The sequence below is a fragment of the Arenibaculum pallidiluteum genome, from assembly GCF_017355985.1.
Classification (GTDB): Bacteria; Pseudomonadota; Alphaproteobacteria; order Azospirillales; family Azospirillaceae; genus Arenibaculum; species Arenibaculum pallidiluteum.
The window spans coordinates 167,438-278,141 of record NZ_JAFIQU010000005.1 but is presented as its reverse complement, the minus strand read 5'-3'; the positions used below and the strand labels follow the sequence as shown (position 1 = coordinate 278,141).

At 67.4% G+C, this 110,704-nt stretch carries 112 protein-coding genes and 1 tRNA gene (2 of these 113 cut by a window edge); 47 read left to right on the top strand and 66 right to left on the bottom strand.

The genetic code is table 11. The features are described 5' to 3' along the window. The 5 genes from JUB13_RS32215 to JUB13_RS13245 all read left to right on the top strand — a co-directional run. On the top strand, window positions 1-460 hold the 3' portion of the coding sequence (locus JUB13_RS32215; protein WP_207479619.1) for a site-specific integrase. It extends 80 nt beyond the left edge of the window; only the last 460 of its 540 coding nucleotides appear in the window; its start codon lies beyond the left edge, outside the window; it ends in the stop codon at window positions 458-460. A gap of 1,083 nt (window positions 461-1,543) precedes the next feature. Continuing rightward, window positions 1,544-2,479, top strand: coding sequence for a hypothetical protein (locus JUB13_RS13260; RefSeq protein ID WP_207479617.1), 936 nt, complete (start codon window positions 1,544-1,546; stop codon window positions 2,477-2,479). Window positions 2,480-2,723: 244 nt separating this feature from the next. Beyond that, window positions 2,724-3,323, top strand: a complete 600-nt coding sequence (locus JUB13_RS13255) for a hypothetical protein (protein WP_207479615.1) — start codon at window positions 2,724-2,726, stop codon at window positions 3,321-3,323. A gap of 10 nt (window positions 3,324-3,333) precedes the next feature. After that, window positions 3,334-3,534: a DUF6961 family protein gene (locus JUB13_RS13250; protein WP_207479612.1), complete on the top strand. Its 201-nt coding sequence runs from the start codon at window positions 3,334-3,336 to the stop codon at window positions 3,532-3,534. A gap of 918 nt (window positions 3,535-4,452) precedes the next feature. After that, a complete protein-coding gene (locus JUB13_RS13245) occupies window positions 4,453-4,812 on the top strand; it encodes a hypothetical protein (protein WP_207479610.1) in 360 nt (119 codons plus the stop codon). 44 nt (window positions 4,813-4,856) lie between these two features. Here JUB13_RS13245 and JUB13_RS13240 read toward each other — a convergent pair whose 3' ends face one another. Beyond that, window positions 4,857-5,441, bottom strand: coding sequence for a recombinase family protein (locus JUB13_RS13240; protein WP_207479608.1), 585 nt, complete (start codon window positions 5,439-5,441; stop codon window positions 4,857-4,859). 2 nt (window positions 5,442-5,443) lie between these two features. Continuing rightward, window positions 5,444-5,830 (bottom strand): hypothetical protein, encoded by a 387-nt coding sequence (locus JUB13_RS13235; RefSeq protein WP_207479606.1) that lies wholly within the window; start codon window positions 5,828-5,830, stop codon window positions 5,444-5,446. A gap of 194 nt (window positions 5,831-6,024) precedes the next feature. On the opposite strand from JUB13_RS13235, the gene JUB13_RS13230 reads away from it, so the two are divergent. Then, the gene (locus JUB13_RS13230; protein WP_207479604.1) at window positions 6,025-6,576 is read left to right on the top strand and encodes a thermonuclease family protein; all 552 of its coding nucleotides are present in this window, start codon (window positions 6,025-6,027) and stop codon (window positions 6,574-6,576) included. Window positions 6,577-6,866: 290 nt separating this feature from the next. Here the strand turns inward: JUB13_RS13230 and JUB13_RS13225 are convergent, their stop codons facing one another. After that, window positions 6,867-7,154, bottom strand: a complete 288-nt coding sequence (locus JUB13_RS13225) for a PH domain-containing protein (protein ID WP_207479602.1) — start codon at window positions 7,152-7,154, stop codon at window positions 6,867-6,869. 734 nt (window positions 7,155-7,888) lie between these two features. Here JUB13_RS13225 and JUB13_RS13220 point away from each other — a divergent pair. The 5 genes from JUB13_RS13220 (at window position 7,889) to JUB13_RS13205 (ending at window position 13,682) form a co-directional block, all read left to right on the top strand. Next, window positions 7,889-9,004, top strand: coding sequence for an HNH endonuclease (locus tag JUB13_RS13220; protein ID WP_207479601.1), 1,116 nt, complete (start codon window positions 7,889-7,891; stop codon window positions 9,002-9,004). A gap of 39 nt (window positions 9,005-9,043) precedes the next feature. Next, entirely contained in the window at window positions 9,044-10,033 is a 990-nt protein-coding gene (locus JUB13_RS13215; protein ID WP_207479599.1) for an HIT domain-containing protein, read from the top strand. 10 nt (window positions 10,034-10,043) lie between these two features. After that, a complete protein-coding gene (locus JUB13_RS32210) occupies window positions 10,044-10,640 on the top strand; it encodes a GIY-YIG nuclease family protein (protein ID WP_407928130.1) in 597 nt (198 codons plus the stop codon). Between the two features lie 727 nt (window positions 10,641-11,367). After that, the gene (locus tag JUB13_RS32030; protein ID WP_207479596.1) at window positions 11,368-12,537 is read left to right on the top strand and encodes a tyrosine-type recombinase/integrase; all 1,170 of its coding nucleotides are present in this window, start codon (window positions 11,368-11,370) and stop codon (window positions 12,535-12,537) included. A 29-nt stretch (window positions 12,538-12,566) separates the two neighbouring features. Next, on the top strand, window positions 12,567-13,682 hold the full coding sequence (locus JUB13_RS13205) for an MrcB family domain-containing protein (RefSeq protein WP_207479594.1): 1,116 nt from the start codon (window positions 12,567-12,569) through the stop codon (window positions 13,680-13,682). Between the two features lie 859 nt (window positions 13,683-14,541). On the opposite strand, the gene JUB13_RS13200 is transcribed toward JUB13_RS13205, so the two are convergent. The 12 genes from JUB13_RS13200 to JUB13_RS13145 all read right to left on the bottom strand — a co-directional run bounded on the left by JUB13_RS13200 (window position 14,542) and on the right by JUB13_RS13145 (window position 27,092). Continuing rightward, window positions 14,542-15,108: a hypothetical protein gene (locus tag JUB13_RS13200; protein WP_207479592.1), complete on the bottom strand. Its 567-nt coding sequence runs from the start codon at window positions 15,106-15,108 to the stop codon at window positions 14,542-14,544. Window positions 15,109-15,111: 3 nt separating this feature from the next. Next, entirely contained in the window at window positions 15,112-15,660 is a 549-nt protein-coding gene (locus tag JUB13_RS13195; RefSeq protein WP_207479590.1) for a glycoside hydrolase family 108 protein, read from the bottom strand. Window positions 15,661-15,776: 116 nt separating this feature from the next. Then, a complete protein-coding gene (locus JUB13_RS13190) occupies window positions 15,777-16,730 on the bottom strand; it encodes a glycosyltransferase family 9 protein (protein WP_207479588.1) in 954 nt (317 codons plus the stop codon). A 19-nt stretch (window positions 16,731-16,749) separates the two neighbouring features. Continuing rightward, window positions 16,750-17,508 (bottom strand): hypothetical protein, encoded by a 759-nt coding sequence (locus JUB13_RS13185; protein WP_207479586.1) that lies wholly within the window; start codon window positions 17,506-17,508, stop codon window positions 16,750-16,752. Beyond that, window positions 17,505-18,326, bottom strand: coding sequence for a hypothetical protein (locus JUB13_RS13180; protein WP_207479585.1), 822 nt, complete (start codon window positions 18,324-18,326; stop codon window positions 17,505-17,507). The genes JUB13_RS13185 and JUB13_RS13180 overlap by 4 nt, the downstream gene beginning before the upstream one ends. Then, window positions 18,323-19,171 (bottom strand): hypothetical protein, encoded by an 849-nt coding sequence (locus JUB13_RS13175; protein WP_207479583.1) that lies wholly within the window; start codon window positions 19,169-19,171, stop codon window positions 18,323-18,325. Before JUB13_RS13175 ends, JUB13_RS13180 begins: the two co-directional genes overlap by 4 nt. 3 nt (window positions 19,172-19,174) lie before the next feature. Then, window positions 19,175-20,716, bottom strand: a complete 1,542-nt coding sequence (locus JUB13_RS13170) for a hypothetical protein (RefSeq protein WP_207479581.1) — start codon at window positions 20,714-20,716, stop codon at window positions 19,175-19,177. Continuing rightward, window positions 20,713-24,714 carry a phage tail length tape measure family protein gene (locus tag JUB13_RS13165; RefSeq protein ID WP_207479578.1) on the bottom strand — a complete coding sequence of 1,334 codons (4,002 nt, stop codon included), beginning with the start codon at window positions 24,712-24,714 and terminating at the stop codon, window positions 20,713-20,715. Before JUB13_RS13165 ends, JUB13_RS13170 begins: the two co-directional genes overlap by 4 nt. 303 nt (window positions 24,715-25,017) lie before the next feature. Further along, the gene (locus tag JUB13_RS13160; RefSeq protein ID WP_207479576.1) at window positions 25,018-25,416 is read right to left on the bottom strand and encodes a hypothetical protein; all 399 of its coding nucleotides are present in this window, start codon (window positions 25,414-25,416) and stop codon (window positions 25,018-25,020) included. Between the two features lie 95 nt (window positions 25,417-25,511). Next, the gene (locus tag JUB13_RS13155) at window positions 25,512-25,991 is read right to left on the bottom strand and encodes a hypothetical protein (protein WP_207479574.1); all 480 of its coding nucleotides are present in this window, start codon (window positions 25,989-25,991) and stop codon (window positions 25,512-25,514) included. Window positions 25,992-26,046: 55 nt separating this feature from the next. Next, on the bottom strand, window positions 26,047-26,451 hold the full coding sequence (locus tag JUB13_RS13150; RefSeq protein ID WP_207479573.1) for a phage tail terminator-like protein: 405 nt from the start codon (window positions 26,449-26,451) through the stop codon (window positions 26,047-26,049). A gap of 20 nt (window positions 26,452-26,471) precedes the next feature. Further along, window positions 26,472-27,092, bottom strand: a complete 621-nt coding sequence (locus tag JUB13_RS13145) for a hypothetical protein (protein ID WP_207479571.1) — start codon at window positions 27,090-27,092, stop codon at window positions 26,472-26,474. 98 nt (window positions 27,093-27,190) lie between these two features. On the opposite strand from JUB13_RS13145, the gene JUB13_RS13140 reads away from it, so the two are divergent. After that, window positions 27,191-27,712, top strand: coding sequence for a hypothetical protein (locus tag JUB13_RS13140; protein WP_207479569.1), 522 nt, complete (start codon window positions 27,191-27,193; stop codon window positions 27,710-27,712). A gap of 1 nt (window position 27,713) precedes the next feature. Here JUB13_RS13140 and JUB13_RS13135 read toward each other — a convergent pair whose 3' ends face one another. The 10 genes from JUB13_RS13135 to JUB13_RS13090 all read right to left on the bottom strand — a co-directional run bounded on the left by JUB13_RS13135 (window position 27,714) and on the right by JUB13_RS13090 (window position 34,667). Then, a complete protein-coding gene (locus tag JUB13_RS13135) occupies window positions 27,714-28,046 on the bottom strand; it encodes a hypothetical protein (RefSeq protein ID WP_207479567.1) in 333 nt (110 codons plus the stop codon). Further along, on the bottom strand, window positions 28,046-28,600 hold the full coding sequence (locus JUB13_RS13130; RefSeq protein WP_207479565.1) for a hypothetical protein: 555 nt from the start codon (window positions 28,598-28,600) through the stop codon (window positions 28,046-28,048). Before JUB13_RS13130 ends, JUB13_RS13135 begins: the two co-directional genes overlap by 1 nt. A 10-nt stretch (window positions 28,601-28,610) precedes the next feature. Then, window positions 28,611-28,820 carry a hypothetical protein gene (locus tag JUB13_RS13125; protein ID WP_207479563.1) on the bottom strand — a complete coding sequence of 70 codons (210 nt, stop codon included), beginning with the start codon at window positions 28,818-28,820 and terminating at the stop codon, window positions 28,611-28,613. A gap of 55 nt (window positions 28,821-28,875) precedes the next feature. After that, a complete protein-coding gene (locus tag JUB13_RS13120) occupies window positions 28,876-30,084 on the bottom strand; it encodes a phage major capsid protein (protein ID WP_207479561.1) in 1,209 nt (402 codons plus the stop codon). Between the two features lie 21 nt (window positions 30,085-30,105). Continuing rightward, window positions 30,106-30,759, bottom strand: a complete 654-nt coding sequence (locus JUB13_RS13115; protein ID WP_207479559.1) for an HK97 family phage prohead protease — start codon at window positions 30,757-30,759, stop codon at window positions 30,106-30,108. After that, window positions 30,756-31,973: a phage portal protein gene (locus tag JUB13_RS13110; protein WP_207479557.1), complete on the bottom strand. Its 1,218-nt coding sequence runs from the start codon at window positions 31,971-31,973 to the stop codon at window positions 30,756-30,758. Before JUB13_RS13110 ends, JUB13_RS13115 begins: the two co-directional genes overlap by 4 nt. Then, window positions 31,970-33,646, bottom strand: coding sequence for a terminase large subunit (locus JUB13_RS13105; RefSeq protein ID WP_207479556.1), 1,677 nt, complete (start codon window positions 33,644-33,646; stop codon window positions 31,970-31,972). The genes JUB13_RS13110 and JUB13_RS13105 overlap by 4 nt, the downstream gene beginning before the upstream one ends. After that, complete coding sequence (locus JUB13_RS13100) at window positions 33,646-34,011, bottom strand: hypothetical protein (protein ID WP_207479554.1); 366 nt, start codon at window positions 34,009-34,011, stop codon at window positions 33,646-33,648. Before JUB13_RS13100 ends, JUB13_RS13105 begins: the two co-directional genes overlap by 1 nt. Window positions 34,012-34,140: 129 nt before the next feature. Then, window positions 34,141-34,473 (bottom strand): HNH endonuclease, encoded by a 333-nt coding sequence (locus JUB13_RS13095; RefSeq protein WP_207479552.1) that lies wholly within the window; start codon window positions 34,471-34,473, stop codon window positions 34,141-34,143. Further along, window positions 34,470-34,667: a hypothetical protein gene (locus JUB13_RS13090; protein ID WP_207479550.1), complete on the bottom strand. Its 198-nt coding sequence runs from the start codon at window positions 34,665-34,667 to the stop codon at window positions 34,470-34,472. The genes JUB13_RS13095 and JUB13_RS13090 overlap by 4 nt, the downstream gene beginning before the upstream one ends. 292 nt (window positions 34,668-34,959) lie before the next feature. Here JUB13_RS13090 and JUB13_RS13085 point away from each other — a divergent pair, with 292 nt between their 5' ends. Further along, window positions 34,960-35,187 (top strand): helix-turn-helix domain-containing protein, encoded by a 228-nt coding sequence (locus tag JUB13_RS13085; RefSeq protein ID WP_207479548.1) that lies wholly within the window; start codon window positions 34,960-34,962, stop codon window positions 35,185-35,187. A gap of 121 nt (window positions 35,188-35,308) precedes the next feature. Here the strand turns inward: JUB13_RS13085 and JUB13_RS13080 are convergent, their stop codons facing one another. Next, window positions 35,309-36,037: a hypothetical protein gene (locus JUB13_RS13080; RefSeq protein ID WP_207479546.1), complete on the bottom strand. Its 729-nt coding sequence runs from the start codon at window positions 36,035-36,037 to the stop codon at window positions 35,309-35,311. Window positions 36,038-36,310: 273 nt separating this feature from the next. Next, window positions 36,311-38,626 (bottom strand): AAA family ATPase, encoded by a 2,316-nt coding sequence (locus JUB13_RS32025; protein WP_207479544.1) that lies wholly within the window; start codon window positions 38,624-38,626, stop codon window positions 36,311-36,313. Between the two features lie 127 nt (window positions 38,627-38,753). Here JUB13_RS32025 and JUB13_RS13070 point away from each other — a divergent pair, with 127 nt between their 5' ends. After that, window positions 38,754-39,593, top strand: coding sequence for a hypothetical protein (locus JUB13_RS13070; protein WP_207479543.1), 840 nt, complete (start codon window positions 38,754-38,756; stop codon window positions 39,591-39,593). Between the two features lie 10 nt (window positions 39,594-39,603). Here the strand turns inward: JUB13_RS13070 and JUB13_RS13065 are convergent, their stop codons facing one another. The 7 genes from JUB13_RS13065 to JUB13_RS13035 all read right to left on the bottom strand — a co-directional run bounded on the left by JUB13_RS13065 (window position 39,604) and on the right by JUB13_RS13035 (window position 44,159). Continuing rightward, entirely contained in the window at window positions 39,604-39,813 is a 210-nt protein-coding gene (locus tag JUB13_RS13065) for a hypothetical protein (RefSeq protein WP_207479541.1), read from the bottom strand. After that, complete coding sequence (locus JUB13_RS32020; protein ID WP_207479539.1) at window positions 39,810-41,870, bottom strand: DNA polymerase; 2,061 nt, start codon at window positions 41,868-41,870, stop codon at window positions 39,810-39,812. The genes JUB13_RS13065 and JUB13_RS32020 overlap by 4 nt, the downstream gene beginning before the upstream one ends. Window position 41,871: 1 nt before the next feature. Beyond that, complete coding sequence (locus tag JUB13_RS13055; RefSeq protein WP_207479537.1) at window positions 41,872-42,225, bottom strand: DUF1937 family protein; 354 nt, start codon at window positions 42,223-42,225, stop codon at window positions 41,872-41,874. A 10-nt stretch (window positions 42,226-42,235) separates the two neighbouring features. After that, window positions 42,236-42,733 carry a sigma-70 family RNA polymerase sigma factor gene (locus tag JUB13_RS13050; protein ID WP_207479535.1) on the bottom strand — a complete coding sequence of 166 codons (498 nt, stop codon included), beginning with the start codon at window positions 42,731-42,733 and terminating at the stop codon, window positions 42,236-42,238. Further along, entirely contained in the window at window positions 42,730-42,951 is a 222-nt protein-coding gene (locus tag JUB13_RS13045; RefSeq protein ID WP_207479533.1) for a hypothetical protein, read from the bottom strand. The genes JUB13_RS13050 and JUB13_RS13045 overlap by 4 nt, the downstream gene beginning before the upstream one ends. After that, window positions 42,951-43,295 (bottom strand): MarR family transcriptional regulator, encoded by a 345-nt coding sequence (locus JUB13_RS13040; protein WP_207479531.1) that lies wholly within the window; start codon window positions 43,293-43,295, stop codon window positions 42,951-42,953. Before JUB13_RS13040 ends, JUB13_RS13045 begins: the two co-directional genes overlap by 1 nt. 150 nt (window positions 43,296-43,445) lie before the next feature. Then, window positions 43,446-44,159: a LexA family transcriptional regulator gene (locus JUB13_RS13035; RefSeq protein ID WP_207479529.1), complete on the bottom strand. Its 714-nt coding sequence runs from the start codon at window positions 44,157-44,159 to the stop codon at window positions 43,446-43,448. A 95-nt stretch (window positions 44,160-44,254) separates the two neighbouring features. Between JUB13_RS13035 and JUB13_RS13030 the strand changes: the two genes are divergently transcribed. The 13 genes from JUB13_RS13030 to JUB13_RS12970 all read left to right on the top strand — a co-directional run bounded on the left by JUB13_RS13030 (window position 44,255) and on the right by JUB13_RS12970 (window position 54,194). Beyond that, a complete protein-coding gene (locus JUB13_RS13030; RefSeq protein ID WP_207479527.1) occupies window positions 44,255-44,623 on the top strand; it encodes a helix-turn-helix domain-containing protein in 369 nt (122 codons plus the stop codon). Next, on the top strand, window positions 44,620-45,141 hold the full coding sequence (locus JUB13_RS13025) for a RuvC family protein (protein WP_207479525.1): 522 nt from the start codon (window positions 44,620-44,622) through the stop codon (window positions 45,139-45,141). The genes JUB13_RS13030 and JUB13_RS13025 overlap by 4 nt, the downstream gene beginning before the upstream one ends. Next, the gene (locus JUB13_RS13020) at window positions 45,138-46,145 is read left to right on the top strand and encodes a hypothetical protein (RefSeq protein ID WP_207479523.1); all 1,008 of its coding nucleotides are present in this window, start codon (window positions 45,138-45,140) and stop codon (window positions 46,143-46,145) included. The genes JUB13_RS13025 and JUB13_RS13020 overlap by 4 nt, the downstream gene beginning before the upstream one ends. Then, entirely contained in the window at window positions 46,145-46,585 is a 441-nt protein-coding gene (locus tag JUB13_RS13015) for a LuxR C-terminal-related transcriptional regulator (protein ID WP_207479522.1), read from the top strand. The genes JUB13_RS13020 and JUB13_RS13015 overlap by 1 nt, the downstream gene beginning before the upstream one ends. Then, the gene (locus JUB13_RS13010; protein ID WP_207479520.1) at window positions 46,582-47,769 is read left to right on the top strand and encodes a DUF2800 domain-containing protein; all 1,188 of its coding nucleotides are present in this window, start codon (window positions 46,582-46,584) and stop codon (window positions 47,767-47,769) included. The genes JUB13_RS13015 and JUB13_RS13010 overlap by 4 nt, the downstream gene beginning before the upstream one ends. Window positions 47,770-47,784: 15 nt before the next feature. Beyond that, on the top strand, window positions 47,785-48,441 hold the full coding sequence (locus tag JUB13_RS13005) for an ssDNA-binding protein (RefSeq protein WP_207479518.1): 657 nt from the start codon (window positions 47,785-47,787) through the stop codon (window positions 48,439-48,441). Further along, the gene (locus tag JUB13_RS13000) at window positions 48,438-48,716 is read left to right on the top strand and encodes a DUF2312 domain-containing protein (protein WP_328702931.1); all 279 of its coding nucleotides are present in this window, start codon (window positions 48,438-48,440) and stop codon (window positions 48,714-48,716) included. The genes JUB13_RS13005 and JUB13_RS13000 overlap by 4 nt, the downstream gene beginning before the upstream one ends. A 50-nt stretch (window positions 48,717-48,766) precedes the next feature. Further along, on the top strand, window positions 48,767-48,958 hold the full coding sequence (locus JUB13_RS12995; protein ID WP_207479516.1) for a hypothetical protein: 192 nt from the start codon (window positions 48,767-48,769) through the stop codon (window positions 48,956-48,958). Beyond that, window positions 48,955-49,482, top strand: coding sequence for a deoxynucleotide monophosphate kinase family protein (locus tag JUB13_RS12990; protein WP_207479514.1), 528 nt, complete (start codon window positions 48,955-48,957; stop codon window positions 49,480-49,482). Before JUB13_RS12995 ends, JUB13_RS12990 begins: the two co-directional genes overlap by 4 nt. Further along, window positions 49,479-49,820 (top strand): hypothetical protein, encoded by a 342-nt coding sequence (locus JUB13_RS12985; RefSeq protein WP_207479512.1) that lies wholly within the window; start codon window positions 49,479-49,481, stop codon window positions 49,818-49,820. Before JUB13_RS12990 ends, JUB13_RS12985 begins: the two co-directional genes overlap by 4 nt. 397 nt (window positions 49,821-50,217) lie before the next feature. After that, window positions 50,218-51,726 (top strand): DGQHR domain-containing protein, encoded by a 1,509-nt coding sequence (locus tag JUB13_RS12980; protein WP_207479510.1) that lies wholly within the window; start codon window positions 50,218-50,220, stop codon window positions 51,724-51,726. Between the two features lie 9 nt (window positions 51,727-51,735). After that, the gene (locus tag JUB13_RS12975) at window positions 51,736-53,061 is read left to right on the top strand and encodes a hypothetical protein (RefSeq protein ID WP_207479508.1); all 1,326 of its coding nucleotides are present in this window, start codon (window positions 51,736-51,738) and stop codon (window positions 53,059-53,061) included. Next, a complete protein-coding gene (locus JUB13_RS12970) occupies window positions 53,058-54,194 on the top strand; it encodes a DNA adenine methylase (RefSeq protein WP_207479507.1) in 1,137 nt (378 codons plus the stop codon). The genes JUB13_RS12975 and JUB13_RS12970 overlap by 4 nt, the downstream gene beginning before the upstream one ends. A 313-nt stretch (window positions 54,195-54,507) precedes the next feature. Here the strand turns inward: JUB13_RS12970 and JUB13_RS12965 are convergent, their stop codons facing one another. Next, entirely contained in the window at window positions 54,508-54,759 is a 252-nt protein-coding gene (locus JUB13_RS12965) for a hypothetical protein (protein WP_207479504.1), read from the bottom strand. Between the two features lie 630 nt (window positions 54,760-55,389). Between JUB13_RS12965 and JUB13_RS12960 the strand changes: the two genes are divergently transcribed. Then, window positions 55,390-56,292, top strand: a complete 903-nt coding sequence (locus JUB13_RS12960) for a Rha family transcriptional regulator (RefSeq protein ID WP_207479502.1) — start codon at window positions 55,390-55,392, stop codon at window positions 56,290-56,292. Window positions 56,293-56,343: 51 nt separating this feature from the next. Here the strand turns inward: JUB13_RS12960 and JUB13_RS12955 are convergent, their stop codons facing one another. Further along, the gene (locus JUB13_RS12955) at window positions 56,344-57,291 is read right to left on the bottom strand and encodes a WYL domain-containing protein (RefSeq protein WP_207479500.1); all 948 of its coding nucleotides are present in this window, start codon (window positions 57,289-57,291) and stop codon (window positions 56,344-56,346) included. A 262-nt stretch (window positions 57,292-57,553) separates the two neighbouring features. Further along, window positions 57,554-57,629 (bottom strand) — tRNA-Glu (locus tag JUB13_RS12950). A 458-nt stretch (window positions 57,630-58,087) separates the two neighbouring features. On the opposite strand from JUB13_RS12950, the gene JUB13_RS12945 reads away from it, so the two are divergent. Next, window positions 58,088-58,435 carry a hypothetical protein gene (locus JUB13_RS12945; RefSeq protein WP_207479498.1) on the top strand — a complete coding sequence of 116 codons (348 nt, stop codon included), beginning with the start codon at window positions 58,088-58,090 and terminating at the stop codon, window positions 58,433-58,435. 77 nt (window positions 58,436-58,512) lie between these two features. Beyond that, entirely contained in the window at window positions 58,513-58,854 is a 342-nt protein-coding gene (locus JUB13_RS12940) for a hypothetical protein (RefSeq protein WP_207479496.1), read from the top strand. Between the two features lie 115 nt (window positions 58,855-58,969). On the opposite strand, the gene JUB13_RS12935 is transcribed toward JUB13_RS12940, so the two are convergent. Next, a complete protein-coding gene (locus JUB13_RS12935) occupies window positions 58,970-60,049 on the bottom strand; it encodes a threonine aldolase family protein (RefSeq protein WP_207479494.1) in 1,080 nt (359 codons plus the stop codon). A 33-nt stretch (window positions 60,050-60,082) separates the two neighbouring features. Here JUB13_RS12935 and JUB13_RS12930 point away from each other — a divergent pair, with 33 nt between their 5' ends. Together JUB13_RS12930 and rpoH are read left to right on the top strand one after the other, a co-directional pair. Next, window positions 60,083-61,201 (top strand): RluA family pseudouridine synthase, encoded by a 1,119-nt coding sequence (locus JUB13_RS12930; protein WP_407928129.1) that lies wholly within the window; start codon window positions 60,083-60,085, stop codon window positions 61,199-61,201. 142 nt (window positions 61,202-61,343) lie between these two features. Beyond that, window positions 61,344-62,237 carry an RNA polymerase sigma factor RpoH gene (rpoH, locus tag JUB13_RS12925; RefSeq protein WP_207479492.1) on the top strand — a complete coding sequence of 298 codons (894 nt, stop codon included), beginning with the start codon at window positions 61,344-61,346 and terminating at the stop codon, window positions 62,235-62,237. Between the two features lie 39 nt (window positions 62,238-62,276). Here the strand turns inward: rpoH and JUB13_RS12920 are convergent, their stop codons facing one another. From JUB13_RS12920 to JUB13_RS12900, 5 genes are all read right to left on the bottom strand, one after another. Then, entirely contained in the window at window positions 62,277-62,765 is a 489-nt protein-coding gene (locus tag JUB13_RS12920) for a hypothetical protein (protein WP_207479491.1), read from the bottom strand. A gap of 63 nt (window positions 62,766-62,828) precedes the next feature. Beyond that, a complete protein-coding gene (locus tag JUB13_RS12915) occupies window positions 62,829-64,868 on the bottom strand; it encodes a serine/threonine-protein kinase (RefSeq protein WP_236024920.1) in 2,040 nt (679 codons plus the stop codon). A 102-nt stretch (window positions 64,869-64,970) separates the two neighbouring features. Next, entirely contained in the window at window positions 64,971-66,263 is a 1,293-nt protein-coding gene (locus JUB13_RS12910) for an adenylosuccinate synthase (protein WP_207479489.1), read from the bottom strand. Window positions 66,264-66,279: 16 nt separating this feature from the next. Further along, window positions 66,280-67,440 carry an ATP phosphoribosyltransferase regulatory subunit gene (locus tag JUB13_RS12905; protein WP_207479488.1) on the bottom strand — a complete coding sequence of 387 codons (1,161 nt, stop codon included), beginning with the start codon at window positions 67,438-67,440 and terminating at the stop codon, window positions 66,280-66,282. A gap of 167 nt (window positions 67,441-67,607) precedes the next feature. Then, on the bottom strand, window positions 67,608-68,426 hold the full coding sequence (locus JUB13_RS12900) for a hypothetical protein (RefSeq protein WP_207479486.1): 819 nt from the start codon (window positions 68,424-68,426) through the stop codon (window positions 67,608-67,610). A gap of 264 nt (window positions 68,427-68,690) precedes the next feature. Here JUB13_RS12900 and cls point away from each other — a divergent pair, with 264 nt between their 5' ends. After that, window positions 68,691-70,181 carry a cardiolipin synthase gene (gene cls, locus JUB13_RS12895; protein WP_207479484.1) on the top strand — a complete coding sequence of 497 codons (1,491 nt, stop codon included), beginning with the start codon at window positions 68,691-68,693 and terminating at the stop codon, window positions 70,179-70,181. A 51-nt stretch (window positions 70,182-70,232) separates the two neighbouring features. On the opposite strand, the gene JUB13_RS12890 is transcribed toward cls, so the two are convergent. The 6 genes from JUB13_RS12890 to JUB13_RS12865 all read right to left on the bottom strand — a co-directional run bounded on the left by JUB13_RS12890 (window position 70,233) and on the right by JUB13_RS12865 (window position 77,683). After that, the gene (locus JUB13_RS12890) at window positions 70,233-71,045 is read right to left on the bottom strand and encodes an FkbM family methyltransferase (protein ID WP_207479482.1); all 813 of its coding nucleotides are present in this window, start codon (window positions 71,043-71,045) and stop codon (window positions 70,233-70,235) included. 130 nt (window positions 71,046-71,175) lie between these two features. Continuing rightward, on the bottom strand, window positions 71,176-72,309 hold the full coding sequence (locus JUB13_RS12885) for an AI-2E family transporter (RefSeq protein WP_207479480.1): 1,134 nt from the start codon (window positions 72,307-72,309) through the stop codon (window positions 71,176-71,178). Between the two features lie 109 nt (window positions 72,310-72,418). Continuing rightward, window positions 72,419-73,996, bottom strand: a complete 1,578-nt coding sequence (serA, locus tag JUB13_RS12880; protein WP_207479478.1) for a phosphoglycerate dehydrogenase — start codon at window positions 73,994-73,996, stop codon at window positions 72,419-72,421. Between the two features lie 83 nt (window positions 73,997-74,079). Next, on the bottom strand, window positions 74,080-75,243 hold the full coding sequence (locus tag JUB13_RS12875; RefSeq protein WP_207479476.1) for a phosphoserine transaminase: 1,164 nt from the start codon (window positions 75,241-75,243) through the stop codon (window positions 74,080-74,082). Between the two features lie 166 nt (window positions 75,244-75,409). Next, complete coding sequence (locus tag JUB13_RS12870; RefSeq protein WP_207479474.1) at window positions 75,410-77,125, bottom strand: hypothetical protein; 1,716 nt, start codon at window positions 77,123-77,125, stop codon at window positions 75,410-75,412. A 93-nt stretch (window positions 77,126-77,218) separates the two neighbouring features. Next, window positions 77,219-77,683 (bottom strand): MaoC family dehydratase, encoded by a 465-nt coding sequence (locus JUB13_RS12865; protein ID WP_207479472.1) that lies wholly within the window; start codon window positions 77,681-77,683, stop codon window positions 77,219-77,221. Window positions 77,684-77,931: 248 nt separating this feature from the next. On the opposite strand from JUB13_RS12865, the gene JUB13_RS12860 reads away from it, so the two are divergent. After that, on the top strand, window positions 77,932-78,327 hold the full coding sequence (locus JUB13_RS12860; RefSeq protein WP_207479471.1) for a YfiR family protein: 396 nt from the start codon (window positions 77,932-77,934) through the stop codon (window positions 78,325-78,327). On the opposite strand, the gene JUB13_RS12855 is transcribed toward JUB13_RS12860, so the two are convergent. After that, the gene (locus JUB13_RS12855) at window positions 78,324-78,518 is read right to left on the bottom strand and encodes a DUF1127 domain-containing protein (RefSeq protein ID WP_207479468.1); all 195 of its coding nucleotides are present in this window, start codon (window positions 78,516-78,518) and stop codon (window positions 78,324-78,326) included. The two genes, JUB13_RS12860 and JUB13_RS12855, sit on opposite strands and share 4 nt — an antisense overlap. 364 nt (window positions 78,519-78,882) lie before the next feature. Between JUB13_RS12855 and JUB13_RS12850 the strand changes: the two genes are divergently transcribed. Continuing rightward, entirely contained in the window at window positions 78,883-80,274 is a 1,392-nt protein-coding gene (locus JUB13_RS12850) for an aminotransferase-like domain-containing protein (protein WP_207479466.1), read from the top strand. A 198-nt stretch (window positions 80,275-80,472) separates the two neighbouring features. Further along, window positions 80,473-80,985: a VirK family protein gene (locus tag JUB13_RS12845; protein ID WP_207479463.1), complete on the top strand. Its 513-nt coding sequence runs from the start codon at window positions 80,473-80,475 to the stop codon at window positions 80,983-80,985. A gap of 43 nt (window positions 80,986-81,028) precedes the next feature. Here JUB13_RS12845 and JUB13_RS31345 read toward each other — a convergent pair whose 3' ends face one another. Together JUB13_RS31345 and JUB13_RS12835 are read right to left on the bottom strand one after the other, a co-directional pair. Next, entirely contained in the window at window positions 81,029-81,481 is a 453-nt protein-coding gene (locus tag JUB13_RS31345; protein ID WP_236024919.1) for a hypothetical protein, read from the bottom strand. 97 nt (window positions 81,482-81,578) lie between these two features. Next, window positions 81,579-82,964, bottom strand: coding sequence for a TIGR03013 family XrtA/PEP-CTERM system glycosyltransferase (locus JUB13_RS12835; protein WP_207479460.1), 1,386 nt, complete (start codon window positions 82,962-82,964; stop codon window positions 81,579-81,581). 634 nt (window positions 82,965-83,598) lie between these two features. Here JUB13_RS12835 and JUB13_RS12830 point away from each other — a divergent pair. Beyond that, window positions 83,599-84,099: a hypothetical protein gene (locus tag JUB13_RS12830; protein WP_207479457.1), complete on the top strand. Its 501-nt coding sequence runs from the start codon at window positions 83,599-83,601 to the stop codon at window positions 84,097-84,099. 43 nt (window positions 84,100-84,142) lie between these two features. On the opposite strand, the gene JUB13_RS12825 is transcribed toward JUB13_RS12830, so the two are convergent. Then, a complete protein-coding gene (locus JUB13_RS12825; RefSeq protein ID WP_207479454.1) occupies window positions 84,143-84,829 on the bottom strand; it encodes a queuosine precursor transporter in 687 nt (228 codons plus the stop codon). Between the two features lie 107 nt (window positions 84,830-84,936). Here JUB13_RS12825 and queA point away from each other — a divergent pair, with 107 nt between their 5' ends. From queA to queG, 4 genes are read left to right on the top strand one after another with little or no spacing between them, the layout of a single operon-like run. Continuing rightward, window positions 84,937-85,968, top strand: coding sequence for a tRNA preQ1(34) S-adenosylmethionine ribosyltransferase-isomerase QueA (gene queA, locus JUB13_RS12820; RefSeq protein WP_207479451.1), 1,032 nt, complete (start codon window positions 84,937-84,939; stop codon window positions 85,966-85,968). After that, window positions 85,965-87,206 carry a tRNA guanosine(34) transglycosylase Tgt gene (tgt, locus tag JUB13_RS12815; protein ID WP_207479448.1) on the top strand — a complete coding sequence of 414 codons (1,242 nt, stop codon included), beginning with the start codon at window positions 85,965-85,967 and terminating at the stop codon, window positions 87,204-87,206. The genes queA and tgt overlap by 4 nt, the downstream gene beginning before the upstream one ends. Then, on the top strand, window positions 87,187-87,651 hold the full coding sequence (queF, locus tag JUB13_RS12810) for a preQ(1) synthase (RefSeq protein ID WP_207479445.1): 465 nt from the start codon (window positions 87,187-87,189) through the stop codon (window positions 87,649-87,651). Before tgt ends, queF begins: the two co-directional genes overlap by 20 nt. Then, the gene (queG, locus tag JUB13_RS12805) at window positions 87,638-88,738 is read left to right on the top strand and encodes a tRNA epoxyqueuosine(34) reductase QueG (protein ID WP_207479442.1); all 1,101 of its coding nucleotides are present in this window, start codon (window positions 87,638-87,640) and stop codon (window positions 88,736-88,738) included. Before queF ends, queG begins: the two co-directional genes overlap by 14 nt. On the opposite strand, the gene JUB13_RS12800 is transcribed toward queG, so the two are convergent. The 7 genes from JUB13_RS12800 to hemP form a co-directional block, all read right to left on the bottom strand. Continuing rightward, window positions 88,729-89,985 carry an Hsp70 family protein gene (locus JUB13_RS12800; protein WP_207479440.1) on the bottom strand — a complete coding sequence of 419 codons (1,257 nt, stop codon included), beginning with the start codon at window positions 89,983-89,985 and terminating at the stop codon, window positions 88,729-88,731. The genes queG and JUB13_RS12800 overlap by 10 nt on opposite strands. A 76-nt stretch (window positions 89,986-90,061) precedes the next feature. Further along, complete coding sequence (locus JUB13_RS12795; protein WP_207479437.1) at window positions 90,062-90,847, bottom strand: heme ABC transporter ATP-binding protein; 786 nt, start codon at window positions 90,845-90,847, stop codon at window positions 90,062-90,064. Then, on the bottom strand, window positions 90,844-91,878 hold the full coding sequence (locus tag JUB13_RS12790; RefSeq protein WP_207479829.1) for a FecCD family ABC transporter permease: 1,035 nt from the start codon (window positions 91,876-91,878) through the stop codon (window positions 90,844-90,846). The genes JUB13_RS12795 and JUB13_RS12790 overlap by 4 nt, the downstream gene beginning before the upstream one ends. 2 nt (window positions 91,879-91,880) lie before the next feature. Beyond that, window positions 91,881-92,792: a heme/hemin ABC transporter substrate-binding protein gene (locus tag JUB13_RS12785; protein ID WP_207479434.1), complete on the bottom strand. Its 912-nt coding sequence runs from the start codon at window positions 92,790-92,792 to the stop codon at window positions 91,881-91,883. Continuing rightward, on the bottom strand, window positions 92,783-93,847 hold the full coding sequence (locus JUB13_RS12780; RefSeq protein WP_207479431.1) for a hemin-degrading factor: 1,065 nt from the start codon (window positions 93,845-93,847) through the stop codon (window positions 92,783-92,785). The genes JUB13_RS12785 and JUB13_RS12780 overlap by 10 nt, the downstream gene beginning before the upstream one ends. A 29-nt stretch (window positions 93,848-93,876) precedes the next feature. After that, a complete protein-coding gene (locus tag JUB13_RS12775) occupies window positions 93,877-96,066 on the bottom strand; it encodes a TonB-dependent hemoglobin/transferrin/lactoferrin family receptor (RefSeq protein ID WP_207479428.1) in 2,190 nt (729 codons plus the stop codon). 94 nt (window positions 96,067-96,160) lie between these two features. Continuing rightward, entirely contained in the window at window positions 96,161-96,370 is a 210-nt protein-coding gene (hemP, locus tag JUB13_RS12770) for a hemin uptake protein HemP (protein ID WP_207479426.1), read from the bottom strand. Window positions 96,371-96,578: 208 nt separating this feature from the next. Here hemP and JUB13_RS12765 point away from each other — a divergent pair, with 208 nt between their 5' ends. Further along, complete coding sequence (locus JUB13_RS12765; protein WP_207479423.1) at window positions 96,579-98,648, top strand: FUSC family protein; 2,070 nt, start codon at window positions 96,579-96,581, stop codon at window positions 98,646-98,648. Window positions 98,649-98,661: 13 nt separating this feature from the next. Here the strand turns inward: JUB13_RS12765 and ubiV are convergent, their stop codons facing one another. Genes ubiV through ubiT form a run of 3 tightly spaced genes read right to left on the bottom strand, consistent with a single transcriptional unit; the run spans window position 98,662 to window position 101,277 of the window. Beyond that, window positions 98,662-99,591: a ubiquinone anaerobic biosynthesis protein UbiV gene (gene ubiV, locus JUB13_RS12760; protein WP_207479421.1), complete on the bottom strand. Its 930-nt coding sequence runs from the start codon at window positions 99,589-99,591 to the stop codon at window positions 98,662-98,664. 10 nt (window positions 99,592-99,601) lie between these two features. Beyond that, on the bottom strand, window positions 99,602-100,615 hold the full coding sequence (gene ubiU, locus JUB13_RS12755; protein ID WP_207479418.1) for a ubiquinone anaerobic biosynthesis protein UbiU: 1,014 nt from the start codon (window positions 100,613-100,615) through the stop codon (window positions 99,602-99,604). Further along, window positions 100,612-101,277 carry a ubiquinone anaerobic biosynthesis accessory factor UbiT gene (ubiT, locus tag JUB13_RS12750; RefSeq protein ID WP_207479416.1) on the bottom strand — a complete coding sequence of 222 codons (666 nt, stop codon included), beginning with the start codon at window positions 101,275-101,277 and terminating at the stop codon, window positions 100,612-100,614. The genes ubiU and ubiT overlap by 4 nt, the downstream gene beginning before the upstream one ends. Window positions 101,278-101,541: 264 nt before the next feature. Here ubiT and JUB13_RS12745 point away from each other — a divergent pair, with 264 nt between their 5' ends. From JUB13_RS12745 to JUB13_RS32205, 4 genes are read left to right on the top strand one after another with little or no spacing between them, the layout of a single operon-like run. Beyond that, window positions 101,542-102,885 (top strand): FAD-dependent oxidoreductase, encoded by a 1,344-nt coding sequence (locus tag JUB13_RS12745; RefSeq protein WP_207479413.1) that lies wholly within the window; start codon window positions 101,542-101,544, stop codon window positions 102,883-102,885. Between the two features lie 19 nt (window positions 102,886-102,904). Beyond that, window positions 102,905-103,222, top strand: coding sequence for a 2Fe-2S iron-sulfur cluster-binding protein (locus JUB13_RS12740; RefSeq protein WP_207479411.1), 318 nt, complete (start codon window positions 102,905-102,907; stop codon window positions 103,220-103,222). A gap of 11 nt (window positions 103,223-103,233) precedes the next feature. Then, on the top strand, window positions 103,234-104,475 hold the full coding sequence (locus JUB13_RS12735) for an NAD(P)/FAD-dependent oxidoreductase (protein ID WP_207479407.1): 1,242 nt from the start codon (window positions 103,234-103,236) through the stop codon (window positions 104,473-104,475). A 28-nt stretch (window positions 104,476-104,503) separates the two neighbouring features. After that, window positions 104,504-104,914 (top strand): GFA family protein, encoded by a 411-nt coding sequence (locus tag JUB13_RS32205; protein ID WP_207479404.1) that lies wholly within the window; start codon window positions 104,504-104,506, stop codon window positions 104,912-104,914. Between the two features lie 162 nt (window positions 104,915-105,076). Here JUB13_RS32205 and JUB13_RS12725 read toward each other — a convergent pair whose 3' ends face one another. Together JUB13_RS12725 and JUB13_RS12720 are read right to left on the bottom strand one after the other, a co-directional pair. After that, on the bottom strand, window positions 105,077-106,555 hold the full coding sequence (locus tag JUB13_RS12725; RefSeq protein ID WP_328702930.1) for a methyl-accepting chemotaxis protein: 1,479 nt from the start codon (window positions 106,553-106,555) through the stop codon (window positions 105,077-105,079). Window positions 106,556-107,450: 895 nt separating this feature from the next. Next, window positions 107,451-107,939, bottom strand: a complete 489-nt coding sequence (locus JUB13_RS12720) for an Lrp/AsnC family transcriptional regulator (RefSeq protein WP_207479401.1) — start codon at window positions 107,937-107,939, stop codon at window positions 107,451-107,453. Window positions 107,940-107,988: 49 nt separating this feature from the next. Between JUB13_RS12720 and JUB13_RS12715 the strand changes: the two genes are divergently transcribed. Continuing rightward, the gene (locus JUB13_RS12715; RefSeq protein WP_207479399.1) at window positions 107,989-109,176 is read left to right on the top strand and encodes an MFS transporter; all 1,188 of its coding nucleotides are present in this window, start codon (window positions 107,989-107,991) and stop codon (window positions 109,174-109,176) included. A 25-nt stretch (window positions 109,177-109,201) separates the two neighbouring features. Here JUB13_RS12715 and prsT read toward each other — a convergent pair whose 3' ends face one another. Further along, a protein-coding gene (gene prsT, locus JUB13_RS12710) for an XrtA/PEP-CTERM system TPR-repeat protein PrsT (protein WP_207479396.1) crosses the window boundary here: on the bottom strand, window positions 109,202-110,704 show its 3' portion. Its footprint extends 1,251 nt past the window's final position; only the last 1,503 of its 2,754 coding nucleotides appear in the window; its start codon lies beyond the right edge, outside the window — the gene reads right to left on this strand; it ends in the stop codon at window positions 109,202-109,204.

Genomic DNA, 110,704 nt, shown 5'->3' with positions numbered 1-110,704 from the left:
CGTAGAACATGGTCGCAATCCCCTCATGGGCTCGTTGCTCCGGTTCGCCATCGAAACCGGCATGAGGCGAGGCGAGTTGGTCAATGCGCGGTGGCAGTTTGTGGATTGGGCGAGGCGCACCCTGCATATCCCCGAAACCAAGAATGGGCACCCCCGGACAATTCCCCTTTCCGGAGAGGCCATTCGCATTCTTAGGGGCATCCTAGATGGGGGTCACGACTCAGTGAGGATCTTTCCTCTCTCAGCCAACGCTGTCCGTCTCGCCTGGGGACGATTGATCAAGCGAGCCAGGATCACAAACCTCCGCTTGCATGACTTACGCCATGAGGCTGTCAGCCGGTTCTTCGAAAAGGGGCTGAGCGTCCCCGAGGTCGCCCTTATCTCGGGCCATCGGGATTATCGGATGCTAGCCCGGTACACGCATTTGAGGCCGGAGGACGTAGCCAAGAAGCTCGATTGAGCTAAGGGCCTCAGGAGGCCATAGGGAGCCCCGTGGTTGAGTCTGATTGCTTCGGCTAGGCAGGGAACCCGGCAGGTCGTCGGCCTCACTGCGCGGAGGCTATGGCGAGTCACAGAATGCATCAAAGAGGCAGTTTCGGACGCCGCCCGGCCGTTTACAATCCGTTAGCTTTTAAGTAAGATTTGAATAACTATTGGTGTGGCACCTTTGCGTCGGCTTCAAGAGAAGCTAATGCAGTCGGTCACGGACGCGAGTTCGTGGCCCTTTTTTTTGGTTCTTGGAAAACATGGAGAACACTAAGACCGGCTCAGGCATCAGCCTGAACCGAGAGACGCTGCTTGCTCAGAACCCCACGTTAGACGCTCGCCTATCCGAGCAAATCGACGCAAGCGCCGGACAAGAAGCCTGCTGGCGGTGGAACGGTGCCACCAACAATGGCCGTCCAGTCATCAGCTACTCAATGGATGGAAAGAAAAAGCTTGGGAAGGTTTCCCGTATTCTGTGCGCACTCAGGGATGGAACCCTCCGAGGGGACATGGATGTGGGCCACCATTGCCACAACCGATGGTGCGTAAACCCTCAGCATCTTGATCCGATGCCTCCCGAAATGCACCGGGCGTACGATAAGGCACCTAACGCGTGGAAGCGTCGAGCACGGGCAATTGGGAACGAAATGAACTCCTTAGTTCGCCGCCTTAAGGCTTCGGATTGGGAAAAATACGCCAACCCTGATCAGGCCGTAGACGATAGGACGCTAGCCGCAGCCATAGCAAAAGGCTACGGAATGCCATGGTATCGTGCACTTCGAATTGCAAAATTCCAAGAGCCATGTCCGAATACAGCCGAGTTCCGGGAATTCATAAGGAGCCTTCCTTAAATAGGCCCTTCGAAACTCTGAACGAAGGCATCCACACAGTCATCAAAACAATGCAAAGCGCAGCAGCCGCAAGGCTGGCTGCGCGACTACACATCAACGAGAGGTTCAGATAACTGCCATATAACCATGTAGCCATACGAACATACTATCATCTTGCTCTATGGCCTTGCAGCCATAGTGCCATGCCCTAAACTAGAACAGCCCAAATGACTGACAACACCACCATCTACGGGAACGCTCCCGAAGGTGAATATAACGCCATGCTTGTTAGCGCCGAGCCCGCTCGCTTCAACGGCTCCAAGGCACCCAACCGCTTCGTTGTTGGCTTCGCCCTGATGAACGAGCAAGGAACGGACACTTGCGAAGATCCTAACGGCGATACGCTCTATGCCGTCGCTGTCTGCAACATCACCAAGGGAGGTTTCAACCCTAAGAGCAAGAGCGTCAAGATCCGGAAGGCGCTACTGACTGCCGACGAGTACGACCCCTTTAAGCACGCCAGGTGGGTTCCCGAATGGGACCACTTCCTAAAGCTCCGCCCGGATGGCACCAGCCAGGTGTTCAAGATCCGCACTCAGTGGAGGTCCGAAGGAAGGAAGGCCGTCAGCGTCGTAACGCACATCCAGCGCCCGCGAGACGGACAATGGGCCTGCATCGAGGGCGAGTTCGAGGGGCCGAATGCACCTTCCAGCAGGCGGAGGGAGATCAAGCCTGCTCCCGAGGCTCCTAAAGAGCCTGCTCAGGCCATACCCGCGTCTAGCGAGGGCTCACCGGCCACAAAGGCGCTCCCTCCCGTTTGGACTGAACGGCCACCTTTCAAGTGGCTGAGCCGGACAGGTAAACGGCTCACGCTGACTGATGACCAGATCAACCGTCTCCCAGCGGCGGAAGTCAACCTTTACTTCGTCTGGGATAGGTCGGGAGACAAGAGCCGTCCGTGGTTCGACCAGAACAGCGGCGAGCTACTTACGTTGGACGAAGCTGCACTATCTACCTTTGGACTAGACGCAACAGCCCAATACAAGGTCGATCATCTAAAAGCATTTTGCGCCAGGGAGCTTGAAGCGGATGAAGATTATCAAATCGTAAAATCTCTCGGGATCGCAGACTGCTTGGGCGATCTGGACGACATGGACGAATAGCTGAAATTGCCTGGCGAATGAGGGCGCAACGTGACTCGACCGTGAGCGTCCCTCACTCCACCACCAGATCGACCTTACCATTGCCCCCACCGTATGGGGGTGTCTTTCTCGCCGTTACATGGCATGCGCAATCTACTCGGCGCTGATCCCAGTTCGGCGTTCAAGGGCAGCCGCCTTCAAGCACCCAATCGTACGAAGTTGCGTGACATGCTAAACTTCTCGCCCGGGTTGAGCGGAGGCTTTTGTGCTGCGCAAGGTTCTGATCACATCGCTGCTCACGCTGGCGGCATGCCAGACAACTAATGCCCCACCGCAGAAGCTGGCCCACTCTGCGGGCTCGCTGGACCTGCACACATGTCCGGTGACCGGCTGCGTGGCACAGGCCTTCATCGAGCGACTACCTCTGCTCACGCCAGACGAAGTCATGACCTACTGGCAAACGGCTGAGATGCCGACGCAGATCATGCCCGGCCGCTTCATCACCGGCCGCTTTCGAGTCTTTGAGGATATGAGCACCAATGCTCAATCCACGGCCACAATCGCCAAGGTTCTGGCGCATCGCGGCGCTGATGGGCTCCGCATCAGCCATACAGTCGCCGTCAAGGATGGAATGCGCACAACGGTTTTCTACGACAACGGCACGCCAGGCGCCCCCATGACCGAGAGCGCGGCGGGTGTGTGGCCCGAGAGATACGCGGTGGTGGTTTCGAAGAGCAGTCAGCTTGTCGCCACAGACCTGTTCGCCGGCGGATCAAAACCATTCAGGATCGAGTTGATCGGTGATGATGAATGGGGCGCTGCCAAGAAGGTGGCTGAATTCGCGCAACGGTACACCGCCCATTGAACACGCAACCATGATCGAAGCAGACATTTATCGCGCGGCCAACCTGTTGATCCAGCAACACGGTGACGAAGCAGCGATCCACGCGGCAATGCGTGCGGATGAATTGCGTGAACAGGGTGACGAAGCAGGCTACGCGACCTGGAAACGGATCGTTACAGCCATAGACGCTCTTCAAGCCCAATCCATTCCGCCAGGCAGCAGCCGTCAATAGGCTGCCTCCGACTCGTCAGGCTGGCTATTCGCTGATGTGCCGAGCGTGAAAGCTGATCAGGCCCCGGGCACCGCAGCCGCGACACTTCAAGTTTGGGCCGATTTCCGCCAGCCGGATCGTGTGGCCATAGCTGGCCAACAGGGCAATGAGATTAAGAGGCCCCGTGCGGAGGCAATAGCCGCACTGCACCCTCACGACCATAGCAGGGCGCACCAGATCCCCGAGCCGCATGTGGGCGACATGGCTGGCGTCCTTGTCATGGCTTTCTGGCATCAGATGGCAATCGGCTGTCATATGTTCCCTTTCTGTTCTACCATCCGTCCAGTGGGAGGGACAAGCCATGAGTTTTCGAACCGTTCCCCTGGATCAGGCCCGGCTCAGCCATTGCACACACCCGGAGGCAGTTCGATTAACTTGTCTGGGTTGCCGGCACATGGACCACCCTGAGAGCCTGCCGCCTCTGGTAGTGGCCTTGGGACCCGAAACTCCGCTGGCAGACCTGATCCCCCGCTTCGTCTGCCGCAACTGTGGGACCAGGGGACAGGTTGCCGTCGAGGTTCGAGTCCCAGCATAGCCACTCAAAGGCACGTCCGTACCGCAGGACAGGCGAAGGCGGCCAGTGAGCCAGATACGGCTAAATGCGTTCTCGATAAGCGGATCAGGGCTTGGTCGTTGCGCACACGGCAGCCCTGCTTGAGTACCACCGTCGCGTCGCCGAAACCGGATCAGAATTGGCGCAGGCGGACCACTTCGCCAACATTGCGGCACGTCGAGAAGATGGCAGAACTCCGAGAGAGAGATTGGGGCCACCCAGCAGGAGAGTGAAATCTCTACTCCGGCGTGGTGTATTGCATTTATAAAATTGCCGCGGCAGAATTTACCAGAAACAGTGCTAATTCTGATAGTAGGGCCTACATCATGGACATAGTGGCCAGCATTATTGTGGGCCTTATGATCGCTGCTGCCCCTTTCGTACTGATTGCGGCCGCAATCGCATGGATCTTAGGCCCCATCATTATCCTGATTTTACTAGATCGCTTCCTTGATCAACCACTTACACTTATCATGGCGGAGCTTTGCGGTGCGGTAGCACTCGTTGTTACAGCTATTGCTGGATTTGCTTTGGAAGGGAACAATAAAGACGATGTCACGCTCTCAGTATTTATCGTCCTTGTAATAGTATGGACCCCGCCAATATTACTGTATCAGAGATACAAGCGGTCTAAGGCGCTGGCCAAGAATGGCAGCCGCATCACTGTTATAAGCCCCTCGCGCTGATCACAACCAAGCCTACTTCTTAACTCAGCTAATCAAGCTGCATTCTATAACTGCCGCTTGACCCTTTGCACGACAGACACCCCCACGCCGAGCGACTTGGCGATCTTCTGAATGCCCATGCCAGCCGCGAGGGAAGCTCGTACAGCGGCTTCCTTGTCTGCGGCTATCTGCGGCCGTCCGAGACGCTTACCCTGCGCCCTGGCCCTCGCTAGGCCCGCGTTGACGCGCTCCCGGATCATGGCCCGCTCGAACTCAGCGAACACGCCTAGCATTTGGAACATGGCCTTGCCGGCTGGCGTAGACGTGTCGATCCCCTGCTGATGCAGGAAAAGGTCAATGCCAAGGCCGTGAAGCTCGGCAAGGAAACTGACAAGATCCTGTAGGGAGCGCCCTAGCCGGTCCACGGACCACGCCGCCACCATATCGAACTTGCGCCTAGCAGCGTCCCTCATGAGCCGGTCAAAGGCGGGGCGTTTCTCGCGCCCCTTGGCCCCACTGATCCCGTGATCCTCGTAGACCTCCACTACCGTCCAGCCTGACCGTGTAGCAACCGCCTCAAGCTCGCGACGTTGGTTCTCAGCATTCTGTCCGTCAGTTGACACTCGAAGATAAATTGCTACCAGTGGCATGGTTATTCACCAGACAGGCTGATTTTAACAAGTTCAAAGGCGACGCCTTCCACTATATGACCGGCAATTGCGTAGGACAGCACCAAAGCAATTACGAGCAACTCCACATAGATTATTAGCTTGAATGGCTCAGACAGCGCATCCATTCTGCGGACCAGTCGATCACACCACCGCACAATAAATAGCGAAGGGTAAATCGATAGGAGAACCAAAAACAACATCGCCAGTTCATCAACAAACCTATTACTTGTTCGTATTGCCAGAGCCTCAACAATTGCAGCGAGCGTGACCCATTCTAGATAAGTAAATGCTGCCTTTATTGATGCCGTGCCATACTTGTGAATAGCATCCCCAAATGCAGGGGAGCCCATCGACCAGAAGCTCTTCATGATGCACCGTGTTCGCATTTATGAAAAACAAATGGGGAATATGCGTACGGATTTCAACTGATTTCCGTACAGTCCGACTGACTCGACCAACGCCGCAGGTTTCCTCGATCGGGATGCACCGATTGCAGAGGGGATTTCGGTACACCCTCAAAGCGGCTTCGGAACCGCAGAGCATTCCGGTATAGGTCGGCGCGATGAACGTGCCGCCCTCCCCATCCATACCCGGAACGCTTCTCCTTGCCGCGCTGGCGCTCGCGGCCTTTGGCTACGCGGCACCAGCCTCAGCCAAAGGAGCCGAGATTGTCGGCGTCGCATCGGTCATCGATGGCGACACCCTAGAGATCCGTGGGCGACGCATCCGCCTTCATGGCGTCGATGCTCCTGAGAGCGCCCAGCAATGCAAGGATGCTTCAGGGCGTCCATATCGATGCGGACAGAAGGCAGCCTTGGCACTGGCCGACAAGATCGGCCGGCGCAACGTCCGATGCCAGGAACGGGACCGCGACCGCTACAAGCGCATCGTGGCCGTCTGCCGAGTCGGAAATGAGGATCTGAACGCCTGGCTGGCCAGCGAGGGCTTAGCCCTGGCCTACCGGACCTATAGCCGTGATTACGTGGCGGCTGAGGATCGAGCCAAGCTGACCAAAGCGGGGTTGTGGGCTGGCGAGTTCCAGGCTCCCTGGGATTGGCGGAAGAAGCATAGGTCCCGGAACAGCAGCAATATACACTTGGGAGGAAATAGATAGCTCTCTCACGAGCCGAAGCGCCTCCCCACGCATTGCGTTGAACCCCCTAGCATGGGCCAGGCCCGGGCACGCCGTTCATTATTATACACTCGCCAGAAGGAGCGTAATTGGGCGTGTTAACCTGATATCTTGCAGCTGTCCGCCTAAATACCTGATGCAGGCCGGCGGGAAGGACCAAAGGATCAAACGGAAGGCTCGCAGGTTTACTATATAAAAGAAAAAGGGTCAGCCAATTACGATGCCGACCCTGAGTATTAATCTAAAGGACGAGCGGCAACTATCCCGACGTGTCAGGCTGGCCGTGCAGCATTCTCAATAGCTTCATTCACGCGATTGCGAAAAAGCAGCGGATCATCAATACCGGGAATAGGCGTTGCGCTCACACCCGAACCTGATACGAGCACCGAGCCTGCACCGAAGAGACGCCCAATCACACCCTGCCGCACCTGAATACTATCGACCTTCTCAAGTCTCTGCTCGATCGTTGAGCGCCTTATAAAGCCAAACTTCGCGATCACTCGCTGGTTCGTCAGAGCCAACTCAGTCGTAAGCTTCTTTGCGATAGCCTTGAGCAGCAAAATTCAGCCCAGAACAAGAAAAGGCCAGGAGAATACGCCAATCAGTAGACAAATAATTGGAGCGACATATATGGACCAATGGACCTTTGCTTCATAGATAACCTCTTCGCCTTTCGTCAGATTGCTGCGAACGTAGCTCATATCGTCTCCCACGCATTGCTGACCTGGCTAAGCCGTCTGCCAGACCTTCGACGGAAAACGATATGCGGGCCGGAGCGCGCTTACAACCATCGAAAGTGGTAAATGCCGCGTTACACTCGCACCGTCGATCTACTGAACCTATGGTTCTCATGCCTTTCCCAAACGAGGCGGGTGGTCCAATACACGCTTAGTTTCCAGCCCTCCCGTGCTGGCGATACCGCCTTACCATCGCGTCAGTAACGTCCTCTGGATAGCAGAGGGGCGCGTAACCACCCTTCCGGCTGTAGGCGCTTCGCCCGCCACACCGGCTCCCATTCCGAGCCGAGTTGTAGGGGCACGGACAGTTGCCGGGATACGAGTCAATGGACTCCTGGATGATGGCCTTGCGAATGTCCGAGTCGGACCGAGGCGGCTCCTTCGCCCACGCCACCGAGCAGGCAAGCCCGACGACCACCCCGGAAACGAGCAAACTCCGCATCCCTTGCCCCCAAGGTGCAACTTTGCCGGTTAAAGAACATATCGCATTTCCTTCACGAGAGGTATCGTATTAAGCTCAAATCGCGCTTGTGGTCTGACCCTAGAATAGAGCAGCTATGTCGATCGATGCGGTTCGCGCCTATATCACGAACAAGGTCTTTGAGCCCGCATTGGCGAGCCCCGCGGTAAGCGACGAAGTTAAATCAACCGTTAGGAACTCCGTACGCTGGCTAAACCAGTTCAGGCGTGTCGGTGACTTACTTCATTATATGGATAGGTTTCGCGAAGCTCCTGATACTCCGGTTTATACCGGCTTGAAGAACGCTGGCCTTCTAACGTTTGAGGACATCCGCGACGACCTCCTGATGAAATTTGCCGCCTTTCGAGACGAGCGGACGATTTTGGAAGATTTTGTTGTCGGACAAGAGTACAGGTCAGATGATTTAGTTATTTTCGCGGAGATTTATGATAACCGCAGTGGCGGTATACTTCCAATCGGCAAAGTCGGGCGCTACAAGGCCGTATTTATCAAGGCGACTCTGAATGGCGGGAAGTACGCCAACGAGTGGCTCACAGCAGGAGAAAGGCTCAAGTATTTCCTAAAGAGCCGAACAAACAGACACAGCGGCGCCATCGAGTTTAAGGAGAGCTATATCGAGAACGCGGCCATAATCGAATATCCGGACACACCTATCTACGCATTTACCAGGCCCGATGAACGATCCACATTTACGCTTGCAGGCATCTTTCGGAACGCTGGCGTCCACACCGAACCCGATGGTTCTAAGTGGTTCGACCTTGTCCTGCGCGACCAACGTAAGAATGCTCCGGCCCGCACAGAGACGCAGCTTAAGGAGGATTTGGAGCAGGCGGTTCGCAAGGCGCGCGCATCCTCTAGGGCCGAGCGGAAAGCACGCCTTGATGTAGCGCCGAAGAAGCCCGCGACTGTGACCGTATTGGCGAAAGCTTTCATCCGGAATGCCGACGTGATAGCGGAGGTCCTAGATCGCGCCAACGGTACCTGCGAAGGCTGCAATGAGAGCGCGCCATTTGATCGGCGCTCAGATGGCACCCCTTACCTTGAAGTCCACCATAAAGTGCCCCTCGCGGCAGGCGGCGACGATACGGTTGAGAACGCGGTGGCGCTTTGCCCGAACTGCCATCGCAATGAGCACTACGGCGCGCCGTTATGGCCTGTGGAACAGGCTATGCCGACGAAACCATCATCATAAATCGGTCAGTAAGTATCTCCAAAAGTCTGCGAGACCATTATGTCGAGCAACGCCTACCAGCGGCTCCGGATCTTCCTGGAACGCGAAATGCGCCAATCGCACATCTATCAGCCGGTGATGATCCGGACCTTGTTGGAGCGCGGCGGGATCGCTCACAGGCGGGATATAGCCCGCGAGTTCCTGACCAGGGATCGCAGCCAGCTTGAATACTATGAGCAGATCGTGCGGGAAATGCCCGGCCGAGTGCTAGCCAATCGCGGCATGGTCGAGCGGGATGGACAAACCTACCGGCTAACGGTCGATCCAGCGGCCATGACCGACGCGGAGCGAGCCGACCTAATCGCACTATGCGACTGCAAGGTTGCTGCATACCTCGATGCCCGCCCCGATCCTTGGAGCCATAGGCGCAAGTCGGACGGCTATATTCCCGGCAGCCTACGCTATGACGTTCTCAAACGTGCCGGCGGACGCTGCGAGGCTTGTGGCATTTCGGCTGAGGCAAAGGCTCTCGAAGTCGATCACATCGTTCCGCGCAACAACGGCGGTAGCGACGATCCGAGCAACCTCCAAGCCCTCTGCTATACCTGCAACGCTCAAAAGCGCGACCGAGACGACACCAACTTCGGCGCAATCCGACGCAGCTATGATGATCGAGACGCAGGCTGCGTGTTCTGCAACCTGCCTCAAAGCCGCATCGTAGCCGAGAACGAACTCGCCACCGCGATTAGGGACGGCTTTCCGGTCACCGAGGGCCATACGCTGGTCATGCCGCGCCGTCATGTGGCTGACTACTTCGACCTGCATGTCCCAGAGCGAAACGGGATCGAAAGCCTGCTGCATGACCAGCGCAGACAGCTACAGGAAGCAGATCGGTCGATTGCTGGCTTCAACGTCGGCACCAACAGCGGCGGAGCAGCCGGGCAGACGATCTTCCACGTTCACGTACACCTGATCCCGCGACGTGTTGGAGACGTGGAGAGCCCCCGTGGCGGAGTTCGCGGCGTAATCCCAGCCAGGCAGAGCTATTGATCGGAACCGCATGAGAGCGTCCTACGTGCGTTCCGATCTTGCCAGCCTTCCAATGCCACCCGTCTCGTTAGAGACGATCCTGACGCGCCCTAGCCCCGTCCCTGCGGCTCCTGGGCTGTATGGATGGTACTTCCGCGAAGTCCCTCCGAACGTGCCGACGGATGGCTGCGAGACGTTTGGCGGCCTGACGCTGCTGTATGTGGGCATTTCGCCACGACGGATGCCAGAAGGCAGGAAGAGCGGGCAGCACCTTCGGAGCCGCATTCGCTATCACTACCGAGGAAACGCCGAAGGCTCGACGCTCCGGCTGACACTAGGATGCCTACTCGCAGATCGCCTCGGCCTTGAACTGCGGCGAGTCGGAAGCGGGAAACGAATGACCTTAACCCCAAAGGGCGAGGCCAAGCTATCGGCCTGGATGGCTGAGAATGCCTTCGTAACGTGGATCGAGCACCCGGAGCCCTGGCAGTTGGAGGCCGAGCTAATCGCCTCTGTGCCATTGCCGCTGAACCTCGATCAGAACGCCCATCATGAATTCCATGGGGCGCTAACAGCCTTGAGGCGCGAGGCAAAGCAACGGGCGCGGGAACTGCCCATCTATTCCTAGCCCGAGTTGAGGCCCTTACCGCTAACGAAGGGCCAGGCATGGGCCAGACCGCCCCTTGCCGATCCCATATACGCGCTCGCCAGGCAGTGACCGCACGGGACTGTTAACCAGCGTATTGATCGCTCAAGGGGACGCCTTTTGGCAGTTCCCTTAAAGGGCCGCTGGGGCGCCGGAAACCTGGCTCTGGTTCACATTCGCAGCGCAGGACAGGTGATCTCGCGCTCCCATGCGTGAGCGCCAAGGTGGAAACCTGTGCTCTTTGCGGCTGCTACGGTCGCTGCTACGATGGAAAGGCTCGTCGGCTCCAAGCCGCCAGCTAGAAAGCCAGCGTTTCTGCGCCTTGGCAGAAGTGGCGTCCCCTAGGGGATTCGAACCCCTGTTACCGCCGTGAGAGGGCGCGTTGGCCGTATCCCGCCGCCCTTCCCTGTGCCGCCGAACCCTAGCGTTTCCGCCATTTCCGTCTGTATCATGCCGCCACATATCCCGTCGTGCCACGGGGAGTACTGGACAAATACTGGACAGAGCGATTGCCGCGACTCGGCCAGCAGGGTACCTTGACGCGAGGAATCTGCGAGGTCGCGTCGTGGCACAGCCCCTGAAGGAATCCAAGATCGACACCAGGGCCGCGCGGGCCCGCCTCGAGCCACGAGCCAAGCCCTATTGGAAGAGCATCCAGCCCGGCCTGCAGCTGGGATACCGGCGGAATGCGAAGGGCGGAGTCTGGGTTGTGCGCAAGGATCTCGGCGGGGGCAGGAGCACTGTCCAGCGGATCGCCTCCGCTGACGATCTCGGTGAGGCCGACGGCACGACCGTGTTGACTTTCGCGCAGGCTATTGACGCGGCCCGCGCGGTCGCCGAAGGACGCCAGCCGGCTAGGCGGGCGCCGCGCGCCGAGGAGAAGCCAGCGGGAATGACGGTGCGGGAGGCATGCCGGCGGTACGTCGAGCACCTTCTCGCCGAGAATGGCGTCGATGCCGCCAAGGACACCTACCAGCGCTTCCGGCGCCACGTCGACGCCGAGCTCGTGCCGCCGGAGCGGCTGAAGATGGCGAAGGCGCGCAAGGCGCCCGGCGCGCACGCGACGCTCGGCCCCAAGGTCGTCAATGCGCTCACGCACGACGAGCTGAAGACATGGCGCAATGCCACAATCGCCGAGGCGGATCAGGACGACCCCGAAGACGTGCGCCGGGCCAAGGACACGTCGAACCGCGTTCTGTCGATGCTGAAGGCGGCGCTGAACCTGGCGATCGCCGACGACGCGAACGGGATCCTGACCGACAAGGCCTGGCGGCTGCTGAAGGCGTTTCCTGACGTCGGCCTCGCGCGGCATGTCCACCTGGACCGGGAGCAGGTGAAGCGCCTGCTGAACAAGACCGACGGCGCATTCCGCCGGCTGATCACGGGCCTTCTACTGACGGGCGCCCGGCCGGGCAATGAGATTCGATTCATGCGGGTGCGCGACTTCTCGGCTGCGACCGGCACGGTGCACGTTGCCAACAGCAAGACTGGACCACGAGACGTCGTCCTGACCGCCGAGGGCATCAAGTTCTTCCAGGAGATCGTCGCCGGGCGCCACCCGGACGAGTGGCTCTTCACGCGTGAAGGCGGCGGTCAGTGGGGCGACAAAGACCACTATCGGCCGATGTGTGATGCTGTCGCGGCCGCCGAGCTGCCTGACGAGACGGTCGCCTATAGCCTGCGGCACACCTACGCATCACAGTCGATCATGGCCGGGATGCAGGCGCAGCTCCTGGCCGAGAACATGGGGACCAGCGTCCGCATGCTCGAGCTGAACTATGCGAAGTTCTTCGCCACCGCCCGGCGCCAGATGATCGAGGCGGCAGCGCCGAAGCTGGATCTGGACGATTCATCGCGCGCGGGCACTGACATACTATAGGACGCTCTAAGCGAAAGAATGGGTGCGTGATGGATCAGCTCGACGCGGTTTTCCGACACTATCGACGGCCGGATCGACCGGCCCGAATACCGGGAGCTAACATCTCGCCCGATCTGCTAGCATTGCGGGAGGAACTTCCCGCCCTATTTGCCGCGGAAATTGGGGCCGCCGAGCTCAAAGTTGGGGACTATAGGATCGCGCCGTCAGGTGAACCTAACCGGTCGTTCCCTCGCATCCCCTGGGTTGGAGCATTTAGGAAGGACGTTACGAGGTCCGCAACCAAGGGCTACTACATTGTCCTGCTGTTCCGCGAGGACCTCCAAGGCGCGTATCTTTCACTCAATCAGGGGTATACACAATTCAAAGAGCACTTCGAGTCTCAGGCAGTGGCTACGCGGCAGGTTCAGGAGAGCGCGAGGAATGCACTTCGCTATGTAGCTCCTCCACACGGCTTTATTCGGGGACCGATCGACCTTGCGGCGACCGGAGACCTTGGACAGGGATATGAGGCAGGCGCCATCGTCAGCCGTTATTACTCAGCACGAGCTGACATCGACGAGGCTGATTTTCGGACCGACTTCCGGACCCTTTTACAGCTGTATGAGGAGCTTGTGCGGCGTATCGGCCGAAACCTCGTGGACGCCCTTCCGCCGCTCCCAGATGAGGACTTCCAAGAGGCCGCAGCTGCCTTCGCAGAAGGTCGCGCGATTAGGCCCTATGTACCGCCGCCTCCTGGCCCTGTTGCCCCGCCATCACGCCGTAGTGGCGGCGGAAGAGCCGGGGGATATCAACGTAGCCCAAGTACCTCGGGTGCGGCACTCCTGGCGGCAGGCTTCAAATGCGAGTTGGACCCGAATCACCGAACATTTGTGTCCAACAGCACCAGACGTAATTTTGTAGAAGCACACCACCTGATCCCAATGCAGTTCCAAGAGCAGTTCAGCGCAAGCCTGGACGTCCTGGAAAATATTGTTGCCCTTTGCCCAACCTGCCACCGAATGCTGCACCACGCCCGGCGAGGGGAAAGGGCAAATGCCCTGACGTCTCTGCTGGCCGCCAGAGTGGCTGGGCTCACCGGACGTGGGCTCACCATCGAGACGCGCGAGCTGATTGAGCTGTACAAAGCTGAGATCGTGGATGAGTGATCTCGTCCTACAGCCCTTGCGAATAGAAAGTGAAGGGCCAACCCGACCACCCGAAGGCGACCAGGTCGGCCTCGCCAACGGACTAGAGCCGACCCACCGTTTGACAGCTGGCCCAATGTTGGACGTAAGTCGCTACCTTCTCCACCAGGTCGTCAATCTCCTCTCCAATCTGGGCAGCTACGATGCGGTCCCTCAGGACTTGTATTTGTGCCGCTGCGACCTCGGCGCTGTCTGTGTCCCGCCAGCGGATCCCGTGTTCGATGTCATGGATTCGGCGGGCAGCAAGGCACCTTACGAGAGCGACCTCCTCGGCACGCGACTCGTCTCCGTATAGCAGAGGTTTCGCTACCAACGCTCGCAGCAAGGTTCGCTCCCGCATCAGGCGCGCTAGCTCTTGGTCTTTGGGGTATATCGCGGTAGGATCGGGTAGTTCCATTCTGATGCATCTCCATCAGTTGGGAGCGGGAGCACCTTTGTAAGTTGCTCCCGCCGTTGCCGGCGCGACGGGGCCATGGTTGCGAGCCTACCCCGTCCGCCTCACGCATCCTAAGCCAGCCCATTCCGAACGCAAGTAATTATCGCGCCTCTCGGTGCATGCTTCCGCCTCCCGAAAGCGTATGTGAGGTACGGTGGCGTTTAAATTCACCATGGCCGACGCCTCCGTAGCTATGAAGCTATGAAACTAGCTTCCTGCATGCTGCACTGCTGCACTGCTGCACTGCCAGCAATCACGGTAAGTCAGCACTGACTTAAGCAGCGCCGGCAGCGCTATTTATATACTGCGGCCAACCGAAAGATCCATGAGGGGCGCAGCTTCCGCGCATTGCCCACCTAAACTCAGCCTAGCGGCAGTGTGACCTCATCCTCCGCGCAGTGAGTCCAGTGTTCTCTGCTTCGCGGCGCTGCCCGCCGAGCTGCCGAAGTAGTAATTCCCAATCCGTGCGGCCTCGCTGCCCAGCGCGCCAAAGCCGGTCCCGACCAAGCCCGCGACGAGCGGTTCCTTGATGCCAGCCAGACCGAGCACGGCGCTGACGAGAATCGTGAACGCATACGCCATAAAAGCGCCGAAGATTAAGTAGGCCAGCCGGCTCGGCGTCGGATCTTTCGTGTCGACCTCGCGCCGGCGCGCGCTGTCCCGGTCCGCGGCGTCGATGCGCAGCCGCTCCGTCAGCGCCTCGATCTCCGCGCGCTCAATGTCGATCAGCGCCAGGCGCACGGCCTCCGTCGCCGCCGGGTCCGCCAGCATGGCGTCGCGCGCGGCCGCCGGCGTGTCGGTGCCGGTCGCCTGCATGGCTGCATCGACCACAGCCGCAGCGACGGCTCCGGCCTTGGCGCTGCCGGTGAAGGATTCGGTGAGCGCGGGCACCAGCGCTGGCGCCGCGGCCTGGGCGATGGCGAGCGCGACGGGGATCATGGCGGGCAGCATGATTCAGGCCTCCAGGAACTCGGCGGCGCGGGCGAGCCAGCCAGCGGCGTTGAGGGATTGATCCGAGGTGCGGCCGCGCGCTTTCGCGTCGTCGGTGACGACACGGCCGTGCTTGCGGATCCGGGCCGCGAGGACACGCCGGAAGAGCTTCGCAGGATCGATGCAGTTGACGGCCGCGAGGGTCTTGGGCCCGACCTGCCCATCGACCTTCAGCCCCGCCCCATAGGCGTTCGCAGCCTGCTGCAGCCAGGGCGACGCGTCGTCGGTTCCGAACAGCACGGCGCAATCGACCACGAGCGCCCGCAGCCGGTCGTCGATGATGCCGGCATAGCCCGGCTCCTCGACGTAGCGGGCCTGGTAGATCGCCCGGACCTCGACCTCGTCCAGCGCTTCGACGTCGCGCGCGATGACGCTGCGGGGCGCGCGCCAGCGCCGGAGCGTCTCCAGCGTGATGCCGCCCTTCGTCGGACCGCCGCGGTCGGCCGGATGGTTGGTGAACCGCGGCCAGCCCTCGTGGCGCAGGATCTCGGTGATGATGTCGTCGACGGTCATGGAAACCTCCTGCCCGGCACTCGGGCATGAAAAAGGCCGCTCGAGGCGGCCTGTGAAATGCTGATGCGAAAAGGGCCCGCCGAAGCGAGCCCCTGTCCGTCAGTCTGTCGTGCCGTTCAGCGCCGTAGCGCCTGGGCTATTCGCTGCACCACGCCGCCCCAGTCGCCGGGCGCATCCTGCCGGAACAGCCGCATGGTCGGATACCAAGGACTGTCCTCGCGGCCCAGCATCCAGCGCCAGTCCGGGTCGTGATCCAGCAGCACCCATACCGGCCGCCCGAGCGCTCCAGCCAAATGGGCAACGGAGGTGTCGACCGTGATCACCAGATCTAGCGCGTTCACCACCGCGGCCGTGATGGCGAAATCCGTCAGCCCCGAGCCGAGGTGGTCGACCCTGCGGTCATCGATCTGTTCAGCACTCGGGCCGACCTGCAGGCTGAACCAGTCGGCACCCGGAACGTCCAGCAAAGGACGCAGCGCCGAGAAGGGTATCGATCTCACCGCGTCTCGCGGGTTCTCCGGATTCCCTGCCCATACGAGCCCGACTTTCCGGGGGTTCTTGCCACCGAGGTTGGCTTGGTAAGGCGTCCGCAAGTACGGGACATTGCTCCTGGGGAGCGTCTCCAGCGTCGTCCCGAACAGCGCGGGGAGGCTCATCAGAAGCGTCCGGTGATGCCACTCCGGGAGCGGGTCGCCCGGCGAGATCACCTCGTCTGCCAACCGCGACGCCCTGAGAAGCATAGCGAGTGGTGCCTGTGCCCTTAGCACCACCCGCCCACCCCGCGCCTTCGCGAGCGTCACATACCGGGCGAACTGGATCGTGTCGCCCATCCCCTGCTCGGTCTGGATCAGCAGTGTCTGGTCGGGGAACGGAGAGCCATCCCATACGGGGCCACCGAACCTGATCGCCCGGGACCGCTTCTCGAACTCGACCCAGCCTTCCCGATAGCGGCCGGCACGAAGCAGCGCGAACGCTCGGGCAACCGCCATGCCGACCAGTTGATCTGCGCAGGCCGTGTCGCCACGCGCCGTCGCCTCGTTCACGATCTCATGGAACCGTCGGACGTCCATGCAGATCCCATAGCAGCCGCTATGGGATGGTGAAAGTCTGATCGGAGCCCGTGTAGTTGAAGACGTGCTGCACGCCATCCACCGTGGTGGTGATGCGGCCGTTCTGCCCGTTTGAACCGACGCCGCTGGGAATCACGGATCCCCCAGCCCCGCCGGCTCCAGCACTGCTATTGTTGTTCACCCCGGTAAACGTCCCGGCCCCGAAGGGAGTGAGTGTGCCGCCGACATGCCCGCCGGTCGCGGGGCCCCCGCTTGTTCCGCCCGCTCCGCCTTGCTGGTTACTTGACGACGAGATACCGCCGCCGCCGCCGCCGCCGCCCGCACCAGCGGTGCTTTCGGATTGGCCGTTTGCTCCCGTCGATACGCCCGAACCGATGTGGGTTGCCTGACCATCGCCCCCAGCGGCGGCATGGGCCCGCCCTCCTCCACCGCCGCCGGCACCCGCGCCGGCCCAGGGAATGCCGTTGAGGTAGACCACACTGGCCTGACCACCATTGCCGCCATTAGCGCCATTGGTGCCGAAAATGCCCGTGCCCCCAGTGCCTCCCTTGTGATTGTTCGCCTTGGCACTGGAATAGCCGATGTTCCCGCTGCCGACGACGAGGTCGAGGACCGTTCCGCGCTCGAGCGTGACGTCAAAGCGGACGATCTGCCCGTCGCCGCCGTTGGCGCCAGGGTTCTGCAGGTTGGCCTGGCCGCCCTGGCCGCCCGCGCCGACGATCTCGAACGACACCCGCCGCGCCGAGCTCGCCAGCATCATGCCCGCGCCCGGGATCATCGGATGTCCCTCGTCAGCGCGGCGTGGATCTCGGTGCCGGACACCACGAGGTAGTCGAGCCGGTCGACACGGGATGCGGCCGTGGTCAGGACAGGTGCGCTGGCGCCGGGGAACTTCCAGTGGCTGCCATAGGCCAGCGTCCGCGAGCCCGTCGCATCCTGGCGGACGATGATCGATCCGCTCTGCCCCGGCACGAGGTTGGCGGGGTTCGCCAGGGTCCGGTTGCCGCCGAGCGTCACGGTGAAGAAATTGGCGACGGCGAAGTCCGGGGTGATGGTCGCCCCATCCGCAAGGGCTGCGATCGCGCCCCGCTGCGCCGCCGTGAAGGTCTGCGCGACGTTCACCGCCGCGGAATTGGTCACCATGGCCGCTGTGTAGTCGCCGCTCTGCGGCGTCACGGCGCCAGTGCGGCCGTTGAAGCTCGCTACGTCTCCGGTGGCTCCCTTCGCGCCGCGCGGGCCGGATGCGGTGATCGCCCAGTCCGAGAAGGAGCCGCCGGCCCCATCCACGAGCGTCACGTTCACCGTCAGGTCGGCTCCGCTGCGCGCCGTCACCTGGCCGAAGAGCCACGTCGCGGGATCCGATGCCCGGGCGATCAGCACGAACGCCCCGGGGCCATAAGGGATCGCCTCGGCCATCGCGAAGGTCTTCGATCCGGTCGAGACGGAATGCGGCGATGCCGACGTCGTGGCGCCGAGCGCCTGCGTCAGCAGCGCCGCGTTGTCCGCGAGGAGCGCCTCCGTGAAGGCTTTGAACTCGGCGAAATAATCCTGCCCCCGCTTCGCCAGCAGGGCGTTCAGCAAAGTCTCGATGCTCATCGGGCGAGCTCCCGGATAGCGATGGAAGTGGAGAAGCCGTTGACGTAGGGGTTGGAGATCGCCCCGTTCTCGATCGGCACGCCGTAGATCGTCGTGCGGTACTGCGTCGGCACCGAGCCCGTCGGGAACAGCATCACGAAGAGGTCGCGCGAGCGGCCGACGATACGCTTCAGATCGTCGAAGCTGCCGAGCGCCTCGGCCGTCGTCAGCCGCGGCAGGCTCAGCCGCAGGACGCGGTACTTCTTGCGCCGGACGATGAAGAAGCTCTCTTCGGTGTCGATGATCTCCGACGGGTCCACCCACTCGGTCGACCAGTCGTAGCCGAAGTTCACTTCCGGCTGGACGCCGAGCCCGACGAACAGCCGGCCGACCTGAATGCCGGTGCCAAGCCCCGGGTTGTCGAAGGTGAACCGCACATGACGCGCGATCAGCGTCTCGCCGAAGGCGAACACCCTGTAGGGCCGGTAATCGTTGATCCCGGTCAGCACCGGGTATCCGCCGAGGCTGTTGCCGAATCCGTCCGTACCGAACCCCGCCACCGGCGGCCAGGCTTCGACGTCGTCACTGTCATAGAGCAGCGTCGAGAAGTCGCTGACGGCCGACACCTCGACGCGGATCGACCCGGCGGCGTTCAGGTTGAAGGCCGCCGCCGCCGCGTGCGTCATCTGCACGTCGGCGCCGCAGTCGACGGTGACTGTCTCGGACGCGAAGCCGGCCGCCGTCCACACGCGGCCCGGCCGGAAATCCTTGACGCGGTCGACCGGCGTCGCCGCGCTGCTGGCGGTCAGCGTCGCCTCGTCGACATAGTTGCGGTACAGGAAGAGGACGTTATCGGCCTGCGCCACGGCTCATCTCCACAGGACGAGGGAAACGCGCCCTTCGCGGGCATTCTGGTCGTCGCCGATCACGCGGAACGCGGCATCGACGTCGTAGAGCTCGGAGCGGACCCACACCTCGTCGCCGAGCTCCAGCAGCATCGGCTGCGTCTGCAGCTTGCACTCGACGACCTCGCGCGGGACCGAGATCAGGTCGCGCACCCGGGCAGCCTCGGCCGCGGCGTCCGCCTGCGTGTCGAGCCCGGTGTCGCGGCGCAGCGGCTTGGACAGCAGATGCTTCGTCAGCGTCGCCGCGCGCTCGACGGCCTCGATCCGGTACTCGTTCAGCGCGAACGCCTCGTCGGCGTCGGTCGCGGCCGCGGCGATCTGGTCGGACGACAGGACGGTATGGTTCCGCCTGTATCCGATCTCGATGCGGTATGGCGGCTTGTCCGCCGGCGACAGCACGAACGACGCGCGCTCGAGGTCGGTGTCGTCGATCACCAGCGCGATCTGCGGATCCGTCTCCGAGGTCGCCGTCGGCGCCTCCAACCGGCCGACCACGAGCTGCCCGGCGCGGTTGGCGGTGTAGTAGCCGCCGACCGAGCCGATCAGCCAGTCGATCGCCGTCAGTCCTTCGGTCGTGTCCTTGTAGAAGCACCCGACCGTCGCGCTGTTGGCGGTGTTCAGCGCCGTGAACGATGCCGTATCGAGCTCCGCCAGGTCGAAGCCCAGGCGCGCCGTCAGAAGCTCCTCGATGATGTCGGCCGCCGTCGTCGCGTTGCTCCCGAACGCCGACCGAAAATCGACGCGCAGGATGAACTGCGGCCGCGAGCCCAGCCGGATCCGGCCGTTCGCGGCGTCGAGGTAGTAGGAGCCCGACGGCGGCGGGTTGCTCAGAGACGCCGTCAGCGCGACCGCGCCGTCGGTGACCTGCTGCACGGAATGAATGCCCGTCGTCGGCGTCAGGTCGTACCAAAGCAGCGCCGGATTGACGAGCACCGGCTCGGCGCCGCGCACCTGGCCGGCGGCGAACGGCTTCACGCGGCCCTTCAGGTCGGCGCCGCCCTCGAAAGCGCCGGTGCCGGCATAGGTCGCCGTCTCGATCTGCTTGCCGAGCCGCTCCTGAATGTCGGCGATCGGGATCACGATCTCGTTCAGCCCGAAGCTCGGCGCCGCCTGCACGATGCCGTCGAGCAGAACGTCATGCTCGGCATAGGTACCATCGACCGGACCCATCAGGATCCGGATGCGCCGGCCGTCCCATCCGTAGCCGCGCCAGGCGGCGAGCGTGCCGTCGCCGACGTACTGCTGATCGTTGACCACGCGCACACCGCCGTAGCTCGGCAGCGAGCGGCCGCCGATCAGCCCCTCGCGGAACATCGCGCGCTTGATCGTGAACGGCGACAGCAGGCGCCCGTCGTATTCCCGGTTCGGCGCATCCGGGTCGTTCGACGGGAACACGATGTCGCGGCTCCCGAGGTCGATCTCGACCACGTCCTCGGCCGCGGTGTCGTAGGGCGACACCTCGACCAGAAACTGCCGGGCGATGCTGGGATCGGCGGATACCGTCATGCGTAGGTCCCCATGCGGGGCGTCGAGGCGTCACGGTCGGCGATCTGCGCCGTCAGCCGGGCGTTCTCACGCCGCAGCTTGATCGTCTCGGCGCGGAGCTGGTTGGCTTCGTAGACCGTGGCGCGCAGAAGCTGCGTGTGCTCGCGCAGCTCCGCCGTCACGCCGGCGAGGTCGTTGCCGTTGGCGGCCCGCATGGCGCGGCCGATCTGCTCCTGATTCCAGATCCTGCTCGGCCCCGTCGCCTCGATCTCCCAGCCGCGCTCGCCGACCAGCCGGAGCCCGCCGGCATGCTCGCCACCGGCGGCGAAGGACGGCATGACGCCGGCGGCGCGCATGATCTGGCGGGCGAGCTCCTGCATCTCGGGCGACTGGCCGAGGATCCACCGTGGGAACGCCCCGTTGCGGAATGCCCCGGTGTAGCCCGTCGCCATCGCCAGCTTGCGCGCCGTCGTCGGCCCCCAATCGCCGAGATCCTGCGAGGGGCCGCCGGGCAGCGCGCCGCCGGGCAGTCCGCCGAGCGCGGCCGCCAGGCGCGACAGCGCGCCCGTCGTCTCCGCCCGCAGCGTCTCCAGCGAGAAGACCTGGCGGTCGGTGCCCGTGCGAAGCTGCGTCACGAGCTTGCGCATTTCCTCGAGCTGCGACTTCTGCGTCGTCAGCGCCTGCTCGTCGAGCGTCAGGCCGCCCTCGAAGCCGTCGGCGACGTCGCGCAGCACCTCCTGAACGCGGTTGAATGCGTCCGAGCGACTGCTGGCGTAGACCGCGATCTCGGCCTCGCGGTAGCGCTGGCCGAGCCCGGCAAGCTGCCCGGCCGCCGCCTGGTCGCCACCGGCGGCACGCGCCGCGGCCGCCTCGAACTGCCGCTGCGCCTCGGCGAGCAGGTCCATCGGCGACAGCGGCGACAAGGCCGTGTCGGTCAGCATCGAGTCCGCGGCCTGCCGCAGCCCGGCGGCAAGCTGCCGCATCGCCGTCGTGTTCGCCTCAAGCGCGCCCGTCTGCTCGGTCAGCGCCGCCATCTGGCTTTCGATGGCGTCGGCCAGCAGCGAGGCGTCGAGTTGCGCCCGCTCGCCGGACAGCACCTGACGCAGCAGCGCGACGTCGAGCCCCTGCGCCTCGGCGTCCCGAAGCTGCTGCGCGGCCGCGTTGTCGAAGCCCAGCAGCCCGGCGCGCCGGTTGCGGCCGAGCAGCGTCAGGCCGCGGATCGCGATGCTGTCGTTGGCCGCCTGCTGCTGCTGGCGGATCGCCGCGAGCTCCTTGTCACGCAGCGCGGTCAGCCCCGCGGTCGCGAGTCCGAGATCCTTCGCCTTGGCGATCTGGTCGGCCCACTGCTTTTCGAGGGCTTCCAACTGCTCCTCGAACGTGGTCAGCGGCCCCTTGCCGGACTCCAGGCGATCGACCAGCCGGCCGAGGCCGACGTCAGCCATGAAGGCGTCGATCTCTTCGGCTGTCGAGTTCGCGATCGCCTTCGCAACCTCGCTGCCGACGCCCGTGATCGCGCCGTTCGCGATGCTCTCCCGCAGACCGGCGATGACAGCCTCTTCGGCTGTCTCATAGGTGCCGCCAACGCGGCTGCCCCGGACCTTCAGCAGCGTGCCCTTGGCGTCCTGCTCGAGCTGCATCGAGGTATAGCCGGTGATCGCGCCGCCCGACGCGCCGAGGAACTGCGCCATCGCCTGCACGACGCCGGCAGCCAGCGTCGCCGCCATCTGCGGGTCGGCCTTGTTGTCGACGCCCGACGTCGAGTAGTTCAGCCCGCCGTTCTCGAACTCGGCGGTCGTGAACAGGGTCGGGCCGCGCGACGGCTTCCTGTTGCCGAACAGGCCGCCGAGCGCGGTGCCGAGAAACGAACCGGCGATGGCGCCGATCGGCCCGGCCGCCGACCCCAGGATCGACCCGAGCGCCGCCGCGCCCGCCATGCCGCCGCCGATAGACCCCGCGATGCCGCCCAGCGTGCCGCCGATGCCCCCGCCGAGACCGAGCATGTTGGCGCCGAGCCCGCCGATGACGCCCCACGGGCTCGCCGACAGGCCGCTCGCGAAGGAGCTGCCCGCACCCGTCATCCACGTGATGCCGTTGGCGCCCGCCGCCGTGCTCAGCCCGAGCGACTGCCCGATGCTGCTCGTCGCAATCGACGTGCCGATGCCGTGCAGCGCGGTCGAGCCGCCGAAGAGGCTGCCGAGGCTCGACAGGTTGGAGATCGTGCCGACGCCGCCCATGCCGCCGCCGGACGCAGCGGCCGCGGTGGGGCCGGCGAAGGTGCCCAACGTCGGCAGGTTCCCGCCGAGGATGGCGTTCTTGATCGGGTTGAGGATCGCCATGCGTGCGGCGACCGTCACGAGCTCAGCCCCGAGACCGCGGACGACCGACGCCAGGTCGAGGATCCCGTTCTTGCCCTGAACGGCGCCCTCGATCAGCGCGTCGAACGCCCGGTCGCCAAAGCGCTCCAGTTCCTGCAGGCCGGCGTTGTAGCGCTGCAGGGCGCGCTCGTTGTCGACGATCGCCTCGGCCGCCTGGCGGGCGTTCTCGATCTGCGCCGGGGACAGCGATCCGAGCTTCTCGCGCCAGCGCGTCTCGATCTCAAGCTGCTTGATCCGGACGGCGCGGGTGCGCTCGTCCTCGCCGGCCAGGTCGAGCAGCTTCTGCGATGCATCGACCTCGCGCATCAGCGCCTGCTCGAGCTGCGTCTGATCCTTCAGGAACTCCTGCGCCCGCTTCGACGCGGCCGCACGAGTGCGCTCCTCGTCCGCCGCGGCGTCCGTGGCTGCCGCGTTGATCGCGCGGTTGCGCTGCCGGAGTTGCTCGGCCTCGTGCTTGGCGGCCTGCGCCGCCTTCTCCGAAGCCTTGGTTGCCGCCTCCTTCCTGTCGATCGTCCGCTGCAGCGCGACCGCCTCATCGACCCGGGCGCGCGTCGTGGCGTCGACGGATTCCCACTCCAGCACGCCGGCGACCTTCATCGCCTCGGCGCGCAGCTTCGCCTCGAGCTTGGTCGCGTTGCTGCGGTCCTGCGCGTCAGCCTGGAATCCGAGGTCTTCAATCTGCTGCCGAAGCTGGTCGTTCAGCGACTTGACCGCATCGCGGTAGCCGCCGGTCGCGCTCGTGGCGCCCTGCGTCTCGACGGCCGCCGTGCGGGCGCCATCGTTGTAGACGCCATAGGTGCCCTTCAGGATCTCCAGTTCGATCCGGAGCTGCCGAATGGCGTTCTTCTGGCCCTGAATGACGACGTCAACCTGACCGCCGGCCAGCGCCGCCTCGGGACCGAATCCGCCGATGCCCATGGTCGAGGCTCGCACCTCGGCATAGGCAAGCTGCGCCTCCATGGCCTCGATGATGCCCCGGCGCTCGGCCTCCAACGCCTCGCGGCGCTTGCCGGTGGCCGTCGTGAGATCCTCGCCCGCCGACTTGGCGAGCTCCATCGCATTGGCATAGCTGCTGTAAGCCGTTTCGGCGTCGGCGGCGGCGTCGCCTGCCTTGCCCACGCCCACAGCCAGGGCGCCGACGATCGTCACCGCCGCGCCAATCACGGCGCCCCAAGGGCCAAACGCTTGGATGACTTGGCCGCCCTGGATCGCGAACGCCTGAAGGGCATTCTGGCCCATGCTGATCTGCGTTGCGACGTCCGCGACCTGATAGCCGACGTTCTGCAGCGAGCCGCCCATCCGGTTCGCCGCAACAGCCGTGCTCGCATAGCGCTTTTCCGCCATGTCGAGCAGCCGCAGCCGCTCGCGCTCGGTGATCAGCCCGCGCTGCGCCTGGCGGTCGATCAGATCCTGCGCCGCGGCCAGCTTCTGCTGCGAGGCATAGGCGGGATCGACGGCACGCTTCAGGCGCTCCAGCGCCCTGGACTGCTCGCCGACAACCGCGACCACGCGCTCGGTCGCGCGCTCCGCCTGCGCGTTCGCGGCGACGATCTTTTTCGCCGCCTGCTCGAACTGCTGCGCGCCCTGCTGCGCCTGCCGAGCATCGAAGACTAGGGCGGTGACCGCCTCTTCACGCTGCGCCATGGGCACACCTCGGCAGGGGAAAATACGGGAAGGTGCGCGGGGACTAGCCCCGCGCCGCCGGTGCCGCCCGGGATCGCAGGAAGGACGCCAGGCCGCTCGCGACCTGATCGGGCTCGTGCGCCGGCGGCGCCTCGGGCTCGTCGTCCTCACCGGATCCGTAGGGGTTGGTCTTCTTGACGAAGTCGACCTTGCCATCGAGGGCAAGTTCGATCTGGAAGATGGAGGCCCGCAGGGCGACTCCCGGGGACCAGCCGAGCCAGCCCGTCGCGTAGGAAAAGAGCTGGTCGGCGTATTCGCTGATTGTCAGGCGCCGAGGAGCGGGTTTTCCGTCTCTTCCGGCTTTCCCTTTTCGGCGTCGCCAGCCTCCGCCTCGGCCGCGTCCTTCTCGGCGATCGACTCCTCGAACGACTTGCCGGCGTTGAACAGCCGCCAGACGTAGTCGGTGACGGGGTCGATCAACGACGGAATGCCGGTCTTGAAGACGAGGTCGGGGAGCTTCTTGGCATCCTTGTCGCCCCAGCCCAGGCCGAGGCGGAGCACCATCACGATCGCGGGGACATTGCCGCAGCCGACCTTGCCGAGCAGCGCGCCATGGTTGTCGTAGCGCGAGCCGAGCTGCGAGAAGGCGTTCAGCGACGGCTTCAGCGTGTATTCCGTGCCGTCCAGGGTGACGGCGACTTCGCCCTTGGCGATCTTGCTCATGTCGGGATTCCTTCACCGGGATGTGCCGGGGTGTCGGGAAGAGGGCGGCGGCGCCCCGACAGCACCGCCGCCCGGCCCTCGCGCGAGGGGTTCCGTTACGAGCCCGCGACCTTCGCGCCCTCGAGCACGGCGCCGTCGATGCTGATCGTCGTGTTCGCGCCGACGACCTGGCCGCCGTTGCCGATATTGGTCGTGTAAGACATCACCTTGCCGGCGAAGAAGAAGCGCGTCGGCTTGGCGCCGGTGCCGCTCGGCAGATCGTTCAGCTCGATCTTGAAATCGTAGCTGTCGTAGCTGTCGAGAGCCTCGACCAGATCGGCCTGCCCGACGTCGGAGGGGTCGCGGCCGAGCGTGAGCTGCAGGCTCCCGTCGTTCCGGGTGCCCTTGAACTTGTGCGTGATGTTCGTGCCGACCGGAACGTGCGTGATCTCGGCATAGGACGCGCCGAACTCGCCGAAATTGGTGACCTCGCCGACCTCGACCCAGGTCAGCGCGTCGTACTCGGCCACCGAGTCCGCGGTCGTGTGAGCGCCGGCGACATAGAGCTTGGTGCCGGCGGAGGTGATGACTGCCATTTCTCTCTCCGTTGCGTGGAATGAAGCGGCCCGCCGGCCGCCGGTGCACCGCTGACTACGCGGTGTAGTGAAGGGCGAAGGGGATGCTCACGCTGACGCGGAACCAATTTCCGTTGTCGTCGCCCGATTCCCCGCCGCCGATGGTGGCGGCCTCGGTGTCGATGCCGTCGAAGGTCGCCAGGCGCAGCGCGTCGGCGACCTGCCCCGCGAGCGTGTAGGCGACATCGGTGCCGGTGCCGGCCGGGACGAAGACATGCGCCATGATCGTTCCCAGGTCGGTCACGAACCGCTTACCGACCGAGCCATGGCGGCTCGCCTCGCCGGCGGCGCCGAGCACCTCGAGGTAGAGCCACGGCCCGTCGCCGGGCTCGAAGTTCACGTTCGGCAGCGCCACCGGCGCGCCCTCGAAGGGGTCGCCCAGGCGGGCGCGGATCGCGGCGACGGCGTCGGCGAACGTCATGGGCCTGCAGCTCCGGCTCTCTATAGGGTGCGAAGGATAAGCGCCGGATAGGTGATCGGGTCGCCCTTGCGGCGGCCGCGGCGGCGATGGTCGCGCTTCAGACGGTAGGCGCCGGCAAGGTCGATGAACCGGACCTCGGCGAAGAACGTCCGGCCGAACTCGGCATAGAGCCGCTGACGCATCGTCTCCACAATGCCCGGCGGAACCCGCACCTCGCCGCGCTGCCCGCCGGTGACGATCCGCCGGTGATACGGCTGGTCGTTGGTGATCACCAGTTCCACGCCGCTCGGGATCTCGGTTTCAGGCACCTCGCGGCCGCCCGACATCACGAACCACGACTTCGCATAGCGGCCCGAACGCTTGGGCGACAGCTCGCGCGCCAGCACCAGCGCACGCTGCGCGATCTCCGCCAGGCGCAGGAACTCGTACCGGATCACGCCGTAAGGCTTGACCGACTCTTCCGCCACGCCCTTGCGGCCGTCGACCAGCCGCACGACCTCCGGCTTGGCGTCCAGCTTCGCGAGGTGCTCGGCGAGCCCCTGCTTCGCGATGCGGGCGTGCTCCTTCTGCTGCTCGGGCGGCTTGACCCGGGCGACCGACACCGCGATCACCCGCTCGAAGGCTGCTGTCGATCGAAACATGCTCACTTCCCAATGGTCTAGGCCGGGAGCAAACCCCTTGCGCCGCGAGTTGAGGTGCATCAGCCTCATAGGCCAGTCAGCTGATTCCGGAGCTGCACATGGCAAACCGGGAAGAAAAGACAGCTTCCACTGGTGGACATGAGGTGATCGTCGCACTGATCACGCTCGTGCAGAAATCTCTCTGGCCTTTGGTTGCTCTCACTGCATTCCTCACCCTCCAACAGCCGATTTACCGACTGTTCGACGCTCTTCCGGGTCTAGCAAACCAAGCCACGACCATCGACTATGGCGGTTTCAAACTGACCCTGAGCGAGAAGCGTTCACCAAAACCATCTGAAGAAGTCAGGAGCGCGATCAACAATTTGCAGCCAAGCCTTCTGAAATATTACTTACTGTTTGCATCCCGACCAACGTCGGCGTGCGTTACACTTGAGGACAGATCCCAACGTCCCATCGAACAGATCGATGAAGTAAATAAACTGATAGAACTCGGCATACTAGAGAAGCGCCACCCAGAACAATTCCAGGAGCCCTGCTTTCTATCGGCACCAACCAGGCTTGGCGACGAAGTTAGGGATTTTCTAGTCAACACCATACTCTCACAAATTGAAAGCAGTTGAGTTAGCCACGAACCCACAGCACATGGGCGAGGATGTCGGTCGCGAGATGCTTCGTCTCGACGCCCTGCACCGCCGTCTGGACGCCGTCGATCATCACGAAATCACCCTTCTTCGGCGGACCAGGCCAAGCGGCCGCGGCAATCTCGGCGTTGCTGATCGTGACCTGCCGGTCGCCCTGGACGATTCCGCCGACGAGCTCGGCCGGCTTGTAGCCGTCGGCGACGCCCTTCACGGTCACGTCGCTAAAGGCCGACGTCGTGCCGACGCGCCGGCGCAGCGTCATCGGGCGGCCGTACTTCGCCAGCGCCGCAGCGACCTTGGCGGCGGCGCTCATCAGACGCTTACCACCCGGTAGGCGCACAGCCGATCGGCGACATCCACCGGGAGCCCGCCGCGCATCTCGACCTTGTCGGTGTCCATCCACGACTGATCGATCACGTCGAGGATCCTCTCGCTGCGCAGCAGCGGATCGCGGCCGCGCCCATGGTAGGCCCGCACGCACAGGTCGAGCACGCACCGCTCGACGTCGGCGGGTGTGCTGGCGTAGCCAGCGACGTAGGTCACGACGACCTTGCCGCACCAGCCGAGCGAGCAGCCGGCCGCGTCCACGCGCAGCAGGAACCCGGCGCCCGAGTCCTCGATCTCGATCTCGTCGGCGGTCAGCGCTTCGCCGTTCTGCGCGACGGATGCGATCGACACGACCGGCGTCCGGTCGAGGATCAAGCGCTCACGCCAGCGCGGCAGGCGGATCGTCTGCGTCCGCGACGCGGACGCGAAGGTGCGGCCACAATAGGTCTCGACCTCCGCCGACACCTGGCGGATCAGGTCGTCGTAATCCTGCCCGGTCGTGCCGAGCTCGGCATTCAGTGCGGCGGAGGTCGTCAGCATTCGGGCGCCCTCAATCGGCAGCGGTCGTGCGCTTGCGCCGGGGCGCGGGCTCGGCCTTGTTCAGCGGCGTGGACTCGACCTTGCCGTCGATCTCGGCCAGGGCACCGAGCTGCAGCAGATGGGCGGCGTCGGCCGGCAGCATCTCGCGCGTCTCGCCGGCGCGATAGAAGCGATCGCCTTCCATCTCGCGCATGACGCGGAAAGTCATCTTGTTCGCCATCGGTGCCTCCGTCGGGGAGAGGTTGGGGGCGAGCCGAAGCCCGCCCCCGCGGCCGTTAGGCCACGCGACCGAAGTCGCCGTAGATGAAGGCTTCCGGCCGGTAGACGGCCAGGGCCAGGCGCTCCTCGCACAGCATCGTGACGAGGTTCTTGATGAAGTCGTCCTCGTTCTCCGTGGCGACCTCGACCCGGGCCATCCAGCGGTCGAACACCTGGGCGCCCATCTTGAAGGCGCCGGTCAGGAACTTGTCGACCGAGATCGCCTGCGTGGTCACCACCGGCAGCCCCCACAGCGTCGGGGCGAGGTTGCCCTGCGGGTTGCCGATGATGTAGCGGCCCTCGCCGTCCTTGAGCGTCTCGATCCACGCCCAGTCGATCGGGTTGAGGACATGGCCGGTCGCCGGCAGCTCGGCCAGCGCCGCCTGCAGCATCGCCAGGCGCAGCACGTCGATGCTGGTCGGCGAGGTTAGGGTGATCGGCGCAGCGTAGGCGGTCGCCTGCGGGATGATGCCGAGCAGATTCTGGCCGGTGCCGTCACCGCTCAGGAGCTGAGTCTCTTCCTTGTAGGCGAGGCCGTAGCGCAGGCGATAGTCGATGTACGACGCGAGCTGCGAGGCGTCGTCGAGGATCTGGCGGCTCGCCTTGGCGTAGTGCGCGACGACCTTGGCGGTCGTGCTCACGAGGTCGAACTTCAGATCCGACTGCGGCTTGGCGGTGCCTTCCGCAACCATCCCGGCGTTGTTGGTGAAGCCGGTTTCCTTGACGTACTCGAGCGCGTTGCCGTCCATGCGGCCGGGCGACAGCAGGTCGCGCACCGTCATCCGGCGGTCGGGCATGCCGATGATGCCGGGCAGGCGGGTCGCCTGCACGAGATCGCCCGCGGAGCCCGCGGCGTCGGTCGTGGCCGAGGTGATCGTCGCCTTGGTGACGAGGTCGACCTTGCCGCGCTTGCTGGCGGAACCGAGGAACTGCTTGACGCGCTCGTCCTCGATGAACTGCTGCCCGAGGCTCTTGGCGGGCTCGGCGTCGCCGCCATCAGCGGCGCGCGCCATCTTCTGCTCGACCTCGGCGAGCTGCTCGCTGATGCCGTTCAGCTTCAGCAGCGCCTCGTCGGCCTTCTCCTTGGTGGAGTTGGCGACCTTGCCGGTCTCGCGAGCCTCGGCCAGCGCCTTCTCGGCGATGCTCTTGGTCTCGTCCAGCGACTTGGAGAACGCGGCCTTCACTTCGCCGGCGAGCTGCTCGGCGGTCTTAGTTTCGGTGCTCATAGCATCCTCGATGGTTTGAAGTCAGGGATTCAGAAGCGCCCGCATGAATGCGCTCGCCTCGTCCGCCTCGGCCTCGGGCTCCCCCCGAAGATGCGGCGCCGCCTTGCCCGCGATGGCGGCAGCAAGGCTTTTCGAGAAGCCTGCATCCCGCAGGTGCTCCTCAAACTCGCGGACGGTCGGCAGGCGGCCGGCGTCCAAGATGGATTTGACCGAGGTCACGCGCGCCTGAATGTTCATCGGCATCGTGACCAGCGAGATTTCGCGCAGGTCGAGCTTCTTCAACCGGAAGACGCCGCGGCGCTTCTCGTCCTCGACCATGCCGCCGGCGGGGATCCGGTAGCCGATCGACATGCCGCCGAGCGCCTTGGCCTTCAGCAGCGCGTGCGCGCGCTTCGCCAGCGGATCGGCGTCGACCAGAAGCTGCCCGCGGACATACAGCCCCTTGCTGTCCTCGGCGATGTCCTTCCACACGCCGACGGGCTCGCGCTGATCGTGCTGCCACAGCATCGGGATCGAGCGGCCCTCGTCCTTCGCCTTCACGATGCCCTCGATGAAGGCGCCAGGCTCGACGATGTCGCCGCCCTGGTCGACATTGCCGAAGGTCGAGGCATAGCCCTCGAAGGCGCCTTCGTCGCCGACGGCCTTCGTCTCGAGCGCGAAATCCAGCGTCTTCATGGCGCGTTCTCCTGCGGCGCGGCCCCGGCCTGCGAGATCGGGACGTTCTGCATCTGCATGCGGGGCACGTCCCCGCCCTCGACGGGCGGCAGATTCTCCAGCGCACGCACCTCGTTGATCATCAGCCAGCCGTTGTTGAGGCCGGCGTTATAGAAGGCCGCCCGCGCCGCGCTGTCGCCGCGCAGCAGCCCCTCGATGTTGAACTCGACCGTAATCCCGGCGGCGCGGTCCTGCGGCGACAGCAACTGCTTCTCGATCGCCTGCTCGATGCGCTTCAGGCGCCGGCGCAGCGTGAACTTCTGGAAGCCGAGCGTCTGCTGCTCGAGCCCGGTGCCCCAAGACGTCGTCTTCTCGGTGTGGCCGATCATGTGCGGCGGCACGCCGAAGAATCGGCAGATCTCCTCGACCGAGAACGACCGGGACTGCAGCATCTGCGCGTCTTCCGGCTTGATGCTGATCGGCTCGATCTTGGTGCCGCCCTCGAGGATCACCGGGCGGCCAGCATTCATGGCGCCGAGGTACTTGTCCGCCATCTTCTGCTCGGCGACGGCGCGCTGTTCCTTGGTCAGCCAGCCCGCGAAGCTGAATCCGACGGTCGGCTGAAGGCCGTTCGCGAAGGTCTTGCCCGCCGCCCGGTCGGTTGCCATCGCCAGGCCGAAGGCGTGCCGGCCAAACGCCAGCGTGGACATGCCGCCGAGCGGCGCGCCGCCGAAGCCGCGGACGTGCAGCATCCCGTCCTGCAGCACCTCATAGGCGCGGCCGTCCTCGGTCCAGCGGTAGCGCAGGACGCCCGAGGGCAGGCGATCGACCGTCACGAGCTCGGGCTTGACCGGGTGCAGCGCCACGACGCGGCCACCAGACCGCGCGACGCGCGCAAAGGCGTTGCCCTGCAGCTCGACCCCGGCGACCTCGTATTCCCAAAAGTCCGCCGCCGTCTGGTCGGCGTTCGGGCTGTCGTGTAGCACCCGGAAGAGCGGGTGATCCTTAGCGACCGTGCGCGTGCCGTCCGGCGCCGTGCGGTAGACCATCAGCGGCAGCGACGCGATGGTGCCCGACAGCAGATTGACGCAGGCCCACACCGCCGACAGCGCGAGCGCCGACGTCTCGGTAACGGGCTCGTTCGCGTGGCTGGTGCTACCGGGATTCGCCCAGCCGTCCGGGTTCGTCAGCGTCAGCCGACGAACGACGGTCGCCATCTTGCGCACGATGTTCATGCGTCACCCGTCAGGCTGGCGAAGAAGCTGTTCATGCCGTCCCTCGCCTCCGGGTTCGTCGCCATCAACGCGATCGCATTGAATGCCGCGAGCAGCGGGTCGATCTTCGCCGTGCCCGCCGCCTGCTTCGTGATCAGCAGCGCGTTGCCGCGCGGCTCGACCTTCGCGTTGCCCACGCACCACGCCATCAGCGGGCGGCCGCCGTGGGACAGCGTGCCGTCGGCCAGCTTGCGCTCGGTCGTCTTGATCGAACCCGCCAGCTTCCACCCCTGCGGGATGCCGACGACCCGGTTATCCGTGACGCCGATCTCGGCCATCGCGTCGACGATCGCGCCGATGCCGACCGGGTCGAGGCCGACCGAAGCCAGCAGCCCCGCCTCGTCGCACCGCCGCACGACCTCGACCACTCCGTCGATGTCGTCGCCGAGGCGCTCGACAACCGTAAGATCGCCGTCCTTCTCGAAGTCCCGCAGCCGCGGGGCAATCTCCTTGCGGCGCGCGAACACCGACGTGTGCGCCCATGCGTGCGCCCACAGCAGCCAACGGTTCGTCACACGCTCGCGCCCGACGACCGCCAGGCCGAGCAGGTCATCGAGGCCGCCGCCGTCAACGCCGACCGTCACGACCTCGGAGCGCGCGAGCAGCTGGGCGAGCGTCAGGGCGGGGTCGCCGCCCTGCTCCCAATAGTCGGCGCCCGCCCAGCGGTCGGAGCGCAGCGCCAGGCCGATCTCGACGTTCAGATGCTTCGACAGGAAGCCGCGCAGCGACTCCTCGCCGGCCTCGACCGCCTTGTCGAACTCACGCTCGATGAACTCCTCGTCGACCGATGCCCCCATGTTGGGGTTCGTGACGTAGAAGTTCGCCTTGTTCTTGTGCTCGCCGGCGTCGAGCATCCCCTGCGGGAACTCGTAGATCACCGGCAGGAAGCGCTTGTCCTTGATCCGCCCGTCGCGCACGCCGCGGGCATACTGCAGTTTCTGGCGGAACACGCCGGCCGGCGGCTCGTCCGACTGCGTCGAGGCGTAGATCACGAATCCCTCGGGCCGCGACGCCAGGCCGCCGATCGCCTCTCGCAGCATGTTCTCGGCGTTCGGCCGCTTGCCGAACAGCCAGAGCTCGTCGATCAGCGTGCCGATCGCCTTCTTGCCCGACACCGTGTCGCTGTCCGCCGCGACGACCTTCAGCGTCGCCCGCGTTTGGCGGTGCGTGATCGTCCGGATGTGCTCCTGCACCTGCAGCAGATCGTTCAGCTCCGGATCAGCGCGGATCATGTCGCGCGCCGGGAAGAAGCTGTTATTCGCGACCTCGATGGTCGGCGCCAGGATCTGGAACTCGCCGCTCTGCCGCCAGTTGCGCAGCAGCGCCGTCATCATGATCCCGGATGCGCCGGTCGACTTGGCGTTCTTCTTCGAGATCAGCAGGAAGAACTCGGTGATTAGCCGGCGCCCGGTCTCGGGGTTATAGGCGCCGAAGATCGACCCGACGAAGTCCTGCAGCCACGGCCGCGCCGCTTCGCCCATCGTAGGGCTGCCCGGCGCGTCGACGATGCGCAGCGCGTTGAAGACGTCCAGCGCGGCCGCGGCTTCGTCGGGGAACAGCGGATCGAAGGGGATCAGAGATTCCCGGGCGACGATCCGGCGTTCCCAGTCCGGGCAGGCGGTCGACCAGTCCATCAGCCGTTAGACGCGACCAGCCGCGGCCCGGCCGGCGCTGCGAAGCGCCCCTTCCCCGCCTGCTCGGCCGCCTTCTCCTTCTCTGCCTTCTTGCCCGGCGCCTGCTCGGCCAGCTTGGGGTGCTGGTAGGGCATCGCCGCAATCGCCAGCCGCGTGCGGTCGGCGGACTCGATGTCCGGCAGCTCGCCGTTGATCGCCGCCATCGCGAAGTCGAGCGCCGTAGCGAAACGCCGCTTCGGCGCGGGCGCTTCCGGCGCCGCAGCGGCCGCCTGGTCGAGCACAGCCTCGGCCTTCTTCACAGCCGGGGTCGCCTTCTTCGCGCCCTTGGGGCGCCCGGCGCCCGGCCTGAACCCGCCTCGTGCCATGTTTGATTAGCCTTTGAATTCGGGTCGCGGACGCGGGGGCGAAATCAAACTGGGGGAGATAATCCGCGGATGAGACCCGTGCGGTTACCGCCCATGCGTCGGCCCAGACTTTGACCCTCCCCCTCCCCGTCAGCGACGGTGATGGGTCGCCATGCGCTCGGCCCGCACTCGGGCCGTCTTTGCTGAGTGGCACGCGCCGCAGAGCAGCTTGACGTTGCTCGAGTCGAGCGGCGCGCCGCCGTCCTTCAGTTCGTGGACGTGGTCGCCGAAGATCCTGCAGCCAGCCTTGCCGCACTCCTCGCACCGACGGCCGCGCTGCGTGATCAGCCTCGCCACCAGTGTGCGCCAGTCGGGCGAGAGATAGAACGCCTCAGCGCGCTTCGGCGAGGGCTTGGCGGTCACCGTGGACAGCGTGGCGATGGGCGAGCCGAGCGACTGTAGCCGTGCGTGCTTCCGGCTCACGGCGCGGACTTGCGCCCCTGCCGCCACTCTCGGATCATCAGCGCAACCCTACCGACGGCAAGGGCTAGGGCGAGCGCAGCCATCAGGCCCGAATAGCCGTATTGGACGATGTCGATCCACGACATCGACACACCGAGCGCAGTGGTGCCTCCGACCACGACCGTGGCGGCGTCGGCGGCGAGGCGCTCGTTCATCGGCGGCTCCGAGGGCATGAAAAAGCCCGCCGCGGACACGTCCGGGCAGGCACATTTTTGCTACCGGGTAGTGATTTCCCGTTGACGCGCGAATCGCTACCGGGTAGAAGTAGTGCATCGGGAGCGGCGGTCGCTCCCGACACACAGAAAGGAGGTGAGCTACTTGGAGGTCTCGGTTGAAGTCCGCATCGGCCGATGGGTGATTAGGGTCACCTTGAAGCTCTAGCGGACCGGAGGCGGGGGGTGCGATCCCCCGCCTCCACAACCGGATAACAAGCTAGCTCAAAACGCCATGACGCCTCAAGAGTTCCGCGAAACCCGCAAGCGCCTCAGACTGACCCAAGCTGAACTTGGCGAAGCCCTCGGCCTCGGGACATCGACTGTCGCGCTCTACGAGCGAGGCTATCGGATGGACCGTGAACGCGAGCCCGTCGAGATCCCGAAGACAGTCCGCCTTGCGATGGCCGCCCTTGTCCTCGGAGTGAAAGATTACGCCGGTGGAGAGCCTGTTCGGCCGTGAGCCCCGTCGCTGCGCTGAGCCGGGCTGAGGGCCTGAAGCGACAGCGCCCGGGGCTGCGATAGGTGCCGGGCGCAAGTCTCTCGACCATGGCATACAGGGGTACTTGACAAAGCGCTTTTTGTCACGCGCGGCGAAGTGGCGCCCCATCAGATAGCAAGCATTGAAGGAGTGATCGCCGGATTGCGGACAATGCCTCCGCTTCCCAACGGCGGATGGTCTCGTAGCTCACACCGGCGGCCTCGAACGACCTTGCCTTGCGCTTCTCCGTCACGATCTCCGCCACCTTCCGCAGGCTCATGCCCATCAGCCGAAACACCAGCGCCAGGCGCATCTCGGCGTCAGTGACGGCGTAGATCCACGGCAGCGTCTCGTCGAGCATGCGCAGCTCGGCGGGGGTCGGCAGCGGGCGCCGGACCGTCACCGCGCCCTGCCCTTCGATCGCCTCGGCGAACCGCTCGGCCCGAGTCTTGACGATCTCGGGATGTGCGGCCCGGATCTCGGCCGGCGCGCCGTGCCGCGGGAACGGCAGCATCCGAAGAACCCGGACTGCGTCGGCCAAGCGGTCTCGGACGGCCTCCTCGGTCCAGCGCACCCGGCCGGGGTTGTCGATGCGCGGCCGGTACCAGACGCGTTCGCCAGCCGGCAGCGAGATCTTCGCCCGGCCCCAGAGCGCGAGCCCGCTGCCGACATCGCTCGGCATGGCCCCGTGCTGCCGGCGATAGTCGGCGGGGGTCAGCTGCTCGGCGATGGCGAGGCGGTCCTGGTCGGAGACCTTGCCGCCCTGCAGCACGGCCAGCAGGTTGACCGCGCTCGGCTTGGATCGCTTCCGGTTCTTGTTCGGCTTGCCCATGGTTCAGACCTCGAATTCGATCTCGTGACGGAGCTCACCTCGTTACCCCGTCGCCTGCTTCAGCGACGGGGGTTCAGGCCCCAGGGGGACAGGGAGCTTCAAGGCGGACGCGTCCCCCGTAGGGGGTGAAGCACTTTGAAGCTCTGAAGCTGAGGATTTCTGCGGGGTTCAAGTAGGGCAGCAACGCTGACCTTGTTGAAGCACTCGCTAAGTCGTTGAAATCCCCTTGCTTCAGAGCTTCAACGGGTGCTTTTTGAAGCACCTCCGGCCTCGTCATTCGGCAGCCTCGCGGATCGGCTCGAAGCCGTCGAAAGAGGGGACCAGGTACACGGTGACCGGCCCGTTCTTCCGGCCCTCGGCGCGCCGCCGATAGAGGTGAAAATCTCGGCCGTGGATGGTCACGAGGCGCCGCTTGCCCTCGTCCGCGTCGAGAGCAGCGTCGCGGATGCGCGTCTCAGCAGACGACTTGCCGCAGTTCCAGACGCCGGCCATGGACGCCGCCAGCTCGCCCTGCGGGATGCTCTGCCGGCCGCTGGCGAACGCGCCGGCAATGGCGATGGCGTCGGCGTAGATCTCCTGCGCGTTGGTCTCCTCGCGCTTCTCGCCGGCTGCTGCCAAGGCCGATCGCATATCGTAGATCACGGGCACACCGACGGTGTCAGGCTCACTAGTTAGGTCGTCGGTGCCGTCTGGATCGTTCCCGATCAGTACGCTCACCATTTCGAACCAGCGCGGCTCGAAGACCCGGCCGCTGTAGTTGCCCTTCGCCATGTCCAGGCGCACCAGCGTGGCCGCTCTTGCCGGATCGAGTCCCATTTCATCCGCCGACTTCTCCGACATCGGCGCCAGCGTGTAGGCAATGCGGATCGCGCCGATCAGGGCCGAGGCGCCGCGGGCCGCGTTCATGTCGCCGGCGCGGGCCTCCGTGTTGCCCGAGTGGTTCTTGACGGAGTGGTGGACGAGGTCGATGGCGCAGCCGGTCTGCTGGGCGATGTGGCGGAAGGCCGAAATGACCTTCTCGATCTCGTCGTTGCTGTTCTCCGACACGCCGTCATGGGTCGACACGAAGGGGTCGACGCCCATGTAGACAATGCCCTCCGCGCGGATTGTGTCGATGATCTCGGCCACGGCCCGGGTCTGCTTCACTTGGTCGCCATCCTTGACCGCGACGCGTAGCCGCTGGACGACGCCCGAGCTGAACAGGAAGCCATCGCGGATCTCGTCGAAGTCGATCCCGTAGTGCAGGCACATGCCGGCGAGGCGCCGCAGGATCTCGGTCTCGTCGTCCTCATGGTTGTGGATCCAGACGCGCCCGCGGACGTGGACCCGCTCGCCGGTGAGCTCCCGGCCGGTGACGATCGACAGCCCGGACAGCAGGCCCATGGTGGACTTGCCGCCGCCCGGCGCGCCGATGCCGCCAGTGACAACGCCGCGCATGAAGCGGTGGCCGAGCACCCAGGGCCGCGGCGGCAGGGTTTTCGGGCTGAAGCCCTCGGGCAGCCGCTTCGGCCTGGGGGCGAAGGTCCGGGGCTCCTGGTCGTCAGCCGGCTTGGGCCCGATCAGGTCCTCAAGCCGCGGCTCCTCTGAGACCGGATCGAAGTCCACCGCAGCCGAGTTGAAGCCGCCATGCCGCGCGGCGTGGTCGAACAGGAACTGCGCCCCGACGCCGAAGGGCGGGCGCATCCGCTCCCAGTCGGCTTCGACGGCCTCCAGTTCGTTGCCATGAGGGAAGCGGTCGTTGCCCTCCCACCGCATCGCCCAGTCGACCCAGAGCTCGCGGGCGCGCTCCGGCTGGTCCGGCAGGGCCGCCTTGATGGCGTAGCCGACGCGAAGGTAGTCGGTGCGGCCCGGGAACAGGTCGCTCGTGTTCGGCAGGGCCTCGACGGCCTCCGCGACAGCGTCGGCATCGCCCACAAGCTGCGCCTGGTCGACGTTGGCCCGCTCGGCGCCCGTGCTGTCCTCGCGCTCGATGCGCTCGCAGCCGAGCATCTCTAGGACGCTGGCGGCCTCGGCCAGGAAGCGCTCGAGGTCGGCCTTCGTTACCGGCGTCAGCTCGTCGGGCGATGCCGGCCGCCGGTCCCAGGTATAGGGCAGCCCAGTTGCCGGGTGGATGCCGTCGATCACGTACTGCTGACCGGCGCCGCGAATCTCGACAAGGTGATCCCGGTCGTCGAGTGCCCTGAACCACATCCGCATCAGGCCGACCGGTTCATCTCCGGCCAAACGGTACGGCAGCAGCTGCTTGGGGGCGCGGCCGGTACGGACCGGCGCCGGGCCCAGCGTGTCGAGCGCCAGCTTCAGGATCACCTCGGCCAAGCCGGCATCGGTGATGTCCAGGTCGACGCCTGGGAAGCGGTCGCCCTTGAGGCCGATCGATGCGCCCATCGCGTGCCAGCGGCCGCAGTGGGCCGGCACGGTGACGTGGCTGCGCCAGTCGAAGCTGTGCCAGCCGTGGATGCCCTTCGCGCCGGGCACCTTGCCGCGATCGGTCGGCCGGATCTTCGTGTTCGGGCTCAGCGGCGCGCCCGGCGGGACGATCGGAATGATGTCGGTGAAGCCGGCGTCGAACCAGCGGCGGAAGGTGGTCACGGAACGCACTCCCCGGTCACGCTTGTGAGACAAAGTATGAGACCCGGCATGTGGAAACTCGCTGGCTTTTCCCGCGCACGCGCTGGTTGCCGGAACTGGCGACGTCATTCATGCTCAAGGGATGAAGATGACCACCCTCATCACCACCGCCGGCATATTGGCCACGTTGGGCGGGGTGATTTACTCCATAATGTACGCTCAGCCCGTTCCAGAACCCTCCCGCCCGGATGACATCGTTGGCGCACTCAACTCGATCGCAAGCGCTCTGGATACACCACCAAGCCCTGTATCCACTCTGTTTGGAAAGGGCTTCTGGTGGAACATTTATCCATGGCAGAGCTTGATTGGAGGCGGCTTGGCAGTTATTGCGGCCCTTATTGGTGCAAACGCATTGATTTCTCAGACACGTCGGATTGAGGCCGCAACCTTGGAAGCGGCGAACCAACAAGCCAGAGCAGCGATCAGAGCTGCAGAGCTTCAATTCAATGCCGTAAAAGAGCAGATTTCCGCTCAATCGACTCAAGATGAGCGACGCCTTGCTCACGATCGAGCTCTCGTATCTGAGGCTCTTGAACGAAGATCAAAAGCGCTCAAGCTGGCAATTTCATACGAAGCGAGGCGAGAACTCAGCGCATGGATAGAAATGTCAAATACCATTCCGGAACTACGCAAAAATCCCGGAAGAACTCTTGACTTTATTGAGTCGGCATCTCTAGACCCACTCCCCGCATTATATTCTGGATGGGAAGATATAGGCCTCCTATCCTTGGATATCATAGAACATATTTTCACTTTTAGGGAGTTCCACGGGCAGATCATATTGGCGTTCAAACGACTGGAGACAGAAGCCCGCCGCTTTTCCAATAACGATCCGAATGAATTAGAATTCATGATTGACTTAACATTAAAATTATTGACCCGAATGCGTGACTTGTCCATTGATTTAATTGACGCCCTCGCTGAGTAAAGACGCCTCATCACGACAGAAGGTCCTCCACGCTCGGCACCGGAGTGGACTGCTCGGCGGCGAGAGCATCCAGCACGGCCCGGACGGTGTTGCCGTAGAACGGGACCGCCTTCTCGACGATCTCGGCCTCGGTCAGCTTGCGGCCGGGCTCGGTGCGGCGTGCGGCGGCGCGGTAGGCGGCCGCGCAGAGGCGGGCGACCAGGGCAGGATCGTGCGTCATTTCCGGTATCTCCTCCCCCTCCAGCCCTCGGCCGCGATTGGGCACCCTTCGGCCCACCGCGGCAGCTGAGTCATGATCCGCTCGAACTCCTCGACTGAGCCGAACCCGGCCGGCACCTCGGCCAGCTCCTCGTCGTGCACCGTCAGCAGGATCGGGTAGCCCGCGGCCTCGAGGCGGAGCATCGACTCCGCCATCAGGTCTCGCGCGATCGCCTGGATCGCGTTCTCGCACCAGAGCCCGCCGTAGCCGAATTGCGGCCCCCACTGCCGGGTGCGGCTGTCGACGCCCCAGTAGCAGACGCTGTCCTTGACCACCGGGCGTTCGACCAGAACGTCACCGTTGCGGGCCGTCTCCAGCACCTTCCAATGCGGCTTCACCTCGTCGGCGCGAACCCAGACCTCTTCGGTCCAAGGCATCTCCTTCGGCTTGATTGAAGGAGAGGCGTAGGCCAGCGGCCGCCCGCTCGGCAGGATCATCCACAGGAAGCCACCCTTTACCCGGAACTTGATCCGGCCGCGGGCGACCTCGACGAGCTCGCCGGGCCGGATCACCGCGCGGAAGGCTCCGTCCTCGAGATCTCGCCACAGCTGCACGATCGCCGGGTGCGCCTCGCGCCACGCCTTCTTGATGTTGTCGGCCTCCTTGTCGGAGATCGCGATCCCATAGAGCGCCGCCATGGACTGGAAGGCCCCTACCCCGCCCTGGTAGCCGAGCGCCAGCTCCTGGACCTTGCCGATCTGCCGCTGGTCCTTGGTGATCTCCGCGACGGGCACGTCGAAGGACCGGCTGTAGGCCAGCTTGTAGAGGTCGGGACCGGTACCGGCGTCATAGGCTCGGAAGGCGGCCACCTTCCAGGCCTCGCCCGCGAGCCACGCATTCACCCGGCCCTCGATGTTCGAGAAGTCGGCGCAGACGAACTCGTGGCCGTCGGCTGCCACCATGCAGCCTCGCAGCAGCGACGACACGACGTCCAGCGCCGGCGCGTAGAGGATCTCGAGCGTATCGATGTCGCCGGCGAGGATGAGGTCGATGGCGTGCTCGACCATTTCGACCGTGCCGCGCGGGAAGTTCTGGGGCTGCACGAGCTTGCCGGACCAGCGGCCCGTGCCGGCGCCGTGGTAGAGGAGCAGACCGCGGACCCGCCCGTCCTCGCAGGCGGCCAGCAGCATCGCCTTCAGCTTGGCCGTGGAGCTCTTGGCAGCCTCGCCGCGGATCTCGATGGCGGCACGCGCGGCGCCCGTCACGTCGCCACCGGCCAGCATGGAGCGCACAGCCGCCTTGGCGACGCTGTCGGTCTCGACGCCCTGCTCCTGCAGCCACCGGGTCAGCTCGGCAGCCTTGGTGGCCGCGGTTACCCTGCCCTTCGTGATCTGGCGCAGGTTCTCGTTCAGCCGGAGCACGGCGCGGTCGGCGACGCCCTGGGCGGCCTGGATCAGGTCGAGATCGAGCGCAATGCCGCGGTCGTTGATGCGCTGGTCCAGCAGATAGATCTGGCGCTCGGTCGGGCTGAGGGGACGGAGCCGCCCCACCAGGGCGCGCTCCACCTCCACGTCGCGGGCGCAGTATTCGGTCAGGCGGCGAATGCGGTCGGGCTCGTCCCACCAGGTCAGCGAGCCGTCTGCGCCGACCTTGCGCGGCCGCGCCATCCGCATCATGAGCGCGGCGCCTTCCTTATCCTTGCGAACGTCCAGGCCGAGCACGCGGGCGGCGCCGTCCAGGTCCCGCGGCAGCGACATCGACGCGGCCATGGCGGCCGTGCAATGCCATTGGTCGAGACGCGGGAGCGGCCAGCCGTAGCGCGGTGTCAGGATCTCCCGCCACATGACCCGCTCGAATTGCGCGTTGTGGCTCCAGAGCTCCCCACCGGCCTCGACATGGGTGATCAGTTCTGCGGGGACCGGCTGCCCCGGGTACCAGGCCTGGATCGGGCCGTCCCCGAGCGCCCAGCAGGTGACCCAGACGTCGGTCGTCGGGTGCTGGGCATAGGGATAGACGCCGGTCTTGCGCAGGTCGACGGTGCTGCGCGTCTCGAAGTCGATGTGGAGGTGCTGGGTCACGTCAGCACCTCGGCCGGGACCGGCCCATCCGGGTCCATGTAGACGATCGGCTTGCCCGCCTTGCTAAAGGTGTCGATCTCGCAGGCGAGACCGAAGCCTCCTCCCAGGTCGCCATGCGGACGACGATCAGCCCCTTGGCCGCGGCCATCAGCGGCGCGTCCGCGGGCAGCCAGAACTCATGGCTGAGCGGGTCGATGCCGGCGAGGACCGAGATCGGGTGCGAGTGGGCGATCGGCGAGAAGACCGGGGCGCCGGCGGTTAGCAGGCGACCGGTGACGCGGCAGATCGCGCGGAAGGCCTCGTCGAGGCCGGCGGGATACTTCGAGTAGGGCGAGCCCACGTACCAGAAGGACATGGCGGGGCCCTCACGCCGGCTCGAGGGCGAGGCGGAGCGCATCGCGTCCGCGGCTCAGCCGGGACTTGATGGTGCCTTCACTCGTCGGGGGCTTCGCTGCCCGAGCCGCCACCTTGTAGGGCAGGCCGTGAAAGGCGCAGAGGCCGATGGCCTCGTGCATGCCGGCCGGGAGAGCCTTCAGCGCGCGGTTCACGTCCCTCAGCTCCAGGCGCCGCTCCTGGTTCGGCAGCTGCTGTGGCATGAGAGTGTGCAGAACACCATCCTCGACGGCGTCAACCCGGTCTCGGCGCGCCTGATTGACCCAGATGTTCCGCATGATCGTGAAGAGCCACGCCCGCATGACGGTGCCGGGCATGAACGATTCGCGGCTGGCGAGAGCGAGGACCAGCGTGTCCTGTCGAAGGTCTTCGGCGCCGCCGCGGCGGCCGGTGAGCCTGCGGGCGAAGCGCAGCAGGTCGTCCTGGTGCGACAGGAGCTCCCGCTCGAAGTCGCTGAGCGCGCGCTTCATGCCGACCTCCCGAGGATCGGGGCGAGGCCGAGGCTGTCCACCGTGCGGCGGGCCCGCGCGGCAATGCCCGGGTGGGAGTGCTGCAGCTGGCTCGCCAGGTCGATCATGTTGATCTGGGCGATGGCGGCCGCGTCGGCGTTGGCGCGCGGGCCGCGAAGCGCCGACGAGCTGCGCCAGTAGACGACGGCGGCGTTCCGGAGGGAGAGGCGGCGCTGCATCACGCGGCCTCCACTTCCGCACCGACCAGCGCAGCGATCAGGCGCCGGGCCTTGTCGGTGATCGCGACCTCGCAGACGCGGCGGTCACGCGAGCCCTGCGAGCGGGTCACGTAGCCGTCATCGACCAGCCGCTGCAGGTTGTAGCTGACGTTGGTGCCGCGGTAGATGCCGCGCGCCTCGATCTCGCCGACGCTCATGCGGCGGTCGCCGAGCCGGATCACGATCAGGGCACGCTCGGCGTTGATGTCGGTGAGGCCGAGCTCGCTCAGGCGCTCGGCGATACGGGCCATGCCGTCGCGGTATTCGCGCTCGGCCTGGTCGATCTGTCGGATCAAGGATTTCATCGTCCATTCCCCCGTTGGTCGGGATGCGTCGCTGTCGGGGCGACGCAATGGACGGTATTCCGGCTAACTTGCGGCGGTCAATCCGATTGGATTATTCTTGCTGTTGCACTCGGAATATTATTCACGTTGAAACATGCTGAATAAGCGGATTTAGGCGGGCTCCTGCAGGCCAACCACCGTGTGGACACTCGCCACCTCGTCGGCTGAGACCATAAACTCCCGCATCTCGGGCTGGTACTCCTTGACCACCACACCTTCGGGCACTATCCGCACGAACTCCTTGATCAACACCGCATTGTTCTTCTTGCGCACCACAACGCCGATGCCTGGCTGCGCTGGCTTGTGCGGGTTCACGTGAAGCAATTGCGCCGGGCGGAAGCGAGGCATCATCGAATCGCCAACAACATAAATGGCGTAGGGGTCGCGAGCGTTCTTAAGATAGTCCGGCATAGCTACCCAGTCGATGGGACCATCTTCCAGAAACATCTCCTGATCAACGCCGCCGCGAGCAGCCGACATTACTGGAAGTGACTTTTGCGAGGTCGTCGTCGCGGGCGCAGGGACAGGACCAAGCTCAGGAAAAAGACCAGCGCTTCGCGGCACAACCGCTGCCATCGCTCGGCCAGGCGGGCGCAGCATGCTCTGCAGGCGTGCCGTCGGCTCATCCGGTATGAGCGGCACCTCCATCAGGAGTGAGTCTGGATGCACGCCGAGATGCGGAGCAAGCCGCACTGCGTAATCCAGCGTCAGCCGCATCTTGCCTAGCTCAAGCTTGTTGATCGTCCCCTGCGACGTTCCGGCGAGCTCGGCCAGTCTTTCCTGGCTCAACCCGGCGGCGGTTCGCGCTTCGCGTAGCTTGCTCATGGGTCACTGTATCCCACACCGTCATTCCGCTTGCAACAGCGGAATTGATTAAATCGGCTTCCAATCGTATCCGCTTTTCGGTAGTGGTAGTGACCATGACGCTCGATGAATGGCTCACCCAATCCGGCATGTCAGAAGCCACATTCGCGAAGATGGTCGGGTCATCCCAGCCCACCATCAATCGGATCCGTCACGGCAAGGCCAGAGCGGACGGCTGCCTGATCTGGGCGATCCATGAGCTGACAAACGGCGCAGTCGGCATTCGAGACATTCCACTCCGCAAGGATGATCGGCGTATCAACTGGACTCCTGAAATGCTCGCGCGCGTCTCGCGCGGCGTCGATCAGGAGGAACCGCCGAGTCGCATGGCCGAAGCCATCGGGGTGCCGCGCGAGGCCCTGTCGGCGGGGCTAATCATTCTGCTCCGAGCCGAGCGCGTCCGCGGCGGAGGCCCTGCGAGATGATCGCCATCGGCATCGACCCCGGCCTGTCCGGCGCCGTCGCGTTCTTCCTGCCGACCGACGAGCTGCGCGTCTTCGACCTGCCGCTAGTCGCCATGTCTGGCGGCAAGAAGGGGCGCAACGAGGTCGACCCAGTCGCGCTGCGTCGGCTGATCGCGGAGCACGTAACCGGGCCTGCCGAAGCATTCCTTGAGCAGGTCGGCGCGATGCCCAATCAGGGCGCCGTCAGCATGTTCCGCTTCGGCATGACCTACGGCCAGATCCGCGGCCTGCTGGCGGGCCTGCTCGTGCCGGTCACGCGCCCCACGCCGGCGGAATGGAAGCGGGCCCTCCGCGTCCCGGCCGACAAGAAGCAGGCGATCGGCCGCGCGACGGAACTCCTGCCGGCCCACGCCGACCAGTGGGCCATCCGCCGCGGCCACTGCAACCTGGAACAGGCCGCAGGCCGGGCCGAGGCCGCCCTGCTCGCGCTTTGGGGCCGGCGCCAGCGCGGCCCGCGGGTCGAGGACCTGCTGTCGTGAGCGAGGCCAAGGCGAAGCGCCTCGGCGAGAAGGACAAGCTCAGCCTGCATTACCGCGCGGCCAAGAAAGAGGACATGGCGCGGATCCGGGAGGCATTGCCGGCAGCGGCGGCCTTCGCGGACTGGCTGAGAGGAAATCCGGGGGCCGATGAGCGCGCAGACGCACTGCACGTCATCGGCGAAGCCCTGATCGCGGTGGACGGCATCGCCGACCCACTGCCCGACGAACCCGACAGCACCTGGATTGCAGTCCGGAGGCTGTCGTCAACCAGGCCGGTTGCAGCCGGCCGTAGCGAAGAAGGTGCATCAGTGATCGAACTGAACATCAAGATTGCCGATCCCGCGGACGTTGGCAAGCTCCCGGCGATCTTCGCGGCGCTGGGCGCGCTGAGCGGCGCGGCGACGGCTCCGGTGGCCCTAGCGGTCGGTTCGGATGCCGGTGGGGTGCGGCTGGTCGGCGAGAACGGACCCGAGGTCGAGGAGACCCGTCGCCGGCGCGGCCGGCCGGCCAAGGCTGAGCAGGCCGAGACGCCTCCGGCCGCCAAGACGGAGACCCCCGCCGAGCCGGGCGCCGAGGACTTCGTCGTCTTCAACCCCGACGGCTCTCGCCGCGCCGGCTACCGCTACGCCACCGACGCCGCCCAGGTCATGATCCACGACCTCGGCAAGCTGACGACGGTCGCGGATGTCGACGCCTTCCTGGAGGCAAACGCCGCGACACGCGCCCAGTTCGACCAGGACCTGCTGCAGACCGTGCTGGCCGAGGCCGGCCGGCAGCGTGATCGGCTGGCGCCCAAGGCCGATCCGGTCGACGAGCTGCTCGGCGGCACCGCGCAGGCTCAGAGGACCTACACGCCCGAGGAGGTGCTGACGGCGCTGCAGGCCTTCGCCAAGTCGAAGGGGCCGATCGCCCTCGCTGACCTCCTCGGCAAATTCGGGGCGAAGCGCTTCGCCGAGCTGAAGGTGGAGCACTACGCCGCGGTCGTCGCCGAGGCGGGTGCCTGATGGCGCCGCATCCCGAGGTCGAGCACCTTTCGCCGTCGCTGCGCGCCATCATGCAGCTCGCGGCGAAGGGGCTGACCAATCCGCAGATCGCCGGCCAGGTCGGGTTGCCGGAATCCACGGTGAAGCTCCGGATCCGTGAGATCCTGCAGCGGATGGGCGCCCGCAGCCGGACCGAACTGGTGGCAATGCTCGACGTGCGCGCGGCCGACTTCAAGGACGTGCCCTTGTCGACGCGGATGCAGCAGATCGTCGAGATGATCCACGCCGGCTGCTCGAACAAGGAAATTGGGCGCGAACTCGGTATCGCCGAGGCGACGGTCAAGGTGCACGTCAAGTCGATCCTGGGCCGCACCCAGGTCCGGAACCGAACCCAGCTTGCGAGTTGGTGGCGTGCCCACCTTGCGGCCGGTGGAGCCTCTCGCCAGGGGGTGGCGGCATGACCGTCCTCTCCCAAAGGGCTCACGCCAGCCTGGGCGCCTCCGGCGCCTACCGCTGGATCGCCTGCCCCGGCAGCGTGGCCCTGCTGCAGACGGTGCCCTCGACAGAGACTGGCTACGCCCGCGAGGGCACGGTTGCCCATGAGGTCGCCCAGGGATGCCTGGTCGACAACGTCTCGCCGTCGATTTTCCTGGGCGCCGAGTACCAGGGGATCACAGTCACGGCCGAGATGGTCGAGGCGGTGCAGGTCTACGTCGACTTCGCCCGGGCCCTGATCGAACCCGGCGACATGGTCTTCGTGGAGCACCGGTTCGACCTCGGGGACCTCGACGCGCCGGCACCGATGTTCGGCACGGCCGACCTGGTCGTCTACAAGCCGGCCGCGCGGCGGTTGGTCGTGGTCGACTACAAGCACGGTCAGGGCGTGGCGGTCGAGGCGCGGGGCAACCCGCAGGGCCGCTACTACGCCCTCGGCGCCACCCTGTCGCTACCGCGCGATCTCGTGGTCTCCGATGTCGAGATCGTGATCGTCCAGCCGCGGGCGCAGCACCGCGAGGGCCCGGTCCGTCGGGACACGGCCACGCCGTTCGAGCTCATCGAATGGTCGGCGGACCTGCTCGACGCGGCTCGGCGCACCCAGGAGCTGGACGCGCCCCTGGCCGTCGGGGAGCACTGCCGGTTCTGCGACGCCTCGCCGATCTGCCCGGCCCAGCGACGCCAGCTGATGGAAGTCGCGCAGGCTGACTTCGAGGCGGTGGGCGACACCATCACTGTCCCCCCTGCCCCGGAAATGCTGTCGATCGAGCAGCTCGGCCGCGTCCTCGACGCGGCCGACGGCATCGAGGCGTGGCTTCGGTCGGTCCGCGCCTACGTCCAGAACAAGGTCGCGGCGGGGGAGCCCGTCCCTGGCTGGAAGCTGGTCGAGGGACGGCAGGGCAATCGCGACTGGGTCGACGAGGCCTGCGCCGCGGCCGCCCTCGCCGGCGCCGGGCTGTCGGACGCAGACATCTACGTCCGGAAGCTGATCAGCCCGACCCAGGCGGAGAAGCTGCTGGGCAAGGCCGCGATGCGCCCGCTGGCCACCCTCGTCTCGCGCCCCCCTGGCCGGCCCACGCTGGCCCGCGAGGCCGATCCCCGGCCGGCGATCACGTCGGCCGCTGCCACCGACTTCACCGCAATCCCCTGATCGACAGGAGCCACCATGGCCGATCGCTACGAGTATTCCGCCAAGGTCCGCACCCCACTGTTCCGCGGCGCGTTCGTCCGCGTCTTCGAGCCCGAGGACGTGAAGAACGACGACGGCACAGTGTCCAAGGTCTGGAGCGTCACAACCATCCTCGAGAAGGGCGCCGACATCTCGGCGATCAAGGGCGCCATCGCCGAAGCCGCCAAGAAGCTCTGGGGCGACAAGGCCGCCGCCATGGTCGGGCACGCCAAGTTCAAGAACCCGATCAAGGACGGCCGCGAGATGGCGAACCGGGAAGGCGAGCTCTACGCCGGCTTCGAGCCCGGGCAGATCACCTTCAAGCTGTCGACGAAGCAGCGCCGGCCCGGGCTGGTCGACAAGCTGGTTCGCCCGATCGTCGATGCCGACGGCAAGACCCTCGTGGACGAGAAGAACGAGGTCTACGAGGTCATCCCGTCCAACGCCGTCCACTCCGGCTGCTACTTCTACGCGACCCTCTGCGCCCAGGCCTTCGACCGCTCCGACGGATTCGGCGTCAGCCTGAAGCTGGAGAACCTGCAGCTGGTCAAGCCGGGCGAGCGGCTCGGCGGTGGCGGCGCGGCTAGCGCGAAGGACGACTTCGCCCCGGTCGAAGGCACGGCCGGCGGCGATCTGGCCGACCTGCTGTCGTGAGCGGCATCGGCCACAACTCGGGCGACGTCGGCGGTATCGCCGGCGATCGCCTGAGGTCCTTCGTCGAGCGCATCGAGCGCCTCGACGAGGAGATCAAGGGGCTGCAGGACGATCGGAGGGACATCTTCGCCGAGGCCAAGGGCACCGGCTTCGACGCGAAGGTGCTCCGCCGAGTCCTGGCGCTCCGCCGCCGCGCCAAGGAAGACGTGCAGGAGGAGGCCGAGCTGCTCCGCCTCTACTGCGCCGCCCTCGGCATGGACGACATCTTCCCCTGACACCAGCGCGGCCGGCGCGAGCCAGCCGCCTCTCCGCGCGAGGCCTCCCGATGAACGCCACCAGCCCCGCTGACCGCGAACTCTCCAATGCGCTCGACGCTGCTTCCGACGAAGCCCGGATCCGCGAACGTGCGCTGACCCTCGCCGTGAACCACTACCGCAAGATCAACTTCACCGGCGACCCGGCTCGGATCGTGAAGACGGCCGAGGCATTCGCCGACTTCCTGCGGGCCCGCGCATGACCGCACCCCGCATCATCGCCGTGACGGGCCTCGCCGGCTCCGGCAAGAGCACCGTTGCAACCTGCCTGGCGCGCCGCGGCTACCGCCGCGAGCGCTTCGCCGGGCCCCTGAAGTCCATGATGCACGCCCTGGGACTGACCGAGGAGCACACCGACGGCGGGCTGAAGGAGATGCCGTGCGACCTTCTCGGCGGCGTCACGCCCCGGCGCGCGATGCAGACCTTGGGGACCGAATGGGGCCGGCAGCTGATCGACCCGAACCTCTGGGTCCGTGCCTGGATGCAACGCGCGGCCGAGGGGCTGATCGTGGTCGACGACTGCCGCTTCCTGAACGAGGCCGGCGGCGTCCGCATGCTCGGCGGTGTGGCGTGGCGGGTCGAGCGACCCGGGCACCACCTGGACGTGGGCGGCCATGCCAGCGAGGCCGAGATGCATCTGATCCAGGCCGACGCGGTGCTGCGGAATACCGGCACGGTCGAGGATCTCGACTGGGCCGTAGGCGCCATGCTGGAGAACTGGCCGTGAAAGAGAAAGCCCCCGCGCCGGCGCCGGTCGTCGACGTCCAAGCCGCCTTGGCCGCTCTGACGGCTGCGCTGGAGCCGCCGCCCGCTCCTGCCGAAGCCGCCGAGCCGGCGCAGGACCCCGATGCCGAGCCGGCGGCCTATGACGTGGCCGGCTTCTGCGCCGCCCACAACATCAGCCGGAGCACATTCTTCAAGCTGCGCTGGGCCGACCAGGCGCGGGAGCGCGAGCTCGGCCGCAGGCTAGAGCCGCACGAGCGGACTGGGCCCCGCTGCAAGGAAGTCGGCCGGAAGCTGATCGTCAGCCGCGAGGCAGCGCGCGATTGGCGGAATCGTTGTTGATGGATCACGCCCGGGTCATCGGCCGATGGCCAGAAGCTCGGTATACAGCGCAATGCGCTCGCACGGGCGAGCGTCCTCCCCGGCAAGTCCACAAGGGAAAGGAGAATGGCAGCGTGACATCCGAAGAGGGTTACGTGCACCACGTGCTTGCGGATCTCCTCAAAAACCTGGGTGTCGTGATCGCATCCGCCTCACCCTGGCAAAGATCCAAATTGAAACACAATCGCTCGGCGTAGATCGCCTGGATGGCCCTCTGTGGGGTTTGGCCCACAGAGCGACATCATCTGTGGATGAGCGATGTCAGGGAATGACATCGGCGAAGGGTATCGATAGTGTGGCCGCGCCCGCCGTTACCACCATCGAATGACGCAGGCCAGGGCTCACTAAGGGGGACGTTGTGGCACCGCCTCACACCGTACAAGCATTGCGCTTCAAGCAATGGATTAAAGACTGGGACGATCTCAGTTTCGACCCGCAAGAATTGCGTCGGCGCCCTCCGCCGTACATCTACTTATTTTCCATGCCAGCCGCCCAACTTCGTGCCTTGAGCGGGGTCTTTCGGCGCCAGCGTGAAGATGGCGTTGCAACCGGCATCCAACGCGGACACGACAAAGAGCGGTCACAACAGATTCGCGACTTTGTGCGATTCGGCTATCCCTACTCGGAAATGAGCGCGTCGCGTCGTAGCAGGTTCAACTCTGAGGACCTTCGAAAACCCGGCTGGTTGCCTACCGCCATTGTCGTTAACATCCTAACTGCGGACGACACTCGTCGCGGACAACGCGTGCAACGGCATGACCTGATTGAGATCTCCGAAAGCAACGACACCGTTTCCCTTAATTTGCCCAAGAATTTCTCGGGAGCTGACTGGTCCCCCTCCGGGCTTCCACCGCTTGAAGTCATTGATGGACAGCATCGGCTCTATGCATTCGGCGAAGAGGATTTACCTGGAGACTTCGAGCTACCCGTTGTCGGATTTAAAGGGTTAGACCTCGGTTGGCAAGCTTATTTATTTTGGTCAATTAATATTTCACCAAAGAAGATCAATCCGAGCCACGCATTTGATCTCTACCCACTACTGCGCTCGCAAGACTGGCTTGAAAAGTTTGCTGAGAGCAACGTATACCGGGAAGCCCGCGCGCAGGAGTTAACCGAGTTTCTGTACAGGCACGCTGAGAGCCCGTGGCGTAATCGAATCAACATGCTCGGGGAGCGTGGGCCCCGTGCGGTGTCGCAGGCCGGGTGGATTCGGTCCCTTTCGAGCACCTACCTCGCCGCTGGCCAGGCACGGGGCACCCGAGGCCTATTCGGCTGTAGTTTGGCCGGTCTTGGCGGACCGCTTCCGTGGACCCGACCTCAGCAGGCCGCCTTTTTGATCCATCTATGGAGGCTTCTTCGTCAGGAAGTCAGGACTTCGAACTTGCAATGGGCGGTATCGCTGCGGCGGCCGGATCAACGGCAGAGTGGGCTGGCGCTCGATGAGGCGACAGACGCCGCGTTCGCCGGACCGCAAACCATGCTCAATCAGGAACAGGGAGTGCGAGGCTTTCTCATCGTAACAAACGACCTTTTCTTTAATTTTGCGGACGAACTCGGGCTCGCCAGTTGGGAAACTGATGAAGACAGAGGGTCTGTCACAGGCGACCAGGAAATCCAGCAGGCGCTGCGAAGTCTAGAGCGTCAGCCGTTCGCCAGCTTTATGAAGGATGTTACTGCGGCCGTTGCAGGATATGACTGGCGATCGGCAGATGCCCCAGGCCTAAATGACGAGGAGAAGCTAAGGAAGCGAGCCTTTCGCGGCAGTGGCGGCTATGCGGCCCTTCGAGACGAGCTCATGAAGGACCTAGCGCAGCAACCCGGGCAACTGGGGCGATGGGCAAAGTTGATTCGCGACGCTAGGCGCTGAGACTCGTCGATGGCGAAGCAACTTACGGCGCTTCAGAAGCGCGTGCTAGGCCAGGCAAGCCGCGGCCCGATCGTCAACGTTCTGTCCCAGCTGCAAACCGGGGCGGCCGGTAGATGGCTACGGTCAGGGCATCCTTTTCCAGATGGTATTCCGCCCCGAAATATCAGAACGATCAATGCTGCGGACCACGCGGCCATCGTTGAGCTGTTGGCCGCCACCGGTCCAAATCATTGCATTGATGGGTGGGCTTTCCTCGCGCGAGGCTTGGCCAGTCTGGTCGCCGGCGACACGCATGCAGCCAGACATTTTGCATATTATGCGGAGCTCCGGGCTGCCCAGTCTATTCTTTCGACGATGGGTATCGGCGTTTTCGGATCCTGGAACTGTGTTGTCGACCACACAGGCACGATCACTCTAGCAGATGATAAAAATGGACCACGCGGGACCCATGATATGGTGTGGCTCGCGATCCAGGAATGGGTAGCGGGACCAAACGCAGCAGGACAGCTGGGCGAAGCAGTCTCTATCCGAAACGTAAACCTCGACGACTGCTTGAAGGCAATGTGGCCCGGGACTCACGGTCGCCCAGCAGGTAAAGATCTTGTCCTTGCGTGGGGTATCGACCTGCAGAAAGCCGATGAGGAACGACACGCTCGGAACAACTCGAGCTATAATCCGCAAGGGTTAAACCCAATTCCTTGCAGCGCCGACGACACTCTTACATTCCTAGAGGACTTCTGGAGCCTGTTTGAGCCCGATCCCGGCGATCCTTTCCTGACACTAGACAGATATCTATTCCGACTAATGGCCGAGGAGCAGTATAATATTATCCGCCACGTTACCCCAGGAGCAGGCAAAGCCAAGGATCTCCGGCAACGTCATGCCTTACTTGATCCCGCGGTTCAGCAGGCGGTGAGCGAGCGATTTATCACAAGAGCCGATGCTCCCGCCGATCATGCGATCATCACGAAGGCATTAACGGTAAGCGCAACGCCACACCCGACAGAAATGCTATCTCGCGCCGCGCTCTTACTGCGCACAGCTACCGCGGTAGTCACTAAGGCTTTCTTCGATGCAGGGGTGAATGGAGGGGCTGACCTGATCTTTTGGTACAGCCCCTTTGGCTTGGACATTGGGCTCTGGAACGTTGGAGGACCACCCGTTCCCATGGTCGGGCTTTGGGACGATGTCCGCCAAGCAATGGATGATGCTCTGGACGCTCGCTCCCGCGCTCCCGTTCCGCTCACGCGTGAGGATTGGGCTTCAGCCGTGCCCAATGGACTTCCCAGGATCTTCGAGGCCGAGCGAATCGCGCTTTGGAGCCTCTGCTCATGAAGTATATGGGCTCGAAGAGATACATGCTCACCAATGGACTAGGCGAGGCGTTGGCAGCCGAAGTTCCAAAGGCGCGGCGATTTATCGACCTTTTTACCGGCTCGGGTGCTGTGGCAGCATTCGCGGCAACTCGTTGGGACGTGGACGTACTCGCCAGCGACCTGCAGAAATTCGCTGTAGCATTAGCTGCATCAGTTATCTGCCGCGATGTCGTCGTCAACGATCCCAAAACGCTAGAGGCGTGGATTGGCCGAGCTCGCGCACGGGTGAACGAGAATGAGCGTCTAACAGCAGCCAAAGAGCTCCAAGAGGCGCTTAGAAAGCGTGCACTTATGGACGTCGTTGGTCAATGCAGAGAACTTTGTAGTGAGTCGGGAGCTGGCCCGATTGAGATGGCCTATGGCGGCTACTACTTCAGCCCGCAACAAGCCATTTGGCTTGATGCTTTGCGGGCTACGCTTCCGCAAAGGCACGAAGCCAAAGTGGTCGCATTGGCTGCCCTCATCGGTACAGGAAGCCGATGCGCCGCCGCCCCAGGACACACCGCTCAGCCCTTTCAGCCAACTTGTACCGCTGGTGAATTCCTGCTGACTTGCTGGTCGAAAGATGTAGTTACGACTGTGATGACGGAGTTCAATGAAATTGGCCGGATCGCAGCAAAAAGAAAAGGACAAGCGTCTGTTGACGACGCCTTAGCTGTTGCGAAAAAGCTCATGGAGGGTGATCTAGCTTTCATAGATCCGCCATATTCGGCAGTTCATTACAGCCGGTTCTACCATGTTCTTGAAACAATCGCGTCCGGCACCCGGGTCCCCGTTTCCGGGGCCGGTCGGTATCCGCCACTCGAGCAGCGGCCGATATCCAACTTCAGCATCAAGTCGAAGGCCGCCTCCGCGCTTCGCGATCTACTCCAAGCTATTAGCTCGAAGGGGGCCCGTGCCGTGGTGACGTTCCCCGCAGGCAACGCATCTAACGGCCTAAGTGGCAAAAGGGTTGTCGAGATAGCCTCGGAATTCTTCCATATCGATCGAGAAACGGTCACTGGCCGATTCTCGACGCTCGGCGGCAATCGCGTCAACCGCGCGGCCAGGCAGGATAGCCAAGAGCTTATACTCACGCTTTCACCAAAATAAAAAGTATTTTGCGGCTTAAATCTAAATACCGATTGATTGTAAGGAGCGCCTGATCTTCGCACGCCTCTGACATGCTTTATCCACTCGGCCTTCTCCTCGGGCTTGGCTGATCACGGGCCTACATGCACGAATGGAGTTTGCTGAAAAATAAAGCCCTAGTGCAATACTCGAGGCTCGGGCCATCAGCTGGTTTGCATAACTTGATATAATTTCCGCTCGCGTTGCAAGCATTCTTGCGTTTGCCGTAGCTGCATACGCAGAGACACTCCAGCGAGTGCTGTTGTCGGATTAAGTCGCATTCTGAACCACTTCATCAAACCGGCTTCGGCTTCTCCCGCCTGAGGTCGCCGCGCGCTAGCCCGAGATCGGGCCCGACGTCGACATCGGGGCTGTTGCACGCCGTGCAGCGGCCCCGGATCGTTTCCGGGCGCTTGTTATAGCCGAAGAAGGCCACCAGCTCGGCCGCGACGAAGCGGCCCTCGTGACCGCAGCGCCGGCACTTCATGCGGACATAGCCGCCGATCCGCGCCAGATCGCCCACCGTGTCGGTCTTCTTGCTGCCCATGCCGGCATGGTGCCGCCGCCGGCGCGGCCAGGCAAGAACGAATGGGGAACAAACGCTACTCGGCTCCCGCTGCTGTGTATGACCGACTGCAACGGAGATCAGGCCACATCCACCATGGCACGAAGGTAGCTTGGCGGCGTCTCCCGGTGACGGGCATTCGTCGGCGGCACCGACAAATCACCAGCTAAAAGCGCGGGATCGGTTCGGCGTTTCGCTGCGCGATGCCGCGAAACGTGGGCCAGCAGCATCCCGGCACCGGGCTTGCCTAATCGGACCTCTTCGGTAGGCGAACACCGTCCATACCGATGAATTCGACTCCGGCGTCCTTTAGCGCTTGCTCAACCGCAACGACATTAGGCGCGAGTGTCCGCGGCATGCCCTCGGATTTAGCCATACGACGCACGGTGTGCCACGGGACACCAGACCGAGCAGCCAGCTCCTGCAGCGTCCAATCAAGCAGCCCTATAGCCGCGCGGATCTGTGCCCCGGTAACCATGACCCGAAGGGACAACGGCTTACAGCTTCCGGCAAGAACGGCTTGCGCCTCTACCTCCTTCGGTGTATTAAATATACATATACGCATCTTAAAGACATATCTGCCCATTTCCGCGCGAAGGAGCGCACCTCCGAATGCCCGCGGCAGCACGTGACATAGCACTAGATGACCTGACCACGCGACTCGGGGACGAGCCGCGTCTTTTCGATCTGCGGCTTGCCGAGGCCCTTGGATTTGAACGCCCGCGGGAGATCCGGCGCCTCATCGAGCGACATTTCAGCGCGTTGCGGCGTTTTGGGGAGGTTCGCGTTACTATGACGCAAACCTCCCCGCGTGGCGGCCGGCCTGGCAAGGCCTACTGGCTGAACAAGAAGCAAGCGCTCTATATCTGCACCAAGTCCGAGACGGATCGCGCGACCGAAGCGACGATTCAGATGGTCGAGGTGTTTGACGCCTGGATCGAGCAGCAGCGCGCCGCGGCCGTGCCCCGCCCCGCCAACGACGCCCCGCTCACCCTCCCAGCGCCGGAGCAGACGCTGTTCGGCTTTCTGCGCGCGGTCCTGGACTACGACGAGTGGCGGCCGGTTTCGCACGGCCGGATGTCCGAGGCGACAGACCTCAAGCCGTTTACCGTGCACCGAGCAGTGATGTCGCTCCTGGCGCGCGGCCTCGTCGACCGGCGCGGCTTCGCCGTGAAGACCAAGCCGCACGAGTACCGCCTGGTCCGCTTGACCGGTCCTGCAGCCCAGGCTGCCCTGCCCCCACCGGCGGCGCAGCTGCGCGACCGGCAGGCGGTAGTCGACGGCCGCGTGGTCGACATGAAGCCGACCGAGTACGGCGCTGGCGAGACCGTCTGCGTCGTCCGGGCCGACGGCACCATTGAGCTCGTGCAGCTGGTCACCGCGGCGCCGATGCCCGGCGAGCGCTTCGGACGCGCCAGCATGGCTGACCTAGGCCGGCATCCACATGGCCGGCTGGTGGGTGACGTGATCGTGGTCGGTCGCGTCGTGGAAGAGGTGCAGCCGTACGAGCCGTGAGTGCGTCCCGTGATGGCTTAGGCACCCCAATTGCTGCCCGATGGGGGTGTATTATGCTGGCACAGCCAGCCGATCCCTAAGTTCCGTCAGCATCGCGAGTTCGGCAGCGTGCTCCTCACCGTCAGCACGCATCAACGCAACAGCGCTATCTAAGAACAGCCGCTGATCCTCGACTGGTTCCTGCTCGAGCCCATCGAGGCAACGCTCGAGAACGTCAATGGACGGATACTGGCGCTGCAGGTAACCCCGGAGGGCGGTCACATCGGCATCAGTCACAGCAATCTCAGAGCGGTGGGCCTTCGCAGCGATGTACCCCACTATCACGCTGATCTCCTCGGGCGCCAGAAAACCGTCCGACCGGGCCAAGGCGACCAGCACCCGTAGACCATCGCGCGCGACGCGACGGTGGGCGTAGCCAGGCTTCTCTGGCTCAACGGGCACCGGGGGCATGCTCGGCGTCAAGGACCGCTTCGGCACGGTGGCGCGATCAGCTGCGAGGGACTTCGCGCGAGGCACAGGTGCGGGCGCATTTCCCCGAACATCGAAGCGCAGCTCGTCAGCAAAGAACTTAGTTGGATCATGGACAACGCCGTCCATGTCGATCACGCAGCAGATCCTATCGAAGCGGAAGGTCCTAAGGGCCCTTCGCTCATGGCACATGGCCTGGAGATAGAAGAGACCACCGGCGCCCCGGTAGAGCTGCCGCAGAGTGATCCGCCGACGCGTCTCGTCGCCCGCACCGTCCCGGTACTCGATGGCGAAGGTAACGCCCCAGAGATCGTCATCGATCCTCTCGACGTCCGGTGCAGCCTGGAGCTTGGCCCTTCCGCTCCGCCGTCCTGACTGCTCGAGTCGATCATCGTCATCGACACCCAGCTTGATCAGGAGTTCCGGCTCATCGGGAGCGTGCATGCCGGCCGGCGAGAAGGTCGGAGGCATCGGCGGCGGCGTTGTGTCAGTGCGCCGGAACATCCGCGCTATTGCCGAAAACAGGCCCATGACGTTCCCTCCCGAGCTTTTTTAGGAGGCTACGCCTGCTGCGTTGTGGGCGGCAACGAATCGTTGCGACTGAGCCCCCCCTTGCCTGGCTCGCTGCCGCAACAGGCGACGGTCAGATCCCGCATGGAGTGCGTCCCGTGACGCTACGTGCCGCCCCGTATCATGGGCTCTCTCGCGCCCGCGTACTGGACAAATACTGGACAGAAAAGCAAAGCCCCGCTCGATGGCGGGGCTGGAAACGGCAGAAACTCTAGGCTTTGAGTGGCGTCCCCTAGGGGATTCGAACCCCTGTTACCGCCGTGAGAGGGCGGTGTCCTAGGCCTCTAGACGAAGGGGACGAGGCCGTGCGTGGGCGCTGATATAGCCAGCGGGTTCGGGGCATTCAAGCCTTTTCTTGGATCTCCGCGGCAGGTCGCGCCACGGCCGTGCGCCGTCACCCATCTCCCCTGCTGCGCAGGGCACCGGCGGAACCGCCGATGCGGTTCGCGACGGCAGAGAAGCTTGCTGCGTCTTACGGGCATGGGTCTTCCCGCCCTGCCCTGATGCCTGACCAACCGGCGCGTACACGCCACCTGTCGCCGGGAGATCCCGCCCGCAGACGAGCCTCTGGGCAAACTGCTCCCTTTATCACGCACGCGATTTAATCGCGATCGCGTCCGGCGCGCAGCAGGGTTGCAGGATTATACATCGCGCACGATCTGATCGTATGAGATGGTCCTCTCACCCCAGCACGGGACGCCAACACACACCCAAGCGACACCAACCCAACCACCCAAACAGCAAAGGAGCCCACGCCATGAAGACCCTGACCCTCGCCGCCGCCCTGATCGGCATCCTCGCCGCCGCCCCCGCCCTGGCCAATGGCGAAGGCAGCGCCGGCACCAACCAGTTCCACGGCTCCAGCACTCTCGTCTCCTACGGCGCCCAGCCGAGCGCCCGGGCCGAGACCGGCTCCGTCGCCGTCCGCCAGGACGCCGGCAGGCCCGGCCTGGCCGACAAGGCCCTGGTCTGGGGCGAGGCCGCGGTCGACCCGCTCTACGACAACCTCTCGGCCCAGGGCCTGGTCATCGCCACCGCCGGGCAGCCCGCCGCCTCCGCGATGGCTTCCAGCGAGACCGACTTCAGCCGCGCCTACGCCAACTGACCGCCGGCCCTGCCGAGCATCCAGCCAGCCGAACCCACCGACCACCCAACCAGCCAGACCCGAAAGGAACCCCGACCATGAAGACGCTGTCCATCGCCGCCGCCCTGATCGGCATCCTGTCCGCCGCCCCGGCCTTCGCCGGCGAAGGCAACCCCGGCGTGAACCAGTTCCACGGCTCCTCCGACCTCGTCTCCTTCGGCGCCCAGCCGAACCCGCAGGGCCCGGCGCCGGTCGCGGTGCGCCAGGAGGCCGGCCGCAGCGCGCAGGGCTTCCGTTCGCTGGTTTCCGGCGAAGCCGCGGTCGATCCCATCTACGACAACCTCTCGGGCCAGGACTGGGTCCAGATCGCCGGCGGGCAGCCCGCCGCCTCCGAGATGGCCTTCGGCGAAACCGACTTCAGCCGCGCCTACGCCAACTGACGGTGCCCCGATGCACGTGGTCCAGCGCCCCTTCCCAGGCCGACAGGCCGGGAAGGGGCGAGCCCTGTTCACGGTGTTTTCCGCCGGCACGGAAGACCGGGGAGCGTCCCTGTCCTCAGGCCCTGCCGGCCAGCGCCAGCGCATCGGCGACCAGGGCATCCACCGCCTCCGGGCGGGTCTCCCACGAGGTCACCAGGCGCACCACCGGGCCGTCCCAGCGGTAGAACTGGTAGCCCTTTTCCAGAAGGCCGGCGGTCACGGGCTCCGGCAGGCTCACGAAGATCTCGTTGGCCTGCACGGGATCGCGCAGCGAGGTGCCCGGCACCCGCGCCAGGCCGGCGGCCAGCCTGTCGGCCATCGCGTTGGCATGGCCGGCGAGGCGCAACCACAGCCCGTCCGCCACATAGGCGTCGAGCTGGGCCGAGATCACGCGCATCTTCGAGAAGAGATGCCCGCCGCGCTTGCGCCGGTAGCCGAACTCGCGGGCGCGCTCCTTCAACGGCGCGACTCCATTCGCGCCCGCGCCGCCCGTCGCATCGCCGCCGAAGAACACCACCGCCTCGGCCGCCAGGGCCCCGTTCTTGGTGGCGCCGAAGCTGAGGACGTCCACCCCCGCCTTCCAGGTCAGTTCGGCCGGACTGCAGCCCAGCCGGGCGACGGCATTGGCGAAGCGTGCGCCGTCCATGTGCACGGCAAGGCCCCGCTCGCGCGCGATGGCGGAAAGCGCCGCCACCTCGGCCGGGGTGTAGATCGTGCCCGCCTCCGTCGCCTGGGTCAGGCTCAGCACCGTCGGCTGCACCGCATGCACGAAGCCGAAGGGCGCCCTGGCCAAGGCCGCCTCCAGCGTGGCGGCGGCGATCTTCCCGCCTTCGCCCGGCAGCCCGATCAGCTTGGCCCCGCCGGTGAAGGCCTCAGGAGCGCCACATTCGTCGGTGTTGATGTGAGCCTCATGATGGCAGTAGACCGCACCATAGGGCGGCGTCAGCGTCGCCAGGGCGAGGGAGTTGGCGGCCGAGCCGGTGGCCACGGGGAAGACCGCGACCTCGGTCTCGAAGAGATCGGCCAGGCGCCGCTCCAACCCCGCCGTGACCGGATCCGCGCCGTAGGACGGCATGGCGCCCGACGTCATGGCGCGGGTCAGCGCCTCCAGGATCTCGGGGGCGGCGCCGGTCACGTTGTCGCTGGTGAAAATCATGGTGCTGCGGCCTTCGGAGGAGAGGACAGGGTGGTGACGGAACGCCCCGGCGGGGCGCGGGACGGGTACGGAGAGGGACCCGGCGCCGAGTTCGACGACGCCGAGATCGACGGGTTCGAGGACGAGCTGCTCGACGACGGGGAGCCCTGCGGCGCTGCCGACCTGGCGGCGCCTGCAGGGCGACTCGCCTGGACGGTCACGGCCGACGCAGCGGGCATGCGCCTCGACAAGGCCCTCGCCGGCGCCTTCCCCGGCCTCTCGCGCTCGCGCCTCAAAGCGTTGCTGGACCAGGGAATGGTGTCCCTGGACGGCCGGACCCTAGCCGAGGCGTCACGCCGGGTAAAGCCCGGCCAAGCCGTCGAGATCGAGGTCCCCGAGCCCGAGGCGGCCCTGCCCGAGCCCGAGGACATCCCGCTTCGGATCGTCCATGAGGACGAGGACCTGCTGGTGATCGACAAGCCCGCCGGGCTCGTCGTGCATCCCGCGGCCGGGAACCCGCGGGGCACGCTGGTGAACGCGCTGCTGCACCATTGCGGGTCCTCGCTCTCTGGGATCGGCGGCGTGCGCCGGCCAGGGATCGTCCATAGGCTCGACAAGGACACCAGCGGGCTGATTGTGGTCGCCAAGACGGCCGAGGCCCATGCCGGCCTGTCGGCACAGTTCGCCGACCGCAGCCTCAGCCGCACCTATCTGGCCCTGGTGTACGGCCTGCCCTCGCCACCCCGGGGCGAGGTCGAGGCGCCCATCGGCCGCTCGCCCCAGGATCGCAAGCGCATGGCGGTGGTGCGAGAGGGCACGGGCAAGCCGGCGCTGACGCGCTATGCCGTGATCCGGGGTTTCCGTCTCGCCGCCGCGCTGGTGGAATGCACGCTGATGACCGGGCGGACCCACCAGATTCGCGTGCATATGGCGCATATCGGCCATCCGCTCGTGGGCGATCCCGTCTATGGCGGAAGAACGGGTCGGGCCTCGGCCATCCGCGCCCGCGGGCTGCCGGAACCGGCCACGGAAGCCCTTGTTTCCTTCGGAAGACAGGCCCTGCACGCTGCAAAGCTGCGCTTCGTGCATCCGCGGACCGGCACCGCCATGTCGTTCGAGAGCCCCGTCCCGGCGGACATGGAGGACCTCCTCCGCACCTTAGAACGCCTTTAAAGACCTATACCCGACCCTACTGGTCGGTTATGATATGTTTAGAGCGAGATGATGATCCCCGGGCCGTCGGCGGCCCGCCCCCGAAAGCCGGGGGACAGCATTGGCGGGCCCCGCGCGGGGCCGCCGGAAGAGGACGAAGAGGATGGCTGGCAATCTCCCCAGCATACCGGTGATTAGTTCCGAATCGAACCTGGCGCGCTATCTCCAGGAGATCCGGAAATTCCCGATGCTGGAGCCGGAAGAGGAATACATGCTTGCCAAGGCCTGGCGCGAGGCCGGCGACACCGATGCGGCCCATCGCCTGGTGACCAGCCATCTGCGCCTGGTCGCCAAGATCGCCATGGGCTACCGCGGCTACGGCCTGCCGGTCTCGGAGCTGATCTCCGAGGGCAATGTCGGCATGATGCAGGCGGTCAAGCGCTTCGACCCCGACAAGGGCTTCCGCCTCGCCACCTATGCGATGTGGTGGATCCGGGCCGCCATCCAGGAATACATCCTGCACAGCTGGTCGCTGGTGAAGATGGGCACCACGGCCGCGCAGAAGAAGCTGTTCTTCAACCTGCGCAAGCTCAAGGGCCAGATGCAGGCGATCGACGACGGCGACCTGTCGCCCGAGCACGTGACCGCGATCGCCACCAAGCTCGACGTGCCGGAATCCGACGTGATCTCCATGAACCGTCGCCTGGCCAGCCCCGACCACTCGCTGAACGCGCCGCTGCGCGCCGACAGCGAGGGCGAATGGCAGGACTGGCTGGTCGACGAGGCCGAGACGCAGGAGATCCAGCTCGCCGAGCGGCAGGAGCTCGGCAAGCGCAAGGTCCTGCTGCGCGAGGCCATGAAGGACCTGAACGAGCGTGAGCGCCACATCCTGACGGAGCGGCGCCTGCGAGACGAGCCGACCACGCTCGAGGACCTGTCGCAGAAATACGGCATCAGCCGCGAGCGCGTGCGCCAGATCGAGGTCCGCGCCTTCGAGAAGCTGCAGAAGGCGATCCGCAACGCGGCCACCGAGCAGCGTCTGGCCCAGGAGCTCTGACCGGCCCCTGCCGCTGGCCCGGAGACCGGCGCCGGCGGCTCAGCCCTCGGCCGCCGGCTGGGGCTGGAGCGGCGTCTCGCCCTTGACCTCGGGGCCCCATTCCGCGACCAGCGCGGCCTGCTGCTCGCGCAGCTTGTCGATGCGCGCCTGTGCCCTCATGGCCGAGAAGCCCGCGACCATCGGCGGCACCGCGTAGTAGATGCCCCAGCCCAGCGCCGCCGCACCGTACATGCCGGCCCAGGCGAACGGGTTCGAGAGGATCGCCAGGGCGGCCGCGAGGCTGTGCTCGCGCTGCCAGAGCTGGATCACGAAGGCCATCGCGCCGACGAAGTTCACCGCGCCCACCGTCATGGGCGCCGTCTTGTCGGGATCGCGGTCAATCAGAAAGGCCACCGCCGTGGGGATCAGCCCCGCCCCGATGACCAGGGCAGTCGGCATGAAGATCAGCGACAGCGGCACCACGATCAGCAGGAACAGGGTCACCGGCCCGCCCCGCTCGCCGCTCCGCCGCCTGCCCCGTGCCGCCATGCCCCGTCGTCCCCGCTTCCCAGTTCCCGGCGCGCCCTGCGCCCGTTCCCGCGCCCGGTCGGGCTATCGCCGCATCAAATAGACGATGACGATGCCGACCAGCGCCACCGTCGCCAGCACGCTCGACACCATGGCCGCGATCTGGCGGCCCAGCGTGTCGGCGGTCTCCTGGCGGTTCTCGATCTCGCGCTCGGCGCGCTGAATTTCCTTGGCCGCGCGGTCGTAGTCGCGCCTCGCGGCGGCGAACCCCATCTCGTCCTTGCGCACCGCCTCGGGGTCGTCGATCAGCTTCAGGAGCTGGCGGATGTCCCCGCTGCGCGCGGCCTTCACGAGATCGGCCTTCATCTTCTCGCGCCGCGGCCGCGAATGGAACCGCTCCAGCGCGGGCTCGACCATGGTCGCGAGCCAGCCACTGAGGTTCGGCAGGTTCGCCGGGCCGAAGCGGGTCTGCACCTCGCCCAGGATGTTCAGGATCGCGGTGACCCGCCGCCCGGATTCGCCGCCGTTTCCGGCAATCGACAGCAGCCGCTCGTCGAGCTTGCGGAAGCGTGCGCCCAGGAACCCGGCCACATGCCGGTCGATGGGCTCCTTGCCGCGGTCGACGCGGGTCGCCACCTGGTCCAGCGCCTGCAGCAGCTCCAGCGGCGACTGGGCGTGGAAGGCCTTCACCATGGGGCTGATGCAGGCCATGGTCGGATTCAGCTCGTAGAGCACGCGCTCGATTCCGAAGCCGAGTCCCTGGCGCTCGAGATAGGAGCGCATCTGGTCGAAGGTCTGGATCAGCGGGACGAACTCGGCCTTCGCCTCGAGCTGGACGTTCACCCAGAACATCGGAAGCTGCGCCGCGATCGCCTCGCCGAGAGCCTGCGGGCTCTGGCCCAGGGCGAAGGCCTCGGCGATGGCATGGCCGAACCCGTCCACCATGACCGAGCGCTGCTTGTACCGGATCGGTGCCGGCGGATCGAGCGCGAGGCAGACGCGGGCCACCAGCCGTTCTTCGAAGCTGCCCGACTTGCCCGCCGCCGTTGCCGACGCGACCGCGCCCTGAACCGCCTCGGCGCGCACCTCGTCGCCCAGGCTGCGGCGCAGCCAGCGGTCCAGCTCGCCGCTGTCGATCTGCAGGGCCGCCGCCCCGGGGGCACGCGCCAGCAGGCGGCCCAGCGAGCGCGCGTGCCACGCCTCGCCGTCCTGGAACTCGAAGGGCCGCACGCCCTTGCGCGGCACCTGGGGCTGCTTCGGCGAGAGCCGGCGCCCCGAGAGCCACATGTCCACGTCGCTGAGCGTCCAGCGCTGCTTCACATCGTCCGAGAGCAGGCCGCGCAGCACCTCCATCATGGAGAGGGAGATGCGCATCGTGCCGACCAGCGCCGGGTAGGTCCCCTTCTCGATCTTCGCCTGCAGCATCGCCTCGTCGTCGAGCTGCCGCGCCGGGTTGCGGCCGAGCAGCATCACGAGGGCCGTGACGCCGAGCGCGTAGAGGTCGTCGGCGGTGCTCCCTGCGCCGCGCCCGCCCGGCTGCGCCATGGCGCGCTCGATGGGCAGGAAGATCGCCGGCTGGGTATAGGAGGGCAGCGTCGAGATGCACTCGCCCAGCATCACGCCGCCGGTGGCTTGGTCGCGCACGAAGAGATTGGTGGGCCGCACGTCGCCATGCACGATGCCGCGCACGCCGAGCTCCTTCAGGGCCGCGGCGAGCGGCTGGATCACCTGCCGGGTGACCCGCTCCTCGCCCATGGGCTCGATGGTCTCGGACAGGGCCGACATGACCCGGCGGCCCGAGGGGCGCTCGAAGATCAGGGCAAATCGCCGGTGGCCGTCGGCCGGCCAGTCGATCACGCCCCAGTCCAGGAGGCGCATCAGCGACTGTGTCTCGATGCTCTTCAGCGAGGTCAGCATGTCCGTGCGGGGCGGAAGCCCGCTGGTGCAGACGATCGCGAAGAGCTCGGCCTTGCGGTCGCGGACGGCGCGGGCCAGGAAGGCCGGTCCGCCGGGCGCGTTCAGGGCAGGCAGGGGCGATCCGGGCAGAATCTCGACCCGGTTGTTCAGGACGACCGCATCCATGGCGGCCGCGGTCGGCGCATCGGCTGCCTCGGCGAATGCCATCGGCCCTCCCTCCCGCGGGCAGTTTCGGGGAGCTTGGCAAAAGAAGCATTAAAAAAACCGGCGGAGCCTTCGCATCCGCCGGTTCCGCGCGTTCGGGCGCGCTCAGTCCTCGAAGGGATCGTGCATCAGGATGGTGTCGTCGCGCTCGGGGCTCGTGGAGAGCAGCGTCACCGGAGCCTCGATCAGCTCCTCGATCCGGCGGACGTACTTGACCGCCGTGGCCGGCAGATCGGCCCAGCTCCGCGCGCCGCGCGTGCTCTCGGACCAGCCCTCGAAGGTCTCGTAGATCGGCTCCACCGAGGCCTGGGCCGTCTGCCCGGCTGGATAGTGGTTCAGAACCCGGCCCTCATGGCGATAGCCGGTGCAGACCTTGAGCTCCGCGAACCCGTCCAGCACGTCCAGCTTGGTCAGGGCGATGCCGTTGATCCCGCCGACCTTCACCGCCTGGCGCACCATAACGGCATCGAACCAGCCGCAGCGGCGCTTGCGGCCGGTGACCACGCCGAACTCCTTGCCGCGCGCGCCCAGCAGCTCGCCGATGTCGTTCACCTGCTCGGTCGGGAACGGGCCCGAGCCGACGCGCGTCGTATAGGCCTTGCAGATACCCAGGACGTGGCCGACCGCGCCCGGCCCCATGCCCGACCCGGTCGCCGCGTTGCCGGCCACCGTGTTGGAGGAGGTGACGAAGGGATAGGTTCCGTGATCGACGTCCAGCATGGTGCCCTGGGCGCCCTCGAACAGGATCCGCTTGCCCTGGCGGCGCAGCGCGTCCAGTCGGTCCCACACCACCCCGGCATAGGGAAGGATCCGCGGCGCGATCTCGCGGAGCTGGGCCAGAAGGTCCGCCGCCTCGATCTCGGGTGCGCCGAAGCCGCGCAGCAGCGCGTTGTGGTGGAACAGCATCTGCTCGACCTTGCCGTCCAGCACGGCCGGATCGGCGAGGTCGCACAGGCGGATCGCCCGGCGCGCGACCTTGTCCTCGTAGGCGGGGCCGATGCCGCGCCCGGTGGTCCCGATCTTCGAGGCGCCGCGAGCCTCCTCGCGGGCGCGGTCGACGGCGCCGTGCACGGGAAGGATCAGCGTGGCGTTCTCCGCGACCACCAGCGTCTCGGGCGTGACTTCGACGCCCTTGGAGCGGATGGCCTCGATTTCCTTCAGCAGGGCCCAGGGGTCGACGACCACGCCGTTGCCGATCACGCTGAGCTTGCCGGGCCGTACGACGCCCGAGGGCAGCAGGCTCAGCTTGTACTCGACGCCGTTGATCACGAGGGTGTGGCCGGCATTGTGGCCGCCCTGGAACCGGACGACGACGTCGGCCCGGCTCGACAGCCAGTCGACGATCTTCCCCTTGCCCTCGTCGCCCCACTGGGCGCCCACGACAGCCACGTTCGCCATTGTCAGCTACTCCGGTTCAATCGAGCGCCACCGGCTCGCCCGCGACGAGCAGGTGGGTGCAGCGCTGGCGTCGCGCCTCGGCGCCAGCGTCCGACGCGGGCTCGAGCCCCGCGACGGTGGTCCAGCCAGCCTCGCGCAGACGACGCCCCTCCCCGGGATCAGTCCCGTGCGGCAGGAACAGGCGCGTGGTCGGCTGCGGCCCCGGGGCCGCGCGCAGGACGGTGTCGAGATACAGGGTGAAGCCCGTCGAGGGCTCGCCCGACAGCGGGTCGCGCCCGTCGCCGCCGGCGCGATATCGCCCGCCGCGGCCGAGCTCGCCGCGCGTGCCGCGGGCGAAGAAGGTGAAGCCCAGACCGGTGTGATATTCGAAGCCGCGATGCTCGACGAGGTCCACCGTCAGCATCAGGGACGGTGCTGCCTCCTTGACCAGGCGCACGACCTCGGTGAGGCGGCGCCGGTCGGCCTCGGCCGCCTCGGGCAGCTCGAGCGCGGACAGCGCCGCAACAGCGCGGGCCGCCGGGCCGCTGGCGGCCATCAGCCGCCCCATCAGGGCCGCCGCGGGGCCACCGACCGCCGCCACGCCGGCCGCATCCTTGCGGTCAAGGGCCGAGCGCAGGCGCGCCGAGTCCTCCTCGGGCAGGTTCAGCGCACGACACAGGGTCGGCACCAGGGTCGCGACGTTCAGGTCGACCGACAGATGCGGCACGCCCGCCGCCTGCAGCGCCTCGGCGGCGAGGACCACCACCTCGGCGTCAGCCTCGGGCGCCAGGGTTCCGATCAGCTCCACGCCGACTTGGCCGAACTGCCGCTCCGGGCGCATGTGCGAGCCGCGGGTGCGCACCACCTGCCCGCCATAGGACAGGCGCAGCGGCCGCGGCCGACGCGTCAGGCGGGTGGTCGCGATGCGGGCAACCTGCAGCGTGATGTCGGGGCGCAGCGCAAGCATGCTCTGCGAGATCGGATCCATCACGCGGAAGGTCTCGGTCGCCAGAGCCTGGCCAGAACCCGAGAGCATGGTGGATTCGAACTCGATGAGGGGCGGCTTGACGCGCTCGTAACCCGAGCGTCCGAACGCCGCCATCAGCCGCTCGACGATGGCGGCCTCGTGACCGGCGTCGGGCGGAAGCAGGTCGGGCAGGCCCGCCGGCAGCAAGGCCCTGTGGATCGCGTCGTTCATGCCCTTGCGCGGCTCGTCCCAGCAGGTTCCGGGCGGTTGTTAGCCCAAAGCCCCGGCCCGGGCAAACGGAATTGCGGCAGATGGCGCCGCCGCGACGGAATGCCGTCCCGGGAGGATGTCCCTGGCTGAAGTCCCAGGGCGGGCGCCCCAGGAAGTCGCCCCGATGCCTAGCGCTCGGGCGCGGCCTGCACGCCCGCGCCCTTCATGGCATGGGCGAAGCCGAGCACGGCGGTGCTGATGGCGGGAAAGGCCAGGGCCAGCGTGCCGTCGGGGTTGCCGACCCGCGCCACGACGGCCGGCTGGCGCACGGGGTCGGGACTGAACTCGCAGCTGAGGTCGAGGCGCACCTTGTCACCGACCCGAAGGCCCTGGTCGTTGCGGAAATCCTCGATCAGCAGGCCGCGGATCGACCAGTTCACGGTATGATAGCTGCGTCCGTCGAGCACGACCGTCAGGGGCGGATCGAAGTAGCGGATGGCGCCGCGCCGTTCCCTGCCGGCCGGCGCCTTGGTCGCGGCGTCCTGCGTCTCGAGCTTGCGGGCGGCGGCATCCTTGGTGCGCTGGTCCACGCCCCCCGCCGAGGTCAGCATGATCGCCTGGACGCGCCGCTCCACGGCGCCGCGGAACTCGTCATCCACGCCGAACCGCACCGCCTTGCCGAAATGCTCCCGCGCCTTGGCCAGGATCTCGTTGCGCTTCTTGTCGTCGCCGGCTCGGGCGGCCTGCTCGGCCAGGGAGAGCTGCGCGTCGACGCTGCGCTGGAAGGCGTTCCGCTGGAAGATCTTGGCCTGCTCGCGGAACTCCGAGGCGCGCTGCGGCGGGAATTCCGGCGCCTTCATCAGCTCGGCCAGGGCAAGCGCCCGCGCCTCGATTCCCTCTGGTGGCTCGGTCATGGCGCCATTGCGCATGGACCTCAGGAGGTCTTCCGCCTTCCGGAGCAGGCCATCGATGATCTTCTGCCGCTGCGCAACGTCGATGACTGCCACGGGTCACCCCTTTTTCGGCATTCATCGCGAAAATGTCCCGAAATTGGTGAAGATATCGTAAAGCTTTCGAAATGATCCGCGGCGCGGACATTCGGCGCCGCGGCGGCCCATCCCTCCGTGCGGGATGGCCGAAACCACGCCCCGGCGTGTTGACGCGGATACCGGCGCAGGCGACCGTCCCCGGCGCGTCTCCGGGCAAGGCGGGCGCGCGACGCGTCCGCCAGCTCGCCGGACCTCCGAAGGCATGGGAGCGATGCAGGCAGGATGAACTGGTCCGCGGCTTTTGGCTGGCTCTTCTCCGGCTACGTACTGCTCACGGGCATCTATATCGTTCTCGAGAACCGGCGCCCGCCAGCGACGTTCGCCTGGATGCTGCTGTTCCTGGCCCTGCCCGGCGCCGGCCTGGCGATCTATCTCCTGTTCGGCCGGGACCGGAAGGCGTTCAGCCGCGAGAACGCGCTCGCCCGGCAGAACCTGAAGCCGAACCTGACGCGGCTTCTCGGCCGCCTGCTGGACGAGCAGGAGGCCGAGATCCACGGGCTGGAGGCGGATGGGACGATCCGGCACCGGCTGATGCGGCTGGTGCGGCGGAACTCGCATTCCGTCCTCACGCTCCGCAACCGGATCTCCGTCCAGCAGGACGCGGCGGAGCATTATCCGAGCCTGGTCGCGGACCTTAAGACGGCCCGGCATTCAATTCATCTCCAGTACTACATCTGGGCGGAGGATCCCTTCACGCAGGAGCTCAAGGAGATCCTGATCGAAAGGGCCCAGGCCGGCGTCGAGGTGCGCCTGCTGTACGATCCCGTCGGCTCCTTCCTGCGGCTGTCCAGGCGCTACCGGCGCGAGCTCAGGCAGGCCGGCGTGCTGGTGGCGCCGGTCTCGCCCCTGTACCGGCTGCACACGATCTCCTACCGCAACCACCGCAAGATCGCCGTGATCGACGGGCGCATCGGGTACACCGGCGGCCTGAACATCGGGCAGGAGCACATCGATGGCGGGCCGGACTTCGATGTCTGGCGCGACACCCATCTGCGCATCGTCGGCGACGGAGCCGCCGTGCTGGAGACCGTGTTCCTGATCGACTGGTACAACGCGACCGGCGAGGACCTGTACGCCCCCGATACGCTCGCCCCGCTGCGCGAGCACATGCAGCACGCCGAGGACACGGCAGACCCGGCGGACGAGGACCACGCGCCGAGCGTGCCGGTCCAGATCCTCACCTCGGGCCCGGATTCGGAGTGGCGGGCGATCCGGCAGCTCTACTTCGCCATGATCCTGTCGGCGCGGCGCCGGGTGCGGCTGCAGTCCCCGTTCTTCATCCTCGACCCTACCATCGCCGAGGCGCTGAAGGCCGCCGCGCTGTCGGGCGTCGAGGTGGAGGTGATGCTCAGCGCCCGGGGCGAGGGACTGAACCAGGCGCCCTACTGGGCCGCGAGCACCTACCTCGCCGAGGTCACGGCGGCCGGCGTGCGCGCCTATCTCTACGAGAAAGGCTATCTGCACGCGAAGGTCATCACCGTCGACGGCCAGGTCTGCTCGGTCGGCTCGGCCAATCTCGACATCCGCAGCTTCAGCATCAATTACGAGGCGACCGCGGTCGTCTACGACCCGGCGGTCGCAGCGGAGCTCGACGCGGCCTTCGAGCGCGACCTCGCCGGGTGCCGGCCGTTCCTGCTGGACGAGTATCTCCGCCGGCCGGTGGCGAGCCGCCTGCGCGATTCCCTGGCACGGCTCCTCTCGCCGCTGCTGTAGGCCCTCAGAGGGACGCGGCCTGCCCGGAGGTGCCGCCCGGGCTCACATCCGTCAGGCCTGGAAGTTCCTGGAAAGCGCCAGGAAGTTCTGCGCCAGGAAGATCTCGTCCTCCTCCCGGTATGCCTCGACCCTTGCCAGCCCGTCCCGAAGGATCCTGTGCACCGAGAAGTCCGGCAGGGCGTACCAGAGATCCTGGAAATACGTCCTGGCATCGATGTTGCTGCCGCCGAACTCGAACTGGATGGCGCGGACCGCCCCGCTCCTCAGCATGTCCCCTGCGCCGGCCAGGATGGCCAGCTCATGACCCTCGGCATCGATCTTCAGAAGGTCGATGCGCCCAATGCCGTTCTCCGCGCACACCTCGTCCAGCCGGCGCAGGGAAATCGTCTCGACCGGCTTCATCTCGATACCGAAGTGGTCGAGCCGCCTGGCGTAGAGGGATGCGGGGCCCGCCCCCGGCCGCGGCGCGAACAGTTCTGCCGACCCGCTGCTGTCCGAAAGGCCGAAGTTGAATGCCTTGCACCGTGGGTCGGAAACATTGGCTGTAAAGCTGGCGTAGGCGGCAGGCGAGGGCTCGAAGGCATAGACCCGGGCATTCGGAATGTGCGCAAGCACCGCCTTCGTATAGCGGCCGACATTCCCACCCACGTCGAAGACCGTGACCTCCCGCTGGTCCTTGAACATCCCTGCGAGATAATTCAGGGCAAAGCCCTCGCCGCTCGTGTCGACGTCGGCGCCCGCCCCGGCGCCGATCCCGCACAACGCAAGGCGGTGCAGGGCGAGGAAGAACTGGTAGGCCTCGACCGTTGCCCCCCGCTCGCGGAGCAGGGCCTCGAGCTCGTGAATGATCGCATCGCGGTCCATGTGAGGAGCTTTCGAGACCAGTGTCCAGGGGCGGCCGCGGACTGTATCGCAAGCATCGGGGCCGCTCAACCGCACCCTCCCCGGCGGTCCGGCCGGGTCCTCCAGCCCTCGCGGAAGATCGCGCCCCCAGCTACCGGGGCCGGAGCCGGAGCCGGACGCGGAAGAAGTCGAACAGCACCCGCAGCGTCGCGAGCGTCGGCACCGCCAGGAGCACGCCGGCAAGGCCCGCCAGCGCCCCGCCCGCGATGACGCCGAGGAACACGAGGACCGCGGGGACCTTGATCGTCTGCGCCTGGATGCGCGGCGTCAGCACGTTTCCCTCGAGCTGCTGGATCGCCACGAAAAGGAGCCCCGTGAGGAGGGCCGTCCCCGGTGAGATCGAGAACGCCACCAGAAGCGCCGGCACGGCACCCAGCCAGGCCCCGAGGAAGGGGATCACCGCGGTGATCGACACCCAGGCCCCGAGAGCCAGCGGATATGGGATTCCCATCAGGAACAGCGCCGCCGCCGAGAGCGCGCCCTGAATCAGCAGCACCAGCGCGAGCCCGCCGAGATAGCGGGACAGCGCATGGCCGAGCGCATCCCAGAGCGAGAGCGCGTCATGGCGGTAGCGTTTCGGCGCGCTCGCGAGATAGGCCGCCTTGAACTGGCGCTGGTTCGCCAGCAGCGAGGCCGCGACGAACACCACCGAAAAGACCGTGAGGGCGTAGCTGAAAGTTCCGAAGACCAGCCCCACGGTCCGCCCGAGGACGTTGTTCGCGACAACGCCGAGGCTGTTCCTGAAATCCTCGGTGAGCCGGGCCGCGATGACCTCCGGCGTGTCCGGCAGCAGATCGTTCCGGTACAGCGCGTCGAGCGCGCGGACGAGATAGCGGTCCAGGTTCTGGACCATGCCCGGCAGCGCGCCGACCAGCGCGCCGGCCTGCGAGACCAGCAGCGGCACGACGATGTATGCGACCAGCAGCAGCAGGGCGAGCAGGATCAGGAAGGACAGCAGGATGGCGGCGCCGCGCGGCACGAAGCGGGCGAAGAGCTGCACGGGGAAGGACAGCACCAGGGCGACCGCGAAGCCCGCCAGGGCGATGGCCGGCACGATGGGTACGGCCCAGAGGACCAGCAGCAGCAGGGCCGCCTGCGCAAGCAGGAGGAGATTCCAGGTCGATGCCGAAATCGGGATCGGCGTTGGCCCACGCCCGAGCTTCCCGGCCCCATCCCCACGCCCGCGCGCCGTCGTGGGCCGGCGGCCGGAGCTGCGAAGATCCATGGCTTCCCCGCTGCTGCCGGCGGTTGAGCCCGGAATGGTAGAGCATCTTCGGGTGCCGCGGGATCCCGAAGATCCCCGGGGCCCGGACGGGGCCCCGGGGCATCGTGCGTCAGAAGCTCAGCGCGCGCGCCTGCACGACGCTGGGCAGTCCCGCGATACGCTGGATCAGGGGCTCGGGGATCTTCTGGTCCACCGAAACCAGCGCGATCGCGTTCTCGCCCGGCGCCGTGCGGCCGAGATGGAAGGTCGCGATGTTCACGCCCGCCTCGCCCAGCGTGGTGCCGAGCGCCCCGATGAAGCCGGGCTTGTCCTCGTTGCGGACGAACAGCATGTGCTCGGACAGCTCGGCCTCGATCGGTACCTCCTCGATGCCGACGATCCGCGGCTTCTCGTTGCCGAACAGCGTCCCCGTGACCGTGCGCACGCGATGCTCGCTCTCGACCGTCAGCCGGATCAGCGTCTGGTAGTCCGAGGCGCGCTCGCGTTTGGTCTCTGCAATGGTGATCGAGCGGTCGCGCGCGATCGCCGGGGCGTTGACCATGTTCACGGTGTCCACGAAGGGCCGCAGCAGGCCCATGAGCACCGTCTGGGTCAGCGGCTTCACGTTCAGCTCGGCCACCGGCCCCTCGTATTCGACCGTGACGGCGCGAATGCCGCTCTCGGTGATCTGGCCCGCGAAGCTGCCGAGCTGCTCGGCGAGTTTCATGTACGGGCGCAGCTTGGGCGCGTCCTCGGCGGAGACCGAGGGCATGTTCAGGGCGTTGGTGACGGCGCCCGTCATCAGGTAGTCCGCCATCTGCTCGGCGACCTGGAGGGCGACGTTCTCCTGGGCCTCGGTGGTTGACGCGCCCAGATGCGGCGTCGCGATCACCTGCTCCATGCCGAACAGCGCGTTTTCCTTCGCGGGCTCCTGCTCGAAGACGTCGAGGGCGGCCGCCGCGACCTGCCCGCTCTCCAGCGCCGCTTTCAGGTCGGCCTCGACGATCAGGCCGCCGCGCGCGGCGTTGATGATGCGCACGCCGCGCTTGCAGCGCGCCAGCGTGTCCTTGTTCAGGAGGTTCTTGGTGCTCTCGGTCTTGGGCGTGTGCAGCGTGATGAAGTCGGCCCGGGCGAGCAGCTCGTCCAGCTCGACCTTCTCGACGCCGAGATCCGCGGCCCTTTCCGGCGACAGGAAGGGGTCGAAGGCGACGACGCGCATCTTCAGGCCCAGCGCGCGGTCGGCGACGATGGAGCCGATGTTGCCGCAGCCGACGATGCCGAGGACCTTGCCGGTCAGCTCGACACCCATGAAGCGGTTCTTCTCCCACTTGCCGGCATGGGTCGAGGTGTTGGCCTGCGGGATCTCGCGGGCCAGCGCGAACATCAGCGCGATCGCGTGCTCGGCCGTGGTGATGGAATTGCCGAAGGGCGTGTTCATCACGACGACGCCGCGCGCCGTCGCGGCCGGAATGTCCACGTTGTCCACGCCGATGCCGGCGCGGCCGATCACCTTCAGGCGGGTTGCTGCCTCCAGGATGTCCCTGGTGACCTTGGTGGCCGAGCGGATCGCGAGCCCGTCATAGCCGCCGATGACGCGGACGAGCTCCTCGGGCTTCAGCCCGGTGCGGACGTCGGTCTCGACGCCGCGCTCCCGGAAGATCTCGACGGCACGCGGGCTCAGGCTGTCCGAAATCAGGACCTTGGGCATGATGATTGGTTCCTCCGTGCGCGAAGGCGCGCAGGCGCCCTCCCCGACCCGTGGGCGGGAGAGGACGCGGCGCGGTCGGGGGCTCAGGCGGCCTTGGACAGGCCCGCCTTGACGGTGGCGAAGGCCCAGTCGAGCCAGGGCAGCAGCGCCTCGATGTCGGCGGTCTCGATGGTCGCCCCGCCCCAGATGCGCAGGCCGGGCGGCGCGTCGCGATAGGCCGCGACGTCGAGGGCGACGCCCTCCTTCTCCAGCACGGAGGCCAGCTTCTTCGCCACCTCCGCCTGGCCGGCGTCGTCGAGCCGCGTGATCTCGGGATCGACGATGCGCAGGCAGATGGAGGTGCAGGACCGGATCGCCGGGTCGGCCGGAAGGAAGTCGACCCAGGGCGTCCGCGCGACCCAGGCCGCCAGGGCCGCAAGGTTGGCCTCCGAGCGCTTGACCAGCGCCGGCAGGCCGCCGATGGACTGGGCCCATCGCAGCCCGTCCAGTGCGTCCTCGACCGCGACCATGGAGGGCGTGTTGATCGTCTCGCCCTTGAAGATGCCCTCGACCAGCTTGCCGTCTTTGGTCACGCGGAACAGCTTGGGCAGCGGCCAGGCCGGCTTGTAGCTCTCGAGCCGGGCGACCGCACGGGGCGAGAGCGCCAGCATGCCGTGCTGCCCCTCGCCGCCCAGGACCTTCTGCCAGGACCAGGTGACGACGTCGAGCTTGTCCCAGGGGAGGTCCATGGCGAAGGCGGCCGAGGTCGCATCGCAGATGGTCAGGCCCTGGCGATCTGCGGGGATCCAGTCGCCGTTCGGCACTCGGACGCCCGAGGTCGTGCCGTTCCAGGTGAAGACGACGTCGGTCGAGAAGTCGACGGCGGAGAGGTCCGGCAGGCCGCCATAGGGCGCCTGCAGGACCACGGTGTCCTTCAGCTTAAGCTGCTTGGTGGCGTCGGTGACCCAGTCCTTCCCGAAGCTCTCCCAGGCCAGCATGGTGACCGGGCGCTCGCCCAGCAGGTTCCAAAGCGCCATCTCGACCGCGCCGGTGTCCGAGGCGGGCACGATGCCGAGCCGGTAGCCCTCGGGCATGCCAAGGATGCGGCGGCTCAGCTCGATCACCTCGGCGAGCTTGGCCTTGCCTTCCTTGGAGCGGTGGGAACGGCCGACGAGGGCGTCGGCGAGCGCCGCGACGGTCCAGCCGGGACGCTTCGCGCAGGGACCAGAGGAGAAATTGGGGGTGCGAGGCCGGTCGTTCGGCTTCATGTGCTATTCCTTCCAGAATAGTGCGACCCGGTGGGGGGTCGTGGCCCGCCGGCGACTTTAATGACGGGCCGTCCCGCACGCAAATTCCAAAACGCACCGGAATCGCGGCGGCCCGCCGCTCGCGCCCCTGCCCGCCGCTGACGCCCTGCGGCGCCCTTGCGCGCCCTCAGGCGCCGGCCGGGCTGGCGCCGACGGCCGCGGCGAAACGCTGGAGCCGCTGCAGCGCCTCCCGTTCCTCGCGCACGAAGCGCTGCCGGTAGGCCGGGAGGAAGTCCGGAACGGACAGTGCGCGCGTCAGGATGCCCGCGGCGAAGGTGCGGACCCGCCCCTCGGGGGGCGGCGCCTTGCCCAGCATCCTGACCAGCAGGTCGATGCGGTCGGGCAGCGGCCTCTTCGATCCCACGACCTCGCTGCGCAGGATGTCCAGAAGCTCCTCCTCGATGGGGCCTGCCACGGGGCTTGCGGCCTTGCCCTCGACCCCGCCGGCGCCAAGCAGGGCGAGCGCCGCGCCCAGATGCTCCGCCGCCTCGACGCGCTGGGCGCGGGCGGGCATCAGCTCGTGCAGCAGCATGCGCGGCGAGACGGACTGCACCAGCACGGCGCGGAGCTGGGCCTTGTTGCGCTCGCCAGGGGCGAGCTGGATCAGCCGCACGAGCCGCTCCAACTTCTCGAAGGTCGTGCGCGCGCCCTGGAGCGCGATGGCGAGCCGCTCGCTCGCGATCGCGCGGCCGCAGCGCTGCTCGACCGCCTCGCGGACCTCCTCGTCGCGCCCGAGTGCGGGGCTCGCCTCGGTCATCCCGGCGATCACCACGTTCAGCGCCTCCATTTCCTGGAACAGGTCGCCGGCGGGACGGAGCCAGGCGGGCCGCCCCAGCTCCTCCAGCAGGGAAAGGCGCAGGGCCGAGCGGGTCCTTGGCATCAGCCCGGCGGCGATCAGCGGACCCAGCGACTCGGCCCCGCCGGCCTCGCCGGGAACGCCGAGCACAGCGCCCACGCGTCCGCCGTGCAGGTCCATCAGGAATTTCAGGACGGCCTGCAGGGTGCCCCGTTCGCCCGCGAGCTCCCGCAGGGCGGAGGGCGTGCGCATCATCTCGGCCGCGACCATGTCGATCGGCTTGAGTTCCGGGATCTCGATCCCGTCCGCACCGGCGGCGAGCCCGATCCTGTGGAGCTTCTCGGTCCAGGTCGCGGAGTCCGCGAGGCATCCCGCCAGCAGGCGCAGGACGTGGAACTCCGGACGGTCGGGAAAGCGAGCGGCGACTTCGCGCGCGGCGGCCATGAAGCCCGCGGGCTCAATGGCAACGAACGGATTGGCCCGCGCCTCGGAAGCCAGCTCGTGCACGGCCTTGTGGGTGAGCTCCATCAGATCGTGGTGGCGCCGGTTGGCCGGGGTTGCCGTTCCCGTGACCTGGGCGCGCGCCGCCTTTTGGACCGCAGCCTCGACGACGGCCCGGTTGGCGGCCATCTCCTCGGCGTGGCCGGGAAAATGCAGGAGCTCGACGGGCGTGATCCTGCGAGCCTCGAGGAAGCGGGCCAGCAGGATGCGCATCTCGGCCCGCGCGTCCTCGCGGTAGAAATCCGCCGGCGCCGTGCAGGCAGCCGTGCTCGCCGCAGATGGCCCGTGATGGTCGAAGTCGGGCTCTTCGGCCCCGGCGCGCAACCACTTGTGCAGCACGACCCGGTCCGAATGCTCGAAGCCATGGAAATGGGAAGAGCGCACGACGCGCACACCCTGCACGCCCGACTGGTTCAGCAGCGACTGCTCGGCCGCCTGCATCAGCCGGTCCTGGCTGTTCGCGTCGGCAGCCAGCCTCCAGAAGCGATCCTGGAGCGTGTGCAGCTCGTAGACGACCGTCACAGCGCCGGTCGGAAGTTCCGCCATCCGACTTGTCCCCCACGCGGGGCATCTCTGCCCGCGGCGGGGATCCTATCCGAAAGAGGCTGCACGCGCCAATTGGCGTAGCTGCCCTCCTTTTCAGACGGAGATAGCTGCCGGCGCGCGGCGGGCGACCAGATGGTCGATCGCCATGGTCAACACGGGCTCGGCATCCTGGTTGCGGGCGGTATAGCCGAAGCGGATCCAGCCGCGGTCCTCGCGCGAACCCGAGGGACGCATCTCCAGGACCTCCACCGCGGCGGAGAGCGTATCCCCCGGGCGCACGGGCCTCAGCCAGCGCAGTTCATGGATCCCGGCGCCGCCCAGGTTCGCCGCCCGGAGGACGCCGGTCTCGTAGAAGAGGCGGAAGGTCAGGGCCATTGTCTGGAAGCCGCTTGCGATCAGCCCACCGAATACGGAGCGCCCGGCGGCCACCTTGTCCACATGGAAGGGCTGGGGGTCATGGACCAGGGCATAGTCGATGATCTGGGACTCGGTCAGGGTGATCCCCGCGGTCTCGAAACGACCCCCCACCTGAAAATCCTCGAAATAGAGCTCCTGCACGACCATTCCTCCGCGCTGGGCGGGCCAGCGCCCGCGGCGGCAAGCCTGCCGCGAAGGACCGGAGATCACAAGCGATGCCGTCCGGAAGGTGCCGGTACGGGATCGCCATGATCGGTTGGCCTCGCAGGGCTCCCCCGGCCAGGATGGCCCGGCACAGCCGCGGGACGCGGCGCGGGATCCTGCCTGCGGGATCGTCCCCGGGGGCAGGACGGAAGACGAAGGGAGCGGCAGAAGCAGAAGCAGATCGGGTGCACGGGCGAGAGCGCGCGACCGGCCGGGAGCTGTCGAAGCTGCTCGCCATCCCACTCGTGCTCGCACCCTGCCGCATTCCGTTCGTGGCGGGCTCGCTGGCCCAGTCCGTGGGCGCGGCGCTGGACGCCTTGCGCGGCCGCCCTGTCCTCACCGTCACCAACGGCCAGGAGAGCAGCGGGGGCATCGTGAATTTCGTGGTGGTGGAGAACCGCCGTCGGCTCGAAGCTGCCGAGCCTTGCGGCTGCCGTGCGAACGCGCAGATGGCGCAGCCGCTCCGCAGCCGTCACCGTTCCCGGGCCGCGGCCTGGAACGGCCGTGCGGCTGCCGGGAACGGGTTCAGGGACCGGCAGCGGGGCCGGCCGACAGGATCACCTGCCGCATTGGATGCTTAGGCCACCCAGAAAGGCTTAGAGGTCTCGCGCTCCACCAGGGAGCGGGAAAGACCGATGTCCTTCAGCAGGCGATCGTCGAGATTGGCGAGGGCATGGCGCTGCTCACGGCGTTCCAGCCAGGTCAGCACGATCCCCATCGGGTCGAAGGAGAACCCGCCGGTCCGGGCGGCTCCCGCGCGCATTGTCAGCATACATTCCTCCCTCGGTCGGTATCGATCGACGCTCAGATGCCCCGATCACTGAGACAATGCGATTATCCGGTTTCTGTTCCGCGATACAATAGTGACATTACGGGGATTATGTCTCCTTCACGAACATGTGACAGTGGTGCAACAGGCCGAAAGATGGGCGAATGCCTACGGATCTGCCGCTTTCTTCATCCGTGCTGCATGCGTGAAATAGAGACAATCAGGATTGTCATGGCTGCCTGTCCCGTCCCGCATGGCGCCACTCCCGTGGCGGTGACGCCTGGCGGCCGCCGCAGACGACCGCCCCTAACGACTGCCGTTAACGGTCGCCCTTAACGGATTGTCATTGCTGGTGTATGCAACAGGTATGACACGTTGGATCCCCGACATCGCCGAACGCCAGGGCCCCCGCTACCGCGCGATCGCCGACGCCCTGGCCGAGGATGTAAGGGCGGGCCGCCTTCCGCCAGGCACGCGGCTTCCGACCCATCGCGACCTGGCCCTGCGGCTCGGCGTCACCACCGGCACGATCACCCGCGCCTATGCTGAAGCGGAGCGTCGCGGCCTGGTCGGCGGAGAGGTCGGGCGGGGCACCTACGTGCGCGGCGCCGAGCGTCCGGTTCCCTCGATGCCGGAGCCGCGCGAACCTGCCGACGACGGCCTCATCGACCTGTCGGTCGGCCAGCCGGCTCCCATCGGGATCGAGGGGATCATGGCGGAGGCCGCAGCCAAGGTGACGGCCCGACCGGACTTCGAGGCCCTGCTGCGCTACCAGCCCCATGCCGGCATGGCCGTGCACCGCGCCGCCGGCGCCTCCTGGCTCGCCAGACACGGGCTGGCGGTCGAACCCGACAGGGTGCTCGTCTGCAGCGGCGGTCAGAACGCCATCGCCCTGAGCCTGATGGCGCTGGCCAGCGCCGGCGACACGATCCTGGCCGAGGAACTCACCTATCCCGGGCTGAAGGTGGCAGCCGCGACGCTAGGCCTCAAGCTGCACCCGGTCACCATGGATGCGGACGGCGTCGTGCCCGAGGCTCTGGAAGCCGCGATCCGGGCGGTCGGCACGCCCCGGGCCTTCTACACCACCCCAACGCTCCACAACCCGACGCAGATCGTCGTACCCGCGGAGCGGCGCGAGCGTATCGCCGACATCGCACAAGCCGCCGGCGTGGTGATCGTGGAGGACGACGTATTCGGGTTCCTTTCGCCCGAGGCGCCGCCGACCTACGCCGAGATCGCGCCGGACAGCACGATCTATCTCACGAGCCTGACCAAGAGCGTGGCCCCGGGGCTGCGCATCGGATACATGGCGGCGCCGCGCGGACTGAGCGACCGCCTGTCCCAGGCCATCCGCGCCGTGAGCTGGATGACCTCGCCCTTCATGGCCGAGCTCGCCCGCGTGCTGATCGAAAGCGGCGATGCGGACCGCATCGCCGACCGACACCACGAGGAGACCCTGGCCCGCCAGGAGATCGCGCGCGAGGTGCTCGGTCCCTACACCGCGGACATGCCCGCCGGCGCCGGCTACCTGTGGCTCCGCCTGCCGGAGCCCTGGCGTCGCGAATCCTTCACCAGCGAGCTGCTGCGCAAGGGCATCAAGGTCGCGCCCGCCGACGTCTTCATCGTCGGACGCGGACAGGCCCCGCAGGCGGTCCGCATCAGCCTGACAGCCCCCACGCGCGAGACGCTGCGCCGCGGCCTCGGCATCATCGCCGACCTGCTGGAAAGCCCCGGCGCCCTCCTGCTGCCCATCGTCTAGATCAACGCCCCTGACGCCGGCTCCAGCCGATGGATCCCGGCCGCGGCCCCCCGGCGTGAAGCCCCTGCTGCAAAACCCATGTTTCATCTGTAGGCGGTTTCATTCAGTCCGACATAGTCCGGCAACGCAGGAAACGGAAAAGGCTCGAGCGGGGCGCGAGCCTTCCCGCGTCGTCCGCACCGGATAAGGATGCTGGACATGAAGAGGCCGGTCCTGGCGCTGGTCGCGCTATGCTGCCTGTATGCGTCGTCCCACCTGCTCGCGGCCACTGACCGCGCCGCGGCGCAAGGCGCCGCGGCCGAAACGGTGCCGATCTCGGTGATCGAAACCGACCCCGAGATGCAGCAGATCCTCGAAAGCGACAGGGACTACGTGCGAATCCGGCGCTCGCTTCGCGGGCTGGGCCGGACCAACATCACCCTTGACCTTGCGAAGTGCTACGTCGCGGGCGAAAGGACGCCCGGCCCGGGGTTGCGCGGCGGGTTCAGCTTCGCCGAATACATGATCGACGAGCAGCAGCGGATCAGGCTGTCCACCACGCATCACATGGTGTCGGACGGCAAAGCGGCGGTGGCCGAGTTCCTGCGCATCGAGATCCCGCCCGGTGGCCTTGCGACCGTCTCCATGTCGGCGGTCTCAATGCCCGACTACCGCGTGACAGCGTCGAAACGCTTCGAGTGCACCCTCGGCGAGGGCCTGACGGTCCGGTAATGCCGGCCTGAACCGGTGACGGTCGCCGGCAACGGACCCGCGCTCAGCGCCCGTCGAAACGCCAGGAGGGGCGTCCCTGCCAAGCAAAGGGGGACGGGTGCCAGGGCCTGCCATGGGGCTCGCGCCAGCTGGGGTTCCGCCAGTGGGGATTGCGCCAGTGGGGATTGCGCCAGTGGGGCGCCCAGGAATAGCGCGGGTGCGGCGGCGGAGCCCAGGAATGCCGCGGCGGCCCCCAGCCCGGAGGTCCCGGCGTCCAGTACCGCGGCGGCCCGGCCCATGACGGGGGCGGCGGAACCCAGAGCGGCGGCGGCTGCGGGCGGGGAAGAACCAGGATCGGCGGCGCCGGGAAGGGCGGCGCCATGGCCGGCGGTGGTGGCGCCCAGCCCGGGGCCGGGGCCCAGCCGTGTCGCAGCCGCTCGTCGGAATGGGCGATGCAGCCCGGCAGCAGCAGGAGCGCGAGGCCGGCGGACCCGGCGAGCCTTCCGATCGGGATCATGGTGCCTCCTCCTGCGCTCGGGTTTCACTCCCTTCAACAGTGATGGCCGGCCCAAAGGCCGGCCATGACGGAAATCACAGGACGCGATGAGAGCCCGTCAGCGCGCGCCCTGGGCGAAGAGCACGACGCGGACGGTCTGCAGGATGATGATCAGGTCGAGCAGCAGGCTCGAGTTCTTCACGTAGTAGAGGTCGAACTTCAGCTTCTCCTTCGAGTCCTCGATGGAGGCGCCGTAGGGATAGTTGATCTGGGCCCAGCCCGTGATGCCCGGCTTGACCATGTGCCGATGCGGATAGGACGTGATCTCGCTGATCAGGTCGTTGACGATGGTGGGACGCTCGGGCCGGGGTCCGACGAAGCTCATCTCGCCCCTGAGGACGTTCAGGATCTGGGGCAGCTCGTCGACGCGGATCAGGCGGATCAGCTGGCCGACGCGCGTGACGCGGCTGTCGCCCCGTTGCGCCCAGCGCGCCACCCCGTCCCGCTCGGCATCGACGCGCATGCTGCGGAACTTGATCACGCTGAAGGTCCGCCCGTTCAGGCCCACCCGCTCCTGCCGGTAGAAGACGGGCCCGCCATCCTCGATCTTGATCGCCAGCGCCGTGAGCAGCATCAGCGGCAAGGTGAAGGCGAGCATAACGAGGCTCACCGCCACGTCGAAGCCACGCTTCACGACGGCCGGCACATTGCCCATGGATGTTCCGTCGGAATAGAGCAGCCAGTCCGGATAGATCTCCTCGATGTCGACCTGGCAGAGCTCGCGCTCCACGAAGGTCGCACGGTCGAGCACGCGGATCCCCGCCTCGCGGAAGCGCAGCAGCGTCTCCTTGGGGACGCCGAGCTCCGGCCGCTCGCAGGCCACCACCACCTCGTCCGCACGGAGCTGCTGCGCCTCGGAGAGCAGGTCATTGACCCGCAGGATCCGTCCGGGCGTCACCAGTTCCGGCTCGGCACCGACGGGGACGAAGCCGACGCAGACGAAATGGGCGGGGTCGAGCTCGCGCTCGGCCTGCTCGATCCGGCGAGCCTGCTGGCCGGTGCCGAGCACCAGAACCCGACTGCGCATCGTCGGCGCGCAGAGCACCCGGACCAGCACGATGCGCGCCAGGCTGAGCCCGACCATGGAGAGCAGGAAGGCCGGAACCAGTGCGCTGATCCAGATCCGCAGCGGCGGGAAGACGTAAAAGAGCGCGAGCAGCGCGAACAGCGTGGCGCCCATCGCGACCATCAGGCGCAGCAGCACGACGCGCAGGCTGATCAGGTACTTGCGCTGGTGCAGCCCCATCGCGAAGAGGCAGGGCAGCGCGACCCCCGCGAATGTCAGCACATGCCGCAGGAGATGGCTTCCCGGCACCAGCCCGCCATCGTCCATCCACCAGCTCAGCGTAAGGCCGAAGGCCATGGCGCCGGCGAGAATGAAGGCGTCCACCACGGCCAGCATCAGGTAGGCCGTGGGCACGTACATGTTGAAGACGCGAATCATGCAGCTTGTCTCCGCCATTCCGCGACAGGAGCGGTCGGCAGAAACCTAGCATTTGAGAAAACGGACACTGCTTCGGCAGGCGCATCGCCCGGGGCACCGTTGGGCTTAGGCCAAAGCCGGTCCGCGAAAGCACCTCCCGGGAACGGCCGGGATTACCCCACAACCGGGCGGGTCCCCCGGCGGAGGCTCAGCCGACCAGGCTGAGCACGCCGAAGACGAGCAGCCACCCCAACAGGCTGAGGATGATGATGATCGGGATCGCCCGACCCCACGGAAGACGTCCCGGGCGCGCCACCCCGAAACGCGGCGGCAATCTCCGAACGGAAGGACGTCGTTCCTTGTCTGCAGGGGCCTCGCTCACGTCGGCCTCGTGGCGGAAGGGCTATTCGCACCCGATGAAGGTGAGGCGGCACGGCCTCAACCGCAAGGTGGGAAAAAGATGACATTGCATCCGAACTTTTGGCGAGACGCCCCGGGGCCGCGGCGGTCGCACTCCGCGGTGGAAGCGCGCGGAATTACGGCCTCTGGCGGGGCGCCACGCCCGTCGCGTTACCACGCCGCCGCCACACCGCGCGCGGTGAGCCTTCTATAGAGTGCCGGCAGCCCCCGAGATCGTGAAAGGCAAGGAGGACCGATGCCGGAAAAGTCCCTGGAGAATGCCGTCGCAGCCTTGCGCCAGCTCGCGGCCGAGGCCGCCACCGAGCGCATCGCGGCGGGCATCGACGACCAGGACCTGCCCGAGCCCGCGCGTCGCGCCCGCGCGGCGCTGCTCGAGACGTCCCTGGAGGCGACGCTGCGCCGCGTGGCTGCCGAGGCGCCGGCGCGCCCGCAGCCGGAAACCGCCGAGGCGCTGCGCCGCATCGAGCGGGCCGTGGAGGCCCTGTCCCGCGACATGGGCGCGCTCGCGAACACCGACCGCCAGGTTGCCGGGCTGACGCGGCAGGTTGCCGAGATCGCGGCCCGGCTCGACACCCTGTCGCTGGACTGGTCGACCGCGATGGAAGCCGCCGATGCGCGCCCGTCAGCGGGACGAGGGCTCCTGGCAGGGATCATCTGCCTGCTCGTTGGTATCGGCGCCGGCGCCGCGGTCGCGCTGCACTGGGAAACCGCGCGGATCCTCCTCCTCGGTCCCTGACCGCCTCCTCCTCGGCCACCGGCAGCAGGGTGGCCGCGCCGGATCAGCCCAGCGGAAGCGGCGAGAAGCGGGTGTCGCCGTCGTAGACGTCGAGGCCCTCCATCCGCTTCAGGAAGGCGACCACGGCGTAGGTCACCGGCGTTGCCACAGCCTCGAAGGCCGACTTGACAAGCCACTGGGTGACGGCGGCCGCCACCAGGGCCTCTACCGGCATGACCCCGGCGAAGGCGATCCCGATGAAAATCGCGGAGTCGATCAGCTGCCCCACCAGGGTCGAACCAATGGTGCGCAGCCATAGCATGCGCCCGCCGGTCATCACCTTCAGCCGCGCCAGCACGTAGGCATTGACGAGCTCGCCCGCGAGATAGGCCATGAACGACGCGGCGAGGATGCGCGGCGCCGAGCCGAGGATCTGCTGATAGGCCTCCTGCCCCTCCCAGAACGGTGCCGGCGGCAGCGCTCCGCCGACCGCGAATGCCGCGACCGCCAGCAGGTTGCACAGGAACCCCAGCCAGATCACCTGGCGGGCGCGGGCGAAGCCGTAGACCTCGGTCAGAACGTCACCGATGATGTAGCTGATCGGGAAGATCACCACCGCCGCGGGCAGGACGAGGCCCGAGACCATGACAAGCTTGACCGCCGTCACGTTGGAGACGAGCAGGCAGGTCACGAAGAGCGCGACGATCAGAAGAAACCAGGACGAATGCTGGGCGTGACGCGGCGACGACATGGCGGGTCCGAATGGCCTTGGGATAAGGCGTTGCAAATGCCGGTGCGCATGGCCAACTGTCAATCCGCTTTCGCCTTCGGGGACGATGGTCTATACCCCCCGCCTCCATGCGCACCGCCGATTTCGACTTCGACCTTCCCCCCGGCCTGATTGCCGACGAGCCCGCGCGTCCGCGCGACGCGGCGCGCCTGCTGGTCGTCGACGAGACCATCGAGGACAGGATCGTCCGCGACCTGCCGGACCTGCTCCAGCCCGGGGACATGCTGGTCTACAACGACACGCGGGTGATCCCCGCGCGCCTGGACGGCATGCGCGGCGCCGTCCACGTCGAGGTGACGCTGCATAAGCCCGCCCCTGACGGGGCCTGGCGCTGCTTCGCGAAGCCGGGCAAGCGGCTGCGCCCTGGCGACCGCATCGTCTTCGCCGAGGATCTCGACGCGACGGTCGAGGCCAAGGACGAAGGTGGCGAGGTGCTGCTGCGCTTCTCCTGCGCGGGCGATGCGCTGGTCGCTGCGCTGCACCGGCACGGGCGCATGCCGCTGCCGCCCTACATCCCGCGCCGGTCCGGCGAGCGCGCCGAGGACAGCAGCGACTATCAGACGGTCTTCGCCGCGCGAGACGGCGCGGTCGCGGCCCCGACCGCAGGGCTCCACTTCACGCCGGCCCTTCTGGACGCGCTCGCCGCACGCGGCGTCGGCCGGGCCGCGGTTACCCTTCATGTCGGCGCCGGAACCTTCCTTCCCGTCAAGGTCGAGGACCCGCGCGAGCACCGCATGCATTCGGAATGGGGCCAAGTGTCCGAGGACACGGCTGCGACGGTGAACGCGGCCCGCGCCGCCGGTGGGCGCATCGTCGCGGTCGGCACAACGTCGCTGCGCCTGCTCGAGACGGCGGCGCGCGCCGATGGCACCCTCGTACCCTTCGTGGGCGAGACCGATATCTTCATCACGCCCGGCTACCGGTTCAAGATCGTGGATCTGCTCCTGACCAACTTCCACCTGCCCCGCTCGACCCTCTTCATGCTGGTCTCGGCCTTCGCAGGAACGCCGCGGATGCATGCGGCCTACCGGCATGCGATCGCGTCCGGCTACCGCTTCTATTCCTACGGCGACGCATCGCTGCTGCGGAGGATGGCATGAGCGGTATCGGCTTCGAGGTGCTGGCGCGGGACGGGCGTGCGCGGCGCGGCCGCCTCGCCACCGCCCATGGAACCGTCGAGACGCCGGCCTTCATGCCCGTCGGCACCGTCGGGACGGTTAAGGCCATGATGCCGGATTCCGTGCGCGCCACGGGCGCCGAGATCCTGCTGGGCAACACCTACCACCTGATGCTGCGCCCGACGGCCGAGCGCGTCGCCCAACTCGGCGGGCTGCACCGCTTCATGAACTGGGACGGGCCGATCCTGACGGATTCCGGCGGCTTCCAGGTGATGTCCCTGTCCTCGCTGCGCTCGATGGACGAGGAAGGGGTGACCTTCCGTTCGCATCTCGACGGCAGCAGGCATCGCCTGACGCCCGAACGGTCGATGGACATCCAGCGCCTGCTCGGCACCGACATCACCATGAGCTTCGATGAGTGCACGCCCTTCCCCGCGACCCATGACGAGGCGGCGCGCTCCATGCGCCTCAGCATGCGCTGGGCCGAGCGCTCGCGCCGCGCCTTCGTCGAGCGCCCGGGCCAGGGTCTCTTTGGCATTGTGCAGGGCGGTGTATATCCCGACCTGCGCGCGGAATCGGTGGCCGCGCTGACGGGCATCGGCTTCGACGGCTACGCGGTCGGTGGTCTCGCCGTCGGCGAGGGCCAGGAGACCATGTTCCGCGTGCTCGACGACACGACGCCGCTGCTGCCCGAGGATCGGCCGCGCTATCTCATGGGCGTCGGCCGTCCTCTGGACCTGATCGGCAGCGTGTTGCGCGGCATCGACATGTTCGACTGCGTGATGCCAACCCGCTCGGGGCGCACCGGCCAGGCCTTCACCTGGCGCGGCACCGTCAACATCCGCAATGCCCGCCATGCCCATGACGAGCGGCCGCTGGACGAGGACTGCGCCTGCCCGGCTTGCCGGCAATATTCGCGGGCCTACCTCCACCACCTGTTCCGGGCCGGCGAGATGCTGGGACCGATGCTGCTGACCTGGCACAATCTCCGCCATTACCAGGACCTGATGGCCGAGCTGCGCCGCGCCATCGAGGATGGTCGCCTGGGGCCGCGGGCGGCCGAGCTGGTAGCCATGCTCGGCCGCGGCGACGTGCCGCCGGTCGCGGACCCGCTGGCCGTCCGCAAGCCCGCGAAGGAGGCCCGTGCGGGCCGGGCCGCCCCAGTGGAGACCGCAGGGGAGACCGCAGAGGAGACCAAGGATGCCGCCGTCGATCTATGAGGGACTGACCCAGCTCGGCGCGGCCGCGCCCCAGCCGACCTCTCCCGAGGAAGCGGTACTGGAGCGGGTCCCGAACCCCCATCCGGGCGAGCGCTACGTCGTGCGCTTCACGGCGCCCGAGTTCACCTCGCTCTGCCCGATCACCGGACAGCCGGACTTCGCGCATCTCGTCATCGACTACGTGCCTGACGCCTGGCTCGTCGAGAGCAAGTCGCTGAAGCTGTATCTCACCGCTTTCCGAAACCACGGCGCGTTCCACGAGGCCTGCACGGTGGGCATCGGCAGGCGCCTGGTCGAGGAGCTGGCACCCCACTGGCTCCGGATCGGCGGCTACTGGTATCCGCGCGGCGGAATGCCGATCGACGTCTTTTACCAGAGCGGCGAGCCGCCGGCGGGCGTGTGGATCCCGCCGCAGGAGGTCGCGCCCTACCGTGGCCGCGGCTGAAGCCGTCCCCGATCCCGGCCTGGAGCCGGCCGGCAGCGCGGTGCGTAATGCGATCCGCGAGCGGGCGCTCGGGTTGGGATTCGACGCGGTGGGCTTCGCCCCTGCTGCCCTCGGCGAGGAGGCGCGAGCCCGGCTTGCCGCATTCCTGGCGGCGGGCATGCACGGCGACATGGGCTGGATGGAAGAGAAGGCGGATCGCCGCGGCGATCCACGCACCCTCTGGCCCGAGGCAAGGACGGTGGTGGCGCTCGGCCTGTCCTACGCCCCGCACGAGGATCCCCGCGGGCTGCTGGCGCACACGGACCGGGGCGTCGTCTCGGTCTATGCCCGCAACCGCGACTATCACGACCTGATCAAGGGCCGGCTGAAGGCCCTGGCCCAATGGATCGCTCATGTCCATGGCGCGGGGGTGAAGGTCTTCGTGGACACGGCGCCCGTCATGGAGAAGCCGCTGGCCGCCCGCGCGGGGATCGGCTGGCAGGGCAAGCACACGAACCTGGTCTCGCGCAGCCATGGATCGTGGCTGTTCCTCGGCGAGGTCTACACGACGCTGGACCTGCCGCCGGAGGCCGAGGCGACGGACCGCTGCGGCAGCTGCCGGCGCTGCCTCGACGCCTGCCCGACCGCGGCCTTCCCGGCGCCCTACCGGCTCGATGCCAGGCGCTGCATCTCCTACCTGACGATCGAGCACAAGGGGCCGATCCCCGAGGAGCTGCGCCCTCTGATGGGCAACCGCATCTACGGCTGCGACGACTGCCTTGCGGCCTGCCCGTGGAACAAATTCGCCCGCGCGACGCGCGAGCCCGCCTTCATGCCGCGGGCCGAGCTGACGGCACCGCGCCTCGCCGACCTCGCGCAGCTCGACGACGCGGCCTTCCGGCAGGTCTTCTCAGGCTCCCCGATCAAGCGGATCGGCCGGGACCGCTTCGTGCGGAACGTGCTGGTCGCGCTCGGCAACTGCGGCGACCCCGCCCAGGCGCCGGTCGCCGAGGCGCTGGCGAACGACCCGTCGGAGCTCGTCCGCGACGCGGCGGGCTGGGCCGCAGCCCGGCTCCGTGCCCTTCCGGCGCGACCGCCTCAGCCGTAGCGGCGCCGCGCCTCCAGCGTCAGGCCCAGCCCGACCGCGCCGAACTTGTCGCCCTCCACGACGCGTGCCTCCGGCACGATCCCGACGATCGCCCGGCGCACGGCCGGCAGCAGGGTGGATCCGCCGGTCAGGAAGACCGCGGCCACGCGCTCCGGCGGCACGCCCGCCTGGCCGAGGCATCCGCGCACCAAGCTGGTGATCCGGTCCACCGGCTCCGCGATCGCCCGCGCCATCAGCGCCCGGTCGACCGGCGCCGCCAGGCCGGGCTCGACGATGTCCAGGTCGATCTCGCCGCTGGGCCAGTCCGACAGCATGATCTTGCCGCCCTCGGCACGCATGGCGAGCGCATGGCCGAGATTGTGCTCGAGCACCGTCAGGAGGCGGTCGAAGAGCTCGGGCTGCTTGGCCTCACGCCGGACCTGCCGGATCTCGGCGAGGACCCGTGGCACGTAGAGGAAATTGATCTTGCTCCAGGTCGCGAGGTCCTGGAAGTAGCCCCGCGGGGCTGCGAGGCCCGGCCGGACCATGGCGGAGCCGTAGCCCAGCAGCGGCATGATCGCCTCCAGGCTGAGCTGACGGTCGAAATCGGTGCCGCCGATCCGGATTCCGTCGTTGCCGAGCACATCCCCGGCGCGCTCGGCCCGCACCGCACGGTCGGGTCCGATGCGCACCACCGAGACGTCCGAGGTGCCGCCGCCGATATCCGCGATCAACGCGATCTCCTCGCGCTCGACCTGCGCTTCGTAATGGAGCGCCGCGGCGATGGGCTCGAACTGGAAGGAGACCTCGCTGAAGCCGACGCGCCTCGCGATCACCTCCAGCGCTGCCTGGGCGCGCGCATCCGCGGCCGGGTCACCGTCCACGAAATGGACCGGGCGGCCATGGACGACCGCCTCGACCGGATGTCCCGCGCTGCGTTCGGCCTGCGCCTTCACATGGCCGAGAAGGAGCGCGATCACGTCCTGGAACGCGATGCGCCTGTCCTTCAGCGCCGTATCCTGCTCAATCAGATCGGTTGCCAGGACCGACTTGACCGACCGCAGCAGGCGGCCGTCGCCCCGCTCCACATAGGCGTCGACCGCGGCCCGGCCATAGAGGACGCCGCCATCCGCGAAATCGAAGAAGATCGCCGAGGGCAGCGTCGGGACATCGCCTTCCAGCGGCACCAGCCGGATCCCGTCCGCAGCCGCGATGCCGGCGGTCGAGTTCGACGTGCCGAAGTCCAATCCGCAATACGCGCGCGCCATGGCACCACCCGCCAGCCAGAGGGCCGGCGAAGTTAGTGCAGGCCCGCCTCGGGCGCCACAGCGGCTTTCGTAGGGATCAGCCCGCCGCGCCGGGCGGGAGCGGGCTGAGCCAGGAAAGGCCCGAGGCGGTGGCGACCCGCTCGACCGCGATGCCGTAGACGCCGCCCACGGTTTCGGGCGTCAGCACCTCGGCTGGCGTGCCGGCCGCAGCCAGGACCCCGCCGTTCAGCAGCGCCACGTGGTCGGCCATGGCCGCCAGGTTCAGGTCATGCAGGACGGCCAGCACGGCCCAGCCGCGCCGCGCCAGGTCGCGCGCGAGCGCCAGGGTCGCCCATTGGTGCCTCAGGTCAAGGGCCGAGGTCGGCTCGTCCAGCAGCAGGAGACGCGGATCGAGCCCGGGGGACCAGACCTGCGCCAGGGCCCGCGCGAGCTGGACGCGCTGCCGCTCGCCCCCCGACAGCGCGGGATACGGCTTCGTCCAGAGATCGCGCACCGCGGCCATGTCGGCGGCTGCCGCCAGCGCGTCGCGGTCCTCCTCGGGACGCAGGCCGCCATGGGGAAGGCGGCCCAGCGCGACAACCTCGCCGGCGGTGAAGCCGAAGTCGAGGCCTGCGTCCTGCAGCATCACCGCCCGGCGGAGCGCGAGTTCGCGCTGCCGCCAGGACGGGAGCGGCCGGCCGTCCAGCACGACCGTCCCCGAATCGGGCCGGCGGTCGCCCGCCAGAACCGCGAGCAGAGTGGACTTGCCCGCGCCGTTGGGACCGACCAGCGCCGTCAGCCGCCCCGCCTCGACCGACAGATGGACGCGATCCAGCAGGATGCGCCCGCCGATCCGCACGGTGACGCCGTCCGCACGGATCATCGCGCCCTCCGGGTCAGCAGCCAGAGGAAGAAGGGGCCGCCGATCGCGCTGGTCAGCAGCCCGACGGGCAGCTCGGCCGGCGCCGCAAGCGTCCGTGCCAGGGCGTCGGCCCCCATCAGCAGCGATGCGCCCAGCAACGCCGAGCCGGGAATGACGAGACGCTGGTCCGGGCCGGCCACCAGCCGCACGAGGTGTGGGACCACCAGCCCGACGAAGCCGATCAGCCCGGTCGCCGCGACGGCGGCGCCGACGGCGAGCGCGCTGAGGACCACCGCCTGGCGCTTGATCCGCTGGACGGCGACACCGAGATGCCCGGCCTCGCGCTCGCCCAGCATCATCGCGTTCAGGGGCAGCGCGAGGCGCGGCAGGAGAAGCATGGGGACCAGAAGCAGCGGAAGGGCGAGCGCCGTGCGCGGCCAGTCCGCGCCGGCGAGGCTGCCCAGCGTCCAGAAGGTGAAGTCGCGAAGCTGCCGGTCGTCCGACATCCACACCAGCAGGCCCACCAGCGCCATGGCGATGGCATTGACCGCGATCCCGGCAAGCAGCATGCCCGGCGCCGAGGTCACACCGTCCCGCGTCGCGACCGCGCCCACCACCCGGGTCGCCACCAGCCCGCCGGCAAAGGCCGCTACAGGCAGCAGCCAGGCCGTCTGGAGCCACGGCAGCAGGGCCGTCAGGTGGCCGCCGAGAACGATGGTCACTGCGGCGGCCAGGGCGGCCCCGCTGGATACGCCGATCAGCCCGGGATCCGCCAGCGGGTTGCGGAAAAGCCCCTGCAGCGTCGCGCCTGCGACCGCGAGCGCCGCCCCCGTTGCGCCCCCCATGATCGCGCGCGGCAGGCGGAGCTGGAGCACCACGACGGCATCCCGCCCCGTCCCCTGCCCCATCAGCGCGGCCAGGACCCTGTCCGGCGGAACTGCCACCGCGCCCAGAACCAGCGACAGCACCAGCATGGCGACCAGCACCAGCGCCAGCGCCGGCAGGATCCGGCGCGCCCCGGCTCGGCCGGCTGCCGGCAGGGCCTGGGACATCGTCACGGCGCCCCGGGCGCCGATGCCAGGTCCGGCAGCGCGAGGCCCGGATGCAGCGCCCGGGCGAGATCCGTCGCGGCCTGCGCCATGCGAGGTCCGAAGCCGAGAAGATAGGCGGCATCGAAGGCCAGGAGCCGCCGCGCCCGCCCGGCCGGCGTCGCGGCGATCTCCGGCCGGTCCAGCAGCGCGTCGGCCCCGCCGAGGCTTTCCAGCGCCTGGGTGGTGGTCAGTATCACCTCCGGCTCGGCGGTCGCGGCGGCCTCTGGCGCCAGGGGCTTGTACCCGGCATAGCCGTCGATCGCGTTCGCGCCCCCGGCGAGGGTGATCATCGAATCGGCGGCGGTGCCCGTGCCGGCGACCATCGGGCCGCCGCGGCCCGCGCTCAGAACGAACATCACGCGCGGCCGGGCGGGCGCCGCCGCGGCCATGGCCGCGGCGAGGGTGGCGAGGTCGCGCTCGATCCCGGCGCGCAGGGTGGTCGCGGGGACGTCCTTGCCGATCGCGGCGCCGACGGCCGAGATCCGGGCCAGCGCCGCCGCGACGCTGGTTCCCTCGCCGACGCGCGCCACGGGCACCCCTGCGGCCGCCAACGCCTCGATTGCCGCCGGCGGGCCCGCCTCCTCGGTCGCGAGGACCAGATCCGGGGACAGCGAGAGCAGGCCTTCGGCGCCAAGCGCGCGGACATAGCCGACCTTGGGCAGGCGGTCGGCATCGGGCGGATAGATGCTGCTGCTGTCGGCGCCGACCAGCCGGTCGCCGGAATCGAGGGCGAAGACGATCTCGGTCACGGCGGCGCCGAGGCTCAGGATCCGGCCGCCCGGAGCCACCGCCGCGCCCTCGGCCACGGTCGCCGCCGCGGCTGGGCTGGCCGCGGCGGCCCAGAGCAGCAGGGCGAGCCCTGTCGTCAGGCGCATGCTCCGACCTCCCCGGCCGTGGGCAGGCTCTCGACCAGGCGGCGCCAACCCAGGTCCTCGGCCTCGCCGGGCTTGCGCTTGCCGAACAGCGCTGCGATCGGCCGGCCGGCGTCGTCGAACAGCTCCAGCGCGGTGACGGTGCCGTCGCGGGTCGGCTTGCGCACGACCCAGGCCGTTGCGATCGCGTCCTCGCGCAGGTGCAGATTGAAGCCGGGATCGAGCACGTTGTACCAGGGCCCGGTCTCGACCAGCTTGCGCACCGGGCCCGTGTGGATCTGGATGCAGCCAGCGTTGCCCACGAAGACCATGATGGGCAGCCCCGTCTCGGCGGCCCCCGTCAGCACCCGGCGCACCGAGTCCGCCGCGACCGGTGTCGCGCGCTCGCGCCCGGCAAGGCGCAGGCCCTGCACGCGCTGCACCCGGAACCGGCGCAACAGGCCGTGGAAGTCATGGGTGTCCTCCAGCGCGTCCCAGGCCGCGACGAAGCCGGGCACGTCGATCGCCGCATCCGGCTCCGGGGAGGCGGCGGCCGGCCAGGGCTCCACCTCCGGCAGTCCCGTCACGTCCGAGTCGTGCAGCGCCTCCACGAGCCGTGCGAAGGCGTCGCGGTCGCTGCGGTTGGTCAGGTAGACCTTGTGGACGGCCGTGCCGTCGCGATCGAAGACCTGGATGCTGTGCCGCTCGCCGGCCTTCGTCGTCTCGGTGACGGCATAGGCATGGCGCCAGCGCGTCAGGAAGAGGCGCAGGTCGATGGCCTCTCCGACCACGAGGCCGACAGGTCCGTCCGAGACCTGAACGTCCTCGTAGCGGCCGGTCTTCTCGTGCACCGCCCACTCGTTCCGCGTCAGCACCATCACCTCGCCGAGTTCGGGCAACCGTCGGAACAGGGCCCCCCAGTCGGCGCGCAGCGGCCGCCCCGAGAGGGCCACCAGCTCCGCCTCCGTGATGCCGAGGCGCGATGCCGCGTCGCGGGCCCGCAGCCCGGGCTCGGCGGCGCGGAGCTCGGCAAGGCGGCGGCGCAGGTCGTCGGGGCGGGTCGTGGCTTCTGCCTGCATAATGGCTGCTCCGGCCTCCTGGTTGGGGATCACCAGCGCACGCTGGCGCTGACGGCGACGGTGCGGCCGGGCTGCGCAAAGCGCCCGATATCCGCGCGGTTCGCGGCGACGCCGATGACGTCCTGCGAGTTGAAGTACCGCTCGTCGAAGATGTTGAAGATGCCGGCGTTCAGCGTGGCCCAGTCGGTGAGGTTCCAGTAGGCGACCGCGTCCAGCAGCGTGTAGGAGGGGGCCTCGAAGAAGGTCGGGTCCGAGACCTCGTCCTTCTTCCAGGCATGCGTGCCGATCAGCTCGCCGCCCCAGCCCGCCGCCGCGTCGTAGCGCAGGCCGAGCACGGCCTTGACCGGCGAGATGCTGTCGAGCGGCTCGCCCGTCGTGTCATCCTCGCCCTCGGCGTAGGCGATGCTGCCGAAGAGCCCCCACTCGGGAGCGAGGCGCCATTCGCCCTTGGCCTCGGCGCCGTAAATGGTGACGCGGGCCAGGTTGCGCGCCTGGAACTGGGTGAGGCCGGCACGGGTCCCGACCACGACGGATTCGATGAAGTCCCTGTACCGGTTGTAGAAGATGCTGGCCTGCGCCGAGCTGCCGTCGGCGAACGCGCCACGCAGGCCGAGCTCCACCCCGTCGCTGGTCTCGGGCTCCAGGTTGAAGTTCGGCAGGATCTCGTAGCGCTGCGGCCCGTTGGTGAAGCCGATATTTGCGTCGTCGTAGGGCGGGGCGCGGAAGCCGTGGGCATACTGGCCGAAGGCCGTGACGGCGTCGGTCAGCTTGTAGGCGACGCCGAGCTTCGGCGAGACCGCCGTATCGGTCAGCCTGCGCACCGCGAAGCCCTGGTTGTTGGTGTTCGCGAAGGCTGCGTCGGGGTCCGGATTGAGGCGGTAGTAGTCGATGCGGACGGCCGGCGTCACGGTCAGCCGGCCCAGGGCCACCTCGTCCTGGAGGTAGGCGCCGGCCAGCAGCGTCTTGGTATCCGGGAAGTTCTTGTTGGGGAAGACCTCGGCGGGCACGCCCGGCCCGCCCGAGAAGCTGCGCGTGACCGCCCCGGTCGCGGGGTTCACCTCGAACCGGTCGCGCGGCCGGGTGGTATCGGCATGCTCGACGTCGACGCCGTAGGTCAGACGGTGGTCCGCACCGAAGGCCTTGGCCGAGCTTTCCAGCTGGACTGAACCGCCGAGGATCTGCTGCTCGAAGTCGAAGTCGCTGAAGCGCAGGCGCGGGCTCCCGGCCGAGAGGCGGCTCTGCTCCGTCCTTTCCTCGCGCGTGACCTCGGTCCAGTTCGCCCGCCAGGACACGCGGTCCAGCCAGCCGAGCGAGACGCCGTGCGTGCCGTCCAGCGTCAGGCGGTAGCGTTCGGTCTCGTCCCGGCCATCGCTGTCGAGCACCGTCGCCGACCGCTCGTTCAGCAGCTCCGTGTCGACGCGGCGCCGCAGCGCCTCGCCGGTCAGCCGCAGCTGGTCTTCGCCGCCCAGCGGGAGCACGAGCTTGCTCAGCAGGTTGGTGGACCCGGAATCCACCGGGTTCGGATCGAAGTCCTCGGCCTTGAAGGCCTTGCCGTCGCGCCGCGTGATCTGGGCCAGCGCCTCGACGCCCCCGGCGCGGGCGGCACCGGTGGCCGTCTCCCTGAAGCTCCGGTCGGCACTGTCGTAGCCGAGCCTGCCGCCGACGTACCAGTCCTTGCCGACCTCGGCCAGGTAGTCTGAGGGATCCTTCGTCACATAGGAGACGACGCCGCCGATGGCATCCGACCCGTAGAGGGCCGAGGCGGGACCGCGCAGGATCTCGATCCGCTTGACCGTGTCCAGGTCGACGAAGTCGCGGGTGTAGGTTCCTGCCCCCTGGTTGCTGCCGGGGAAGTCCGGCAGCCGGGTCCCGTCCACCTCGACGCGGACGCGGTTGCCGCCGATGCCACGGATCACGTAGTTCGTCGCGCCGGCGCGGCCCGGCTGGTTGCCGACGTCCACGCCGGGCTCATAGCGCGTGACGTCGCGGAGCTGGTCCAGGTTCCGCCGCTCGATCTCGGTCTCGTCGATCACGGTCACGTTGGCCGGCGTATCCGAGAGCTTCTGGGGGGTCCTGTTCGCGACGATGGTCACCGGGTCCAGCCTGACCGGCGCATTCGCCTCCTGGGCGGAGGCCGGCGCGATCATGATCTGGCCGCTGGAGAGCGCCGCCAGCGAAACGGTCGCGCGGAGCAGGTGGCGAAGGGTCGAAGCGTCCATTTATTTCCATCCAAGGCGGTTCGGGTGTCGGCCGAAGCGAACCTGGCTGGCAGCGACGGGACACGTCGCGGGCTGGCGGGTACGCCGGAAGCGGTTACTTGGTCAGGATCAGCTTGTTCAGTCCTGTCAGTCGGAGGCGGTAATCCTCGGTCCCGTGGCGGATCACGATCTCCTTCCGGCCCGCGAGCAGGTCGCGGCTGTCCAGGATCCGCGGGGCGCCGGAGGTGGTCTGCCCCCCGGGTTGCCCCGCGACCGTCTGCCCGGCGTCGGAGGGTTGAGCGGGTCGGGTCTGGGTCACGGTCATCGGACAACCATGCAAATGCGAGCCATTCGCAAATCGTCTATCTTTGTTGCGAAGGAATCGCAAGTGGCATCTCGTGCCGGCCTTCCGACCGGCATGCGCGGTTCCGGCGACGTTCCGGCCGCGGCGCACCTCCATGCGCCGGGACACGCCGGTCCCGTCCCTGTTCTCCGACCAACCCGCAGCCTTTCCCGCCCGGTCCCGAGGCACGATGGACCTCTTCCGTGACACGCTGCTCCAGGCCTGGAACCGGTTTGCCGCGTCGGACCCGGGGCTCGTGCGGCTGCGCTTCGCGGCGCGAGTCGTCCTCGCCGTAATCCTGAGCCTCGGGATGCTGCTGCCCTTGCGCGGGGTGATCGCCCTGCCGACCGCGGCGCTGGCCCTGGCCTTCGTGCTGAGCTTCCTGTCGGCGGTCGCCGTGCGGGACCCGTTGCCTGCGCAGCAGCGCACGACGATGCTGCTGATGGTGCCCCTGGCCCTCGCCTCGGTGACACTCGCGGCAGTGCTCTCTCCATGGCCGCCGGTCGCGCGCGCGGCCTTCCTGGGCGTCGTGTTCGCTGCGACCTACGTGCGGCGCTATGGGCTGCGCTGGGCTGCGGTCGGCACGGTCTCGTTCAATGCGCATTTCCTCGGCAACTTCCTGCAGCCGGCTGCGGGCGACTGGCCGTTTCTAGCGCTCGGGATATCCGTGGGCGTTGGCAACGCCATGCTGCTGCGCTTCGTCATCATGCCCGACCGCCCGAAGGTGATGCTCCGGCGCGTGCTGCGTGCCATCGGGTACCGGATCGCCGCCATCCTCGATGCCGCCGCCGAGGCCGTCACGACGGGGGAATGGACGGAGCGCCGGCGCCGCCGGCTGCGCCACCACGTGGCCGCCCTGAACGAGGCGATGCTGATGGCCGAAGGCCATATCGGTGCGCTGCACGACCGGGCCGGAGACCAGGAGCAGCGCGCCGACACGCTGCGCTGGGCGCTGCTATCCGCAGAGCTTGCCGCCGAACGCGTGGCCGCCTCGGCGCCCTCGATCGCGCCGGCCCCCGCCGTGCGGCAGAAACTGGTCAAGCGGCTCAGGATATTGGCCGCAGCAGCCGCCGGAAGCCGGCCGCCCGCCGACGCGCCTTCGGCCGGGACGCGGCTCGCCCTTGCTCTGGACGAGATGGCGGCGGCGCTCGGCACGGTCGCCAGCTTCGCCGACGGGAACCTCGGCGCGACGCCGGAGCGGCCTGCCACCCCGCCGGACAAGGGCCCGGCCCCGCCGGCCGCGGCGGGCGCCGGCCTACTGGAGACGACGCGCCAGGCCATCCAGGTCACGGTGGCCTGCGCGCTGGCGATGGCGGGGGGACTTCTCGTGTCCGGGGATCGCTGGGAATGGGCCGTCCTCACGACCTTCGTGGTCTTCGCTGGGACCCGCTCGCGCGGCGATATCCTCGAGAAGGGCGTCCAGCGTGTGGCGGGGACGCTGGCCGGCGTGGGCGCCGGTCTGGCCGCCGCGATCCTGGCGGCGGGACATCCCGTCCTGGAGCTGATCCTTGCCCTGGGCAGCCTGTTCCTGGGCTTCTACTTCTTCCAGCTGTCCCACGGGATCATGGTGTTCTGGATCACCGTGATGATCGCCCTGCTCTACGGGGTGCTCGGCATGTTCACGCCGGCCGCGCTTGTGATCCGGCTCGACGAAACCGCGGTGGGGGCGCTTGCGGGCGGCGGCGTGGGGCTCCTGCTCTTCCCGACACGGATGCGGGATCTGCTGCGCAGCTCGGGCCGGACGCTCCTGGGCGCGCTGAACCGCCTGGTCGCGGCGAGCATCGCGCGGCTCCGCGGCGACGCCGGGCGGCGCGACACCGTCGATGCGGCCCGCGCGCTCGACCGCAGCCTTCAGGACCTGCGGACCTCGGCACAGCCGGCGATCCGCCGCCCGTTCCTGCTGCCACCGGGCCGCGTCGCACGGGCGATCGAGGTCATGTCCGCCTGCGGCCATTGGGCCCGCGAGCTGGTTCTCGCCTGCAACATCCCGGGCCCACCCCCGGCCGAGCCGGTGATGGCGCCGATCGGGGCCGCCGGCACCCGCGTCTGCGCCAGCCTCGACGAGCTCTGCACCGCCCTTGCCGAGCGGCGTGCGCCGGCCCTGCGGTCGGCGCAAAGTCTGACCGATCGCGCCGAATCGGCGATCGCAAGGGCCGAGCTGCCGCAAGACCAGCGGCGCCGGCTGTGCCGCATCGTCCATGCGCTCGGCCACCTGGACCGGACCCTCCTGCGACTCGGCACGCTAGTGCCCGGCGGCTGAGGCACCCCCGTCCCTACTCCGGTCCCGTCCGGCGGGCCGCCAGCCAGTCCAGACCGGCGCGGGCATGCAGGAAGCCGTTGGCGAACCGCGCCTCGGGCATCAGCGCGGCGAGCCGGACCTGCCCCTCGGCCGCCGCCAGTTCGCCGTCCAGCACGGAGCGGTGGATGTCGGCCACGGCGACCATGTCCACGGCCTGCGGCGAGAGCCGGAAACCGGTGATCCCGGCCGCCTGCAGGAGTTGGAGGTCCGGAAGGAGGCAGCCGTAGCTTCCGCTCAGCACCTGCACGCCGTTCACGGCCAGGAACGGCGCGTCGTCCAGCGTTTCCACCTCGAGCCCGTCGGGATCCCGGCCGCAGACGAACTGGCATCCGTCCTTCTGAAGTCCGTGCGCCCGCGCGTGATAGCAGCGCGCCGAGATCGCCAGCGGCAGCCTCCCGAAGGCGAGCACCTCCAGCGAGAATCCGGGAAGCTCGGCAGCCCTGGCCGCAAGCGCCACGACGGCCTCGACCGGAAGGTCCGGCCCCAGGCACAGCCGGGTCGCGCCATGGGAGGCGAAAAGGGCCAGCGTCTCCTCGTTGTAGACCTGGACATAGGGCCCGACGGCGTGCGGGCGCCCGCGCAGCAGGGCCAGGGCAGTCGCGTCGTTGGCCTCCACCGGCGCGTCGTCCTGCACGGCGAGGTCCCGCACGGCCTGCCGCTCGCGCGGCTGCATGACCAGCGCCAGGGTCGCGAGCAGGACCTCCTTGCCCGCGCGCCGCAGCCGGTCCACGGATTCGGCCAGCACCTCGACCGCTGGCGGGCGCTTTGCGCAGACGACCTCGCCCAGGACGACGGTGTCCACCGGCGCCTCGTCGGTGATGCGGCGGTAGAAATCGGCAAGGCGCGCGGCCGGCCAGTTGAACAGGACGGGCCCGAGGGTCAGGCGGGCGGGGATGCCGGTCATGATCGCCTCCCTAGCGCCAACGCCGTTCGTAGGCACCCGACGTCGAACGGCGACCCTCGGTCTGGTCGGCGAGCCCTGCGGCGATGGAGGGCAGCCCCGCCGCGGCGGCGTCCACTGCGCGCCGGAACTCGGCGACCACGCGCGACACGTAAGCCTTGCCGCGCTGTCGCCCTTCGATCTTCAGGGCCGTGACCCCGGCCGCCATCAGCTCCGGAATGCGGTCGGCGACGTTCAGCGACACGGGATCCTCGAACAAGTGCGACAGGCGGCCATTGGCCCGGAACCGGCCCTTGCAGAGGGTCGGGTATCCGGCCGGCTCGCCGACGGCGAAGCTGTCCACGGTGATGCCGCCGACCCGGGAGACCAGCGCCGCGCCACGCTGCTCGTACCGGACGTGCTCGGCGGGCGAGCAGACGCCATGGGTGTTGGGAGACTGGCCCGTCACGTAGGAGGAAAGCTGGCAACGCCCCTCCGCCATGACGCACATGCCGCCGAAGGCGAAGACCTCCGTCTCAACCGGCACTTCGCGGTTCAGCGCGGCGATCTCGGCGAGGGTCAGGACCCGCGGCAGGACCACGCGGCGGACCCCGAACGACTCGTGGTAGAACCGGATCGCTTCGGGGGTGGACGCGGCCGCCTGGACGGACAGGTGCAGCCGGCGGCCGGGATGGCGCCGTGCCGCCAGGGCCAGCAAGCCCGCATCGGCGAGGATCATGGCATCGGCGCCGGCTTCCATCGCGTCGTCCAGCGCGCGGATCCAGGGCCCCATGGCGCCCGCGGGCGGGAAGGTGTTGATGGCGACGTAGAGCTCGCGTCTCGCACCGTGGGCCCTGCACGCAGCGGCCTTCATCTCGGGCCGCGAGAAGTTCAGACCGGGAAAGTTGCGGGCGTTGGTCTCGTCCCGGAAGCCGCAGTAGACCGCGTCGGCTCCGGCGTCCAGCGCGGCATCGAGGGCGGCCGGCGTCCCCGCCGGACAGATCAGGGCCAGCGGCGTATTCGGCGACATGTTCAGCGGCACGCTCATCCGGCGGTCCTTTCGGAACCATGGCGGCCGCGGCCGCGGGAGGCCAGGTCGCGCAGCGCCTCGACCCGGTCGTCGAGCGAGAGCAGACGCTCGGCGTGGGGCTGCAGGACGGCGGCCTGCAGCGCCGCCAGCGCACGCTCGGCGATTCCGGCCACCGGCGCGATCCGGCGCCCGAGCGCCCGGGCCGGGCCGGCCAGTGGCCCCAGGGCGGCAAGCAGGTCGGAGAGCAGCCGCACCTCGCCGCTGTCCAGCGCGTTGCGCAGGATCAGCACCGCGGCCATGTCGCCCTCGACCAGGAGGTCGCGGCCGAAGAAGGCCGCATCACCGTCGATCCGGCCCTCGAGCAGCCGCAGGAGCGTGGACAGCGGCGCACGGAGGGCCGCGGCGCAGCCGCCCGCCGGCTCGCCACGACCGATGGAGAGCCGTGGGGCGCGGCCCGCGGGCCGCAGCCGGAAATGCACCGGCAGGTCGACAGGGTCCACCAGGAACTCCGCCTCGTCGAGAACGGCAAGCCGCTCGAAGACCTCGGGATGGCGTCGGCGCATCGCGCTCATCGCCGCATCCAGGGCCGGCTGCGCCACAAGCCGGGGCACGGCGAGGAGGCCCGGCCCTGCCAGCAGGGTCCAGGACAGCGGCGTTGGGCGGGCGGCATCGTAGGTCATGCGGCTTGGCTCGTCGGCAGCGTCCGGTGCCCCTCCCCTAGCCCGCCACGTCCCGCCCGTATTTGTCCCAGCGCAAAATTTTACGCGATTCCCGTGCCACGGCGTCGCGATTACGCCTGAAACACTATTTCAGAGCGGCTGCAATATTCGTGCAACGCCGCCGCACAAACATCGCGGGCTGAAGGATGCCGCGGCCCGTCCGGCCGCGGCAGCTGCGCCAGCCTCCCGGCGGGGCGCATGCAGCACCAGCAGGGAGCTTCAGCGATGCCGACGATCCTGGGTAAGCGCGCCATCATCATCGGAGCCGGCATCGGCGGCCTGGCTTCGGCAGGCGCGGTCGCTCCTTATTTCGACACCGTGCTCGTGCTCGAACGGGACGAGCTTCCGATCCAGCCGATTCCCCGCCGCGGCGCGCCGCAGTCGACCCAGCTCCACGTGGTCCTTGCCGGCGGAATGCAGGCCCTCTGCGACCTGTTCCCCGGCTTCGACAACGACCTGCTGTGCGCGGGCTCCACGCAGATCGAAATGAGCGACTTGAGCGTCGAGTTCCCGCAGGTCGATCCGCTGCCCAGGCGCGACCTTCCTGGTCTGCATGTATTCGGTATGACACGGCCGCTCCTGGAGTTCACGTTGCGGAACCGCGTGCTGGCACTGCAGAACGTGGAGATCCGCGACCGCTGCTCGGTGGTCGAGATCAACCCCTCGCTCGAAGGCGCGGCCACCGGCGTGCGCTACGAACGACCCAACGGCGAGCAGCAGATCCTCTGGGCCGACCTGGTGATCGACGCAGCAGGGCTGAACAGCCTGACCAAGCCCTTCCTCCAGGCCGCCGGCTTCGCGACACCCGACGAGACCACGATCGGCGTCGATATCAGCTACGCCTCCGCGATCTTCGAACTGCCCCCCGGGGTCACCAACTGGAAGGCCGTCGTGACGCTTCCGGAAGCTCCGGCGGAGTCCACGACCGGCATGGTGTTCCGGATCGACAACGACCGCTGGATGACGCTGATCGCGAAAATCCACAGCAAGGACGCGCCGCGCGACTGGGACGAGATGCTGGCAGCGGCGCGAAGCCTGCGCACGCACAGCCTCTACGACATCATTCGCCATGCCAGGCATCCGGAGCGCATCCTCCGCTTCGGCTTCCCCGAGAGCATCCGGCGGCACTACGAGCGGCTGGAGCGGTTCCCGCGCGGCCTGCTGCCCATCGGGGACGCGATCTGCCGCTTCAATCCCGTCTATGGGCAGGGCATGACGGTCGCCGCCCAGGAGGCGCTTATCCTGAACCAGATCCTTGCTGGACGCGTCGGCACGACCGATTCCCTGTCCGGGCTGGCCGAGACCTTCTTCCACCGTGCCGAGCCGAAGATCAGCGCGGCATGGGCCATGGGGACCGGGGCGGACTTCGCCTACGAGCAGACCACAGGCGTGCGTCCGCCCGACCTCGAGAAGGGCATGCAGATGAACCTGGCGATCCGCCGGCTCGCGGTGAAGGACGCCGAGGTTCATCGGAGGCTCATTGCCGCATTCCACCTGGTGATCCCGCTGGAGCAGCTCTACGAGCCGGAGCTGATGAAGCGGGCCGAGCCGTATCTGTCCGCCGCCTGAGCGCGGCGGAGCGGATCCAATGCCGACGATCATCTACGAGCAACCCGACGGGATCCGGCGCCGCGTCGACGCGCCGGAGGGCATCGACCTGATGCTGGCCGCGAAGCGCAACGGCGTGCGCGGCATCGAGGCGGATTGCGGCGGCGCCTGCGCCTGCGCGACCTGCCATGTCTATGTCGGTGACGGCTTTCCCCTGCCCGAGCCGGAGCCGGAAGAGCAGGCGATGCTTGCCGAGGTAGCGGCCGAGCGCCTGCCGCAGAGCCGCCTGGCCTGCCAGATCACGATCACTTCGGCGCTGGACGGTCTGGTCCTCCGCATCCCCGCGCGGCAGTTCTGATGCGCGATGGCATGCTCATCCTGGGGGCGTCCCATGCCGGCGTCTTGCTGGCGGCGACGCTGCGCGAGAACGGCTGGGAGGAGCCGATCACGATCGTGGGCGAGGAGCCTTCCCCGCCCTACCAGCGGCCTCCCCTTTCCAAGGGCCTGATCGCCGGCGAGGTGGAGCCGGAGGATCTCGCCCTGCGCTCGTTCGGGTTCTTCCGGGACGCCGAGATCTCGCTGGAGCTCGGATCCGCCGCCGTCGCCGTGGACCCCGCCGGGCGCGAGGTCACGCTGTCCGATGGCCGGAGGCTGCGCTACGGGTGCCTCGCGCTGGCGACGGGCGCGACGGCGCGCCCGGCGCCTTTCGAAGGAGCGGATCTGGACGGCGTCGCCGTCCTTCGGACCCTGTCGGATGCCCTGATGCTTCGCGAGAGGATCGCGGCCGCCGGCGAGGTGGTGATCGTCGGCGCGGGCTATATCGGGCTCGAGCTCTCGGCCGGTCTCGCCGCGCTGGGCGGACGCCACGTCACCGTCGTCGATTGCGGCAGAAGGATCCTTGCCCGGGCCGCGTCCGCCACACTGGCCACCTTCGTCGCGGAGAGGCACAGGCACGCCGGCACGCGCCTGATCCTCGGCGCCAGGATCGCCAGGCTGAACGGCGCCGGCGGGCGGGTCACCGATGTCGAGCTGGCGGACGGCTCGCGCATCGCCGCGGATCTCGTCGTCCTCGCGATCGGCGTGCGCCGGAACGACCACCTGGCCCGGGTCGCAGGCCTCGCCTGCGACGACGGGGTCCTGGTGAACCGGGCGGGCCGCACCAGCGACCCGCGGATCGTCGCGCTGGGCGACTGCGCCGTAAGGCACAGTCGCTTCGCCGACGGCGCGCTGGTCCGCCTGGAATGCGTCCAGAACGCCCAGGACGGCGCTCGCGCCGCGGCGGCGGGCCTGACCGGGAAACCCGTGGGCATGGAGCCGACGCCCTGGTTCTGGTCGGACCAGCTCGGACTGCGGCTCCAGACGGCGGGCCTGACGAGCGGCGTCGACAGGACCGTGCAACGGGGCTCGCGCGAGCAGGGTCGCTTCTCGCTGTGGCACTTCGCGGGCCCGCGGCTACGTGCCGTCGAGACCGTAAATGCTCCCGCGGAGCACCTCGTCGCGCGCAAGCTCCTGCAGGCAGGATGCCCGATCAGCCCGGCCGAGGCCGCGGATACCAGGATCGATCTCGGCGCCAGGTTCCTGCGGCGGGAGATGGCGCTTTCGGCGCCGTGATGGCGCCTTCCAGCCAAAGGAAGCAGACATGAGTAGAATGGCCGAGTGCTGCTGCGGATCCCTTCGTGCCGAGGTGAGCGGGGATCCCATCCTCGTCGGCGCCTGCCATTGCGAGCAGTGCCAACGCCGGACAGGATCTCCGTTCGGGGTAAGTGCCTATTTCCCGGCTGACCAGGTCAGAGTATCCGGCTCCAGCAAGGTCTTCACGCGTGACGGTCAGGACGGGCGCAGGGTGCGAATGGGCTTCTGCCCCGATTGCGGGTCGACCGTCTTCTGGGAGGCGGACTTCCTGCCGGGTCATGTCGCCATCGCCGTCGGCGCCTTCTGCGATCCCGCCTTTCCCCCGCCTTCCTTCTCCATCTGGGAGCGCACGAAGCACCCTTGGGTTACACTCGCGGCCGAACTGCAGCGCCGCCTGGATCAGGACGCGCCGAAATAGGTCACCCGCCCGGCGATGCGCCGACCGCCGGACACGGCCGCGCCCATGTGGGCCCCGCGGCCGGCGCCAATGCCAACGAGGTGAGCGCCGGAAGCGCGTGGTGATGAACCCTGCGAGCGACAGTCCTCGACGCGCTGGCGCGGCGCATGGCCGGCGCAGTCCTCAGCGCACCAGGACCTGCGCGGCCTCCTTTGTCTTGCCGACTGCCTGCGAGACCTGGTGCACGGCTCCGGAGATCCCCTCGATGCTCGAGGAGACCGTGGAGACCGCGGCCGAGGCGTTCTGCATGTTGACCGACATGCTCTGCGTGACGCTGCTCTGCTCCTCGACCGCCGAAGCGGTTGTCGCCACGTGTTCGCGCACGGTCTGAACGGCCTCGCGGATGGCGTCGAGCGCGCCCGCGACCTCGCCCGAGGTCGCCTGGATGCCGTCGATCTCGGCGGAGATCTGCTCCGTGGCCTTGGCCGCCTGGTTGGCGAGGTTCTTCACCTCGGATGCCACCACGGCGAAGCCGCGGCCCGCCTCACCCGCGCGCGCCGCCTCGATGGTGGCATTGAGCGCCAGCAGGTTGATCTGGCCCGCGATGCTCTGGATCAGGCTGACGATGCCGTTCATCGCCAGGGCAGCATCGGTGAGCTTGCGCGTGCGCTCGCCGACCGCCGCGACCTTGTCGAAGGCGCCTTCGGTCGCCGCACGGGATTGTGCCATGCTGCGCGAGATCTCGCTGATCGACGCGGCCAGCTCCTCGGCGGCGGCGGCGACGGTCTGGACGTTGCTGGAAGTCTGCTCGGCAGCCTTCGACGCCGCCACCGCCTCGGCCACGGAGCGGTCGATCTCTCCGTTGATCTCACCGAAATTGCGATCGATCAGGGTCTTGAGGTTCGCCAGCAGCACCATCTGAGCCGAGACGTCGGAAGCAAACTTGACGACCTTGGCGATTTTCCCATTGAGGCCGACGATGGGATTGTAGGACCCCTCGATCCAGACCTGACGCCCGCCCTTGCCGATCCGCTTGAACTGGGCGGCCTGATACTCACCGCGCTTCAGCCGCACCCAGAACTCCGCATATTCGCGGCTGTCGCGGTAACCGTCCTCCACGAACATCCCATGGTGCCGGCCCCTGATCTCTTCCAGGGAGTAGCCCATCGCCCGCAGGAAGTTCTCATTGGCATTGAGGATCGTGCCGTCGACGGCAAACTCGATCACCGCCTGCGAGCGATTGATCGCGGCGAACTGCGAGGCGTAGTCCATGTTCTGCAGCCGCTCTCGGGCGTCCGCCCATTCGACTGCATAGCCGATGCGCCTGCCGCTTTCCGTCAGCGGCGAGACAAGCAGGTCGAACATTCGCACGCCGACACGGATGGTGGCGCCGTGCGGCTCGGTCATGGCGCTGAGGAGACGGCGCTGATGGCTCGGACTCTTGTGAAAGACGTCGATATTGCTGCCGACCAGCGTTGCGACGCTGAAGCGGGGGAGCTCTTTCCTGAGGTCGGCCTCGGCCTCCTGGAGAAGCGCACGCACGGCCGGGTTCATGTAGATGATGTTCAGATCCACGTCGGCGATCATTACGTTCGCACGCAGCGCATCCAGGGCCGCGTGCCTGATCTCCGTCGCCCGCCTCGTCTTGAACCTGCCGAGCACGATGCCGCTTCCTTGCCAATTCACTCGATGCACCAATGACGGCTGCCGAGCATGAAATGAGCGTTAACTTCATGCCTCTGTTCTTCACCCTATACTTCTGGTCACGGTGTAGGCTCGTCGCCATGCGGCATGGCGTCGAAACACGGCGTCAGTCATGGCGCGCAAGGGTACGCGTCCCACTCCACTCGTCGACGGAGACGTCGCAGGTCTTCACGCGCGACGCCCGGCAAGGGCGCAAGGTGCGCAAGGCCTTCTGTCACGATTGCGGCTCGCCCCTCCTCCGGGCGATGGGCACCTGCAGTGCCGCTGCGTCAGCGCACATCGTCCGCCGGATCGCAGCCCGCCGGAGAGTCCCGTCGGTCAACGGCTCGCAGCACCGCGCCTGCCTCCGGATCTTGCCCGCAAGCGGATGGCGGACTGCCTTGCCTGCTCGGCCCGACCGCGTCGAAGCAGAAGGTCGGCCACGGCGAGCGCCACGTCTTGCGGGATTGGAGGCGGATCCGCGCATGGCGGCACTCCCACGCCCTCGTAGGCCTGCTCCAGCGCGACACTGATCCCAAGCATCTCCGCGAACTCGGCACGGGAGAGGCGCAGGAACAGGCGGGCAGCTTCGAAGGTGCTCGGCGTCATTGCGGGAACAGCTTGGATGTGGGGGAGCTGTGCCCACTCCAATAGCGCTCCGCGATGCTCGGCACGCCCTTCATCGGGTCTATCTCGCCCGCTCACCTACTCCTTCGGCCGCTGCCGATTCCGCACTGCCGCATGTATCCTGCCCGGCCCGGCCCGAGGGCATGCACAGCATGAAGGATGACGGACATTGCCAGCGCAAAGACGTCACCCCGCGCACCGGAATGTCGGGATCGCGACCTGCGGCGCTGCCGAGCGGGGAGGTCCCTCAGGGCTGCGGGCCACGCTCCAAAAAGGTCTGGAGCGCTACGGTGCTGCGCGTGCCCTTGACGCCCTCGATGGCATAGATCCGGTGCAGCAGGTCCTCGAGGTCGCGGGTATCGGTGCAGCGCACCTTCAGCAGCACGCAAGCCTCGCCGGTCACGGAGTGCATTTCCTCGACACGCGGATCGGCCCGCAGCGCGAGCATGTCGGGCGTCTTGCCCCAGCCCGACGTCTCGACCTCGACGAAGGACAGCAGCGGCCGGCCGAGCAGCGTGCCGTCGAGTTCGACCGTTGTGCGCCGTATCGCGCCCGCACGCCGCAGCTTCTTCACGCGCTCGTGCACCGCCGGCGCCGAGAGGTGGACGAGTCGACCCAGCTCGGCATAGCTCAGCGTCGCATCCTCCAGCAGCAGGCCTAACAGCTTTCGGTCCACGGCGTCGACGCGGCCGGCACGCGGCGGATCCAGCCGAACGTCATCTGTTTCCGAATGCATGTGGCGCTCCAGCCATTGCGGCCTGATCATGTTCGGTCATCATGACGCCATGGCAGATGTCGTTCAACAATCCAGCCGCGAGGACCGGCGCCCAGCATCCACCCTGGGTCTGATGGTCGGCGTCGCCGTCATCGGCTCCAACTCGCTGGCGCTGAGCCCGATCCTGGACGACGTGGCGGCCGCGCTCGGCGCCGCCCCCGTCGAGATCGCAAGGGCGGTCGCCGCCTATGGTGCCGCCACCGCGCTGTCCGCCCTGGCGCTGGGCGGCGTGATTGACCGCCACGGTCCCGGCCGCGCCCTTGCCGCAGCCATGGCCGTGATCGCCGTCGCCATGGCCGCAAGCGCCGCCGCGCCGCACTGGCTGGCCCTGGCTGGGGCACAGGCGCTGGCCGGCCTCGGCGCGGGGCTGGCCCTGCCCGCGACCTATGCGCTCGCAACGGCCTCGGCGCCGCCGGGCGAAGGTGCCCGGGCGCTGGGCCGGGTGCTGCTGGGCTGGTCGGTGTCGCTGGTCGCCGGCGTACCGCTGGCTGCCGCGATCGCCGACGCAGCCGGCTGGCGGGCGGGCTTCGTGCTCCTGGCCGCCATGGCAGCCGCGATGGCCATGACGGCCCCGCGTCATCGCGACCGCATTCCCGCCTCGGCCGGGCCGCGCGGCTTCCGCGCTGCGCTGGCGGTGCGCGACGTTCCGGTCCTGCTGGGAATCTGCCTCGCCCTGATGACGTCCTTCTACGGCGTCTATGCCTTCTTCGGCACGCATATGCGAGAGCTGCTGGGGCTGACGGCGAGCGGCGCAGGGACGGCGATCCTGGCCTACGGCATCGGCTTCGGCGCCGGCGGCGCCGGGGACGGGCTGGCCGACCGGCTGGGTCCGAGGCGCGTGCTGCCCCTGGCGCTGGCCGGCGGCGCGGCGGTCTATGCGCTGATGCCGCTCGCGACGACGCTGCCCGCCTTCGTCGCCCTGGCCGGCGCCTGGGGCTTCGTGAACCACTTCGCGCTGAACATGCTGGTCCTGCAGCTTTCGGCCGCCGATCCCGCGCGCCGCGGCTCGATCCTGGGCGCCAACAGCGCCGTGACCTATCTCGGCGCCCTGCTCGGCGCGGCCGGACTCGGCGAGATTTTCGCCCGCGCCGGTTTCCCGGCGCTCTCCTGGACCGGCGCGGCCCTGATGCTGCTCGCCGCTATGCTGGCGGCGCGGCTGGCCCTGGCCAGGAGGCCGGACCGCCGCGACGGCGTCTGAGCGCCACCGCGGCGGCCCGGAGCCGTCAGCTCCTGAGCTGGGCGAGCAGCGCCTCGGCATCCTGCTTGCTCGGGAAGGAGCGGCCGGTGGCCATCACCTTCTCGAGCAGGCTGCGCGCCTCCTGCGGCTTGCCTGAGAGCTTCAGCGCGACGGCCAGATGGTACTGGATGTCGGCCCGGTCGGGAGCCGCGGCCGCGGCCTTGCGCAGCTTCTCGATGCCCTGCTCAACCCGGCCGGTCCGCACCAGGATCCAGCCGTGGGTGTCCACGACGTCGGGCGCGTTGGGGGCCAGGACGCTGGCCTGCTCCGCGATCCGCACGGCCTCGGGGTTGCCGCGCTCGTGCTCGGCCCAGGCGAGGTTGTTCAGAAGCGCCGCGTCCTTCGGGCTCTCGGCGACCAGCACCCGGTACTCGGCGGCCGCGGCATCGAACCTGCCGCCGCTCAGAAGGATCTCGGCAAGCTGCATGCGCACGGCCTTGTCCGCCGGCGCCTTGGAAAGCCAGGCTCGCAGCCCCTCCGCCGCGGCGTCAGGCTGACCGGCCCTCACCCGAGCGAAGGCGAGGTCGATCGCCGCCTGGGCCGTCGGCTTCTCCTCGAAGGTCCGCCGCATGGTCTCGACCGCGGCCTCGGGCTTGTTCGCGCGGAAGGCCAGATCGGCGCGCAGCCGCGACGCCTCGGTCGGATTGTGCGGCGCCAGCGCCTCGACATAGGCGGCGGCATCGGCGGTGCGCCCGTCGCGCATGGCGAGGTCCACCAAAGCCCGCGAGATCGCGGAATTCCCCGGCGCGATGCGCCGTGCCGCGTCCAGGGTCTGGCGCGCCTCGGCGGGCTTTCCGGCCACGAGCTGCGCACGGGCCTGCATCAGCCGGGCGGAAAGGCTCTGGGGTTCGGCCTCGGCGAGGCGCCCGAAGGCCTCGGCCGCCTTGGCGGCATCGCCGGCCGTCATGAAGGCCTCGCCCGCATCGGCATAGACCTTGGGCCGGATCAGGGCGATGCCCATCAGCTCGTCTGCCAGGACCGCGGCATCGGCGGGCCGGCCCGCCTGCCGGGCGAGGCCGACCAGTGCGGTGCGCACCGCGGCTGAAGTCGGCATGCTGCGCCGGGCGCCGTCCAGCAGCTCGGTCGCCTCGCCGGTCCGCTGCTGGCGCGACAGCCACTCGGCCAGGCGCAGCACCATGCGCTCGTCGGCGGGATCGCGTGCAACGGCCTCGCGCATGCGGCGCTCGATCGCGCCCGTGTTGCCCTCTGCGGTGTCGAACCGGTCGAGGTTGTCCAGGGCCGCGAAGAAGGACGGATTGCGGGCCAGTGCGCCCTCGATCAGCTTGCGCCCGCCCTCCCGGTCGCCCTGGGCCCAGCGCACGCTGCCCTCGAGGTTGACCATGACGAGGTTCTCGGGATCCTCCTTGCGGAGCGCGCGGATCCGCTCCAGGGCCCCGTCGAGATCCTGGGTGCGCACGAGTTCCAGGACCGTCACGACCTCTCGGGAGATCCTGTCGTCCAGGCCGCCGCCGTTCTCGGCCTTGCCGCC

What these genes read in the sequence shown, in the direction of transcription:
- JUB13_RS13260 (WP_207479617.1), top strand. Translation starts at nt 1,544, where the DNA reads ATGACTGACAACACCACCATCTACGGGAACGCTCCCGAAGGTGAATAT.
- JUB13_RS13250 (WP_207479612.1), top strand. Translation starts at nt 3,334, where the DNA reads ATGATCGAAGCAGACATTTATCGCGCGGCCAACCTGTTGATCCAGCAA.
- JUB13_RS13245 (WP_207479610.1), top strand. Translation starts at nt 4,453, where the DNA reads ATGGACATAGTGGCCAGCATTATTGTGGGCCTTATGATCGCTGCTGCC.
- JUB13_RS13240 (WP_207479608.1), bottom strand. Translation starts at nt 5,441, where the DNA reads ATGCCACTGGTAGCAATTTATCTTCGAGTGTCAACTGACGGACAGAAT.
- JUB13_RS13235 (WP_207479606.1), bottom strand. Translation starts at nt 5,830, where the DNA reads ATGAAGAGCTTCTGGTCGATGGGCTCCCCTGCATTTGGGGATGCTATT.
- JUB13_RS13230 (WP_207479604.1), top strand. Translation starts at nt 6,025, where the DNA reads ATGAACGTGCCGCCCTCCCCATCCATACCCGGAACGCTTCTCCTTGCC.
- JUB13_RS13220 (WP_207479601.1), top strand. Translation starts at nt 7,889, where the DNA reads ATGTCGATCGATGCGGTTCGCGCCTATATCACGAACAAGGTCTTTGAG.
- JUB13_RS13215 (WP_207479599.1), top strand. Translation starts at nt 9,044, where the DNA reads ATGTCGAGCAACGCCTACCAGCGGCTCCGGATCTTCCTGGAACGCGAA.
- JUB13_RS32210 (WP_407928130.1), top strand. Translation starts at nt 10,044, where the DNA reads ATGAGAGCGTCCTACGTGCGTTCCGATCTTGCCAGCCTTCCAATGCCA.
- JUB13_RS13205 (WP_207479594.1), top strand. Translation starts at nt 12,567, where the DNA reads ATGGATCAGCTCGACGCGGTTTTCCGACACTATCGACGGCCGGATCGA.
- JUB13_RS13200 (WP_207479592.1), bottom strand. Translation starts at nt 15,108, where the DNA reads ATGCTGCCCGCCATGATCCCCGTCGCGCTCGCCATCGCCCAGGCCGCG.
- JUB13_RS13195 (WP_207479590.1), bottom strand. Translation starts at nt 15,660, where the DNA reads ATGACCGTCGACGACATCATCACCGAGATCCTGCGCCACGAGGGCTGG.
- JUB13_RS13190 (WP_207479588.1), bottom strand. Translation starts at nt 16,730, where the DNA reads ATGGACGTCCGACGGTTCCATGAGATCGTGAACGAGGCGACGGCGCGT.
- JUB13_RS13185 (WP_207479586.1), bottom strand. Translation starts at nt 17,508, where the DNA reads ATGATCCCGGGCGCGGGCATGATGCTGGCGAGCTCGGCGCGGCGGGTG.
- JUB13_RS13180 (WP_207479585.1), bottom strand. Translation starts at nt 18,326, where the DNA reads ATGAGCATCGAGACTTTGCTGAACGCCCTGCTGGCGAAGCGGGGGCAG.
- JUB13_RS13170 (WP_207479581.1), bottom strand. Translation starts at nt 20,716, where the DNA reads ATGACGGTATCCGCCGATCCCAGCATCGCCCGGCAGTTTCTGGTCGAG.
- JUB13_RS13165 (WP_207479578.1), bottom strand. Translation starts at nt 24,714, where the DNA reads ATGGCGCAGCGTGAAGAGGCGGTCACCGCCCTAGTCTTCGATGCTCGG.
- JUB13_RS13160 (WP_207479576.1), bottom strand. Translation starts at nt 25,416, where the DNA reads ATGAGCAAGATCGCCAAGGGCGAAGTCGCCGTCACCCTGGACGGCACG.
- JUB13_RS13155 (WP_207479574.1), bottom strand. Translation starts at nt 25,991, where the DNA reads ATGGCAGTCATCACCTCCGCCGGCACCAAGCTCTATGTCGCCGGCGCT.
- JUB13_RS13150 (WP_207479573.1), bottom strand. Translation starts at nt 26,451, where the DNA reads ATGACGTTCGCCGACGCCGTCGCCGCGATCCGCGCCCGCCTGGGCGAC.
- JUB13_RS13145 (WP_207479571.1), bottom strand. Translation starts at nt 27,092, where the DNA reads ATGTTTCGATCGACAGCAGCCTTCGAGCGGGTGATCGCGGTGTCGGTC.
- JUB13_RS13140 (WP_207479569.1), top strand. Translation starts at nt 27,191, where the DNA reads ATGGCAAACCGGGAAGAAAAGACAGCTTCCACTGGTGGACATGAGGTG.
- JUB13_RS13135 (WP_207479567.1), bottom strand. Translation starts at nt 28,046, where the DNA reads ATGAGCGCCGCCGCCAAGGTCGCTGCGGCGCTGGCGAAGTACGGCCGC.
- JUB13_RS13130 (WP_207479565.1), bottom strand. Translation starts at nt 28,600, where the DNA reads ATGCTGACGACCTCCGCCGCACTGAATGCCGAGCTCGGCACGACCGGG.
- JUB13_RS13125 (WP_207479563.1), bottom strand. Translation starts at nt 28,820, where the DNA reads ATGGCGAACAAGATGACTTTCCGCGTCATGCGCGAGATGGAAGGCGAT.
- JUB13_RS13120 (WP_207479561.1), bottom strand. Translation starts at nt 30,084, where the DNA reads ATGAGCACCGAAACTAAGACCGCCGAGCAGCTCGCCGGCGAAGTGAAG.
- JUB13_RS13115 (WP_207479559.1), bottom strand. Translation starts at nt 30,759, where the DNA reads ATGAAGACGCTGGATTTCGCGCTCGAGACGAAGGCCGTCGGCGACGAA.
- JUB13_RS13110 (WP_207479557.1), bottom strand. Translation starts at nt 31,973, where the DNA reads ATGAACATCGTGCGCAAGATGGCGACCGTCGTTCGTCGGCTGACGCTG.
- JUB13_RS13105 (WP_207479556.1), bottom strand. Translation starts at nt 33,646, where the DNA reads ATGGACTGGTCGACCGCCTGCCCGGACTGGGAACGCCGGATCGTCGCC.
- JUB13_RS13100 (WP_207479554.1), bottom strand. Translation starts at nt 34,011, where the DNA reads ATGGCACGAGGCGGGTTCAGGCCGGGCGCCGGGCGCCCCAAGGGCGCG.
- JUB13_RS13090 (WP_207479550.1), bottom strand. Translation starts at nt 34,667, where the DNA reads ATGAACGAGCGCCTCGCCGCCGACGCCGCCACGGTCGTGGTCGGAGGC.
- JUB13_RS13085 (WP_207479548.1), top strand. Translation starts at nt 34,960, where the DNA reads ATGACGCCTCAAGAGTTCCGCGAAACCCGCAAGCGCCTCAGACTGACC.
- JUB13_RS13080 (WP_207479546.1), bottom strand. Translation starts at nt 36,037, where the DNA reads ATGGGCAAGCCGAACAAGAACCGGAAGCGATCCAAGCCGAGCGCGGTC.
- JUB13_RS13070 (WP_207479543.1), top strand. Translation starts at nt 38,754, where the DNA reads ATGACCACCCTCATCACCACCGCCGGCATATTGGCCACGTTGGGCGGG.
- JUB13_RS13065 (WP_207479541.1), bottom strand. Translation starts at nt 39,813, where the DNA reads ATGACGCACGATCCTGCCCTGGTCGCCCGCCTCTGCGCGGCCGCCTAC.
- JUB13_RS13055 (WP_207479537.1), bottom strand. Translation starts at nt 42,225, where the DNA reads ATGTCCTTCTGGTACGTGGGCTCGCCCTACTCGAAGTATCCCGCCGGC.
- JUB13_RS13050 (WP_207479535.1), bottom strand. Translation starts at nt 42,733, where the DNA reads ATGAAGCGCGCGCTCAGCGACTTCGAGCGGGAGCTCCTGTCGCACCAG.
- JUB13_RS13045 (WP_207479533.1), bottom strand. Translation starts at nt 42,951, where the DNA reads ATGCAGCGCCGCCTCTCCCTCCGGAACGCCGCCGTCGTCTACTGGCGC.
- JUB13_RS13040 (WP_207479531.1), bottom strand. Translation starts at nt 43,295, where the DNA reads ATGAAATCCTTGATCCGACAGATCGACCAGGCCGAGCGCGAATACCGC.
- JUB13_RS13035 (WP_207479529.1), bottom strand. Translation starts at nt 44,159, where the DNA reads ATGAGCAAGCTACGCGAAGCGCGAACCGCCGCCGGGTTGAGCCAGGAA.
- JUB13_RS13030 (WP_207479527.1), top strand. Translation starts at nt 44,255, where the DNA reads ATGACGCTCGATGAATGGCTCACCCAATCCGGCATGTCAGAAGCCACA.
- JUB13_RS13025 (WP_207479525.1), top strand. Translation starts at nt 44,620, where the DNA reads ATGATCGCCATCGGCATCGACCCCGGCCTGTCCGGCGCCGTCGCGTTC.
- JUB13_RS13015 (WP_207479522.1), top strand. Translation starts at nt 46,145, where the DNA reads ATGGCGCCGCATCCCGAGGTCGAGCACCTTTCGCCGTCGCTGCGCGCC.
- JUB13_RS13010 (WP_207479520.1), top strand. Translation starts at nt 46,582, where the DNA reads ATGACCGTCCTCTCCCAAAGGGCTCACGCCAGCCTGGGCGCCTCCGGC.
- JUB13_RS13005 (WP_207479518.1), top strand. Translation starts at nt 47,785, where the DNA reads ATGGCCGATCGCTACGAGTATTCCGCCAAGGTCCGCACCCCACTGTTC.
- JUB13_RS12995 (WP_207479516.1), top strand. Translation starts at nt 48,767, where the DNA reads ATGAACGCCACCAGCCCCGCTGACCGCGAACTCTCCAATGCGCTCGAC.
- JUB13_RS12990 (WP_207479514.1), top strand. Translation starts at nt 48,955, where the DNA reads ATGACCGCACCCCGCATCATCGCCGTGACGGGCCTCGCCGGCTCCGGC.
- JUB13_RS12975 (WP_207479508.1), top strand. Translation starts at nt 51,736, where the DNA reads ATGGCGAAGCAACTTACGGCGCTTCAGAAGCGCGTGCTAGGCCAGGCA.
- JUB13_RS12970 (WP_207479507.1), top strand. Translation starts at nt 53,058, where the DNA reads ATGAAGTATATGGGCTCGAAGAGATACATGCTCACCAATGGACTAGGC.
- JUB13_RS12965 (WP_207479504.1), bottom strand. Translation starts at nt 54,759, where the DNA reads ATGGGCAGCAAGAAGACCGACACGGTGGGCGATCTGGCGCGGATCGGC.
- JUB13_RS12960 (WP_207479502.1), top strand. Translation starts at nt 55,390, where the DNA reads ATGCCCGCGGCAGCACGTGACATAGCACTAGATGACCTGACCACGCGA.
- JUB13_RS12955 (WP_207479500.1), bottom strand. Translation starts at nt 57,291, where the DNA reads ATGGGCCTGTTTTCGGCAATAGCGCGGATGTTCCGGCGCACTGACACA.
- JUB13_RS12945 (WP_207479498.1), top strand. Translation starts at nt 58,088, where the DNA reads ATGAAGACCCTGACCCTCGCCGCCGCCCTGATCGGCATCCTCGCCGCC.
- JUB13_RS12940 (WP_207479496.1), top strand. Translation starts at nt 58,513, where the DNA reads ATGAAGACGCTGTCCATCGCCGCCGCCCTGATCGGCATCCTGTCCGCC.
- JUB13_RS12935 (WP_207479494.1), bottom strand. Translation starts at nt 60,049, where the DNA reads ATGATTTTCACCAGCGACAACGTGACCGGCGCCGCCCCCGAGATCCTG.
- rpoH (WP_207479492.1), top strand. Translation starts at nt 61,344, where the DNA reads ATGGCTGGCAATCTCCCCAGCATACCGGTGATTAGTTCCGAATCGAAC.
- JUB13_RS12920 (WP_207479491.1), bottom strand. Translation starts at nt 62,765, where the DNA reads ATGGCGGCACGGGGCAGGCGGCGGAGCGGCGAGCGGGGCGGGCCGGTG.
- JUB13_RS12915 (WP_236024920.1), bottom strand. Translation starts at nt 64,868, where the DNA reads ATGGCATTCGCCGAGGCAGCCGATGCGCCGACCGCGGCCGCCATGGAT.
- JUB13_RS12910 (WP_207479489.1), bottom strand. Translation starts at nt 66,263, where the DNA reads ATGGCGAACGTGGCTGTCGTGGGCGCCCAGTGGGGCGACGAGGGCAAG.
- JUB13_RS12905 (WP_207479488.1), bottom strand. Translation starts at nt 67,440, where the DNA reads ATGAACGACGCGATCCACAGGGCCTTGCTGCCGGCGGGCCTGCCCGAC.
- cls (WP_207479484.1), top strand. Translation starts at nt 68,691, where the DNA reads ATGAACTGGTCCGCGGCTTTTGGCTGGCTCTTCTCCGGCTACGTACTG.
- JUB13_RS12890 (WP_207479482.1), bottom strand. Translation starts at nt 71,045, where the DNA reads ATGGACCGCGATGCGATCATTCACGAGCTCGAGGCCCTGCTCCGCGAG.
- JUB13_RS12885 (WP_207479480.1), bottom strand. Translation starts at nt 72,309, where the DNA reads ATGGATCTTCGCAGCTCCGGCCGCCGGCCCACGACGGCGCGCGGGCGT.
- serA (WP_207479478.1), bottom strand. Translation starts at nt 73,996, where the DNA reads ATGCCCAAGGTCCTGATTTCGGACAGCCTGAGCCCGCGTGCCGTCGAG.
- JUB13_RS12875 (WP_207479476.1), bottom strand. Translation starts at nt 75,243, where the DNA reads ATGAAGCCGAACGACCGGCCTCGCACCCCCAATTTCTCCTCTGGTCCC.
- JUB13_RS12870 (WP_207479474.1), bottom strand. Translation starts at nt 77,125, where the DNA reads ATGGCGGAACTTCCGACCGGCGCTGTGACGGTCGTCTACGAGCTGCAC.
- JUB13_RS12855 (WP_207479468.1), bottom strand. Translation starts at nt 78,518, where the DNA reads ATGCTGACAATGCGCGCGGGAGCCGCCCGGACCGGCGGGTTCTCCTTC.
- JUB13_RS12850 (WP_207479466.1), top strand. Translation starts at nt 78,883, where the DNA reads ATGACACGTTGGATCCCCGACATCGCCGAACGCCAGGGCCCCCGCTAC.
- JUB13_RS12845 (WP_207479463.1), top strand. Translation starts at nt 80,473, where the DNA reads ATGAAGAGGCCGGTCCTGGCGCTGGTCGCGCTATGCTGCCTGTATGCG.
- JUB13_RS31345 (WP_236024919.1), bottom strand. Translation starts at nt 81,481, where the DNA reads ATGATCCCGATCGGAAGGCTCGCCGGGTCCGCCGGCCTCGCGCTCCTG.
- JUB13_RS12835 (WP_207479460.1), bottom strand. Translation starts at nt 82,964, where the DNA reads ATGATTCGCGTCTTCAACATGTACGTGCCCACGGCCTACCTGATGCTG.
- JUB13_RS12830 (WP_207479457.1), top strand. Translation starts at nt 83,599, where the DNA reads ATGCCGGAAAAGTCCCTGGAGAATGCCGTCGCAGCCTTGCGCCAGCTC.
- JUB13_RS12825 (WP_207479454.1), bottom strand. Translation starts at nt 84,829, where the DNA reads ATGTCGTCGCCGCGTCACGCCCAGCATTCGTCCTGGTTTCTTCTGATC.
- queA (WP_207479451.1), top strand. Translation starts at nt 84,937, where the DNA reads ATGCGCACCGCCGATTTCGACTTCGACCTTCCCCCCGGCCTGATTGCC.
- tgt (WP_207479448.1), top strand. Translation starts at nt 85,965, where the DNA reads ATGAGCGGTATCGGCTTCGAGGTGCTGGCGCGGGACGGGCGTGCGCGG.
- queF (WP_207479445.1), top strand. Translation starts at nt 87,187, where the DNA reads ATGCCGCCGTCGATCTATGAGGGACTGACCCAGCTCGGCGCGGCCGCG.
- JUB13_RS12800 (WP_207479440.1), bottom strand. Translation starts at nt 89,985, where the DNA reads ATGGCGCGCGCGTATTGCGGATTGGACTTCGGCACGTCGAACTCGACC.
- JUB13_RS12795 (WP_207479437.1), bottom strand. Translation starts at nt 90,847, where the DNA reads ATGATCCGTGCGGACGGCGTCACCGTGCGGATCGGCGGGCGCATCCTG.
- JUB13_RS12790 (WP_207479829.1), bottom strand. Translation starts at nt 91,878, where the DNA reads ATGTCCCAGGCCCTGCCGGCAGCCGGCCGAGCCGGGGCGCGCCGGATC.
- JUB13_RS12785 (WP_207479434.1), bottom strand. Translation starts at nt 92,792, where the DNA reads ATGCGCCTGACGACAGGGCTCGCCCTGCTGCTCTGGGCCGCCGCGGCC.
- JUB13_RS12780 (WP_207479431.1), bottom strand. Translation starts at nt 93,847, where the DNA reads ATGCAGGCAGAAGCCACGACCCGCCCCGACGACCTGCGCCGCCGCCTT.
- JUB13_RS12775 (WP_207479428.1), bottom strand. Translation starts at nt 96,066, where the DNA reads ATGGACGCTTCGACCCTTCGCCACCTGCTCCGCGCGACCGTTTCGCTG.
- hemP (WP_207479426.1), bottom strand. Translation starts at nt 96,370, where the DNA reads ATGACCGTGACCCAGACCCGACCCGCTCAACCCTCCGACGCCGGGCAG.
- JUB13_RS12765 (WP_207479423.1), top strand. Translation starts at nt 96,579, where the DNA reads ATGGACCTCTTCCGTGACACGCTGCTCCAGGCCTGGAACCGGTTTGCC.
- ubiV (WP_207479421.1), bottom strand. Translation starts at nt 99,591, where the DNA reads ATGACCGGCATCCCCGCCCGCCTGACCCTCGGGCCCGTCCTGTTCAAC.
- ubiU (WP_207479418.1), bottom strand. Translation starts at nt 100,615, where the DNA reads ATGAGCGTGCCGCTGAACATGTCGCCGAATACGCCGCTGGCCCTGATC.
- ubiT (WP_207479416.1), bottom strand. Translation starts at nt 101,277, where the DNA reads ATGACCTACGATGCCGCCCGCCCAACGCCGCTGTCCTGGACCCTGCTG.
- JUB13_RS12745 (WP_207479413.1), top strand. Translation starts at nt 101,542, where the DNA reads ATGCCGACGATCCTGGGTAAGCGCGCCATCATCATCGGAGCCGGCATC.
- JUB13_RS12740 (WP_207479411.1), top strand. Translation starts at nt 102,905, where the DNA reads ATGCCGACGATCATCTACGAGCAACCCGACGGGATCCGGCGCCGCGTC.
- JUB13_RS12735 (WP_207479407.1), top strand. Translation starts at nt 103,234, where the DNA reads ATGCTCATCCTGGGGGCGTCCCATGCCGGCGTCTTGCTGGCGGCGACG.
- JUB13_RS32205 (WP_207479404.1), top strand. Translation starts at nt 104,504, where the DNA reads ATGAGTAGAATGGCCGAGTGCTGCTGCGGATCCCTTCGTGCCGAGGTG.
- JUB13_RS12720 (WP_207479401.1), bottom strand. Translation starts at nt 107,939, where the DNA reads ATGCATTCGGAAACAGATGACGTTCGGCTGGATCCGCCGCGTGCCGGC.
- JUB13_RS12715 (WP_207479399.1), top strand. Translation starts at nt 107,989, where the DNA reads ATGGCAGATGTCGTTCAACAATCCAGCCGCGAGGACCGGCGCCCAGCA.